Here is a 115,343-nt window from a genome sequence, read left to right on the forward strand (position 1 = left end):
GGTAGATCTGGCCAGAACAAAAACACTTGTACAAAGAGCTGTGGCATTTAACCCGGATGCAGCTGCAAATATTTCTGAAAAACATCTCTATCGCCCTATTCCACAAGAGTATATCGATGGTGTTACCAGGGATGGCAGGCCGTTAAGCGCTGAAGAAAAGCAGGCAACCCAGAACCCGGGCTATTAGATTATTCAATACCTAAAACAAACCTAAGGGGAGTTATCGGCAGATAGCTCCCCTTCTTTTTTTTGTTGGAGGATCGTGCTGACAGAACAGAATTTCATTTATGTACAATCCAGCTGTGGGGATAAATCAGAATAGTTGAGTCGATAATTTATAGGTGCACCGTTAGACTATATTGTTTTATATGTCACTGTTCTTATATTTGCCATTAATTAATGATAAATTATATGAGAAAAATCTAATCCCTCTTATTTCTTTCGCAGATTATGCTGTTTACACTTTCTTCTTGCGAGAAGATTTCTGAAGAATTGGATCAGGCTGATGAAGTCCTGGAAGAATTTGATATTGAAGGAATGTATGAAACATTTGGTGATATGATCATCACCATTGATGAGGATGGTGGTAAGGTTACTTACTTCGGCACAAATGACCTAGGTACAAACCCCTCTGTGTTTAGCATAGGCGGCCTGTATTTCAAGGATCTTCAAAAAACAGGTACAAATAAATATAAAGCTAAGATCATTCAGTCTGATGTGCGCTGGAGCAATGCGCAGCTGAAGAATGTACTGCAAAGCTATACCTACACAGATACAGAAATTACTGTAGAAGAAGATGGGCTTACGTTAAGTGAGGTAAATGACTGGGATATACATTTCAACAAAATTTCTGGTGCTGGCGGAAGCACAGGCGATAATGGAGGTTCTACTGGTGGTACAGGTGGTACCGGAAGCACCAACTGCTCAAGCACCTTCGACAGTTACACTAATGATGCTCAGTTAGATGCTTACTGTGGCTATGCCTGGATGTACCGGTGCCAGCAGGGTAAATCTCTAGACGATCCGGCGGTTAAAGCTGTATGTACCTATTACAATGATCTGAAAACGAGCAGCGCCCCAGATTGTCCTTATTGCAAATAATCAACAGCAATGATTAGGATCAAGAGCGGTATAGAGATTTTTCTATACCGCTTTATTTCATATTAATGTGCGTTAAGGATTAGCATCAGGGTCAATTGCTCCTTAATCGTCATCCCCGCGCAGGCGGGGATCTGCCAGCAAAAAACAGGAATGCTGATTTCAGCTGTAAAAGCAAATAGATCTCCCTCTTCAGGTGAACGTCGGCTTGTTTTTGGCTTTAGAACTTGTATTTGATTCCAGAAGATGATAACAAATAGTCTATCAGCAGCTTTGACCCCTAACGCATATGAACACTAAGCTATCTCAAACAGCTTAAGCTCCAGACCTGCAAGCCCTGGTGTTAGCACTCTCCGCAGGTGTTTAATTATGAGTTAAAAACTGCTATTACTGCTCTTGAGTACTGCTCACTGCTTTACAAATTTTTCCTGTGCACTGTGGTGAGTCAGCGTAACCGGCCCCAGCAAACCGGAAGGAACCGGCTCCCATGCTGAAGCATCGAAAGGTTTGTAGTTGATGTTTACAAAGTTTATCTCGTGATACCTGCGCCATTCAATCCCCTTCTGATCCATATCCCTGATCCGGTTAGCCATCAGGTTCACCACTTCCACTTTCAGGGTATTTTCTCCCTCCTTCAGATATTGCCCAACCCTTGCCTTGTAGGGTATGCTCCATAACAAACCTACCTCCTCACCATTGATCCAGACACGGGCGCTTTCTCTTACTTCACCCAGGTTAAGGATGTATTCACCAGCTTCTTTCTGAGGCAGGTTGAAAGTTGTACTGTACAAAGCAGCTCCAGAAAAGGCTTCTGCCTGCTTATCCTGCAGGTTTGTCCACGATTGTAACTGTTTTAATTGTTTGGGAGCTGGTAAGGCTGGTCCGCCTTCGGTAAACTCAAGCTTCCAGCTTCCCGCAGTAAGCATTGGCTCGGAAGCTTCGCCCAGATATATCCAGCGCTGCATGCCAGTACCAGGCGCCTGCATTGCTTTAAGAATCAAGGCTTCGCCTGGTGCCATCTGCACCCTTACCTGTGTACTGTTTCCAGACAGGGAAGATGCACCCAAACCCCATGTACCTGTCTGCGGATCCAGGATAACAACAGACTGGGCTGCTGTTGTGAGGGGAATTTCTGTGTCGACTGACCTGGGCGTATGGTTTACCAGGTAGTAGAATTTACCACCTTCAATGTTGCGGCGAATAAATTTCAGCCCCGTCTCCACCAATGTCTCCGGCTGTAGCTGCTGTTGCTGCAGCGCCTCAAGTACATCTGGTGCAACAACTACCTGGCCTTTGCCGGTTTTGGCCAGCTGCATACCACTGCCACTTTTTGTGAATGCTAGGGAAGCAAGTGTTTGTTTAAGCTGCTGCCGCCTGGCCTCCAGCTCATGCATACCTGGCACATCCTGCGGAAGCTGCTCAAAAACAACTGTAGCACCTTCCTCTGCCAGCTTAAGAATGCCTTGCAGGGTTTGGAGTGGCATGTAACTGCTTTGTGGCACTAAAAGTACTTTATAGGGTGCTGCCGATTCAGCAGTTTGAATGTTGCCTGCCTCTGCCCTGCTGTTCAACAGCATTTTGTCAGATGCAAAATCCAGCGAGTAGCCCTTTTCCATGAGCTGCTCTACCTGCCTGTAAAACGGACTGGGGTGCAGCCACTCATCAATGTCGTGCACCTTGATCATTTTCTCCAGGCCATCCGGGTTGTGATAAACATCATACACCGGCCAGTACACAAGCAGTTCATTATCTGATGTACCTGCCTGTAGTACCGACTGGCAGCGGGTAATGTATTCGTTAATGCCTTTGAAGTGGGGCCAGAGGCTATTGGCAGGCGTAAGGTTGAGCGAGGCATAGAACAGCCAGCCAGGCCAGGCTACATCTTCCGGAGAATAGGTAACACCATGGTAAAAAACATGATTGATACCGGATAAAAACACCTGCTCCAGCTCGGGCTTCATCTGTGAATAGGAGGTTTTGAAATGCTCCCCCAGCCAGGTAAAGGTTTCCGAAGATGCCAGCGGCTTGCCCTGTACATTTGCTGCGGAGGATGCAAACTTCAGCATCACGGGGTCGGGATCTACATTACGGATATCGGCACTGTCCCGGCGCAGGCCCGGTACTGGAAAATAACTGGAACCAAAGGTTTCTGCCTCTGGTATGTCTACAGCAGCATAAAGATCAAGCAGGTTGCCTGGAGAGCCATGCGCCTGGTTTTTAGTCATGCCTTTGTACGCATGTGCCCAGGTTGTCCAGGGGGCTGTAAAATTCTCCAGCAGCATTTCTCCCATGGTTTCGCGATAGTCTGCTTTCACACGGGCTACTGTTTCTGACTTTTCCTCGCTTAAAAGCGCTCTTAGGTAAGGACGCAGGTCGTAGCCCCTGCGCTGTTTAAATTCTTCAAAGAAAGCGGGAGACCAGTTAGCACCATACACCTCATAGCTATCATTGTAAAATGCCCTGATACCCATAGTTTTTTCACCAAATGCCTGGTCGAAACGAGTGAGGTAATGCTGTACGGCAGCAGAAGAAAGGTGATCTAGTGTATATCCTTCGCCACCGGGTGCTGCACGTTTTACCTGTTGCCGGGTATGGCTGGCAAAGGCAGCATACACCTCCCACTCTCCCCCTGCCGGTGTCCAGTTTAACCTGCCATCGGCTGTAACCTTATCCGTTAACTGTAGCACCTCTCCAACCTTTCCATAGGCTACTACCGCCTGCAGCTGCGGATTCAGGGCTGCCTGTTTCGGATCCTTCAGCTCCAGCTTTTCCTGCAGCTTTTTGCCAGCACTAAGCTTATACTTTTGCACCACCAGTTGTGAAGCCGACTGTGCCGGGCTAACATGTGGACCGCCAAAGGGCCAGCCTGTTCCCAGGGTAAGGTCAACGCCCATGCTAAGGCTGTCTGCTTTTTGAACAGTATAGTTCAGCATCTGCATCCACTGCGGGGATAGGTACTGCAGGTAACGATCTTCGTACCCCATGGCACCATAGATGGGTGCAATTTCAACACCACCAATGCCTGCCTTTGCATACTGTTCCAGCAAATTCGAGACATTCTTTTCATCTACCGCACTGCCCATCCACCACCAGCGTGTCCAGGGCTTTGTTTCCTCCTTCACGGGGGGCCACACCTCCTGGTTTTCTTCCAGGGAAGCTAAGGCTGTTGTGCTTTCGGGCTGGGTACTGCAATGGCTGAAGAAGAGTGTGCCAGCTGCCATCAGAACAAGTGAGGATGTACGTGCTATGGACATGGTTTAGCTAATTGAAAAACAAACGTTAATGGTTTTGGGTGTGAGTGCCAGGATTCATGAATGGGAAAACCTACTCAAGGTAAAACACCTCTTTTAGCGGCACACTAACCGGCGATTGATCAGCATTGGTTTCCATGATATCAGCCATGTAGGCCCACCACTTTTGTACAATGGGAGTGCTCCCTAATTGTTGCGATGATTGGCCATTAAGCTTCTGAACGCCAAAAAGAGTACCAGTTTCCTCATCCAGGAAAATAGAATAGTCGCTAATGCCCGCTTCTTTCAGCAGCTGCACCAGCTCTGGCCATATTGCTGCATGACGTTTCTGATATTCTGCTGTATAACCCGGCTTAAGTTTCATTTTAAAAGCAATGCGCTGCATAGGAAATGGATGTGTTCTGGATATAATACTTTATCAAGCTCAATCGATTGTAATGAATAAAAACTGCTTAATCCTAATGAAAAAATTCTCCACATCTATCCTGACCTGTCCTGTAAATGCTGCGTCTAAAGCTGTTCAAAGTTTTGCATGCCCCAAGAAGACTTTCAAATCTAGCTAAGTCCGGCGCCCCGGGCATCCTCAGCGGTATCAATATCTAGTGCTGCTGCTTCAAAATTAACAACATGGGCATTCTGCTGATGCTGAGCAATAATTTTGCGTGCTCCGGTATCGCCCTGTAGTGCTAAGAGCAGGTGGAAATATGAATGACTGAAAAGGGCTGGCACCCCCGACTGAGCCCCATAAGCAGTAGCAACAATTGGTTTATGGCTGCTCTGGTAAAGGGCTACAAGGCTTTTTATATGATCTGCAGTAATGAGCAGCTGATCGCAGAGCAGGATCACTACTGCATCGTATGATTCTTCTGCTTCAATATGCGAAATACCAATTCTGATGCTGCTGCCAATGCCCTCCTGCCACTCCTGATTCGAAATGATCTTCACAGGAAGGTGGCTGATCTCGTCCAGGATTTGTTCCTGGCGTGCTCCCAAGACAACATAGACAGGATCTAAACCGGCAGCCAGTGCGGTTTCGATGCTAAGGGCAAGCAGACTTTTTCCCTGCTGTTGGAGCAGTTGCTTAGCTCTGCCTAACCTGGAGGATCCGCCTGCCGCTAAAATCAGTCCGCAGACTTTCATGCCTGTGCACTTAGCTTGATGCTAACAGTTTTCTGCCTGTCATTGATTGGCCTGTCCCGCTCCCTTAAACTTTGTCCGCTTCTGCCTGCAAAAAAGGCTTTGATTTCACTGATGATGGCCAGGGCAATCTCTTCCGGGTTTTCAGCCCCTATGTCAAGTCCTATTGGGCTGAAGATACGATTGCTTTCACGGTAAGCCCCCAGCTCCGGAAACTCCTGCTCCATGCGTTCAAATCGCGCGCGCGGCCCCATTAAACCCACATACGGAACGGGCTTATCCAGCAGGAACTTCAGGGCATTAGCATCAAATTTGTAGTTGTGCGACATTACCAGGGCAGCTGAAAAGCGGCTGGCACTGAGGGACTGAGCAGCCTGGCAAAAGTCGATGTTCAGCAGGGCATCGGCCTTGGGGATGCGTGCCGGGGCCAGGTGAGCTACACAGTTATCGTATACGATCACTTTCCACCCCAGTATTTTGGCAAATTCGCTGATGGGCACAACATCAAGCCCAGCGCCAAATATATGCAGCTCGAGCCCTGGGTGCAGGTATTCAAAAAAGATATCGGTATATTCATCTCCCTCCTGTTCGAACAGGTAGTTTGTTGATTTGCCAACTGCTAGTGCCTTGGCAAAGCCATCTGCATAGGCATTCCACTCGGGCTCCAGCGGATCGCTTTCGTAATACAGGTAACGGGTGCCAAGGGGCAGCCTGTTGCTGTTAAACACAGTGGCCAGTACTCCTTCACGCTCTCTTTGAAAGAACCCTTCGAGTGAAAGCAGTGGATTCTGAGGATCATCAGGATGTAGGGGCTCCAGCAGTATTTCTATTTTACCATGACAGCCAAGGCCCAGGTAAAGGGCGTGTGCACCTTTTTCTGTTGTATCGTAGGTAAGTAATTCCGGGCTGTTGCCCTTCATCAATTGCCGTGCTTTTTTCAGGGCATCACCCTCCAGGCAGCCACCGCTGATGGAGCCCTGCCATTTGCCATCTTCCATGATCAGCATACGGGCACCAGGCCTGCGGTAAGCAGAGCCCTCCACTCTTACAACTGTTGCCAGGGCAGCATTTCTGCCCCTTTCCAGGTATTTATTATAGGTTTCAATGATCTGTTTTGACTCCTTCATGAACTGTACTATGCAAAGCAACTCCAAAGCTTTTATGGATTAATACCTTTACGGAAGCATTAAACCGTTTTAAAGGTACTAATATCGAATATAAGTATTTTCTGTACTTATATCCTGCCAATCAGGACTGCCGGAGCACATTTCTTTTAGTTTTTAATAACATTAACCTAAGTTTCTTAGGCTGCTAACTTAACACCATAAATAGAGTCTTTGTATGCTGATTGTCTAAAAAATTACTCTAAGCCATGCTTCAACAGGAGTAAAAAATGAATATGGGGCTAGCGAAGCCCTACAGGCAAACATATGATTGTTAACGTTTTCCTTCCAGTATTAAGGCATCCTGTAATGGCACCATCATTAAGTCGCTGTTACCAAGTAAGCCAGAATTGAATAGCACCCATTTTCCATCCGGACTAATGGAATGGTGCGAATGTGGTTCTTTTGTAAAAGGATCTGTACTGTTGGGCCTGTGGGCGGCGGTGAGCAGGTCTACTTTACCGTTTTCAACATTCAGGCGGTATAAGTTACCATCGAAGGTATCTCCTACCACCCATTTTTTATCTGCTGTGCCTGCGCAATGCCAGTAACCACCTCTATCGGCCTGGTCGAGCACTTTTACCTGGTTGGTGCGCAGGTTAAGCATAAAAATGCCAGATGGTTTTGTACCCAGCTTTGGCAGGTGTGCCATAACGTTGAACAGGATGTGATCTGCATCCATAAATATTTCGTGTGTTACCCACTCATCGGGTGTTTCAACATATACCTCCCGGTTATTGCTCCCATCAGCATTCACCATCCACATACGCTGCGGTGCATCGGCACCGGTTTCCCAGCAGTACATAATTTCGCCGGGCACCCAGGGGTTCGTTTGCAGGTGATTGGCCCAGAAGGGCACTTCAATAACTTTTGTGATCTTACCAGTTTTGAAGTCTACACTGTAGATCACCGATTTATCTTCCCCCTGCCTGCTGGAAAAATAAGCCTGCTGCTCGTATGCATCGATGGCAAAATTGCCGGCCCCTTCTATGTCGGCAGGTAAGGTGGCCAGTACACGTTCAAATTCCTTTGATTTTTTAATCTTCTTGTTTTCTGCTGCTGCCGCTAGCAATGCTCCCAGGTTTAGTTCTATCAGCTTATTACCCCTGAAATGATAGGCAAGTGCATTTTTCCGGGCAAGGCTCAGTGATCTGTCTTCACCATCTGTCAGCTGTATGATGTCGCCGGTTTCTGTGGATACGGCAAAGGCATGCCACTTCCCGTCTTTCCCCCTGTCGGAATTAAACACAACATACTTTCCATCCGGAGTCCACTGCGGGTGTGTCTGATAGATCTTGGAATCATTGGCGGGTGCAGTGGTAAGTGCTGTAATTGCAACACCTGTCTGGCTGTCTTTTATGATCCTCATTTCAGAAGGAAAACGCCTGCCTACCTCCTGTGCTGATGCAGAAACCAGGAGAAAGCTTACCATCAGGCAGATAAATAGTGCTTTTCTGCTAAGGCTGGGATATGTCAATTTATGTAGCATGGTAATTAATTTATATAGTTAGATGATACTGAAGCAAAAAAACCAAGGCGCACGAAACATAATAATTCCAGACACAGCACTTTTCACAAAGATTTAGCGCACCTGAAGCCGGTGTGAAAAAGGGCAGTTTCCCTGGATGATGAGGTTTTACCTTTCAGCCTCCGATTCATAGCCGGTTGCTGCAGTAAACTTTCTGGATTCTGCTACTGTAACAGGATGCTGGTCCAGTATTATCCTGTGCCCGGGCATGTGAGGCAACGAATAGAACAGCAGCCAAAAATAATATAGCGGGTATGCTTAAGTTTTTCATCATTTGCAGCAGGTGGTTTAGTGCATGAATGGGCATAGTAAGTATAAAGCCATCAGGCAGTTGTTGCGAACGCTGGCAGGCATCATCAGGAATGGTTCTTTTGTTTGCAGCATCAATAGAGCTGGTGCTTCTTAAGGGCTGAAATGTTCAGGATGCGCTTTGATAAACAGGAAATACAAATTGTAGCAATCTTACAGCACATACTTACTTCCTGTAAGATTGCTACACCCTGAACTGCCCTTAATAACCAGGATTTTGCACTAGTTTTGGATTTGCATCAATGGCTGCACGCGGTATGGGATAAAGGTTTCTGAATGGCTCTGAAGCTTCCTTGAATTCCCAGGCATCAGTAAACTTACCAAAGCGAATCAGGTCTCTCCTTCTGGACATTTCAAAGGCCAGTTCCCTGCCCCGTTCTTCAAAAATGTCGTTGAGGGTTACGGTAATTAAGACAGAGGCATCGCTTCTTTCCCTGATCTCATTTACAATGGGTAGAGCTGCACCAAAATCACCTTTTCTGGCCAGAGCTTCGGCTTTTACCAGCAGCACATCTGCATATCGGATAAAGGCAATGTCATTGCTGGCATTACCACCATTTGTATTGGGATCCAGCCCCCACTTTATCCATTTCTCCCCTGCATTCATGGGCTGATTCCTGATGCCCGTTGCCGGAATGATCACATAGGGCACAGGGCCCTCTTTAGATACACCAGGAATGTACAGCTGGGAGTTATTGTCGGGAACAACTCTTTCCACCATTACTGTCTCGCCATTACGGGGATCTTTCATTTCACCAGGCAGGAAAAACATTGTTTTTCTGACGTCCCGATCTTCGTAAATAGCCACAACAGATGGTCTGGTGGCAAAGCCGTTCTGTGGTGTAAAAGGCAGGCCAAACAAACCACCGCTGATGCCTGGAAGTACCTTCTGAACCAGCGGATGACCTATTCCACCCGGAATATTTGGCGTGTAGATTCCTCCAAAAATGAATTCAGCATTTCCTTCATTGTCGTGTTTGAAGTTATCGAAATAGTTAGGCAGCAGGCTATAGGCGCCAGAGTTGATCACCATATCTGCATACTGGATTGCTTCATCCCAATGTGGTGTACCTGTATATACTTCTGCATTCAGGTAAATGGTGGCAAGTATGGCATAGGCTGCTTCTTTAGTCAGGCGCCCGTAGTATTCTTCACCCACCTCGGTTTCAGAAGGCAAATCATCGGCTGCCGCTTTCAGCTCTTCTACTACAAAACTAAATACCTCTGCCCTGGTATTTTGCTCCGGCAGGTTGTTGGGATCTACCTTAGGTTCTGTGAAGATGGGTACGTTTCCGTAGAGGTCCATCAGGTAGAAATAGGCATAGGCCCGCATGGCTTTTAGTTCTGCCTTTGGTCCTTCTATGTTCTCCAGTGCCGAGGCATCCAGTGAGGCGATCAGGGCATTTGCCTGGCCTACTGTTCTGAAGAAGGTATTCCAGGAGCCCAGCAGGTATGAGTGGCTGGCATCCCACTTGTGCTCCATCAGCTGCTCAAAATCGTTGTTGGCCCACCAGCCCTGAATTTTTCCATGCACCACCACCTGGTCTGCAGGCAGCTCCAGGATACGGTATTCTACCCCCATGCCGGTAATCTGGGCAAAATTGCGGTAAACGCCAGACAGCGATGATAGTACCTGTGCTTCGTTGGCATAGAAGGTTTCCGGGGTATAGATAGAGTATACATCTTCTTCAAGCTCACAACCACCTGACACGATCAGTAAAGCTGCAGCGCAGGCTATGGCCTTCTTTTTAATGATATAGCTAAGATTTTTCATTTCCATTTCTGATTAAAACATATGATCATTGCCCTGACTTAAAAGGAAAAGCTGCCGCCAACCTGGAAGGTGCGAGGCCTTGGATACACCAGGTAATCAATGCCGATTGGTGCAACGCCACCACCATTGGTGTTGGTGCGAACTTCAGGATCGAAACCAGTATAACCAGTTACTACCCACAAATTCTGGCCGGTAACGTAGAGTCGCGCCCTTTGTATAAATGGAATCTTAGATGTGTTAAAGGTGTAGCCGATGCTCACGTTATCCAGTCGCAGATAACTGGCATCTTCTATCCAGCGGGAGGAAAACTGCGGGGTTTGGGTGGTGCTCATTTCGGTGTTTTCAATGGCCGAACGCAGCACATTTACACCGGGAGCTGATGAAGGATATGAAAATTCTGCTGCTGTATTATTAAAGACATCAATGCCCGTCACTCCCCTGAAAGTAAAAGAAGCATCGAAGGAACGCCACCTGAAACTGTTGCTGAAGCCCCAGATAAAATCAGGCTGTGCACTGCCGATTACAACAAGGTCTGCACCAGGCTCTCCATCTTCGTCGAGGTACATTTCCATGCCGTCTTCGTTATAGCCTATGAACTGCCTACCCCAGAAAGTACCAATGGGCAGTCCGGGTTTGATGATTTGTGTGGAGGCTCCATTGGCAACTACACCGGAGAGCGGAGAGGTAAGGATTTCTGCCCGCGTGAACTGATCATTGGACAGCGTAACTACTTCGTTTACATTCCTGGAAAAGTTAATATTCGCACTCCAGTTTAAGTCTGCTGTTCTGATAATATCACCATTCAGGGCAACCTCAAAGCCTTTGTTTTCTACTTCACCCACATTAGCCCACTGGCTTTCCACTACAGATGGTGCAGCGGTAGAAAATTGCAGCAGCAGGTCGGTGGTGTATTTGCGGTAGTAGTCTAACGAACCTGATAAACGTCCTTCGAAGAAGCCAAAGTCGAGGCCCACGTTCAGCTGACTTGTTTGTTCCCACTGCAGGTTAGGATTGGCAAAGTTTGTGGGTAACACACTGGGTACGGCAACCCCGCCCAGCACATACACTGCCGACCCGGCAATCGAAAGCTGTTGCCTGTAGAGATCGTTCGGAATCTCCTGGTTACCGGTAATACCATAACCGGTTCTTAATTTCAGATCGCTGAAAACCCCTGTTTTAAAGAAGGGTTCATCGGATATTCTCCAGGCAAATGCACCGGAAGGGAACAAGCCCCAGCGGTTATTTTCACCAAACCTGCTTGAACCGTCGTTTCTTAGGGTAAAGGTGAATAAGTAACGATCCAGCAGTTTATAATTGATCCTGCCAAAAAACGAGCTTAACCTGTTGGCTGTTTTAAAAGATGTGTTGCTGAGAATATTACCAGACTGAATCAGATTCCATCTTACCACACTCGATACAAAACTGTTTGCTTCTGTAAAGGTGTATTCATGCGCAAAACGCTGAAAGGAATAACCTGCCAGCAGGCTTAGGTTGCTGTTATGGGAAATATCCTTATTAAAGTTAAGGGTAGTTTCCATAAGTGTGCTGTAGTTCCGAAGCTTATTGATGGAAGCCCTGCCACCCTCTGACTCACCGGCAGGATGGAAGGCTGGCACATTTGTGTACCTTTCAATGTTTTCATCTGAATAACCCGCGTTTATATTCAGCGTGAGCGGCTCCAGGATGTCGAAAGCAGCGTTTACACTACCCAGGAACATACCGGTGTTACGTTCATCATCTACCTGCTCCCACGAAACAGGGTTGATGCGCAGCTCACCCAACTGGTAAAAACTGCCATCTTCATTTCTAACTGGTAGTGTGGGTGCCCATCGCAGGGCATCTTTCAGAATGTTGCCGCCTTCGTTGTTGATGTTGGAAGAGATGGGGGTATTATCTTCCATAATTTTTCCATAGGTCATGTTAAGACCTGTTCTTAGCCTGCCATCCAGCGCTTTATGGTTTGCATTGAAACGACCGGTATATTTTTCCAGACCCGATGATAGCAGCACGCCCTCCTGTGATGTATAGCCAAAGGAAGCTCTGTAATTACTTGTTAATGAACCACCACCAAAAGATACATTATGATTCTGGCTTAGTGCAGTGCGAAAAACCTCATCCTGCCAGTTGGTGTCAGCCCCTTCATCGGGGAATGCAAGATCGTTTTGCTGAGCATAGCTCCTGTATTCTTCGGCATTCAAGAAAGGCAGCGTTTTGCGGACTGATGAAACACCCACGAAGCCATCATAAGTAACTGCCTCACCCGTTTTTTTACTTTTTGTAGTGATCACAATCACACCATTAGCGCCCCTGGAACCATAGATAGCTGTGGCGGAGGCATCCTTTAAGATATCGATGGATTCTATATCCGCAGGGTTAAGGGTGTTGAGCGGGTTTGACGGCTGTGAAGAAAAGGGGGAAGAGCCCTGCATGGAATTAACAAACAGGTTAGAAGAGCCAAACTGCATGGGTACCCCATCGATCACATAAAGCGGATCGTTACCGGCAGAGATGGAGTTAGCCCCCCTGATGCGAACAGTAGAAGCAGCACCGGGCTGTCCGCTATCCTGTACAATGTTAACACCCGCTACTTTACCCTGCATCAGCTGCTCCGGGGCCACCGCAATACCAGGATTGAAATCTTTTGCACCCACCGAAGCTACAGCACCGGTCACATCTTTTTTCTTTTCAGTGCCATAACCCACTACTACTACCTCGGAGAGTGTTTCCACATCCGGCTTCAGTGCAACTTCCAGACTGCTGCGGCCGTTCAGGGCAATCGATTGCGCAATGTAGCCTACAAAAGAAAACTCCAGGGTTACATTTCCGTCGGGGACTATGAGTGAAAAGTTACCATCAAAATCAGTTACTGTTCCCTCAGAACCACCTTTTACCCGAACCGTTACACCAGGAAGCCCCTGTGCATGCTCATCAACAACTTTTCCTTTTACCGTTACCTCAATATCCTGCGCTGTCGCTGTCAGCGCAGGCGTGTTAGCAGGCTTTACTACTTCTGAAACTAAAAATTTTGCATCAGTATTCAGCCTGCCTGTTGCCAGATCTGGCGAGAACAAAGCTGAAGCTGAGGAAGAAGGGCTTGTGGCGTGTAGCTCATAAGACCCAAAGCCTAAAAGCGGCAAGGCCCATAGAGCACAGGAAGCACAGGGTAAAAATCTTTTCATAGGTAAAACAGTTATCCTTTTCTTTAGACGCTAGGTAAATCCCGTTCCGGATGGGGCTATATGCTAAAGGTATAGGACTCTGATTTTAATGCTATCCTGTACTATCCTGTATTAGTAAAATATTATTTCGTACGCAATCGTTTGCCGCTTTATTATCATCTAGTAGTAAGCCGCATTAGCAATTAATATTCCTGAACGATACGATCTTATCAATGAAAGGGGGAAAAGTTGAATATAATTGTAAACCTGAGGTGAAGATGTATTCATTTTGGGAGCAATTCCTTATATTAGAAGAGAAGGACTAAATTATCTGTAAATTGTATTTAGCTTATATGCAGCAGGATAATTATCCTGTTTTAACTGGGATTTATTAACGAGGTAAAAGATACCATGAAGACAAGCTATAAATTTACCAAAGCCGATTGGAAGCCTGGCATTATCTTTACATTCATTGGCGTTGTGTGTTTTCATGTTCTAATGAGTTATTTTAGTTATGGAATGGCTATGCTGATTACCATTAGCGTTGGTATTGGCTTTATTATAAGCTTTCAAATCTTATTTGGGAAATATTTTAACTCTGTTGTGGAGTTTAAGGAAACTTACATAATACAAAAAAAAGGACTTAATAATCAGGTAGTTAAGATATATTATTCTGAAATAAGGAAAATTTCCTTTTCCTACAATAGATTTATGATGCTACAGATTGTTGCAGTAGGTAGTAAGATTAAATTCCCGCTTCCCACCAAAATTGATAAAGTTGAAGAACTCTTCCAGTGGTTAGCTACAAAGAATCCTGCTATCGAAATGGAAATCAAAAGATAAGCAGTAACAGCTCCCAACAAAGCAAACAGGATATTGCATAAATTCGAAACTTCAGGTTTCAAATCCATTTATAAGCTAAGTAGCAATTGGAAATTAAGTTGCAAATAAATGCCCAATACCCAGTTTGCGAAACGTTTTTTTGAAGTGATGCCTAAGAAGCGGTGTAAACCACACAATGCTTTATTCTTGCTGAATCACTTGGGCTCAGGCACCCCTGAGGTGAAGCTTACGGATTGAATGGCACCCTTGAACCAGGATACCTTATTCATGCGAACGCCTATGGAAGTTTTGGCGATGGGGCTAACGGGAAGGTAGCGGATCTGGCCGGAGAGTTCCTCTTTCCCGTTCACATATCCTTTTAGCTGCCCATCCTGGTAGGTAAGGCGTAGCTGCGCCCATGCATTAACCGGATGGGTCTTGGTGGAGTCGATAAGAGTGAGTGCTTCATTTTCAGTACGCATGAACAGGTCTGGATACCACTCCCCCCTATCGTTCAGCCGGAGTTCCATCAGGATGCGGCGCTGGTCGTTTTGCGGGTCCTGGATATGGAGGAATCGCTGCTCTCTGTTGGCAGGATAGCCTGGATAGGGTTTGAAAACAATTTCAATGGTAAATTCATCAGCGCCAGCAATTGGGTTGGTATGAAGGAGCAGGCCATCATCCACACCATCAAACGCCATTGCTTTTTTACCTTCTTCTGTTTCAATGATGGCAGGATTACCCAACACCGTGGTACTGTAACCACTTATCCCCTCCAGTTGGTTTAGCTGCCACTCTTCAGTTTTTGTACCAGCACACCCCATCAGCATCAGGATGCACACTATCGACATGCTGATGGATTTGAAAACTGCAGGCAGCATATCAGGGCTGTTTTACCTCCGGCTTGTATATACGCTCGGCCAGTCCCAGACTCTGTGCTTTTACATCTGCCAGTACCATTTGTGCTATCAAACGGGCCCCTAATTCACTAAAGTGTGTGTTATCTTCTACACCATTGGGATAGTTGGGATGCTCACCCGGCTCCAGCTGTAAAAAAAGCAGTTTTGATTGCTCCGGCCCAAACTCCTGCAGCAATTGCTGTGACTTTTTGTCCATATCAATGAGTGGAACCTGCTGTTCACGGGCTACGGCACGGGCCAGTTCAGAGTATTCATCATGTGTGCCCTGTATCTTTCCGTTAGCATCAAAGCTTCTGCGGGCAACAGGGGTGAGCAGCACTGGCTTTGCCCCTTTGTTCCTGCTCTCTTCAATATACCGGGATAGGTTAGCCTTATACTCCTGGGGAGTGGTGTAACGCCCCACCTTTTTTGGAGACTCATCATTATGCCCAAACTGGATAAACACCCAGTCGCCCTCCTGCAGCTTATTTACAACGGGTTGCCAAAGCCCTTCTTCCATGAAGCTTTTGGTGCTGCGCCCGTTTTTAGCATGATTTTCTACTGTAACCTTATCATCAAAAAAATGGGCAAAAGGCATTCCCCAGCCGGTTTCGGGGTATTTCCTGGTATCCTTAACCGACATGGTAGAATCACCAACCAGGTATATCTTCATTGGCTTCTTTTCTGCCGGCTGAAATGCCAGCAGCAGCATACTGATGGTAAGTACTGATAACTTGATGATGCCCAATTTCATAAAGAGATAATTAATAAAACGGCTATTTATGGAGTGTGTGATTTAGGTTTATCCTCCGGGCTCACGGAGTTACCCGGAGGATAAAATCCAATTCCTAGTCTTGTGAAGGGTTTACTTCCTGCCCATTGATGGTGACATCCTCAAAAGAGATTTCTTTAACATTCGAGAATTTATAAGGAACAGCCACACTTTTGATGGTTACATTTTCCAGATAGATACCTGTTACAGGTGATTGCTCATAACCCTCCAGCAGTACACCAACCTTGCCTCCGTTTTCAACCGTCATGTTTTCAACATGGATGTTACGAACTGTAGGCATAAAGGCACCGGAATCTTCGTAAAACATATTTACCCTTATTACCTGCTCGGCCACCTGCCCTACTTCTATATTTCGGAGGTAAACGTTTTCTACCACGCCACCCCGCATAGAGCTGGTTTTAATACGCAGGGCCCTATCTAGCTCCGGAGAGTTCATTTTGCAGTTCTCTGCCCAGATGTTGCGGGCGCCTCCGGAAATTTCGCTGCCAATAACCACGCCACCATGTCCGTTGGCCATGGAGCAGTTTTGGATCACAATGTTTTCACTGGCTACATTGATACGTCGGCCATCTGCATTTCTGCCTGATTTAATGGCAATACAGTCATCACCGGTATTGAAAAAGCACTCCCTGATCAGCACATTTTTACAGGATTCCGGATCGCAGCCATCGGAGTTTGGGCCCTGGCTCTCTACTGTTACCCCCTGTATGGTTACATTATTACAGAGCACCGGGTTGAGGATCCACATGGGTGAGTTAACGATGGTGACCCCTTCTATCAATACATTATTGCAGCGGTAGGGCTGCACAAACTGGGGCCGCAGGTAATGCCCGCTGCCAAACCTGCGTTCTTCTACTGGTACACCTTTTTCTGCCATTTCAAATAACTGATCACGGCTGGCAGGCTGATTCTGATGTGGCATTCCCTCTTTCCAGCCATAGCGCCCCTGCCCTTTCCAGGTCCACCAGTTGCTGGCATCTGCCTGCCCATCCAGTACCCCCTCGCCTGTTATGGCAATGTTCTCTTCCTCAAATGCATACACCAGGGGCGAGTAGTTCATCAGCTCCACACCCTCCCAGCGGGTAAACACCAGGGGCAGGTAATCATCGGGATTGGTAGAAAACAAAATCCGGGATCCCTTCTGCAGGTGCAGGTTAACGTTGCTCTCCAGGTAAATAGGACCCGAGAAATAGTTTCCTTCCGGCACTACCACCCGGCCACCACCTGCTGCACTGCAGGCTTCTATGGCTGCACGAAACGCTGCTGTATTGGAAGTAGTGCCATCTGCTACAGCACCATAATCAGCAACCGAAAAATCCCTGTCGGGGAAAGCAGGTGCCTTTATCTGGGCCAGCACAGTTTCCATCTGTTTCCAGGGATCACTGGTAGCGTCAGCTGCGGGCTGGCTTTGTTCTACAGTAGTATTTCTTCCACAAGAAGCCATGCTAAGGAGTATCAAAAAGTATAAAATTGGAGAAGTAGGTTTGCCAGAAAGCATATTAAGTATATTATGAATGTTAAGCTCTTATTGCTGCAGGGCCAGCATGGGTGTGCCCCTTTTACAGAACTGAATGGAGAAGCCCCAGGGATCGCGCAGCATCAGCAGGTGTGAGCCATCTTCCAGGTGTTGCTCAGTTTCCAGACTGGCACCAGCCTGCAGCAGTCGCTCTTTGTCTTTAGCAGGATCTTCAGATACAAATGCCAGGTGTACCAGTAAAGGGTGCATGGTTCTGTATGGGGGTATTTCGGCTGCAGGATTATTATAAATTTCAAGCATGATGTTGCCGCTGTTATCAGCCATAAAAGTGGTATACGGAGAATCCTGCATCTGCCGTACAATGCTTAGCCCAAGCTGCTCCACATACCAGCTGGCCATTGCTTTGGGATCTTCTACATTCAGGGCAAAGTGTTCAAATTTCATGTTCTATCTCTTTTAGCATCAATAATAAGGTAATTGTACCCCCACTACTGCTCTTATGCTACTGTTGTTTAAATACCTTATTTAAAAAGTTAGTGGTATACTGCAGGGTTGGCACAAACCATGGGTGGAACAGCCAGAAAGAATGAGGTGAATCCGGCATAGTCCAGTGTTCATGATAAATGCCTTCCCTGTCCAGTACCTTTACCATATCCGCTCTGCCTGCATGAAAACGCGGGTATGAGCTGCTGATAAAGAGTACAGGAGGCGTATTTTTATCTACATGCGTGAGGGCTGATGCTTCTTGCCAGTTCTGAGGAACCTCTTCATAGGTTCCCCCCAGCCACTGCGCTGCCATGGTACCCTCTTCAGATTCGGGGTGTTTGAATGCCAGCACCCCATCCACATCTATGATGGCCTGCACGCTGCTGGAGTGCTGCTGGTGATCTCCTGCGCCTTCCAGCTTTTTCAAATTGTTGGTAGTGCCAATGAGCGCAGCCAGCTGCCCGCCGGCAGAGGTACCATATACTGCAATTCGGCTGGTATCTATACCGTATTCTGCTGCATTTGCCCGCAGCCAGCGAATGGCAGCCTTAAGATCGTGTACGGCTGCCGGATAGGGAGCTTCCAGTGACAGGCGATACTCTACAGCAGCGGTAACGTAACCTGCAGCGGCCAACTGCTGTGCCATAGGCTTTACCAGCGATTTATCTCCTGTACGCCAGCCACCACCATGCACCATCAGCACGGCAGGGAGTTTTTTTGCCTTGTCAGCATTTCTGCTGGTTGCCGGGTAGAACATATCCAGGTGCAGGGCTCTGTTGCCCAGCCGGCGGTATACCAGGTTCTGCCGTACAGCCACGCCTTTAGGTGCTGCAGTATCCACCGCTTTTATAGAGGGATATTCCTTGTGCAGCTTTTCATAGGCACTGCGGAAAGTGTAAGAGGTATCTCTTGGAAAGAGAGCCTCCTGTGCCATAGCCCCATAACTAAACGATAAAAGTATGAGCAGTAGGAATCTCATGGTGTTTGCCTCCTGTACCATATGTTATCACCTGTTTTTGTATCGGTATGGGCTGAAAAAATATTTTCGGCTGTGTATTCAGCCGCTTGTTGCGCCGTGAGCTGATGCGACCAGCCAACACGTTTAGCTGTTCCAGCCCCTGGCCCCCTGTTGTTGTACTCTGCATAAAAGCTGGTTTTCTCTGCTTCGGGCCTCGACCAGTTGTGCCAGCCTTCCGGACGAATATGTGGGCCAAAGGTACAGTTAATGAACACCGTTTTGGCGTAGTCTCTCCAGGGGCGGCCCAGGTATACCTCATGTACACCAGGCGCTGCTGTAAAGGTGCAGTTTTTGAAAACATAGCCCCACCTTACCCATTCTGGCGTTGAGGCAGCTGTAATGTAGGAATCTTTCTTGCTGTGAATTTGGCAGTTTTCGAACAGGGCAGTGGCTGGCCCAAAAATAAAGTCAGTGGTTCCTTCTATGTAGCAATCTACATAGTACTGCCTGGCGCCTTCGCCGGAAGCAAAGATCGTATCCTGATCTCCTAAAAAGCGGCAGTTCCTGAACACCAGCCGATCGCCTTCCACATGCAGCGCCACCGCCTGACCCACTGGGCCTGCTGTATTCCGGATGGTAAGATTCTCGACATTGATGTTGTTGCCCTCAATTCTTAGGGTATAGGTATCAAAAGTACCCATTTTGCCCCTGCCTGCATGGTCGTCGTAGGTAATGATGGTATTTTCAGGGCTTTCACCCACCAGGTTTATATCGGTTACCCAGGCAGGTATGTGCACCTTTTCTTTGTAGGTGCCATTCCTGATATAGATGGTTATGCGCACTGGTGTAAACGCCCTTACGGCATCAATGGCATCCTGGATGTATTTGTAATCCCCACTCCCATCTTTGGCCACTACAATACGTGTTGTTGGTTCTGTTGGAGTCTTAGCAGTTGATGTGGCTTGTTGTGATGCTTCTGCCGGCTTTGTAATTTTTGTGGTTTGTGCACAGGCCGTGGTTGTGAGAAGGAAAATGGCAATTACGGCCGTCAGTCCCTGGTAATAGCGATAGAGTACACCCGCAACACCTGTCAGTGTTTTACTTGTTGTCCTGTCTATCATTGCTTTGCAGCCTCCTTTGGCTTAAGATCCTGGAGCCCTTCAAAAACAAGACTTGCTACAGCCTTTGCCCCTTCCGGCTGAAAGTGGGTATTGTCTTTCTGACCATCGGGATAAGCCTGATACTCTCCTGCAGGCAGGTTCATAAAGTAGTTGTTGCTTACCCACTCCTCTCCTTTGGCAGAAAAGTGGTCCATGGAACGCTGGTTAAGATCAATAAGAGGAACATTCAGCTCCCTGGCTACTTCTTTTACTGCACCGGGATACTCGCCATGTACATTCGAGAGCCTGCCGTTTTTCCAGGGATAGTTACGGGCAACAGGTGTTAGCAATATGGGAAGTGCACCTTTCTGGCGTGCCTGTGTAACAAACAGTCTGAGGTATTCTTTATAACCCTGGATATTTACATAACGCTCGGGTTTGTTCTCAGCAGCATCGTTGTGGCCAAACTGAATCAGCACAATGTCTCCTTTTTCCAGGGCATTATACACAGCTGTCCAGCGGCCCTCTTCAAAAAAGGTGCGGGTACTTCGCCCTCCTCTTGCCTTATCCAGTACCAGCACACTATCCGCCTTCACAAGATGCTTGATCAGGGAAAGACTATCGCTGCTCATAAAAGGCTGAAATACCTGCCCCCAACCCATAAGCGGGTATCGCTGACGCTGGTAATCCTCTCCTTCATAAAGGCTGTAATCTGCCATGGTAGAATCACCGATCAGGTACATTTTTACAGGACGTTTCTGCAGGGGCAGAAAAGACATGCAGAACAGGCATAGGAATAAGAGCGGTAATTTGTGCTGTGTACTAACCACTATTAGTTTCTTTATCATCAGACCTGGCTGTTTCAAAAAATAAAACTTGAGATAGAAATACAGGTATGGCTCAAATAAGCCATACCTATACATTAAACCAACAATCAATCATCTAACCAACATTAGCTTTTATTTCATCGAGTAAATCTTATCGCCGGCACGCTGGCCACTGGTAATTTGCCGGGCTGCATCGGTGAAGTCTTTATTCTCAAACGATACGTTCTTTGTTTGCTCACCCAGTAGACGTACCACGGGCTCTTTGGTATCCTGATAGGCTAATCCGCTCACTGCCACATTTTTGCTGTTGTAAATGGTAAGGGTAGGGCCATTAGCTGCCAGCACCTTTACATTCCTGAGTGCTATGCCATCAGAATCGATCATGGTAATACCATTTTCGGTTTGCAGCACAGCATTTTCCAGCTGTACATTCCTGAGGTTCATTTCAGGTAATCCCTGGAAAAGCGCAGCGGTTTTAGAACCGGTAGCGGTAATGTTCTTCATGAAGATATTACGGAAAATGGGTGTCTCTTCGTTTACCGGCACCAGGCGCTCATCTCGTTTCTCATCTTCAGCTTTTTCATCCTGCTCCAGGATAGGAGAATTGCCCTGGTAGAACATGTTAAAGCGGATGGCTTCGGTAGGGATGTTGATCATATCGATATCAGAGATCCAGATATTTTCCACCACACCACCACGACCACGGGTGCTCTTAAAGCGAAGGCCTACATCTGTACCCATAAAAGTACAGTTAGATACATGCACATTCCTGACTCCGCCAGACATTTCGCTGCCAATCACAAAGCCACCATGCCCATGATAAACTACATTGTTTTTAACGATAACATTTTCAGTAGGTATTCCGCGTCGGCGGCCGTCTGCATCTTTCCCGGACTTGAAACAGATGGCATCGTCGCCCACATCGAAGCTGTTGTTGTAGATCAGTACATTTTTGCAGGACTCCAAATCAATACCATCGCCGTTCTGGGCATACCAGGGGTTTCTAACGGTAAGGTTACGCACGATAACATCCTCACTCATCAGGGGGTGCAGGTTCCAGGCAGGTGAATTCTGGAAGGTAGGACCATCCAGCAACACCCGCTTGGATTTTACAATGCTCACCATCACCGGGCGAAGAAAATCCTTTACCTGCTCAAATTCTTCCCGGGTTTTGTAGGGAGGAACATTAAAATTCTGTGTTCTTTCGTGCCCCAGTTTTGCCTCTTCTGTCGGGAACCAGGTATCACCCTTTTCATTCAGCACGCCACCGGATTTCAAAAGTGACTTCCATTGAGAAGAAGTCATTTTCCCTTTTTTAACAAAGCGCCAGGAATCGCCGGAGCCATCAAATACACCTTTGCCGGTAAAGGCAATATTTTCTACTTCCTTTGCATAGATAGGTGAAATATTGCGCCAGGTATCGAGGCCTTCAAAGCTGGTTTCCACCAGTTCGTAATCATCAAAATCATCGCTGAATTTAACCAGTGCACCTTGTTCTGTGTGAATATTCACATTACTCTTCATGATGATGGGACCTGTTAGCCAGATGCCACTGGGAATCAGCACCCTTCCCCCTCCTGCCGCTGCTACCGCATCGATGGCCTTTGCAATGGCCTGGGTATTTTTTGTGATACCATCGCCCACAGCGCCAAAATCAGTAATGCTTACTGTATAATCGGGAAAGCTGGTTTCTTTAACACGTGGCATGTTAAACTCAACCCCTTCGTACACCCAGGCCTCTGTGTTGCCTGTTGCCGGTGCAGCAGGCACTGCAGGTGTGCTGGTGCTGGCTGTATTGGCAGGTGGTGTTTGTGTGGTGCCTGGGCTTGGCTTCTGTGTCTGGCAGGCATACTGAAACATTCCAGCAAAGGCCATGGCCATTAAAAGTCGGTTTGAAAAAATCTTCCTGTCGGTCATATTCATCCAGTTTTCAGTTCTTTGTTAGTTTGGCAGATTCAGGATGGATCCTGAACCAGTCGAAGTCGGCATAGCCGGCATCGTTGATCTTATCGGGGCGGGTAGCAAAAATGCCTACTTTGGCACCAATCCAGCGGCCTACTGCTGCTGTAAAAGGCTTGCCTGCTGCTTTGTACCTGCTGCCATCCTGGCTGTAGCTGAACTGGCATTTAGCGCCTTTATCAACCTTTACCCGCAGGTACACCTCATCTCCTTCTACTTTCCCCAGCAGCTCCTCTTTTTCGGGTGTGCCTTTATCTGCATTTGCCACAGTGGTGTAGGCCAGGTATATGCCATCTGCTTTGCTCACCAGCGCCAGGTGGGCATAGCTCTCGCCCATCACCAGCAGGCCCACCCGTTCGTTCGTCAGCTTTTCGTTGGGCTTAAAGCTAAGCTTGGTGGTGGCGGTAAACTCTTCTGCCGGAAACTTCTGCAAGAGCAGGTTAGGCACCTCCCAGAGGTTTTTAGCATCTGCAGGCATCTGGTCGGTAAACAGCCGCAGGTAACCTTTAGGACCTGCTGTAAATGCCCAGGTTGCTTTGGGATTGGCATGCCACTGCCACTGCAGCCCTAGTTCATTACCTTCAAATTCATCAGATTCTGGCGGTGTGGCTACAGGATAGGTTTTACCTACATCTGGTTTTTTGTAGCTCATCACCGGCTGCCCTTTGCCATCACCATCTTTATCTTCGCCAATCACCGGCCAGTCGTTCACCCACTTCATGGGCTGCAGGTGCACAATGCGTCCATAAGCTTCTTTATCCTGGAAGTGTACGAACCATGATTCTCCACTCATAAGCTCTACCCAGCCTCCCTGGTGGGGGCCGTTAATGTTGGTCTTGCCCTGGTCCATCACAATGCGTTCCTCATAGGGGCCATACACATCTTTTGAACGAAGCACCAGCTGCCAGCCGGTAGAAACACCACCCGCCGGGGCAAAGATGTAGTAATAGCCGTTGCGCTTATAAAACTTTGGGCCTTCCACTGTTGGATGGGCTACATGCCCATCAAAGACCATGGTGCCCTCATCCAGCAGTTTAGTACCATCGGAGCTCATCTTGTTCACCACCAGTATGCTTTTGATGCCTGCCCGGCTGCCCGCATAAGCATGCACTAAATATGCTTTGCCATCGTCATCCCAGAGCGGGCAGGGATCTATCAGTCCTTTTCCCGCCTGCACCAGCACAGGTTCTTCCCAGGGACCAGCCGGATCTTTGGCTTTTACCATATAGATGCCAAAATCAGGATCGCCCCAGTAGATGTAAAACTCACCCTGGTGGTGGCGGATAGCGGGTGCCCAAACACCATTGCCATGCTGTGGCCTGGAAAAATGCTCCAGGGGTACCTGGCGGTCCAGGGCATAGCCAATCAGTTGCCAGTTTACCAGGTCTTTAGAATGCAGAATGGGCAGGCCTGGTGCAGCATTGAAGCTGGAGGCGGTCATGTAAAAATCATCACCTACTTTGCAGAGATCAGGATCAGAGTAATCTGCATGCAGGATGGGGTTTTTATAAGTGCCGTTTCCCTGATCTGCTACCCAGACCATAGAAACAGCATTGGTATCTTTTGTGACTTTTTGTTGGGCTAAAACGGCGGTGCCTGCTATATGCAGCAGGAAAGCCGTAGTGATGATTGTTAAGCCCTTATAGTTCATGTGTATGTGTTTTAGTGCTAAAAGATTGCGTTCAGGTACTGCTTTGGTTCTGTTAATTACCAGCTGTATAGCTGGATATACCACTTCACTGGCCCGACGCCATCAGGATTTCTTCCGGATTCCAGTCGCCGAAGATTGCGTTAAGGGTATAGTCTTTGAGGTTTTCCTTGCTTAGCTGGTGCGACCATGCTACTCTTTTTTTAGGTGCTGCGCCTGGCCCTTTTGATCCATACTCTGCATAAAAGGAAGTTGTTTCTGCGTCTGGTTTATTCCAGTTATGCCAGCCCTCGGGCTTTATGTGATCGCCCAGCTGGGTGTTGATGAATACGGTTTTGGCAAAGGGTCTCCAGGGCCTGCCCAGGTAATAGGAATCATCCGGTGCATTGCCGGTGATGCGGCAATTGAGGAACACAAATCCATAAGGTTCACCTTCTTCTGTAGAAGCGGCAGTAATGTAGCTGCCGCCCTTTTTGCAGAAGATTTCACAACCCTCGAATACAGCAGTCGACCAACCAAAGATAAAATCGGTAGTACCTTCGATGTAGCAGTTCTTATAATACTGCCTGCTTTGCTTACCATGTGGATAGAGGGTATCCTGGTTACCCAGGAATCGGCAATTGTTGAAAATCACTTTGTCGCCATCTACCCGCACGGCTACAGCCTGCCCCACCGGGCCAGCACTGTTTTCGAAGGTGATATTTTCGGCAATGAAATCATCCCCGAACACAAAGAATCCCGAGGAGCCGGTGGTGCCCATTTCTTCACCAAAACGGTTCTTTTTCTGTGCATAATCATCGTTGGTAACGATGGTCATCTGCACATCTTCTCCTACCATTCTTACCCCTGTTTTAGAGGCTGGCAGGATTAGTTTTTCTTTATAGGTACCCGCCTTGATGAAGATGGTAGTGGGGTTTTTACGGAAGTCAGGAACCGCCATAATGGCTTCCTGCACCGTGGTGAAATTACCACTGCCATCCTTTGCCACTACAAAGTCATAAGACTGGGCCTGCCCAATGCCACTTAGGAGGCAAAGCAAACAGGCAATGATAAAAGTTATTTTAGGTTGGTTATGCATGTTACAGCAAATCTGTTTTGCTCAGTTAGTTATTTTGAGCAGCGTTTCCATTTACATCTTCCATTTGCAGAGAGGCCATGATGAAGGGACCCACTGCTTTAGGGTCATTATCGCGTTTGGGTTCTCCAATGTAATATTCGTAGGAGCCATCGCGGTATGGGTTGCCACCAAGACCGGAAACAGATACGGCATCGGTGATCGTTACCTGCCCGGCCTCATTTACTTTAATGAACCTGTCCAGAATACCCTGGTACCCTTCTTTTGCATCCTGCATGTACTTCTTGTCGATATAGCCCATTTTAGCAGCCTTGGCCAGGAAATATACGAACATGCTGGAGGCAGAAGACTCCAGGTAGTTACCTTCTCTGCCACCCTGGTCAAGCACCTGCCACCAAAGGCCCGATTCAGGATCCTGGTATTGGGTGATGGCATCGGCCATTTTTTGCGTTACGCGCAGAATTTCACTTCTTTTCGGATGGTCTTTAGGAAAATAATCCAGCACATCTACCAGCGACATGGCATACCAGCCCATGGCCCTGCCCCAGAAGTTTGGCGAAAGGCCCGTCTCGGGATCGGCCCAGCGCTGCTGGCGGCTTTCGTCCCAGCCGTGGTGGTACAGCCCCTTCTCCTCATTCCATCCATGCTTATCCATCAGGATGATCTGGTTGGCAACATCATCGAAAAGAGCTGGTTCGTTAAATTCCGCCGCATACTGCGCCAGGAAAGGTGAGCCCATATAAAGGCCATCGAGCCACATCTGGTTGGGGTACACTTTTTTGTGCCAGAAGCCTCCTTCGGATGTGCGGGGGTGGTTGCGCATCTGGTCTCTTAGCTCTTCAATGGCCAGCTTGTATTTTTCTTCGCCGGTTTCTTTGTAAAGCTCTATCAGGAATTTTCCAGGATTAACCCTGTCGATGTTATAGTCAGTTTTCTTGTATGTTTTGATGCTGCCATCATCGCTGATCATAAAATCAGCAAAGTTCTTAATGTAGTTGAGGTACTGTTTATCGCCGGTTTTATCATAAACTTTATCCAGGGCAGTCATCATAAGCCCGTGGGTATATTCCCATTTAGGCTTTTCGTTGAAGTCAATGGTCCAGCCTTCGGGGTTCCGCTGCATATCAGATTTAGCCATCTGTACTGACAGGGGAGCCTCTGCCTGTGGTACAGTACTTTCCGCTATGCCCGCCTCATTTTCTCCGGCAGCGGTAGTGGAGGAGCCAGAACTGCAGGCTACTGAAAGCACTACTGCAATTGGTAAAGTATAAGCGATTAACTTCATCTTTATTAGTTGTTAGCTTTGTTTTCACTCTAATCTTTAAGCTGATCTGCGCTACTAATGAGCAGGCATTTTCAGGTACCCTCCTGGTCTGCCAGACCATTGAGGTAAACTTCGATATTGGTATAATGCTGATCCAGTGTGATGGCACTGGCATCGGCTGCATTTGCAGGATCCAGCTGATGTTTTTGCTCCCATGCATCCGGCATGCCATCCCTATCCTGATCTGCCGCCGCCTGACCTTCTTCTAATGCGGGCCAGCCGCCTACATCCTGCTGCGAATCGATGATACCGTCTTTCTGTTTGCCATAGCTGGCAGTTCCGGTAGCTACTTCTTTCACAATCCTACTGTCAAGCACATCGCGCCTGTGGCTTGCACCAGCTTCTGCCAGAACCCTGTGGTAGGCAGCTTCTGCAGATTCATCCGGTATACCCACTACCGGTACGGCGCTGCTGATAACGGAGGCATCAGGACTTTTACCCTCAACGCCCAAGCGGTTGTTTTTGCTTATCTCCGGGAAACCAGCAACATAATTGCCGGTCACATAGAAGTAGCCATTGGGAGTCCAGGTATCCAGTATTCTTTTCTTTCTGTTTGCTTCTGTTGCCGGACCGGCCTTGTAGTAGTTGTTTACCATATTATGGTTCCCCTGCTCACCGCCGTAAGTGCTGTTGGCCCTCCAGTTGTAGACTACATTGTTGCGGAAATCTACCACCTCCTGCTCGGGCTTGCCTTTGCTTTTTGTGCGTGCACCGTTAAAACGTGGATTCCTGCTTTTGTGATGTACCAGCAGGTTATGGTGAAAGCTTGCACCCTTGCCTCCCCAGATGCCACCGTAGCCATGCTCACCTTTTTTGTGTACAGAATTGTTCAGGCTTTCAGAGATGATGCTCCACTGCAGGGTAAAGTTTTCATTGTCGTAGAAGGAGGCACTTTCGTCGGTGCCCCAGCTGAAAGTACAATGGTCGATGATCAGGTCCTTATTGCCTATTGAGCTGATAGCATCGTCTTCTACACTTCTTTCATCTCCCATCCTGGAGCGGATGTAGCGGATGATGATGTTATCTGCATGTATCTTGATAGGGTAATTCTTGATGGTGATGCCTTCTCCGGGTGCAGACTGACCGGCGATGGTAAGATCTCCCTGCCTGATCTCAAGCGGAGACTCCAGGGCAATTGTACCTCCTACTTTGAACACTATAATGCGTGGTCCTTCTTGCATGATGGCAGTTCTAAGACTTCCTTCGCCACTATCGTTCAGGTTGGTAACCAGCAGTACTTTACCGCCACGGCCGCCGCTCGTATACTTACCGAAGCCTTCGGCGCCAGGAAAAGCCAGTACCTGCTGTTCCTGCACACCTCCAATATTTTCTGCAGACTGCGCCTGGCTACAGGAAACAGAAAAGACAGTCTGTAATCCCAGTAAAAAAGCTATGCTTCTGTTAATCATGCCCATGCTCCTCTTCTGTTTAAAAAACTTGTAGCGCCAGAATGTAGAAAACTATTTCAGTGCCCTTTACTATATACTGTAGTTCCAGAGTTTGTCAGACTGCAGATCAATAAGAAATGCCGTCAGGCTGGATTTACCAGCTCGTTCAGGTACACTTCAATATTTGTATATGAATCATCCAGTGTATATCCGGAAGCGTCGGCTGCATCATCCGGATTTAGCCTGTGCTTTTGCTCCCAGCTGTCGGGCATGCCATCCAGGTCTTTGTCTGATGGTGCCACACCAGCTTTCAGTTGCGGCCAGCCTCCTGCCTCGTCCTGTGAATCGATGATACCATCTTTATCTTTGCCCAGCGCTGCACTTCCGTTGCGCACATCCTGAATGATCCTGCTGTCTACAGCATCACGCACCAGGCTGGCTCCTGCCTCGGAAAGTACCTGTTCGTAGGCTTGTGCTGCAGGCTGATCTGTTACTGGCTCAACCGGAAAAGCTGTAGCAACAAGTGCTGCATCCGGATTCTCTATATCCACACCTTTGCGGTTCTCACGGCTTACTTCCGGAAATCCATTCACATAGTTATCAGCTACATAAAACTGTCCGTATGGCTCATAGGGCTCCACAATCCTGTCCTGCTTTGATTCCTTAGTGGCCGGACCTGGCTTATAGTAATTCCCTACCATATTGTAACGGCCTCTTTCACCCCCGTACACACTGTTATCCTTCCAGTTGTAGATTATGTTGTTGCGGAAATCAACCAGTTCGTTTTCAGAGTTCGCAGTGGTGCTTGAACCACTGAAACGTGGTGTTCTGCTTTTAAGGTGTGCCAGCAGGTTATGATGAAAACTGGCGCCAACCCCACCCCAGATACCGCCATAACCATGGGCGCCTTTTTCATGCACCGATTCATTGAGGCTCTCTGAAATGATGCTCCACTGGAGGGTAAAGTTTTTGTTGTTGTAAAACGAAGCACCCTCATCGGTACCCCAGCTCATGGAGGCATGATCTACAATAATGTTGTTGCGGCCTGTAGCACTGATGGCATCACCCTGATGTCCTTTTTTATCGCCCATCCGGAAGCGCAGGTAGCGAACAATCACATTGTCACCCTTGATCTTCATCGGGAAATTCCGGAGCGTAATGCCATCGCCAGGGGCCGACTGGCCCGCAATGGTAAGATTCCCGGTATTGATATCCAGCGACGATTCAAGTTCTATGGTGCCGGCTACGGCAAAAACCACGATTCTGGGCTCCTTCATGCGCAGCGCTTCCCTTAAGCTGCCAGGGCCGCTGTCATTGAGGTTAGTAACCACTACCACCTTACCGCCCCGGCCACCAGTTGTGTATCTACCGAAACCTTCGGCACCAGGAAAAGCCAGAGCCTTATCCGCTGTCTGTACGGGCATGGCTGGTGCTGAAGCTGCAGTTTGTACGGTTGCCGTATCGGCCGGAAGAGCAGAAACAGCAGTACGCTGGCTGCAGCCTGCAAGACCAGCTACCTGTAATCCTACACAAAGCCCTAAGGCGCGAATAATATGAATGTTAACTTTTTTCAAGCTCTATTTATTTATGCTTAAAGCACTCTTTATCAGCTAATCTTTACTACCTCCAGGTTATTTAGCAATGAGGTTGAGATTAATCGGCTGCCCCAGTTCTTTTGCTGTTTTATTCAGGTATTCTAAAAATTGTGCTTCTGTTGTAATTCCTTCTTTTTCAAGCTCCCAGGCGGCCAGGTAATAGTATTCTGCCTGTCCTGCTGAAGGTTTCAGCATTACAACATGGCTGTGCTCGTCTTCGGTGAAGTCGATCAGGTCTTTTGGCCTGAATAAAATAGCCAGGCCTGCATTATCTTCATTAAGGGTTTGCTTTCCCCAGGTAGCCAGGTAGCCCCACTCGCCCTCACTCCCTCTGCTGGTGTGGAGTTTCGTGTGTGGTGTTTTGGTCAATCCAGTACTGATGTTAGCCGGGTTTCCTGCTATGTTAACGAGCTGATGTGTGAGGCGGCTCCCTGCATGAATGCCGATAACAGACTCCAGGTTTAACGTCTGTCCTGCTACCTTCCAGCCCCAGTAATTTGTGGTGATGGAGGAATAAACAGCACCATTTTCTGTTATTCTGGTGGCAATGCTGTCGGTTTTATCTACCCTTACTGCCTTGCCTTCGTGGAAAAGTGCGAGAGAACCAACACCCAGGGCTTTTCCTACTTTGAGGATGTCCATGCCCCAGGGCTGCATTTCATGGTAAGAATCAAAACCATCGAGGCCTACCTGCTGCAGGACCATTTCATTCGTCTTCTTACCAAACACATCCACACCATTGCGCCAGTCGAGGTAAAAGCGGTAGCCAACTTTATCTGATTCCCAGCCGGGACCTTCGTAGCGAATAAAATACGAATGATCGGTATGTTCATCAGGCACGCGCAGTAGATCTACATTTTTGAACTCACCACCTATATACTTCCTGTTCTCGAACCTGCCGCCAACTTTATGTGACAGCTCTGCCTGGGTACGTTTGGTATAATTTCTTTTTAGCTCTCCGCTTTCTTTGTAGCGGATGGTTAATTTTTTTGTTTGCCCTGCTCCCATTTGGGGAAGTATGGCTACTATTCCTCTTTTTTCCGGGTCCTGCTTATTGTACTGGCTGGCGATTTCAGTACTGCCATCCAGTACCACAAAAGCATCAGGATTGAATCCTGCTAATTGATTTTGTATTTTATCTTCCTCCAGGAACACCATCACATCTGTGCGGTTAAGATTGAGCGGGTTGTTCACCTCCACCACAAACGAGCGTGGATATGTACGCTTCAGATCCTGGGCAGCTGCTGTTGAAGCATACATCACAACCAGAAGCAGGCAAATTGCCTGATATAGATGCCAGCGAAAGCTTTTATTAACAATCATAAGTAACAGTAGCATTTTAGTGCCATAAAATAAAAATCAGGTAGCACCTAAAGCTGTATGAAAAAGTGATCAGGTTTGCTGGTCTGTTCAGAAACCAGGCATGTATTGCTGTATCAGCAGAAAAAACATGCGGATATCAGCGGAATATGCCGATATCCGCATGCAAGATGGTACTATTCCAGTACTTTGATATCGAATGTGAAGATATCTGCTTTGGTGCCTTCAGCTGTATTTGGATCATGTGCTTTTACATAAACCAAACCTTTTTTGCCATCGGCAGTCTCGAATAATATTACGTATCCCACAGCACTCTCTTTTGGCTGAATACGGGTTTTATAAGCAGTTCCTACTGTTAGGGCATTTAGTTCTTCTGCTGTAATGCTTTCGAAGTATGCAAGATCTTTATCTGACAGATGCAGCAGCTTGGTTTCATTTTTCACAGGCCAGCTATTTTCACCATAGTAATTGCCATCTAACCAGGATTCGCCTGCAGGAGAGAAAAGATCAAGATAGTCATCACCGCCTGAGTCAGCTACGATAAAATCTATATCCTTACTTACCTCTGCATCCATGCCCTCTGCAAGTGTGAATGTTTTACCCTCGGCAGAGAAAGCAGTTACTACTCCTTCGTCGTTACGGTTGGCCTGTGCATTAACCACTATGTTGCTGTGCGTTACAATTTCTTTTGGCTTTTCGGTAACAGTAAATTCTGTTTCACTCACTACTGGTTCCTCACCTGCGGGGGTTAGGGTAAGGGCCGCAGTTACAGCTCCTTCAGGAACAGTAAAAGTGATCGTTCTGCCATTTTCAGCAAGTGTATAGTTAGTGATTTCCATATCACCCAGCATCAGGGAGGCGATGTCGCCTTCTGCCAGTGTATGCACAGTTACATTTGCAGTTACCTGCGTACCAACAGGACCATCAGCTGGTGAGAATGTTAATTTTGGCACCTCCTCGTTCACAGAAATACCGATTACTTTCTCTACAGATCTGTTTTGAACATCAACTGCCACTACTCTTAAACCTGTTACTTCAGGGGTGTAGGCAGGAACGAAATTGATGATATATAATTTGCTGTCGACATTGCTGAAAGTGGTTATTTGCTGGATCACTTCATTACCAGAGGTTTTCAGCAACTCTATGGTTACTTCTCTAAGACCGGCATCTGACTGCACAGTACCCTGGATCGCAGGGCCTCCAACACCATCAACTGTTTCAATTCCCTGCAGGTCTGCAGCAGGAACTGAGAAAGCAATTCTAGGGGCATCGTTGGGAATGGTTTCATCCTCCTCACAGGCTGTTAACACCAGGAAAGGTGTAATCAACAGCAGAAAAAATTTGGTATAGATCTTCTTCATGGCGGTTTGGTTATGGAATAATTTTAAAAGCATTCACGTAGATTAAACCATCGAATGTGCAATCGATTGCATAATAACTAAAAATAGCCCCAATTGCAATACTGCCTTGTTATTTTTTAGAGCCAGGGTATTCAAACGAATTAGTAACTCTGAAAGCGGCATCAGCTTGTACTGCATTTCCAAAGGCAAATACTGCAATTCATACAGTAATTGCTTGTTTATGGGTTTTGCATGGTTTATTGCGCAATCGATTACATTATTTCTTCGGTAGTTATATATTCTTCAGCATTACCTTACTTTTATGATAGCTCCAACCCCTGCTGAAGTTAATGCTACCATCACTGGCATGTACTGTATATCACTTCTCTTTTATATAGATCACCCTTCTGACAATTTTCCTGCTGGGGGTTTGCAGCACGCAGAAGTAAATACCTTCCAGCAGTTTTCCGTTCAGCCCGGCAGTTTCATCCAGGGTAATCTGATGCGTTCCTGCACTGTAAACCGTATTTCCTGCAAGATCCTTGACCAGGCGATTCTGCATATCATATAAAGAGACCAGAACCGGCTCCTGCTTTTTAAGCTCAAAAGAAATGGTCAGGCTGCCTGAAAATGGGTTTGGAAATGCATTGAGTGCAGCAAGTGCCTCTGGATCATCTAAACCTGTAACAGCACCGTTACCCGTTGTAAAGGTCCAGGTTGCGCCATGCACAGTAGCTTCGCCCTCACCTACTGCAGTTACCCTCCAGTAATATGGCGTAGCTTCCTGAAGCTGTGTTACAGTATATGTTGTTTCTGTTAAACCTTCTGCAATCAGGGCAAGCTGATCGGCTGAGCTGCCCATGTACAGATCGTATTGCGGTGCATCGCCACTCCAGCTTAGGGTAAGCTGCTCTGGTGCAACTCCTACCCGCCCATCTGCAGGGGAAGGCTGAAAGGGAGCCACTGGTGCAGGCTGTGTTTGTACCGCCAGGGAGTTGCTGTAGGCAGAAATCAGCTCTTCGTTTTTAACCCGCAAGCGGTAGTAGTACCACTGGCCTGCCTCCAGCTCTTCGTTGGTATAGCTGGTGGTATTGGGTGCCAGTTCTGCTATTTCTGTATAGGTGGTGCCTTCGTCAACGGAGCGCTCCAGTAATATATTTGTTTCGCTTTCGGTATTGTCTGACCAGCTGAGGCTTATGCTGTTTGTGGTTACGTTTGATGCTGTTACTTCTGTAGGGTAGCGTAAAAATTCTGTAGGTGCTGTTTCCAGCAGGCCATTCAGGTATTCTTCCAGGTTGGTATATCCGTCTCCATTCCTGTCGGCATTTCTGTCTGCCGGGTTTTCCGCATCTAGACCGTTAACAGATTCCCAGGCATCGGGCATGCCATCACGATCAGAATCTTCGGGAGCGGGTGCATTGAACATTTCCGGCCAGCCACCTACTGTTTCCTGAGTATCGATGATGCCTTTGCCGGCTCCATAAGCGCCACCATGGGTCACCTGGCCAGTTTCTACCTCATTTGCTACCCTGGCGTCAACAGCATCGCGGTAGGGATAGCTGGCGCCTGCATCTGCCAGCACACTTGCCAAAGCTGCCTGTGCTGTTTGTGTTGTTACAGGGGCATAAGGAAAGGGTTCATTTACTTTTATTGCTGCCAGCACAGCAGCATCGGGTCCCTGCACACCACCATTCCAGTTATCGGCAGTTACTTCGGGATATCCCTCTACATAGTTATCTGCTACATACCAGCTGCTCCAGGGCAGGCTGCTGTCGTAGGATGGGTTAATAATGCGATAGCGCTTTTGTCCATTGGTGGCAGGACCGGCTTTATAATAATTGGCCACCATGTTGTGTTTACCGCCCTCTCCGCCATAGGCGCTGTTGCCGCCCCAGTTAAATATCACATTGTTCCTGAAATCTACCAGTTCTGTTTCTGGAGTTGTAGTGTAGCGGGCGCCATTAAAGCGGGGGTTGCGGCTCGAGTGGTATGCAAGCAGGTTGTGGTGAAACGTAGCGCCCATGCCGCCCCAGATACCGCCATAGCCATGGCGGCCTTTATCGTGTACCGATTCGTAGAGGCTTTCACTTAAAATGCACCACTGCATGGTGAAATTCTCATTGTCATAAAAACTGCCTACCTCATCTGTACTCCAGCTTAAGGAGCAGTGATCTATAATTATATTTTTGTTTTCTCTGCCCCACATGGCATCCAGCTCCCTGGCCTCAACATCTCCGGGTCTTATGCGCAGGTAACGAATAATTATATTATCTGCATCAATTACAAGGCCACTGCCTTTAATCGTAATGCCTTCACCGGGGGCAGTTTGTCCGGCAATAGTCAGGTTGCCATTACGAATGCGCAGATCACTTTCCAGGTGTATGGTACCAGATACCCTGAACACAATTGTTCTTGCACCTGATTTTTCTACAGCCGCCCTGAAACTACCGGCACCTGAACTGTTCAGATTTGTAACTTCAATAACCTCCCCTCCTCGGCCTCCAGTGGTAAAACGACCAAAACCTTCGGCTCCGGGAAAAGCAAGTTGCTGGTCCTGCGCATGTACCTGGTTACCACAAAGGGTAAAGAGTGCCACGAACAGTCCGGCTATCAAGGGGTAGTTTTTTATCATAGTAGCGCGTTAAGGAATTAAAGTGCTTTTAAAAATTAAGCTAAAGAAGCAGGTGCGTGTAACCAACCATACACGCAGCCTGATCTTTAGCTTATCTGATTAATATCCGGTATCTGTTGATTTATAACTGATCATGCTGATCATCATCAAAATCAGGATTAATAACCGGGATTTTGCTGAATATTTGCTTCGTTCAGGTCAATTGCCAGCTGAGGAATCGGGCGCAGAATCTTGAAGTTTCCATCTGTACCCTGGAATGGATTGATTCCACTTGCGAACCAGGCTTTGATATCTCGGTTGTAAAGCTCTGTTCTCTCCATCAGCTTACCAGTGCGCTTCAGGTCAAACCAGCGGTGGTACTCGCCTGCCAGTTCTCTGGCACGTTCGTCAAGAATGAAATCTATGTCTACATCAGCTGCAGTGATTGTCATTTCGGCCTCGCTGCCTGGTTTGGCAGCACGTAAGCGCACAGCGTTGATTCTTTCTGCCGCAGTTCCCTCCTGTCCCATTTGCAGATAAGCCTCTGCAGCAATCAGGTAAGTCTCACCCAAACGTGCCAGAATGATATCGCGGGTGCTGCTGCCATTGCCAGAGAAAACTGACTTTGGATCGTCAAACTTTTTGATACCTGGTGAAGTACCGTCCAGCGAGTTTGCACCAGCCTCCCAGCCAATCGGGTAAGGCCTGATTCTGGCCGTTGCACGGGTTTCGGGGTTGGCTGCGCGCCAGGCGGCTGTATCCTGAACGGCCCAGCGGGGTGCAAAGTAAGTTTCAACCACCAGAGCATCAAGCTCATCATTTCTGTCGTAGTAGTCGTAGTAACGATCATAAATCTGGGTCATGAAGGTGGCCTCAAAACGAGCATCATACTGACTGAATGCATCGAACAGGAACATGGTTGGTACCAGTGTGTTTGACCGATAAGGATACCCCTGTACAGCACCTTCACCTCCAAGATATGGTCCGAAGAAAAGGCTTTGCATATGACCATCATCACGCGGATCTATGATAGAAGAGGATGAGTACTGCACAGCAAACAGAACTTCTTCGTTATTCTCGTTACCAGGGAAAAACAGTTCTTCAAAAGAGTTTACCAGGGTACCTCTGGAGATAGCCTCATCTGCATAGGCTGCTGCTTTCTCAAAATCATCTGCCGTTGCATAAGCCTCATAACCTCTTGTTAAATGCACTTTAGCAAGGTAGTGGTAAACAGCCGCCTTATCTACGCGTCCACGGCTTTCTGCATTTTCCGGCACCAGCTGCAGCGCCTCTTCCATTTCTGAAATAATAAACTGGTATACTTCAGAGGCTGGTCTTCTTTCAAACTCTGTAACTACTTCATTCAGAAAGTCAGTTACCAGCGCAACATCGCCAAACTGCTGTACCAGCAGAAAATAATAGTAGGCCCGCAGGAATTTAACTTCTCCCCTGCGCTGCTCCAGCACGGCTGTTTCTTCTGTAATATCGTTGTAATACAGCGCAGTGTTTGCCTGGCGAATGGCTGCATATACGTTCAGGTAAAAATCTTCCACTGCTCCTTCGGCAGGACCCAGGTTGCGGTATTCGCTGATACCTTCGGGTTGCTGGTTCCGGCCCTCTACAAACAGATCGGTACCGGCAGAAAACACCCAGGGCTCACTGCCATAAACATCACGCAGTGTTGCATAAGTAGCATTAACCAGGCTTTCGTAACCTTCTTCAGTAGTGTAAAACTCTTCTGCAACTACATTGGAATTGTTTACCTCTTCCAGATAATCGTTACAGCCTACCGCAGAAATTAGCATTAACAGCGATAAGAATATAGTCGATTTATTTTTCATGTTTCCTTAGTTTAGAATCTGGCGTTTACCCCTAATTGATATGTGATATAGCTGTTACCTGTGTTATTCAGGCTTTGTTCTGCCCATTCAGGATCGAAACCATCATAATCGGTGAATACAAATGGGTTCAGCACGTTTAAGTATACACGCAGGTTCTGCATTTTCACCCTTTCTAACAACTCCTTAGAGAAGGTATAGCCCAGAGAGATGTTCTGAACCTTCACGAATGAAGCATCTTTGTAATACCCCACACCGTTGTTACGCCAGAAAGAACCTACATTATTGGGTTGCGGATACTCATTAGATTCGCGGGCATGGGTTACCTCGTTTGCCGGCATGTAGTAATTAACATTCAGCTTGGCACGACCCCTGTCGTGTAAGGCAGTGAATTCTGCATGGAAGGGGCTGTAAACCTGTACTCCCTGGCGGGTGAAAAGCGAGGCAGAAAGATCGAATTGCTTAACATTAAGTGTTGTAGATACACCGCCAGTCCAGCTTGGGAATGGAGAACCAAGTACAGCTCTGTCATCTCCCGTAATCACGCCATCACTATCCAGGTCAAGTACCTTCGCCATGCCAGGTGTCTGACCATAAAGAAGTGCCTGGTCTCTTTCACTTTCCTGCCAGATACCACCAAACACATAATTATAATTGATAGCAACAGGCTGCCCTACAATCCAGGTATCATCTTCACCGATGTACTGGGTAACCTCGCCACCGAAGATTTCTATGATCTCGTTCCTGTTCTTGGAAAAGTTAAAGGAGGTACTCCAGCTGATGTCCCTTGTCTGGATGTTGAACGTCTGCAGGGCTATCTCAAAACCTTTATTGCTAACAGAACCGATGTTGTCAATCAACGAACCAGAACCTGATTCAAGAGGAAGATCACGCTCCATCAGCAGACCGGTAGATAGTTTGTCATACACATCTACACTACCATTTACCCTGCCGTTAAAGAAACCATAATCAACACCAAAGTTCAGTTCTCTTGTACGCTCCCAGGTAAGGGCCGGATTCACGATACTGCCCGCAGGAAACCCGTTCACTGTCTGATCGCCAAAACCATACAGTACACCATCACCAGCCAGTACTGCAGTACTGTAAGGGTCAATATTATTATTACCTGTATAGCCATAGCTTAGGCGGGCTTTCAGATTGGATATGAAACCGATATTCTGCATAAAACCTTCTTCAATTACCCGCCAGGCAATGGCAGCAGAAGGGAACGCAGACCACTTATAGCCCGGAGCCAGTACAGAAGAACCATCCCAGCGTGCAGACAGGGTAAGCAGGTATTTATCCATCAATGAATAATTCACACGGGCCATGTAGGAAAGCAGCGAACGCTGAATGTAGTTACTGCCAACATCCTGCACGTTATCGGGACCGGCAGAGCCAAGGTTATAATGCGATGAATTGAACGGCAGGTTAAGCACATTGATGAATTCACTTTCTCTGCGGTCATACTGCATGCTGAAGAGACCAGTGAATGTAAGGCTGTGATTGTTGAACTGCTTGTTGGCGGTTACCAGGTTATCCCAGATATAGGAGAAATCCTCGCGTGTTTCCCTGGAAGCTGCCGGTGCTGCGCCCCCCCTGGCTTCTGTTAAAGAGCCCCAGTAGCGACCCCTTCTGCGGAAATCGATTTCGGGAGAGAAGGTGGTGCGAATGTTCAGCCATTCAACAGGATTGTACTGCAGGAACAGGTTACCCACACCATATATTCTACGCGTATTATCTTCTGAATTGGCCATATCCAGCAGCGGATTTACTGAACTGGTAAAGCTGATACCATCGTATTTAGCCGGCTGGAACAGCAGCTCACCTGTTGAATCGTAAGGTGTTACCAGGGGCGACATGCGGTAAGCATTGGTTACAGCATTCTGGCTGCCCTGCTCCCGGTCCATCAACGAAAAATTGAAGTTAGAACCGGCTTCCCAGCGATCACTGATTTTATGGCTAACACTGGCCTTAAAATTATAGCGCTTGAAAAACTCGTTCATCAGGTTACCTTTTTCTTCCTGGTAACCGGCACCAATCAGGTAGTTCATTTTTTCTTTACTGGTGCCTGATATGGTGAGCCAGTGGTTTTGCTGCTGGCCGGTTTGTAAAAAGGCGCTTTGCCAGTCGTAGTAATCTCTGTTTGCCAGGCGCTCCCTAAGCAGCGGGCTGCCGGTAACACCACCAACAGTGGCATCGTAAGGCCTGCCGGCTTCCAGCTCACCAGAAATGTAGGTGTTCTGACGATACTCCCACCACTCATCACCGGTCATAAAATCAGGCATACGGGCATTCTGGCGAATACCATAGTAACCTTCGTAGGCAATAGAGGTTTGCTGTACATTGGCTCCCCTTTTGGTAGAGATGATCACCACACCATTAGAACCACGCGAACCATAAATAGCTGTGGAAGAAGCATCTTTCAGGATGTTCATGCTTTCAATATCCTGCGGATTCAGAAAGTCGATGTCATCTACAATGATACCATCTACAACAAAAAGCGGGTTGCCTCCTTCCAGGGAGTTCTGGCCCCGGATGCGGATGTTATAACCAGCACCAGCACGGCCGGAGCCTGCGGAAATATCAACACCTGCCACCTGCCCCTGAACGGCCTGCAGCGGGTTAACAGTACCTCTTTCAGCAATCTTTGCACCTTCAATATCACCAACAGCACCAGTCAGGTCACTTTTTTTCTGGGTGCCATAACCTACCACAACCACTTCTTCAAGGGTTTCAAGATCTGGGTACATTTCCAGGTTTATGGTGGTTTTACCGCCAACAGTAACCTCTTCTGTTACATAACCAATATAGGAAAACACCAGCACAGAGCTTTCTGAGGGTACTTCAAGAGAGTATTTACCATCAATATCGGTAACAACACCCAGGGAGGTTCCTTTTACCCTGATGGCGACACCCGGCATACCCATACCGTCTTCTGTGTTGGTAACAGTACCCGTTACACGCATCTGATCTACTGCCAGTGATGCTGTTGTTTCAGGGGTTTCTACCTTAATAAAATTTTTGGCGTAAACGTTTGCGGCATTCAGTCCTTTTTTTTCTATAGTAAAATCTTGATCAGAGCTTAAAAAGCTATGCTGGTTGTAAGCCTCTCCCTGGGCAGGAGAAAAAATGCTGAGCGACATCAAAAGGCCTCCACAAAAGAAATGCGGAAGTAGCCTGGGCACTGTTTTCCTCTTTGAAATATTCATTTGCAATGATTGGTTTGGTTCTTTGATGACATCTTTATCCTTATTATATGTGATACTCGTCACTGTTTATGCTGTGCTACCTGGCAGCACCCCTGGCTACCACATCAAAAAGCTGCTCCTGCCCTATTTGTCATGATCTATATATAGTAAAGATCCGGGCCGATTCTGCTTGGGTTTCCAGCTAATGCAGAGCTGGCTTTCGAGCATCCAGTGCTACAAAAAATGGCAGCTCGATGTGCAATCGATTGCATTTTAATATTATTTTCCCTCAATCACAATACAAACACATAAATATTTTACTTTTTAAAAAACTTTAGCTGCAAACGATAGCATAAGACCATATTTTATTTTTTATTAGTAACTTATTAGAAATAAGCTCAGTTTATCCTGTACTGACCATCTAAATGTTTAAAGGCCGAAATGCCTTATTTTTGCGCAATCGTTTACACATTATGAGCACAAACTTTTCAACCCGACATGCCATTCACCCCGCCGACAGCAAGCATTACGACACTGCCAAACTCCGGGAGTCATACCTCATAGAAGGTCTTTTTCAGAAAGATTCGATTCAGTTAACCTATACTTTATATGACAGGCTGATTGTTGGTGGCGTGCATCCGGTAGAAAAATCACTGCGCCTGGAGACCTTCCCTACTCTGCGCTCCGAAAACTTCCTTGACCGCAGGGAAATTGGCATCATCAATGTTGGCGACAGGAGCAGCATTACCGTAGAGGGCCAGACCTATGAGCTCGATAATAAAGAAGCACTGTATGTAGGAATGGGGGTTAAAGAAGTAATATTTCATCCTGCTGCCAGTGGCAAAAGCTATTTTTACTTTAACTCTGCTCCCGCTCACAGGAGCAATCCTACTAAAAAAGTATCACTGGCCGAAGCCGAAACTGTAGAGCTGGGATCAATGGAAAACTCTAACCACCGCACCATCCGCAAGGTGCTCATCAATTCTGTGGTAGATACCTGCCAGCTGCAAATGGGTGTTACCGAGCTGAAACCGGGAAGTGTGTGGAATACCATGCCTGCCCACACCCACGACAGGCGCATGGAAGCCTATTTCTATTTCGATCTGGCCGAAGACCAGACAGTTTGCCATTTTATGGGCGAACCGCAGGAAACACGGCATATTTTTGTGAAAAACCGTGAGGCGGTGATCTCTCCCCCCTGGTCGATCCACAGCGGTGCCGGTACCAGCAACTATACTTTTATATGGGGTATGGCCGGAGAAAACCTGGACTATAACGACATGGACAAAGTTTCACCCACTGATTTAAAATAAGCAGCATGCAGAATCTCTTTGATTTAAGCGGAAAGATTGCACTGGTTACCGGTGCCACCCACGGCTTAGGCATGGCCATGACAAAAGCATTGGGCAGTGCTGGTGCAACTTTGGTGGTGATCGGTAATACCCCGGCCAAAATGGAAAAAGCACTGGAGGAGTACCGGAACGATGGTTTCGATGTTAGGGGCTACCTTTTTGATGTTACAAACGAAGCACAGGTAAAGGAAAATATTGAGGCGATTGAGCGTGAGCTGGGGCCTGTTGAAATACTGGTGAACAATGCCGGCATGATCAAACGTGTGCCTGCCCTTGAAATGGAGGTGGATGAATTCAGAAAAGTGCTGGATGTAGATCTAACCGGCCCTTTCATCATGTCCAAGCATGTAGCCCGCTACATGGTGGAGCGTAAGCGCGGCAAAATCATAAACATTTGCTCAATGATGAGTGAGCTTGGCCGCGATACCGTTTCGGCCTATGCAGCGGCTAAAGGCGGGCTTAAAATGCTTACCCGTAACCTTGCCACAGAATGGGCTAAGCACAACATACAGGTAAATGGCCTGGGGCCTGGTTATTTTGCTACAGACCAGACGGCCCCCATTCGTGTAAATGGCCACCCCTTCAACGATTTTATTGTTAACCGCACACCTGCAGGCCGCTGGGGAGATCCCGAAGACCTGGGTGGTACCATTGTATTTCTGGCAAGCAAAGCCAGTGATTTTGTAAACGGACAGATCATTTATGTGGATGGTGGCATACTCGCTACCATTGGCAAGCCTAGCAACGAATAAGAAATAAAGGTGAGGTTGCTCTGAAGGGAACAGGTTCACAGGGCAAAAACAACAAGAAGATGGCAGAAAAAGCAAAGGCTACGATACATGACATTGCTGAAGTGCTGAACATAACAGCATCTACCGTATCGCGCGCACTTAACAATAACCCCCGTATTAGCGACAACACCAGAAAACTTGTACTAAAAACAGCTAAGCAGCTTAATTACCAGCCTAACAACATTGCTGCAGCCTTAAGAAATGGCAAAAGCCATATTATAGGCATCATAGTACCAACAGCCGACAGAACCTTCTTTGCATCGGTGGTAAGGGGAATCGAAGAAATAGCCAACAAGATCAACTATAAGGTGATCATCTGCCAGAGCTATGATAATTACGATAAGGAGGTACAAACAATCGATGCCCTTCTTAGCGCCCGTGTAGATGGCATTATTGCCTCCATCGGAAAGAACACAGAAGACTTCAGCCATTTCAAACGTGCGCAGGAAAAAGGAATTCCGCTGGTACTTTTTGACCGCACCACAGATGAGCTCGAAGTAAGCCAGATAATGATAGATGATTACCTGGGAGCATTTAAAGTTACCGAACACCTGATACAGCAGGGCTGCCGGCGCATTGCCCATTTTACCAGCCCAAAGAAAGTTAGCATTTTCCGGGAGCGCCTCAGAGGCTATACCGATGCCCTGAAAAAGCACAATCTGCCAGTACTGGATGAGCTGATCGTAGGCAGCAACCTGCAGCTGGAGGATGGAAGAAAAAGTATGGAGAAGTTGCTGGCACTCCCGGAAATGCCCGATGCTGTTTTTTCAGCTTCTGATTATGGCGCCATGGGTGCCATGCAGGTACTAAAGGAACGTAAGATTAAAATACCACAGGAGGTTGCACTGGCTGGTTTCAGTAATGAACCGTTTACCTCCTTTACCGACCCGCCGCTTACGACTGTAGACCAGTTCAGTATTCAGATGGGGAACATGACTGCTGAGTTGTTCTTTGAGCAGTTGAAGCAAAATGGGAAGAAACATCTTCCGCAAAAAACTGTGCTAAAGCCGGAGCTTATCATCCGTCAGTCAACCTTAAAAAAGTAGTGTAACTAACTGATTATCAATTTGTAATCAGTTGTTTAGTCATGTATATATGTACAATCGATTGCACAGATTTTAGACCACAAACACAGCAAAAAGTGCGTTTCTGTGCAACAAGTTAATGCAATTAAATTTTTCACATATTCAATTTATCGATATGAAGACTTTGAACAGACATACCGCCAATGTTCCACTACAATTTCCGGTAAAGGTATTGCAGTTTGGGGAGGGTAACTTTCTAAGGGGTTTTGTAAATTGGATGATAGACCTGATGAACGAAAAAGCAGGTTTTGCCGGAAGTGTGCAGGTAGTACAGCCTATTGAGCAGGGCATAGTGCACTTAATTAACGAGCAGGATGGTCTGTACCACCTGTTACTGAATGGCATCAGCGGCGGCAAGCCTGTACAGGAGCAAAGACTGATCAGCTGCATAGCAGGGGGCATAAATCCTTACGGGAAATACAATGAGTACCTGGCCCTGGGCGAGAATCCTGATCTGGAGTTCGTTATTTCCAACACCACAGAAGCAGGCATCGCCTTTGTAAATACTGATGTTAACATGGACAGCCTGCCCGACAGCTTTCCAGGTAAGCTAACTGCCCTGCTGTACCATCGCTTTAAATATTTCAATGGTGCTGCAGATAAAGCGCTAACCATCATACCCTGCGAGCTGATCGATAAAAATGGTGAAGCACTACGCAATGCCATTCTGCAGTATGCCCGCCACTGGGAATTGCCACAAAGCTTCAGCAGCTGGATTACAGAGCATACCGTATTTTGTAATACACTGGTAGACCGGATAGTACCCGGATTTCCGAGAGAAAACATCAAGGAAATTCAGCAGGAGCTTGGCTATGAAGATAAACTGGTAGTAAAAGCCGAACCTTTCCATCTGTGGGTGATCGAAGGACCAGATGCGGTAAAAGATGCTTTTCCTGCTGACAAAGCCGGGCTGCAGGTAAAATATGTAAAAGACCAGAGCCCCTACCGCACCCGTAAGGTACGCATTCTCAATGGTGCCCATACTGCCCTGGTGCCGGTGGCATACCTGCAGGGCTTGCGTACCGTAAGAGAAGCCGTAGAAGATAAGCAGGCTGGTAATTTCATCAGGGAAGCTATTTTCAAAGAAATTATTCCTACCCTTGATTTACCGGAGGAAGAACTGGAACAGTTTGCTAATGATGTAATAGAGCGTTTTCAGAACCCTTTTATCCGGCATGAGCTCATATCTATTGCACTCAACTCTGTTTCGAAATACAAGGTAAGGGTACTGCCTTCGGTGCTGGAATACCACAAGCGCAGCGGAAAACTGCCTGAAATGCTGTTACATTCACTGGCAGCGCTCATTCTCTTTTATAAAGGAAGCTGGGGTGGCGAGACAATAGCACTCAACGATGCTGCAGATGTGATAGATTTCTTCCGTGAAGCCTGGAAAAAAGAAAAGCCCGCGGCAACAGTTGAAATGGTGCTGGCTAATAAAGATTTCTGGAACATGGATCTAACGCAAATCAGCGGACTATCAGAAATGGTAAGCCAGCAATTGCAGGTTTTGCAGCAACAAGAAAACAAAGCATCTGTAAAAGCCGCTTAAAAAATTATATATCTTATGTATCTTGAAAGCCAAAAGAATTCTTTGCATAAAACCAGCACTATGTCTTTCATAGACGATAATTTTCTACTCCAGACAAAAACTGCACAACAGCTATACCACGAGCATGCTAAAAACATGCCCATCATAGATTATCACTGCCACTTACCTCCTGAAGATATCGCCTCAGACCGCAAGTTTGAGAACCTTACGAAAATATGGCTGGAGGGTGATCATTATAAATGGCGCGCCATGCGCACCAATGGTGTAGCCGAAAAATATTGCACCGGAAATGCCTCAGACTGGGAGAAATTTGAGAAGTGGGCACAAACCGTGCCTTACACCATGCGCAACCCGCTTTATCACTGGACGCACATGGAGCTAAAGAATCCCTTTGGCATAGAAACGATCCTGAAGCCCGAAACTGCCCGTGAGGTGTATGAGGCCTGTACCGGTATGCTGCAGACAGATGCTTTCTCAGTTCGCAGCATATTGCGCAAAATGAAGGTAGAGGTAATCTGCACCACCGACGATCCAATAAGTGACCTTAAACACCACCGCAGCCTGAAAGAAGAAGGTTTCGATATTAAGGTGCTGCCTACCTTCCGCTGCGATAAAGTGCTTGCTGTAGAGCAGCCAGAGGTTTTTCTTCCCTACCTGCAGCAGCTTGAGGCAGCATCCGGTATATCCATTGGCAATGTTCAGCAGCTGCTGGATGCGCTCAGGCAACGGCACGACTTTTTCCATGAGCAGGGTTGCCGCCTCTCCGACCACGGACTGGAAACCCTTTATGCAGAAGATTACACCGATGAGGAAATCAGGAAGATCTTTGAAAAGGGGCTGAAGAAAGAAAGCATCAGTGCTGCCGAAGCCCTGAAGTTTAAATCTGCCATGCTATATGAAATGGCACTCATGGATCAGCAAAAAGGCTGGACACAGCAATTTCACATTGGTGCCCTGCGTAACAATAACACACGCATGATGCGGGAGCTTGGCCCTGATACAGGTTTTGATTCCATCGGAGATTTTGATGTGGCACGCTCACTTTCAAGATTCCTGGATAAGCTGGATAATACAAACCAGCTGGCAAAAACCATCCTTTATAACCTGAATCCCAGCCATAACGAGTTGTATGCTACCATGATTGGTAACTTCAACGACGGCAGCACACCCGGTAAAATCCAGTATGGATCGGCATGGTGGTTCCTGGATCAGAAAGATGGTATGGAGAAGCAAATGAACGCATTGTCTAATATGGGGCTGCTTAGCCGCTTTGTAGGCATGCTTACCGACTCCAGGAGCTTTCTCTCCTATCCCCGCCACGATTATTTCCGAAGAACGCTCTGCAACCTGATTGGTAATGATGTTGAAAACGGCGAACTGCCTGCAAGTGAAATGGCATGGATCGGACAAATGGTAGAGAACATCTGCTACAACAACGCCAAAGGTTTTTTCAAATTTTAATATGAAAAAGGTAGTAACGTTTGGCGAAGTAATGCTGCGCCTGTCTACGCCAGGATATGCGCGGGTGGTGCAATCTACCCATTTCGATGCCACCTATGGAGGCGGCGAAGCCAATGTAGCTGTTTCGCTTGCACAGTTTGGTGTACCGGCAGCCCATGTTACCCGTTTTCCGGATAACGAGCTGGGCAAAGCTGCCACCAACCTGCTAAAAAAATGGGGTGTAGATACCAGCCATGTGCTTTTTGGCGGCGACCGCATAGGCATTTATTTCCTGGAAACCGGTGCCAGTGTGCGGGCCAGCAAGGTGATTTACGACCGCTCCCACTCCGCCTTTTCAGGGCTTGAACCCGCTATGATAGACTGGGACCAGGTTTTTGAAGGAGCCGGCTGGTTTCACTGGACGGGGATCTCCCCTGCTATTTCTGCAGGTGCTGCCGCCTGTTGTAAAGCTGCAATTGATGCAGCACGCCAGAAGGGCATTACAGTTTCTGCCGATATAAACTACCGCAAAAACCTCTGGCAATGGGGTAAGTCGGTGCAGGATGTAATGCCTGAACTGATTACGGGATGTGACCTGATTGTTGCCGGCAAAGGTGATGCTAAAGATATCCTAAATATCAAGGGAAATGGTGCTTCTGATGAAGAAGTTGAAATATCGGTAGCACGCCAGATCATGGACCGCTTTCCTAATATCAGGAAGATCGTTAACACCAGCAGGGGCTCTGTCAGTGCCACACACAACACACTGTCGGGCAATCTTTATGATGGTGAGCGTATGTTGCGCACCACCACCTATGATATCAACCCTATAGTAGACAGAATAGGCGGTGGCGATGCTTTTATCGCAGGCGTAATTTATGGTATGCTGGCATACCAGAACGATCAGAAAGCACTTGATTTTGGTGTGGCGGCTTCGGTATTAAAACATACCATACTGGAAGACGCCAACCTTGCTACCGTTGAGGAAGTGGAAACCCTGCTGGCAGGCAACACTTCGGGCAGGCTGGTGCGGTAGAAATCAGAAGAAAGAAATCAGATAACATAGAAAAGAAGTGAAGGGCTCATAAATACTTTTCACCTGCTCTCGTTATCACTTTGACTTAACAGAATTAACACAACTGCAAAAAGAAAATCAGCACAATAGCATATTCAATAACAATGGCAAAGTTTAGCAGAATAGAAGTAAGCTTAAAGATGGCAGAAACCGGTATGGTACCAGTGTTTTATCATGCCGATCCTGAAATATGCAAAGAAGTGCTCAAAGCCTGTTATGGTGGTGGTGTGCGTGTGTTTGAATATACTAACCGCGGTGACTTTGCACACGAAACTTTTGCTGAGCTGGTAAAATACAGCCGCAGCCAGTTTCCTGATATGATGCTGGGTGCAGGCTCAGTAGTAGATGCGCCTACTGCCGGATTATATATTCAGCTAGGTGCCGATTTTATTGTATCTCCTGTGCTTAACCCTGATATAGCCAAAGTGTGCAACCGCCGTAAGATCATGTGGTCGCCGGGTTGTGCTACGCTATCGGAAATTTCAGAGGCCGAAGAGCTGGGTGCCGAGGTGGTAAAAATCTTCCCGGCCCAGCAGGTGGGCGGCCCCCAGTATGTGGCGGCCGTAAAAGGGCCATGCCCCTGGACCAGCATAATGCCTACCGGTGGTGTAGAGCCCACAGAAGAAAACCTGAAGGCATGGTTTAAGGCAGGTGTACATTGTGTAGGCATGGGATCGCAGCTCATCAGCAAAGAGCTAATTGCTAACAGGGAATTTTCGAGGCTGCAGGAACTGACAAGCGCTGCCATGAACATCATTAAAAAAGTGAGGGGGAAATAATGCTTAACATCATAATTAACAGGTCTGTACCAACCAACAAACGTTTGCTACACTATTTGCTGCGGCTTTGCCTTTTTGGATTGTTACTTCCGCTGGCATCCTGCAAGGAAATATCAGAAAAAAGAGAAGTAAAATTAGCTCACTCACTCGACACCTCCCACCCAGTGCATCATGCCATGCTCTTTATGGCAGAACGGGTAAAGGAAAAGTCCGGCGGCAAGCTAACGCTGGAGGTTTACCCGAACGCCCAGCTGGGTAGCGAGCGCGAGTGCCTGGAGCTGCTGCAAATTGGCAGCATTGGCATGACTAAGGTTTCTGCAGCCGTTATGGAGAGCTTTTCACCTGATTTTAAGGTGCTCAGCATTCCTTATATTTTTAAAGACAAGGAACATTACTACCGGGTGCTGGATGGCAGCATAGGTCAGGACCTGCTTACAAAAGGAGAAAAATACTGGCTAAGAGGTCTGGCTTATTATGATGCCGGCAGCCGCAGCTTTTACTCTGTAAATAAGCCTATTGATGAACCGGGTGATCTGCAGGGCATGAAAATAAGGGTGCAGGACAGCCCTACTGCCATAAATATGGTGAGAAGTTTCGGTGGCGCTGCAACGCCTATTTCCTGGGGTGAGCTGTATACTGCACTGCAGCAAGGTGTGGTAGATGGCGCAGAAAATAATTCTCCCAGCTTTTACCTCTCCCGGCATTACGAAGTGTGTAAGTACTATTCACTGAACGAGCACACCATGGTACCGGATATACTGCTGATCAGCACCATTGTGTGGGACAGGCTAACTCCGCAGGAGCAGCAGTGGATCGAGGAAGCAGCAGAAGAATCTGTGGTGGTACAGCGCAAACTATGGGCTGAAGCAGAAGCGGAGGCACTGGAGGCTGTTATAAAGGCCGGAGTAACTGTGAGCACCCCGCCCAAAGAACCATTTGCAGAAAAGGTTGAGCAGATGTACGAGGCGTTCAAAGATGAGCCGGTGATCTATTCAATCATGCAGAAGATACAGGCTATAGAAAATACCCCTAGTGATATAAGTTATGATGCTCCGACAGCTGATAGATAAGCTATTATTCTGGGTGCTGGTGGCTTTAATGAGCCTGATGACCCTCAATGTATTGTGGCAGGTAGCATCGCGCTACCTGATGCCCTCGCCCAGTTCTTTTACTGATGAGCTTGCGCGTTACCTGCTGATATGGGTAGGCCTGCTTGGTGCCAGCTATGTAACAGGCAAAAAGCTGCACCTTGCTATTGATATTTTACCCGCCAAGCTTACCGGTAAGAAAGAAAGAAACCTCAACATCCTTATCAATATGCTGGTAGCAGCCTTTGCGCTGCTGGTAATGATATGGGGAGGCATTAAGCTGGTGTACATTACCCTTACCCTTGAGCAGACATCAGCCACGCTGAACATACCGCTGGGCTACATCTACAGTGTATTGCCCCTAAGCGGTGTACTGATCTTTTACTATAGCTTCGCCAATCTTTTCATCAGGACACCCGATCCTGAAGATTTGGGGAAAGAGATGTTTTAGAGAAGCCTCCTTTTGTGCGGTAACAAGAGGCAATGCTGATTATCAACCAAAATTTTTAAAACCTGGACTAACCTAAAGCCTTTTATGGAATTTCTGGAAGTGATTGTACTGGTGGTAAGTTTTATCATTTTACTTGCCATAGGTGTGCCCATTGCGTTTTCTATTGGCATTTCTGCCCTGCTTACCATGCTCGTAAGCATAGCGCCTGAACCGGCCTTTACAACACTTGCACAACGAATGGCTACAGCACTGGATAGTTTTGCCCTGCTGGCCATCCCTTTCTTTATCCTGGCAGGCCAGCTCATGAACAGGGGCGGCATTGCTACACGGCTCATCGATTTTGCCAAAGGACTGGTGGGTACCCTGCCCGGCGGGTTGGCATATGTTAACATTCTGGCCTGTATGCTGTTCGGAGCCATTTCTGGATCTGCAGTAGCGGCTGCTTCTGCCATTGGGGGCATCATGAACCCAAGAATGGTAAAAGAAGGCTACTCCAGGTCATTTAGTGCTGCCGTTAACATTACCTCTGCCACTACAGGCATGATCATTCCGCCCAGTAACATTCTTATTGTGTACTCACTTGCCAGTGGCGGTGTTTCTATCGCAGCACTCTTTATTGCAGGTTATATACCCGGTCTTTTAGTAGGCCTTGCCCTGATGCTGGTAGCAGGTTTTATTGCATATAAGAATAAGTACCCCGTGGGCGACCGGGTAAGTATTGGCGAGGTATTTAAAAAGTTTCTGGATGCCCTGCCCAGCCTGCTGTTGCTGGTAATTGTAATAGGTGGCATTATTGCCGGCATTTTTACGGCTACGGAAGCATCTGCCATTGCCGTGCTCTATACGTTAGTGCTTTCCATGCTTGTATACCGCCAGGTAGGTGTTAAAGATCTGCCCGACATTCTTATTCAAACCGTTATCACTACGGCTATCGTAATGCTGCTGATTGGTACCTCTATGGGCATGTCGTGGGTTATGTCATTCGAGAATATTCCACAGGGTGTGAGTGATGCCCTGCTGTCGATCAGCGACAACAAAATAGTAGTGCTCATCATTATCAACATGATCCTGCTGTTTGTTGGGATTTTTATGGACATGACACCGGCGGTACTTATTTTTACGCCTATATTTTTACCGGTGGTGACCAAGCTGGGGGTAGATCCTACCCATTTTGGTATTATCATGGTACTGAACCTCTGCATTGGTCTTTGTACACCACCTGTAGGAGGCGTATTGTTTGTAGGCTGCGGTATCGCTAACATCAGCATCAGTAAGGTCATAAAGCCCCTTATTCCGCTATTCATTGCCATGGTTATAGCACTGCTACTGGTTACTTACATTCCAGCATTAAGCCTTTGGTTACCCAGCATTTTCGGCTTATAAGGCTTATACTTGCAGTCTTTAACATAAGGCTCTGAGTGCCGCAGAATACTTTACATGCGATCCTGGATCAATTTTTTTAACCAGAACAGAAACCTTGTTCTTTTTGGCTTCTTACTAACTTTTTTTTCCAGCTTCGGGCAAACATTCTTTGTTTCGCTGTTTGTGCCTGAGGTGCTCCGGGAGTTTAGTATTACCAACGCAAGCTTTGGCAGCCTGTATGCCATAGCTACACTCATAAGTGCTTTTTGCCTTACCTGGCTGGGCAGTTTTATTGACCAGGCTGACCTTCGCACCTTTAGCTGGCTGGTAATAGCAGGTTTGTGCCTTTCGCTGCTGGTGTTTTCCCAGGCCAGTCATATCATCTGGCTTGGGGCAGGGCTCTGGGGTATGCGTCTGGCTGGCCAGGGCCTGATGAGCCATACTGCTGTTACCACCATGGCCCGTTACTTTACAGATGCCCGCGGCAAGGCCATTAGCCTGGCTACGCTGGGGCATGCTGCCGGTGGTGCTCTGTTCCCGATACTGATCGCCATTAGCATACAGGAGCTGGGCTGGCGTAATACACTGCTGCTATCTGCACTTCTGCTGGCACTGGTATTACCTCTATTGGTAGCCTACCTGCTTAAGGATGTTACTACCGATCCTGCTGCGTTTAGAGAGAGCACATTAAATACCAGTACCACCACTACAACCAAAGCTATGGGTGGCGCTGCTACAAAAGTGCCAGTTAAAAAGTCATCTACTTACCGTACTATACTAAGCAGCAAAGCCTTCTGGTACATTGCGCCGGGCGTACTTGCCATGCCTTTTCTGAATACCGCTATTTTCTTTTACCAGCTTCCGCTGGGAGCATCAAAAGGCTGGTCTGCAGAATGGGTAGCGTTATCCTTTACCGGTTATGCCATAGCCAGTGCCGTTTGTGTACTGCTCGCAGGGCAATGGACCGACACACTCTCTGCCAGGCATTTATTCCCTTACTTCCTTTTACCCCTGCTCATGGCAACTATGCTGATCTTCTTTTTTGACAGCCGCTGGGTTACACCAGTATTCTTTGTGCTGGTGGGGGTTTCCAGTGGGGTGGGCAATACAGTAAAATCTGCACTGCAGGCAGAGATGTTTGGCGTTGAATTTCTTGGTACAGTCCGCAGCTTGTTTTCTGCCCTGATGGTTGTAAGCACAGCACTTGGACCGGCTGCTTTTGGTTTTCTGCTCGATGCAGGCTTAAGCTTTGAGATGGTATTTGCCGTTGCAGCAGCTTATCTTGTTATCACCATTTTCTGGAACTTCAGGCTTAAAGCGGCTACAGCTTAGTAGCCCTGATTATGCACTTAGCCCACCTAAAATAAAAAATGCCAGTAAGCTGTTGCTGGCTTACTGGCATCTAAATGTTGCAGGGGGCTGGATGATCAGCCTGCTGTTTCTTTCAGTATAACATCGTGTGCCCCGCCCTCTACAATGCTGGTAGAAGACACCAGGGTAATCTTTGCCTTTTCCTGAAGCTCCGGTATGGTAATGGCACCGCAGCTGCACATGGTTGCTTTTATTTTGCTAAGCGTGGTATTCAGGTTGTCTTTGAGCTTACCTGCATAGGGAACGTAACTATCCACCCCTTCTTCGAATTTAAGTGAATCGCTGCCGCCAGAATCGTACCGCTGCCAGTTCTGCGCCCTGTTGGAGCCTTCACCCCAGTATTCTTTCACATAGTTGTTACCCACCATCAGTTTTTTGGTAGGGCTTTCATCAAAGCGGGCAAAGTAGCGGCCCATCATCAGAAAATCTGCTCCCATGGCAAGCGCAAGTACCATATGGTAATCGTGTACTATGCCACCATCAGAACAAAGGGGCACATATACACCGGTTTCCTCAAAATAAGCATCCCTGGCACTGGATACTTCCATCAGGGCTGTAGCCTGGCCGCGGCCAATGCCCTTCTGTTCCCTGGTGATACAAATAGAACCACCGCCAATGCCTACTTTTACAAAATCGGCACCGGCCTCTACCAGGTAACGAAAGCCTTCTGCATCAACAATGTTACCACCGCCTATTTTTGCACCCGGGTACTGTGCCTTTACCCATTCAATGGTTTCGCGCTGCCACTCTGAGAAACCATCTGATGAATCTACACATAGCACATCCACCCCGGCTTCTATCAGGCTGGGTACCCGTTCCTTATAATCTTTTGTATTGATGCCTGCACCTACTAAAAGCTTCTTGCTCTCGTCAGACAGCTCCAGCGGATTATCCTTGTGGTTTTCGTAATCTTTTCTGAAAACAAAGTACTGCAGGTGCTGGTTTTTATCGATGATGGGCAGGCTGTTTAACTTATTCTCCCAGATAAGGTCATTTGCCTCTGTAAGGCTGATGCCTAACTCCCCTACTACCAGTTTTTGTATGGGAGTCATGATGTCTTTAACTTTTTTATCTGCCCCGTCTTTGCTGATGCGGTAGTCGCGGCTGGTTACAATTCCCAGAAACTTACCATTAGGCGAGCCATCTTCGGTAACCCCAACAGTAGAGTGACCAGTTCTGGCTTTCAGGGCCAGTATATCCCTTAGTGTATCTTCAGGCTTAAGATTTGCATCACTGATCACAAAACCAGATTTAAACTTCTTTACCCTGCGAATCATATCTGCCTGGCTGTCGATAGGCTGCGAACCAAATATGAAAGACAGGCCCCCGCTCCTGGCCAGAGCAATTGCCAGATTATGATCCGATACCGACTGCATGATGGCAGACACAAACGGTATGTTCAGTTCAATGGCTGATTGCTCATTTTTTCTGAATTTCACCAAAGGTGTCTTCAGCACTACATTGGGTGGAATGCACTCCTTAGTGGTTAAGCCTGGTATGAGCAGGTACTCACCAAACGTTCTGGAAACTTCGTTTATATAAATTGCCATGCACTTTTAAAAATTGTTCGAAGATAGTGATTATAGCAACAGTACTTTAGCTCTATGCACTTTTTTGCCCTGTTTCAATGCCAGGTCGGCCATGAGTGTTTGGACTACTGCTGCATGCGCGGCTTCTGGCAGTTTTTAGTTTTTAAACCTATGTATGCGCTAAGTCTCTGCTATAGATTGGTTAACAAACAAATCTATAGCAGAATTCAGCCTTGCTGCATTTTTATGCCTACATGGTAAATCGGAGACGGAAATTTTTTATGGAAAGTAAAAAAAATTGTAACGCAGCTTAAGCATCAGGCTGCACAGCTGATATCAGCTCTTCACTAGACTTTTTTCGATTAGCTGAGTAACTGTTTTCGGTGAGAGTGGCTTGTTGATGAAATCAAAGATTCCCAGATCCTGTACCCGCTTCACGTCCCGCGGATTCATGGAGGTGGTTAGCACGGCAATTAGAGGCCGTGGCATGCCATTCAGATCCAGCTCTTTGTAAGCCTCCAGAAACTCAAAGCCATCCATTACGGGCATGTTAAGATCCAGTAAAATAAGAGCTGGCAAAGAGGTATTATTTCTAATCATCCCAACAAGCAGGCTTAGGGCTTCTTCTCCATTCTGCGCTATCAGCAGATTTCCCGGATCCACCATGTCCCTGAGCAGCAACTGGTTGATAAAGTTAGCCGCCGCATCATCGTCGACCAGTAGTATAGAGCTTAATTTTGCCATGCGGAAATTTAATCTAAAAGAATAAAAAAAAAGAATTTGAATTTAGTAAGGCTGATTTTTTGTGATATCTACCCTATATGAATAAAATAAAGCTGTGCTGCTGCAGCCACTATTAGCTGCCAAGCAGCTGCCTCTTTCAGATGCCTGAATACGGGTATCGGCAAGACCTTTGTGTTAAAGCATTAGCTTTCTGATTCATGCAAAACCAATGACGAAACAGGTTTTACAGCATTTGCCTGCAGGTGAACAGTAAATCTGGAAAACGCACCATCTTCTGATTCGAGCTCTACTGTTCCGTTCAGCTTTTCAAGGGCACATTTTACCAGGTACAGCCCCAGTCCATTCCCATTGGAGTGTACGCTCCCCCTAAAGAACATGGTAAATATCTTATCTTTAAGCTCCTGCCTGATGCCAACGCCATGGTCTGTAACCCTGATGATAACGTTGCTGGCACACTGCTTTATCTCCAGTGATACCTTTCTATTTTTACTCTTTTCGCTGTAGAGGAAGGCGTTTTCTAACAGGCTAAGCAACAAGATGTACATTAGCTTGCGGTCTGTTTCGAACAGAAGGCCATCTTCTATCATTACCTCGAAATCATCTTTACGGAAGGACCTGATATCTTCTATAACTTCTTCTAACAGATCTGTTAAAGAGCTTTTAGAGAAGAACTCATAGGAGACACTGTCCTTCTGAATGGTATATTTCTGTAAAAGTTTCTGAAGGGTACGCTCAAGCTTCAGCACTGCCTTACTGAAGAGTTCTGCATAAGTAGTATCAAGCAATGCATCTTTTCCTTCCATCTTTGAAACCATCAACAGGCCAAGCATACTGGAGATTGGTCCGCGTAAATCGTGGGAGGCCCTGTACAGGAAGGTTTCAAGCTCATGTACACTATTGTTCAGCGACTGTGTCCGTTTATCAACCAGTGACTCCAGGCTGGCATTAATTTCCCGCAGTTTAAACTGTGTGCTTTCCAGTGCATCACGCTGAGAGCACAGTTCTTCGTTGATCTCCTGCAGCTCATCGTTCTGATGTTCTATGCTGTGCTTCTGCTCGGCAACCTCCTTCAGCAGATTGTTAACCTCCAGGTTAGATTTTTTCAGCTCTGCAGTTCGCAAAGACACCAGGGCTTCCAGCTTCTTTTGCTGTTGCTTGAAAAAGCTAACCCGCACCTTGTATATGCTGTAGAGCAGGGAGGCAATCAGTACCAGTACGCCAATCCTGAACCAGGCAGTTTCCCACCAGGGGGCGGCAATATTGATCTTTAATATTTTGGCTTCTTCGGGCCAGTTAACACCATCGTAAGAGGCTTTTACTTTCAGTACATAATTGCCGGGGGCCAGGTTGGTGTAGTGCACAAACCTTCTTTCTGATGTGGTGTACTGCCACTCACTATCGAGGTTCTCCAGAAAATAAGCGTAGCTGATGCTTTTTTGCTGGTTGTAGGTAACTGGTGAAAAGTGGAGGGTAAAGGAGTAATCTTCGTAAGAAAGATCCAGTTCCTCCGTTTGGCTAATTGATCGCTCCAGTATTTTCCTGCCCCTGTAAAGTTTTGATGGTACGATCTGATCATTGATCACCTGCAGAGCCGTAAACTGAACTTTAACTTTTTTAGGGTTCAGGTCCAGGCTGTCGGGGTGAAAAGTATAAAAGCCATTTGGGCCGCCAAAAAACATAGTACCATCTGAAGATCTGAAGCTTGAATTTGCAAGAAACTCTGTACCCTGAAGGTCTATGACTGGTTTATATATAATGTTCTGCAGATCGCTTGCTGTGATTCTTACAATGCCGGCAGTAGTACTCACCCATACATCATTATTTGCATCTGCCTGTATAGCTTGTACCGTGTTACTGGGAAGACCATCCTTTTCACCGATCACTTTTTCAACCACAAGCTTTTGGTTGATAAGGTTTACTATCGTGATGCCACCGCCTTTGGTGCCCAGCCATATTCTTCCCGCTGCATCTTCATAAATGCACTGCAAAACACTGTTGGAAATATGATTCGGGGTGTTTGATTTAAACTTCAGTGAATTTGAAAATTTTTCAGAGCCCGGGTACATAATACTAAGGCCGTTGCTGGTGGCTATCCATAGTATTCCTCTTTTATCAATATGTAAAGCCTGAATATCGTCATTCACAAGAGCAGTTGTATCACCAGGAATGTATTTATAATACTTGTACTCCCCGCTGGCGGGAGTAAACCTGCAAAGTCCGTTACGCAGGGTGCCCAGCCATAGGTTTCCCTGCTGGTCGCCTGCTATATCCCAGATATGCCTGTTGGGCAAACCGCCATTATTCGGGTGGTACTGCTCCAGGCTTTTTGTTTTGGGATGGTACCTGATCAGCCCTGCATTCCAGCCACCCATCCAGAAGTAACCCTGCTTATCTTTATAAATGGTTTTGATTACCAGTGAATGTAAGTGTGCATTAATTTCTGATAGCTCGAAGCCCTTGCGGTTCTTGAGCATCTGATGAAGCCCTGCCCCACCGGTGCCCACCCATAGGTAGCCGGCATCATCCTGGTCGAATGCCAGAATTTCATCGCTCTTAATACTGTTTTCGCCCTGGTTAGAATGGTAATGCCGTAGCTGTGTGTCCAGATGATTAAACTTGCGGATGCCCATCCGGGAGGTGCCTATCCAAAGGTTTTGCTCCCTGTCTTCGAAAATTGCAGTGGTGTGGCTTTTAACATACATGCCATTGGTGTTATACCAAACAGGCTTTTGTTGTTTCCTATCGAAAATATAGAGGGCATCACTGCCTATCCACACATTGCCATGTGAATCTTCCACAACAGAAAGTATATCATTAGAGGTTAACTCACTGTTGCTGGTACCAAAATTCTGTACAGCACCGGATTTTAGATCAACCCGGTAAAGACCGCCTACCTCTGTTCCTATCCATACCTGACTGCCATTACCAGTAAGGTTCATCACCCTCACAGAACCATCAATAGTATTAATCCAGGGATATTTTTGTACTGCATCCGATTCACTAAGCACAAGCCCCAGAGGATCTATTACCTGTATACCTACATAAGTACCCACTAAGGTAAAACCACCAGGCATAAATTGTATGGCAGAAACCATATCGCTTGCAAGCTTGTATTCATCTTCCCTGTGAATGGTATAATGAAATATCTCTTTTTTGCCAGGCTGTATAATATCAATACCACTGCCTATGTAGGAGATCCAGAGGCTGCCATCCGGATGTTTTTTAATGGCACTAACATAGGTGCCATTTAACTTTGTTTCATCTGTAAAATCAATGGGAAAGTGTTCAACAAAATCAGTTTCAGGGTAGTAACGGCATACGCCTTTGTCTGTTCCAATCCAGATAGAACTGTCGTCATCAACATACAGAGTACGGATGGTACTGCTGATGATTGACTGTGGGTCTTTATCACTGTGCCTGTAAATTTTGAAATCGTATCCGTCGAAGCGGTTGAGCCCGTCTTCGGTACCAAACCACATAAAGCCCTGTTTATCCTGAACAATAGAAAAAACCTGGTTTTGTGAAAGACCATTGGCTTTACTGTAGCTTTCAAAGTCGAACTTTAAAAACTGACTGTTCCCCTGCCTACTAATAAAGCAGGCAAGAAGGCCTAAGAAGATTATTTTATATAGCTGAGAGATATGGCAGATCCTGTACATGATGTCGTTATGGACGGCAACTTTAGAAAATTATTCTAAATATTGCTGTAAGCCAAGTTCGAGATAGATGATGCAGCAAGAAAAGGTGTAATGTTTCTGCCATACTTCAACAGTAATCATCATAGTCTGATGGTAAACCATCAGGATTATAACAATTGATGTTGCTACATAAAGACTCTACAGATCAAAATTATGTTTAGTGATTTAACAACAACATATGTAGCTTGTTGTGGAGACTAATCGCTTAATAGAGCAGCTACACCTAAACAAAATGCCTTACTGTGAGGTAATTTTCTATGATTCAGACGATTAAAATATTATTAAATATCACAAAAGAATAAGATGGAAATGAGCTGTATTCTACAAAACAAATGATGTTTCAACACCATGATATTCTTTTCCTATTCTGCTGCCAATGTTATAAAAGCCTATTGTTAAAATGCTTATCCAGAAAATTTCTATGCTCAACGTTACTATTCTTAAATCATATAAATCTGAATACATTTAACAAAACAGCTGATCATAAGCATAAATGCACTCTTGTTAAAGCTCTGCATTGCCACGCTTTTTGTTAATTTCATGGTTTAAGCTAAGGGCGGCGCTTATCAGGCCCAGGTGAGTAAATGCCTGCGGAAAATTACCAAGATGCTCCCCTTTTACACCCAGCTGTTCTGCATACAGGCCCAGGTGGTTAGCATAACCAATCATTTTTTCGAAGAATAAGGTAGCTTTATCCAGATGCCCGGCACGAGCCAGGCATTCAACATACCAGAAAGTACACATAGAAAAGGTGCCCTCGCCCCCGCTCAACCCTTCAATTGATTCATCGGGCCTGTAACGGTACACAAGTGAGTCAGAAACCAGTTCATCCTCTATTCTCTTAAGCGTAGAGAGCCACTGCGGATCTGTTGGGCTGATAAAGCGGATAATCGGCATCAGCAGCGTGGCTGCATCTACGGTTTTGGCACCTTTGTACTGAACAAATGCCTGTAATTCTTCATCCCAGAAATTCTCGTGTATATCGTAGAAGATCTTATCACGCTCCTGTTGCCAGTGCGGGGGCAACGGATAGGAATGATTATCGGCTATGCGCATGGCCCTGTCTATGGCTACCCAGCATAATAAGCGGGAGTATAAAAACTGCCGCTTCCCTCCTCTTACTTCCCATATTCCTTCGTCTTCTCTGTGCCAGTTGTTACACACCCAGTCTACCTGCCGGGATAGGTTTTTCCAGAATCGGTAAGAAATAGGCTCTACATATTTATCGTAGAGATATACAGCATCCAGGAGTTCTCCATAAATATCCAGCTGAATCTGGTTATAGGCTCCGTTTCCTATGCGTACAGGCTTTGTTTTGCGGTAACCCTCCAGGTGTTTCAGCTCAATTTCTTCCAGGTCTTTTCTGCCGTCTATGGTGTACATCAGGCGCAGGTACCCTGCATCGCCTATGTCATCGCACTGCTTTTCCACCCATTTCATAAAAGCCGATGCTTCTTTCTTATAGCCAAGGTTAATTAGGGCATAAACTGTAAAGGAAGCATCGCGGATCCAGGTGTAACGGTAATCCCAGTTCCGGACACCGCCAATCTCTTCCGGCAAGCCAAAGGTTGGTGCGGCTACTATAGATCCGAAACGGTAAGAGGTAAGCAGTTTAAGTACCAGTGCAGAGCGGTGCACCATTTCCATCCAGCGGCCCCGGTAATTACACTTATCTGTCCAGTCTTTCCAGTAATGGATGGTATCCAGCAGGCTTTGTTCAACAAAGGCATTGAAATCACGCTCTATGGGCGTTCTGTGATCTACTTGCTCAAGCATAAAATCGGCATGTTCCCCCGGCAGCAGTATAAACTCTGCATGTGCATCATCGTTTCTGACCTGAAGGGGTACACTGCTCAGGAGCCTCAGGACCAGCCTGCTGCTTTCCTGGCTGGTAAATATTACTTCGTTTTTGCTGATCTGCGTTGTGGTATGTTTTGCCCGTGCATAATTAAAACGCGGGCAGCACTCAATTTTAAACCGCATCTCCCCCTTTATGCAGGAAAGCCTCCGGATAACCTCCTTGCCTCCATAAGCTTCTTCTTCAGGCATAAAGTCAGTGATCTCAGCCACCCCTTCATCTGCCAGAAAGCGGGTAAGTAGTACATTGGTTTCAGGCAGGTAAAGCTGTTTATGATTGATATTTTCGTTTAGGGGGTGAATTTTAAAATGACCGCCTCTGTCTTTATCAAGCAATGCAGCAAAAATGGTAGGTGAATCGAAATCGGGAAAGCACATAAAATCAATGGACCCCCTTACACTAACAAGGGCAACTGAATTCAAATCTCCGATAACACCGTAATCTTCTATTGGCTGATAGTCTTCCATATAAAAGGCAAACCCTATTTCTGCTTCTGTGTTTGCACATGAATGACATTAGCCATGTAGGGCGCCGTATTTTCAAAGCTAAAACATATAATCCCGGTGTTAAATGTTTATCACCGAAGCTACACATAAAGCTGAAAATCAGCTGCCAGAGCATGTTAGTACTAACGGTAAGAAGATAAGTGCCCGCTGATAAATTTATAGATCAGCTTTTAGTGGCAGGCAGATTATTGTTGAAAATCATTATTATTGGCATGCTTTTATAACTCCCTGTATATGAAAAACCCACTGCTGCTATTGCTAGCCCTTGTTATGTTTGCCTGTGCACAACAACCGGAAGTTAGCGTTCAGTCATACAATCCCGAACATGAACTGCTCCGCTATGCCGGACGCATCGATTTTGCAAACCCCGCTGAACCTGTTTTGATAGGATCGGCCTCTTCAGTAAGCCTTTCCTTTAGCGGCGATTCCTGCCGGGTTTATCTGAAAAAGCTGAATGTGGCAGGTGAACATAATTATGTATCGCTGGAGCTGGATGGGCAATATCTTGGCAGGCTGAAACTGGACAACAGTGCAATGCAGCCTTACATCATACGTGTACCGGACTCTGCAAAAAACCAGCAGTTAGCAGGTAATACCGAAGCAACACATATACTGAAAGTTCTGAAAGCAACGGAAGCACAGAATGGCAACATTGCCTTTGGTGGCGTTCAGGCGCAGGAGCTCCACCAGATGCCGGCTGCCCCCGGGCGCAGCATAGAGTTTATCGGCAACTCAATTACCTGTGGCATGGGCATAGACTGGAAAGAAGTACCCTGCGACTCCGGCCTGTGGTACGACCAGCATAATGCTTACTGGGCTTACGGACCCAGGGTAGCAAGGGCCCTCAATACCCGCTATATGCTTAGCTCTGTTTCGGGAATAGGCATGTACCGTAACTGGAACAGCGACGAACCAGTGATGCCCGATGTTTATGAAAACATGTACCTGAATACAGGGGGTGAAAAAAAGTGGGATTTCTCAGGCTTTACACCCGACCTGGTAAGTATTTGCCTGGGTACCAATGATTTTTCAGATGGTGATGGCATAAAGGAACGGCTGCCATTTGATTCTGCAAGGTTTGTTAACCGGTATATAGAGTTTGTAAATCTTGTTTACAACAAATACCCACAAACACAGGTATGCCTGCTCACCAGCCCAATGGTAAACGGAGAAAAAGGGACTCTTTTCTATAACTGCCTGCTGGCTGTTCAGCAGCATTTCAATAGCAAGGGGCGTAGCAATAAACCCATCAGCATTTACAATTTTAGCTCCATAGTACCACATGGCTGCGGATACCACCCCGATAAAGAGGACCATGCGAAAATGGCGGAGGTGCTTATACCTTTTTACAGGGAGGTTATGAACTGGTAGTTCAGCTCCTGCCTCTTAAGTGTTTTGGCTCACGGCATGCTTCTTATTGAAATTAAGGAGCCGGTCTAGTCTCTGCAGGTTAAATCTAAGGATCAGGTAATCCAGCACAGGCATCAACAGAAATGCCCTGATCTTATCAACGAGAACACCCACTGTAAACACCAGCAATGTAATGATCAGCAGGCTCATGAAATGAACAATACCGGAATAATGCAGGCTTAGCTCAAACAGATTATTAACGAGCAACTCCCTGGTGAGCGGGTGGTCGTGAAAGAAGTAAACACCCAGCACATAGGGAGATATGCTGTTGATAAACCTGCTTTTAATTTGCAGGCTTTTGAACATAAAGAAGAAAGATACTGCCGATATAAACACCAGCGGATTGTTGTAGGCATATAACCTTACAACTCCCCGCTGATCCAGTGCCGTTACACTAATAAAAGCCAGCAGAAACAATAAGGTGGAGGAGAAAATATATACTGAAGGTGAGTAGCTTTTGATGATATACTGGTTAGCATATTTACGAATAAACTGTGCCAGCAGGTAAATGTGCACAAAACTAAGCACCGAATACCCATTATTTACACCTACAGAGTTTACATCGAACATAAAACCACCCACCATATTAATGATGGTAATGCTGATGAGGATGAATAAAAACTGGGCTTTGTTAAAAGAATCTATAGCATTGTTAAGCAGTGGACTTATGATGTAGAGTGCCAGGTATGCAGTTATAAACCACCAGGTGCCTGCAAAAACCGGGAATAGAGCAAACAGGTAATATCGCCAGCCGTTGTTTTCCCAAAACAGCAAATCTGCTGTTAGTGTAAGCAACATAGAGTAAAAGGTGGCCTGCGCAATGATATTTAAAAAAGTCCTGATCCTGAATTTAATGCGGTAGTAGCCAGAGATAAACACAAAGCAGTTTACCGCAATTACCAGGAAGCTTTTAAGCAAAACATAAGCAACAGATGATTTATCTTCTATCACGTAATTACCGCCACTACCCACATTGGCACCATGCACAATAAGGTGGTAACCAATAATCATCAGCATTAATGCTATTCTCAGCAGCTCAATATTCGAATCCCGCTCCAGTTTTGGTTTGCTTGTCTGATTCATAAATTAATTTCCAGAAAAAATGAAGGGAGGTATGCATAAGCATAAGCAGTTATCACCGCTTAGCAGTTTTAGCCCTTCAGCAAGATTTGCGATTGCCTGGAATTATATGTACCACAAGAAACAGCCAGCCACTAAAGCAGCCAGAAAATCTTTGATAAATCCTGCACATGAAGAACCACCCGTTTATCAGGAACAGCTCAGGGTGGAGTGGGATTGGTATGAAGCAGAAATACTCTCATCTTAAAAAATCAGGTTAACAGGTTAAAAAATAGACTCAGGCTAAATATACTAAATCTGCCTAAATTGGTTACGCTCCCTAATTTATATTTCAACCATGCAAAACACCAGCAGGCTATGTGTGTAAGGCGGCCTGTATGGATAATACAGTGGATTTTCGGTCTTAAAGAAACAACAGCATATTCCTAATATTCAAAGCAAACCCAGCTCCTGGGCTTTGCTCATCAGTTCGGCAACATTGTTAGCAGATAGTTTTCGCAGCAGGTTGGCCCTGTGGTTCGATACGGTGTACTCACTTACAACCAGCTTTTCTGCAATCATTTTGGTACTAAGTCCTTTAGATAAAAGCTGCAGCACTTCTGTTTCCCTCGGGGTTAGCCTTATTTCCGTTTTCTGGTTCAGCAAGCGCAGGGCCCTGAATGCTTTACTATACACCGATTCACTGAAATATTCCTTTCCTCTGGCAACAGCCTGTATGGCTTTCACCAATTCTTCACTTACAGTTCCTTTGGGTAAAAAGCCAATGGCCCCTACCTGCATGGCTTCCATAATATATTCTTCTTTATCCTGCATGGTTAAAAAAAGCACATTTGTTTTCGATTGGTGCTGCGAGAGTGCCCTGGCTACTTCTATTCCATTCATTACAGGCATGGAAATATCACACACCAGCACATCCGGCTGGTGAAGGTTTACAAGTCCTACCGCCTCCAGCCCGTTACAGGCCTCTGCTACTATTTTGATGCCTGCATTTTGCTGCAATATGAGCTTTAAGCCTTCTCGTACAATGCCATGATCATCGGCCAGAATAACTGATATTTTCGGACTTGTATCCGTCATAGATTAGCTGTTGATAGGTAGTATTACATTTACCAGGCAGCCGCTGCCCGGATTGCTTTCAATCAGGAATTTACCATTCAGCGTTTCTGCCCTGTATTGCATGTTCAGTAACCCAAAGCCTTTTTCCAGGCGCTTCATTTTTTCAGCCGGACTGAAACCTACCCCATCATCCTCCACCATGATCAGCAAATATTCATCCTGTTTTATAAGCTGCACCGATATATTAGCTGCATCAGCATATTTCACGGCATTACCGGTAGCTTCCTGTACAATCCTGAAGGCAGCAATCTCAAGCTCCTGGCTGAACCTTTCTCCCTGTAAATCACAATAGTAATAAAAATCTGCTGTTCCTACACCTTTAAATCTTTCAATCAGCTGGCGAATACCCGCTTCTAGTCCATAATCCTGCAGCACCAGGGGCATCAGGTTGTTGTTGATACGGTTAATTTCATTGATGATATGATCTACAGACTGTCTGGTTGCTGATGAAGCTTTCTCCATGGAGAGCTGTATCTTCAGCACATTGAGGTGCTGGCCAATACCATCGTGAAGCTCCCGGGCAAGACGTTTACGCTCCTCCTCCTGCCCTCTCAAAAAAGCGCCTGACTGGTTTCGTTGCTCTGCTATCTTAAAGTTGAGCATTTCTACTTCTATTCTCCTGATATGTTCTGCAGTTAACTTTCTTTCAGTTATATCCTGATGTGTGCCAACCACCCGGATAGGTTCGCCTTGTTGGTTCCAGTCGAGCACTTTTCCGCTGGTTTGCACCCACCGCCAGTCACCTGCCCGGTTTTTTGTTCGGTATTCATGCTGAAAATATCCTCCGGGGTTCTGCAAAAACTCTTCTATCACCTGCTGGAAAACAGTCTGATCCTCGGGGTGAACCTGCCGGGCTATCCCCTCAATGGTATCCTGTAACTCCCCGGGTTCAAAACCCATGATCACCGCCCAGTGCTCATTCATTACTACTTTGCCCGAAGGCACCATCCAGTCCCACATGCCGAGGTTTCCACCAATCAGGGCCAGCTCCAGCCTTTGCTTTTCTTCTGCCAGCTTTTGTATAGTGCCAATACGCTCTGTTATATCCCTGATGATAACAGTAAAAAACTTTTGCTCGTTTACTTCCAGCTGTGATATGGAAGCTTCTATCGGAAACTCAAAGCCGCTGCTCTTCAGACCATAAGCCCTGGAGGAGCCAGTGCTCATGATGCGGCTGGTCTGATCTGTTTCACTGAAAGCCTTTACGCGCCTGCTATGATCTCCCCTATACCTTTCAGGCATCAGCATGTTCATGTTTTTGCCCAATACCTGCCCCGCACTGTATTCAAAAAGCTGCTCGGCTGCTCTGTTGAACATAACAATATCATGCTCTATGTTAACCGTAATAATGGCATCCATGGCGGAGGCTATAATACCTTCCATGCGCAGGCGCATTTCTTCCAGCTTGCGCTCGGCCTGGGTTCTCTGCCTTCGGTTATTGGTTTCACGCATGGCTCGCTCCACTGCTGGTATCAGGCGGCTAAGGTTTTCCTTCATCAGGTAATCTGTAGCGCCGGAACGAATAGCCTCTACTGCGGTTTCTTCTCCTATTGCACCAGATATGATGATGAAAGGAATATCCAGTTCACTTGCACTGAGAATAGATAAAGCCTCCATGCCGCTGAATTGTGGCATCTGGAAATCAGAGATGACAATATCCCAGGATTGTTCCTGTAAGGCAGCTGCCATTGCTGCTGCCGACTGTACCCGCTGGTGCTCAAGTTTATACCCGGCCCTGTTAAATTCCCTGAGCAGGAGCAGTTCATCATTTTCTGAGTCTTCTATTAAAAGCAGTTTCAGCTTTTGCATAGGGGCTGGTTACTGTTAAAAATGTTTTGGCGTAATATTGAATTTTAGCCAGTACAACGACAGGTTCCTGATTACCTGATCGAAATTATCAGAATCTACCGGTTTGCGGATATAACTGTTAATACCAAGAGAATAGCACTCCAGCAGGTCAGTATTTTCTTCTGAAGTTGTTAGTACTACTACAGGTAAAAAGCGGGTACTGTTATGTTCCCTTATTCTTCTGATTACCTCCAGCCCGTCAATCTTCGGTAGTTTTAAATCCATCAGCACAAGTGCCGGCATTTTATCTAAATCACGCCCCTGGTAATCGCCGGTGCAAAACAGGTAGTCAAGGGCCTCGGCTCCGTCACGAACTACCACAACATCACAATTGGCTTGTTGCTTTTTGAAAGCACGTAGTGTAAGGGCAATATCATTGGGGTTATCTTCAACCAGCAGTATCATAATAAGTTAAAAAAGTGTGAAATAGAAGGTAGCACCTTTAGCAGGTTCTGCTTCTGCCCAGATCTGGCCTCCGTGCTTGTGAATAATTCTCTGCACTGTAGCCAGTCCAACGCCTGTTCCTTCAAATTCAGTCTCTCTGTGCAGGCGCTGAAAAGCTCCAAATAGCCTGGCTGCATATTTCATATCAAAGCCTGCACCATTGTCTTTCACAAAATACACAGTTCTTCCACCGCTTTCCATACTTCCAAACTCAACCCTGGCAAGTTCTGTTTTACCGGTATATTTCCAGGCGTTGTTCAGCAGATTTTCCAGTGCAATGCGTATGAGCCGAACATCTGCCTGAGCATAAAGCCCTGGCTGCACCTTTACATGTACTTCCCTCCCCGCCTGCTGTTGGTTCAGTTCGCTCACCAGTTCAAGTACGAGTTTACTGATATCCACGTTTTGTTTTTTCAGTTCGGCGCGTGATACCCTGGAGAGGTTCAGCAAATCATCGATGAGCTGCCCCATCTGTTGCGTAGAACTGCGGATTCTGTTCAGAAAATCTTTGCCCTCCTCATCAAGTGCGCTTTCATAATCTTCCAGAATTGCTTTGCTAAAGCCATCGATGCTGCGCAGCGGAGCCCTTAAGTCATGAGAAACGGAATAGGAGAATGCTTCAAGTTCTTTATTGGTAGCCTCCAGCGCTGCAGTGCGCGCTGCTACCTTTTGTTCAAGTTCTGTATTGATTGCTCTAATTTTAGCCTCATATGCGCTTTGCTCACTGATGTTGCGGATGTAGCCCACCACATAGGGAGTATCGTTATAGTAAAGACTGCTTAATGTTAATTCTACGGGTATCAGTTGGCCAGCAGAATTTTTGTGCACCGTTTTAAAGGTGTGGGTTCCATTACGACTGATCTCACTGGTTATGGAACCAGCTTTTTCTAAATCTAGGTTTATATCGAAATCCAATACCCCAACACCTATCAGTTTATCTTCTGGTAAGCCAAAATGATCACAGGCGGCCTTATTTACATATTTGAATTTCAAATCATCAGGCGTTATCCAATAGATAGGATTTTTGATGTTATCTATCAGATATTTATAAAAACGAAGGGATGCCTCCGTCTTTTTAAAGTCACTGATGTCCTGTTGTATTCCGATCATTCTTATGGGTCTTCCCTCCTTATCACGCTTAACTACCTTACCACTGTTCAGTACCCATAACCATTCTCCTGCTTTTGTTCGGGCCCGTCGTTCTGTGCGGTAGTATGGAATTTCACCAGCTAAATGTTTATCCAGCATTTCAGTGATCTGTGCTGCTTCATCAGGGTGAAGTGTTTTTCTAAAGCCCTGCAATGGTAATATATTTTCATATTCCGCTTTGGTGTAGCCCAGCATCTGCGCACAGCGTTCATTGACAGTAAGCCTGCCATTTTGCAGATCTCTGTCCCAGATCCCCAGTTCTGCTGCCCACAATGCTAACTCAAGCCTTTCTTTTTGTTCCAGCAGTTCCTGTTCGGCATTCTTTAACGATGAAATATCCTGCAGCACCCCGATTACACGCTGCGGCTCTCCCTTATGATTACGCTCTACCAGCTTTCCACTGCCTGTGGTCCACAGCCAGTCTCCTGTTTTTTTCTTCAGTCGGTGTTCAAAAGTAACATAGTCTGTTTTACCGGATAAATGCTCCTCAAAGGACTTCATCGCCACTGGCAGATCATCTGGGTGGGTTAAGTTTTTCCAGGTTTCAAAACTCTCCTCTAAATCTCCGGCTGTGTAACCCAACATAGAGTACCAGCGATTGCTCCATAGTGATTTACCGCTGGGTACATCTAAATCCCAGGTTGCCAGCTGGGCACCGTTCAGGGCCAGTTCAAGCCTTTCTTTTTGCTGCTTTAGCTCCCGCTCGGCAGTATGTACCGCTGTGTTATCAACAGCAAAAACAACTAATCCCCTGTGAGCAGGATATATCCTTACATTAAAATGTAATTGCTTGCCTGCTATCTCCTCCTCAATCTCTGTTTGTGCAGCCGTACCACTCTTAAGCACCTCCTGTAGCACTTCTAGTGAAGGAAAAAGGCGAAGCCTGGGCTTAAGGGCAAATAAATGCTGCCCCATTGCCTGGTTGGAGGAAATACCCGTACTCTCTTCGCAAACTTTATTCCAAAAGGTGATCCGGAGTTTTTCATCCAGGGCATAGAATACATCCTCCACACTATCTGCAAGATGTTTGTATTGCTGCGCACTCTCCTGCAAGGCCTGCCTGGATAATTCTTTTACAGACTGGTTTGCCCGGTATAATCTTTCGTTAGCAGATTGCAGGGCATCATTAGAAGCTAACAGCTCTTCATTTACAGCCCTGGTTGCTGCGTTAGCAGCAGATAAGTCTTTGTTGAGCTGCTCAATTTTTAGCTGTTGCTCCTGTTGCTTTGTTTCGTTAGCCAGAAATTCACGACCATACACAAAAAGTATGGTGGTGAACAGAAAGGTGTAGCATACCGAAAACAGAATAAAGCCCAGCTCAACGCTAAACTGCTCAAGTTGAAAAAACCAGATAACGAGGCTGCTCAATGCAATAGGTAACATTAGGGCTGCCAGAAATAACCGCCGCACTAATAATGCACTCCAGCCTGAGCCTGTTAATATGCGTACGAAGCCCTGGTCGGGATATAAGAAAAAAGAGCCTGCCGCCAGCACAACGAAGCATACGGCAGTGTGGGGTGCCATTTGCGAATGTTTTTCTATGCCAACAAGACCATTCACCCGATAGAGATAACCCAGCAAAGAAGCAAAAATAACCAGCAACACGAGCAGTGATACCAGCTGTGCTTTACCATAAGCCGGAACAGGTTTTCTGTTATACAAGTAAAAAGACAGAGACAGCAGCAAAAAGCTCATGACAGCATTTACAGATGATCTCCCGGGATAGTAGCCAAACTTTGCAGCCTGACTGTCAGCAAACAGTAACTGGTCTACCCCCAGGTTTATACCGCTTACATACTCTAACAGAATAATACCGTTCAATAACACAACTACTACCGCTAATGCTACTCCAACACGGGGGAAGTTTACCAGATAAAGCATGCAGCCAGTCAACAGCAGGCCAATAGCAGTGTTTACCCGCATGGGTGGGTAATCGGGTAAAATACTTTTAACCGAATCTACATCAAAGCACCAGCCCAACAATACAATAACAGCAACAGCTGCTACTAATAACCCACTGCCCCTTGCAAACCTGTGGATCAGGCTGATCAATGCAGAATTTGTTTTGTACATGCTTTAAAATTTGGCACTCTTTGAATCAAACGATAAAAAAGCAATTTATCCGTTCCAGAAACCGTAAGCGGAAATGATAAGAACAGCTACAGCAACCATACTAATATAAATTTCAGAGCCTCATATAGTTAGAATTAACTATAAACACACCCCCTATTTCTATTGATAGTTCTGCAGTTACTATTCACTAACAGGGATATGACTACAAGACGCTATTCCCACAGCGCTGTTCCTTAGATATCTTTGTTATCACCATTATTTATCTGATTCCCAGAGCTCCTACATGGAAAAGCTTAGCATTGCAATTCAGGAAAACGGATCAAAACCTGCCGATAGCAAGTGCGCAATGGCAAAGGTGGTTATAGTAGAAGATGAAATTATAGTAGTTTATATTCTACAAAAGCTGCTTAATAAAGATAATCACGACATCGTTGATATTGTTTCCAGCGGCGAAAGTGCCATTGAAACCATAAATAAGTGCAAACCGGATATCATCATCATGGATATTTTCCTGAAAGGTGAGTTGAATGGAATCGAGGCTATGGAGGAGATCAGGAAAACCTCTGAGGTACCCGTTATTTATACCTCCTGTATAGAACATGAAGCAACCATAAAAAGAGCACTGGAAGTAAGAAATTCAAGATTCATCAAAAAGCCCATCACCAGCCAGGTGCTTGATGAGACTATCCGGGAGCTGGTGGGCAATAAAAGCTACTGGGAAATTCAGTGATCAATTAAGCCTTTCTAATCCTCTCTTTATCTCAAATCAATGAATAGGAACAGTTTTGTTGAAGTTGGTAATACTGCAGCAATTTCTACTGACACAGCTGAAACAGACCTATCAAAATTATTAGCATATACTGCTAATAACACACATACAGATAACAGCTATGTGGCACAAGAAAAGCCGAACCCAAACCGGAAACACTGCCCTACTGCAATATCAGCTATTTTAAGTTTTTCAACTTTAGATAAAAGAGAAATCATGGGTAAAGAAAACCCATCAGCAAGAACACCCAAAAGTCAGCCTTTGCCAGAACAGGCATATTCAGAACGCACAATCAATGCTGTTGTAAAGCTTGTGAAGCGCACAGGCGAACTTAATGATGCACGCATCAGGGCAGAAAACATCATAGAAGCAGCGCTTGATGCCATTATTACGGTAGATCATGATTTTTATGTGGTACAGTTCAACAGGGCAGCTGAAAAAATGTTTGGTTACACCCAGGAACAGGTAACAGGCACCTCTTTCTTTCAATTGCTGCCCCGGCACAACTGCAGGAACCCCTTTCTGAATAGTTTTGAAGCTATTGAAGCAGTAGGAACCACAACAGAACAGGGATCGCATCTGACGCTTACTGGCCTACGGGCAGATGGCAGCGAGTTTCCGTTCGAGGGCTCGATTTCTTCTGCTGTTGTAAACAAAAAGACATTCTATTCTATCATTATTCGTGATATTAGCGAAAGGCTAAAGGCAGAAAAGCTCGAAAAAGAACTAAACCTGCAGCTGCTTCACCAGAACGAACGACTACAGCAGTTCGAATTTATGGCCTCACACAACCTGCGTGGTCCGGTGGCCACCATCCTTGGCCTTACACAGTTGCTTCAACTAAACACCAGCCCTAACCTGGTACAGCAAGAGCAGGTTGTTAGCTATCTACAGCAATCTGCCCTTAAGCTTGATAATATCATTAGAGATTTGCAGCAGATACTGGATCATCAGCACCGGGCCGATCTGGTAAAAGAAGAACTTGCTGTATGTGATATCGTAACTCAGGTGTGCCAGGATTTGAAAGAGGCGATTACAAGCACCAATACAACCATTAACAGTGACTACAGCAGAGCCAGCATGCTGTATGGTACCAGAACAAGCCTAAGCAACATTTTTTACCAACTGATTTCAAATGCCATCAAATTCAGGAATCCTGCTATAAAGCCTGAAATCAGGATAGAAACCTATGAGCGCGATGGGTATATATATGCAACAATTACTGATAATGGTCTGGGGCTTGATATAAACAGGTATGCTCATAAACTTTTCAGCCCCTACAGCCGCTTTCACACCCATGTAGAGGGTAAAGGCCTGGGACTCCATGTGGTACGTACGCTCTTAAGACAAATGGGGGGAGACATCAGAATTGACAGTAAGTTAAGGGCAGGAACAAGCTGTACCATATTTATTCCCCTGCACCAGTAATACTATTATCTTCGCTAAAAACTCCTGGAAATATGAAACTAAGGTATACACTTAGTAGAAGTGAAAGCATCCGTAAAAAAGACGAAGAGCTGCGTAAATTTGCAGAGATCATTGCTAATGCTACAGATTTTGTACAGAACATTTAAAGTGGCAGACTGGATGCAGGCATCACTGCGGAACAAAATGAACTGCTAAGTGCCCTACTGGAAATGCGGCAACGCATGACAGAAATAAAACAGGAAGAAGAAGAGCGGAGATGGTCTGTAGAAGGTTTAGCCAGGTTTGTTGAAATTTTACGTAACCACAACCAGGATATTGACAATCTCTACAACGTAATACTGGCAGAGCTTATCAAGTACCTGAAAGCCAACCAGGGCAGCCTGTTTGTATTGAATGCTGAATCGGATGAAGATAGTTACCTAAGCATGGTTGCCTGTTATGCCTATGACAGACGAAAATTCCTGAGCAAAAGAGTTGAACCGGGAGAAGGGCTTGTTGGGCAGGTATACCTTGAAAAGGAAAGTATTTATCTAACTGATATTCCTGCTGATCACATACAGATTACCTCCGGTTTAGGAGCATCGGGCCCACGTTGCCTTTTAATAGTGCCGCTAAAAGTAAACGAACAGATTTTTGGTGTAGTTGAGATTGCCTCGTTCACACCCCTGCTACCTTACCAGCGGGATTTTATAGAAAAGTTAGGAGAAAGTATCGCAGCCACCATATCGAGCGCTAAAATTAATGAGCGTAATAAATCTTTGCTGGAGCTCTCGCAACAGCAAACAGCAATTATGCGGGAGCAGGAAGAGGAAATGCGCCAGAACCTGGAGGAGCTTTCTGCTACACAGGAGCAAATGCAGCGCAGAATGGATGAGAGCCTTTCTATACAGCGTGAACTCGATGCACGCATGCAGGTGCTCAGTAAGGTTGCCCTGCTCACAGAATCTGATCTCTATGGCAGCATTACCTATGTAAACGATAAGTTCTGCGAGGTTTCCGGCTGGAGCCAGCAGGAAGTTTTAGGTAAACCCCACAGCATTTTGAGGCACCCCGATAATCCGAAGGAATTCTACAAGGAGATGTGGGCTACGATTAAAAACGGGCGTATGTGGCAGGGCCGCTTTCCGAACAGGGCAAAAGACGGCAGTACTTACTGGGTTGATTCAGCCATAGCACCGGTAATGGATCAGACAGGCAAACCCCACAAATACATTGGTATTCGTTTTGATGTTACTGATCAGGTAAATAAAGAAAAAGAGCTGGAAGAGTTGCTCAATGAAATGCAGCAGAACAGAGAGGAGCTGCTGGCACAGGAAGAAGAACTCAGGCAAAACCTGGAAGAAATTATAGCCACCCAGGAGGAGCTTCACCGCCAGTTAAACGAATCTCAACGGCTTCAACGAGAAGCTACAGCCCGTGAGAAAGTATTCAATCTTACAACCATTCTTTCTGAGGCCGATGCGTACGGTACCATTATCTATGTAAACGATAAACTTTGTGAGGTATCTAAGTACAGCAGGGAAGAACTTATTGGTAAACCGCATAGCATATTCAGAGATCCGCAAATGCCCAAAGCATTATTCAGGCTTATGTGGAGCACCATTAAAAAGGGGGAAGCGTTCAGGGGGATTATTAAAAACAGGGCAAAAGATGGTACCCACTACTGGGTGGATGCTGTTATCTCTCCTGTACTGAATGAAGAGGGCAAACCTGGCAAGTATATTGGCACACGCTATGTTATACCTGATGACACACTGGCTGAAATGCTCTTCAACAGAATGATAGAAGAGTTGGAAATCCATAGTCAGGAAAAGTATTGAACAAACTACAACCAATAATATGGCCCTGCCGTGAGGCCGTGAAGTTACATCTCAACAAATAGTTAATATTAAACAACCCTGGTGCAAGTGATGAGTGAAAAGGAACGGTTGAATGCTCTTTATAACTATGCAGTTCTGGATACAGAACAGGAAGCAGAATTTAACAACATTGTACAGCTGGCAAGCCAGATTTGTAATACCCCTGTATCACTTATCACACTCCTTGATTCCAACAGGCAATGGTTTAAGGCCAGGGTTGGAGTTGATATACCAGAAACTCACAGAAATATTTCTTTCTGCACCCATGCCATAGAAGAGCATGGTATCATGGTCGTTCCTGATGCTACCAAAGACGAACGGTTTGTCAATAACCCACTGGTAACAGGTTTTCCGTTCATAAAATTCTACGCAGGGGCACCGCTTGTAACTCCCGCTGGCTATGCACTGGGTACTTTGTGTGTAATAGACCAGCAGACACGTGAATTAACGCAAGAGCAGCTTTTTGCACTTCAAACATTGTCGCAGCAGGTTGTTTCCCAACTGGAACTACGGCAAAAGGTAAGGCAGTTAAATGCCATTGTGGAAACAAAGAATAAAATACTATCTGTAATCTCACATGATGTAAAAGGGCCTCTCAATAATATCAAGCAGTTGCTGAGCCTTTTTCTTGCAGATGATGTGCCGCTTGAAGACATGAAAATGTTATCTGCAGAAATTCAGAACAGAATTGATAAGGCAGACTATTTATTATCAGATCTGTTAAACTGGTTTCAATCGCAGGTTGATGACGGTGCTGGAAAATTCGAGGAGGTAAAGCTTGCGGCCTTGGTGGATGAGCTACTAGTCGAAAATTCTGTACAACTCCAGCAGAAGAACAATGTTGCGTTGAATACCATTCATCCTGCTTTTACAATTGTTGCAGATGTGAACATGATGCGGTTTGTTCTCCGGAACCTGCTTGTGAATGCCTGTAAGTTTACCAGCGGTGGTTTAATTACCATTTCGGCTCAAAAAGACGATGATGGCGTACAAATAAGCGTAAAGGATACCGGTACCGGAATAGAGGCAAAAAGGCTTGATAATCTTTTTACCTGGAATAAATTAAAATCAACAGCCGGTACTCAAAACGAAAAAGGACACGGACTTGGATTGCTGCTTTCGCAGGATTTTGTTCGCAAGCACCAGGGCTGTATAGAGATTTTAAGCGAAGCAGGCATTGGAACAGAAGTAAAAGTAGTTTTACCTCTATTAGAAAAAAAAGTAATACCTGAGCCTAATCTTCTTCAGACCGAACCTATGATAAAATAAAATAAATCAACCTAAAACTTAGGGTTGATCGGTCTGGTGGGAGATGACAAACTGGATAAGCTCCTCCACTGGTACCCCTGCCCTTTCGCTTGCATCTGCTATATCATCCCTGGATACCTGGGCGGCAAAGGTTTTATCCTTCAGGCGTTTCTTTACCCCTTTCACCTCCATGCCTTTGTATGCTTCGGGTCGCATGAGCGAATAGGCATGGGTAAAGCCTGATAATTCATCGAAAGCATATAGCATTTTGTCCATATCGCTCCGTGGCTCCACACCAAAGTAGCGCGGACCATGTGAGGCTATTGCCCGGATAATGGCTGGATCGAGCTGGCGCCGCTCAAGTTCTTCAATAATCCGGCGGCAGTGCTCTTCCGGCCACTGGTCCCAGTCGGCATCGTGCAGCAAGCCGGCCAGGTACCATTTATGCTGCTCCTCTTCGGGTAAATTCAGTTTTTCCCCTGCCCAGGCTTTCATCAGCTGTGCCACCTGCCGCATGTGCAGTTTTAGCCGGTCGTTCTTTACCCAATCATTGAGCAGGGCTTCTGCTTCTGCTGTAGTTAGTACATTACCTGCATTGGCAGAATCACCAAATTCTGTGCGGCCCAGGTTCAGGGAAGTATCTGGCATGGATAAAGAATAGTTATTCGTTAGCAGTCTTTATTAAATACCCCTAAAAATATAAATGCACAGTTACTGATCAAATACAAAAGTTTTAAAATCGGGCACATTCAGGTTAAAGAAGCCTTTGCCGCCTACAATATTGCTGGGATAATGCACTGGCTCACCCAGAAATTCCATAAAGTTATGCCGGTTATCAAGCCTAATTTTCATAAACTCATAGTACTCCTCGCTGATGTTGGAAAGTGATACTACAATGGTATCTCCGGGATCATACACCCGGGGAATTACCCTGTGCTGATCTGTAAATCCCTCCCCTGGTACATCATAGTCATCTATCAGTTCAGTATGTGCCCGGGGATTGATAAAATTATGGATGATGTGTTCCCGGCGAATCTCCTGCACCCCCATCAGATACCAGTTCTTTTCCCGGGGGTCCTCAAGAGAATAAGTCAGGTGAGCAAGGGTATCGCCTTCCTCGTTGTAGTAAAGATCTGCGTTGATTTGTTCAAACTTAACCTTCTTCTGCACTACAGCTGAGGCATGAACCGCTCCCAGTGTTTCACTGCTTACATGCAGTTCATATGTTTCTCCCTCTTCAAACGGAATGTTTACACCACCATATACACCATACCCCATGTTGCTCAACTCATAGCTTCCTCCAGGTCCGCTGATGCTAACGGTTGCATCTCTTACAGCTATTTGTTCTACCAGTTTCAGGGGGTCGCTATCATCGGTTACTTCCAGAGCTCCAAAGGTTTTGGTTAAAAGCACAAGCAATGTTTCTTCCTCCAACATTTGTGTTGCAACCACTATTTCGGGTTTTACAACAGGTATGTTTTTAACCTCCAGCGGATCGGGTATGCAGGAAGACAGCAGCATGAGCAACAGCGTTATACAGGCCCCTGCGCGAAAAGATGTTAAGTAACTACTAATTGTAAAATTCTGAAGCATATACTACAGGCTAAAACCTAAACTCACAAAAGGAAGCAATCCAAACAAACCGGGCTGTGTGTAATGCAGCGTACCGCTACTCTCATCTTCTTCTATAAAAATACCAATAGGGCTTGCCCTGTTATACATATTGTTAACACCGGCAAATACATGCCACTGAATTCTTGTGTGTGGATTGCTGGTAAATTTTATTCCCAGGTCGAGCCGGTGCGTGTCGGATAGCTTTACCTGGTTTATTTCTGCGAAAACCGGTATCAGGTCTACGCCGGCCATGCTTGGTGCAGGTATTACATACTGGCCGATAACGGGAGTAAACCTGGCTCCCGAAATGTACTCCCACACCATTGAGGTTGACCATCGCCTGCCAAGTTTATACTGCATTACCAGCGCCCCGTTATGCCTGCGATCATATCGGGCAGGAAACCAGTCTCCCCGGTTAATTTCATTATATTGCCGCCACGACCATGAAAGCGTGTAGCTCAGCCAGCCAGTTAGCCTTCCTGCCTCTTTGCGCAATAAGAATTCTGTGCCGTAGGCCCGCCCCTGTCCCTGGATCAGCCTTGACTGAAAATCTGAATTGAAGAACAGGTTGGTACCTTCTTCGTAGCCAATAAGGTTACCGAGTGATTTATAGTAGCCCTCTACGCTCAAAAACACATTGTGGCCTTTCAGGTATTTTTGCCAGGCAGCAGAAACCTGGTGAGAGAGTTGCGGGCGTACGCTGTCGGTAACCGGGTACCAGATATCAGTAGGAGAAGAAACTGCAGAATTGGAAATCCTGTGCAGGTACTGAACCATTCTGGAATAGCTTAATTTAAGCGACTGCTGCTTGGGCAGGGAGTATCTTAATGAGATGCGGGGTTCCGGTGTAAAGTACTGTTTATCTTTCACCAGACCTAAAGATCCCCTGAAGCCAGCATTCACGAGTATTTTATTGTTCAGGCTCCATTCCTGCTGAACATAGGCAGATAGTTCATTTGCTATTTTACCCCCTGTGGAGCTGCTCTCCAGCAATTCAGCAATATTACCGGCAGAATTAACGATACTGGGGCTTATCTCATGCCTGGCCCACTCCACGCCAGTAGTGATCCTGGCATCTTTCCAGACAGAATCTTTCATGAAGGTTATTTTAGCACCATAATCTTCTATATCAGAAAAAGCTACCAGCTGATTTTCTTCATAAACATTGCTGATATCATATTTATACGCAGAGCGGGTGAGGGTTAAATCACTGTTCCATCCCCGGGGGTAACGGTGTCGCCATTGTAGCGATTGGCTGGAGTTGCCGGAAACATAGGTAGTACTAACGCCCCTGCCATCATTATCGCTGTCCTTGTAGCGGTCAAAGATATCTTCACCAGTGTAGTAGCTGAAATTAACCTGATCGCGCTTTCCCAGCTTAAAAATGAGCTTTCCGTTCAAGTCATAAAAATAATAGGGAAGCTCTTCGCCAATGGTTTTAACTACCTGATCAATGTAGGTTCTGCGGCCTGCCAGCCATATACTGGCCTTGTTCTTGATCAGGGGTTGTTCTACATATAAGCGCGAAGCCAGCAAGCCAACCTCCCCGGAGATGCGGGTTTTCTTGGCTATACTGCTATTGGTGCTTATATCAAGTATAGAAGACAAACGGCCGCCATATTGCGCAGGGAAACCACCGTTAATCGATTCAACTTTCTCCAGCATATCAGGATTGAACACTGAAAGGAATCCAAACAGGTGACTGGTGTTGTAAATAGGTGCACCATCCAGGAGTACCAGGTTCTGGTCTGCAGCACCACCACGCACAAAATAATCGGAACTTCCCTCCACGCCCCTGCTGGTACCGGGCAGTAACTGTATGGTTTTGATCACATCGGCTTCGCCGCCCAGTACAGGTAAAAAAGCAATGTCTTTTTTCGAAATCGTATGCGTACCCAGGCGGGTAGTCTGCACGATATCCTGCTGCGAATAACGGTTCGCCGTAATTACTACTTCCTGCAGGTGTGCTACCAGGGGGGAAAGTTTAAAGTGAATGGTGGTATCATTGTTTAGCTCTGCCACCTTTATCAGCTTCTCAAATCCGGTATAGGATATGATGATGTTGTTCCTGCCTTTGGGAACCCGTGCAGTAAATGCTCCATCCACATCTGCAGGAGCTATTGTACTATCAGGAAGTATCATGACTACTGCAAAGGGCAGGGTAACGCCGTGATTATCCTTTACAATCCCATTGAGTCTGACTGTTTGAGCAAATAAAGCAGCCGGAAACATAAAGAGCAACAGAAGCAAGCAGTTTGGCAGTGTTACTACTGCCGCCATGTATATCTTTGCCTGATTGTAAAGTTTCATCATAGATTTCCCCGCTCCAGTTCTGTTTTATCTTACCGAGACTCTTAGGATCAATGAACTTATTATAAGAAGAGCCCTATTATTAAATATTGAAAAGCAATTCCAGGGTTTTGAAAAAATGAAGTTTTCTTCTAAAAAATCTCACCTGCCATACTTTCTATAGTACTCTACGGGAGTAGGAGCTCTTATGATAGCATCATTGACAAGAATTAACGTATTTTTACGGAGAAAAACTATATATTCTCCATCATTCTTTGCATTTATACCGCATGCAGTTTTCCTCCCTTGGTTTATCAGAGCCGCTTTTAAGATCACTGGCCAGTCAGAAATTTGAGCAGCCTTTTCCTATTCAGCAGGAGGCAATTCCTGCTATACTGGCTGGCAAGGATATTTTTGGTGTGGCACAGACAGGTTCTGGTAAAACAGCTGCTTTTGTATTGCCCATTCTGGAGCTGCTGCAAAAAGCAGGCCCGGCAAAAAGCAGGTATATTAAAGTACTGGTGCTGGTACCAACGCGGGAGCTTGCTGCCCAGGTAGCTGATGTATTTAAGGAGTTTAGTAACGGTCTGTCTAGGAGAATAAACACACTGGCTGTTTATGGCGGCGTATCAATCAACCCGCAAATGATGGCACTGGCATCTGCAGAGATAGTGGTTGCTACGCCTGGCAGGTTGCTGGACCTGGTCTCATCAAATGCCGTACATCTGTCGGCAGTTGAAATGCTGGTGCTGGACGAAGCCGATAAGATACTAAACCTGGGATTTCAGGAAGAAATTGATAAGATCTTTGCACTTCTGCCCCCCAGGCGACAGAACGTACTTTTTTCGGCTACCATTGGTGATGATGTGCGCAATATCAAGGAAACCCTGCTGCGTGATCCGCTGCTGATTGAAGTTGGGGAGGAAAACCAGCAACATGAGCTGATCAGCCAGGTAGCCTATCTCGTAGCGCCTGAGCGGAAAGGCCCTTTACTGAGATACCTTATCAAACAGCACAACATGCAGCAGGTACTGGTATTTACCTCATCCATCAGAACTGCAGATAACCTTGTTGGCAAGCTTTCGAAAAACGGGATTCAGGCCTCCTCCCTCCACAGCCAGAAAAGCCAGGGTGCAAGAACTGAAGTGCTGCAAAAATTCAAAACCGGAAAGCTTAGGGTGCTGATCGCAACAGACCTTGCTTCACGGGGTATCGACATTGAAAAGCTGCCTTATGTAATTAATTTTGAGCTGCCACGCTCACCAAAAGATTATGTGCACCGGATAGGACGTACCGGCCGTGCCTCAGCAAAGGGCGAAGCCATCACCATTATTACGGCAGAAGACCAGCATCATTTCGGTGTAATCCAGAAAAAAATGGGCAAGAAGGTATCGATAGTAGAAACAGACGATCTGGACCTGAAGGGCTACTGACAGTTATCTTATAGTAATAGCTTGATTTCTAAGCATTAGCTTTGAATGCTTACTAAAAATAGGGTTTCTTTGTTGTTCTATGCAATTGTTCATCACATCACTGAATTCGGGAAGCAACGGCAACTGCTATTATGTAGGTAATGAGCAGGAGGCAGTGTTGATAGATGCAGGAATATCCTGCCGGGAGACTGAAAAAAGGCTGAAGCGCCTGGGACTTTCAATGGACAAGGTTAAGGCTATTTTCGTATCGCATGAACATTCCGACCATATCAGGGGTATACCCGTTCTGGCAAAAAAATACCAGCTGCCTGTTTACATTACACCCGGCACTTTGCAGCATGCACGCTTAAGCCCGCATAACCCCCTGGCAATCCCTTTTGAGGCTTTTGAAACTGTTCAGGTTGGCGAACTTTGTGTTACAGCTTTTCCTAAATTCCACGATGCTGCCGATCCACACAGCTTTGTTGTTAGCTGTGGTGGTACAAACGTTGGTATTTTCACTGATATAGGCGCTCCATGCGAAAACCTGATCCATCATTTCAGGCAATGCCATGCTGCCTTCCTGGAAGCTAACTATGATGATGCCATGCTGGACCAGGGTCATTACCCTTACTTTCTGAAGAACCGCATCAGGGGCGGGCACGGGCACTTATCTAACAAGCAGGCACTGGCGCTCTTTACTGCTTATAAGCCTCACTACATGAGCCATTTGCTGCTGTCGCACCTTTCTAAAGACAACAACTGCCCGCAGCTGGTTAAAGAAATATTTACAGAACATGCAGGAGATACTGAAATTGTAGTAGCCTCCCGCTTTGAAGAAACCCCCGTTTTTACGGTTTGCTGCGATGATGTACCCTTAAAATCTGTAACCATTAAACATAGAGTACCATCAGGGCAACAATCCCTGTTTGATTAAACATAAAGTAAAAGCCTGGCAGTTGATTAAAGACAACTGCCAGGCTTTTTGGATACATGAGCATGATCTTTAGATTGAGCGTGGGTATGGCTTTGAGAAATATGCTACTGCCAGTTCTGTTAAGCCCACTGCCAGATGCGGAACCCAGCTTTTTTTACGGAAGCCAAACAGGAATGGTGAAGCGGCCATCAGGGCACCATTGATATAGTCCAGCTGAAGGTGCCTTGGCATACTCATTTTCTTTTTAACACCCAGTTCATATTTGGTGAATAAGCTCTGCACAATAACACCGGCGCCCATGATCATTGGCAAATAAGTTTCCATGCCCCTGTTTTTCCTGCTGCTGAAAACCAGCGGCAGTGCAATCAAAGATGCAGCTGTAGCATAATCGATAATTGCATGTGTTTTAGAAGGTATTATATTGGTGTTCATCTGTTTAAAAAATTATAGATTCAACATACTTTATAATACCCGCTCTGCAGAAAGAAGTTTTAACCGTTACTGAATATTGTTGAAATTATATCAGCCCCTGGTCAAAGAAGTTTATCTGGTGTAATGGGTAATTTGGTGATGCGTTTGCCCGTAGCATGGTACACCGCATTGGCAATGGCCGCCGTAAAGCCAATCAGGGGAATCTCTCCAATACCCTTTGCTCCCATCGGATCAACAATTGGGTCTTCCAGGTCTGTGAAAATAACATCAATGTCAGGCACATCTGCGTTAATGGGCACATGGTAATCTGCCAGATCATTGTTGAGGTGCCTGCCAAAGCGGTGGTCAATAATACCTTCCTCCATCAGTGCTATGCCTATACCCCATACAACAGAGCCATACACCTGGCTTTCGGCAGTTTTGTGATTCATGATTTTGCCTGCATCTACTGCAGATACCACCTTTGCTACACGAACCTCGCCGGTAGCAGCATGTACACGCACCTCTACAAAGTTTGCACAAAAGGATTTGCTGGAGAATTCATCCAGTTCAGGTCCTCCTCTGGATTCCCTGCTTACTTCCAGTTCTTTTAGGGCATGCAATTCAAGTACATCCGCATAGCGAAGGCTGGCATTTCCAGTCTTAGTTTTCAAGGTGTTTCCTTCAAAAAACAAGTCTGCTGCCTGGGCGCCATACAAAGGTGAACCTGGCTGGTTTACTGCCAGTTCCTGCAGCCTTTGTTTCAGGTCTGTACACACTTCGTATACGGCAGAACCAACAGAGGCAGTGGTGTGTGAGCCAAACTGTCCTGGTGCATACGGAAAAACGGAGTTTCCCCACTCAAATCTCACTTTCTCCATTGGTAAGCCTAACCTATCTGCGGCTATCTGGGTAAAAATAGTAGCAGAGCCAGGACCTACATCTGCGACAGCACTTCTTAGCAAAACACTGCCATCAGCCAGCAGTTTTACCCTGGCTTCGGCCCTGTCGCGTGCTGCCTTGTAAATACCAGAAGCCATACCCAGGCCTACAAGCCATTCTCCTTCGCGCATGGATCGCGGTTCCGGATTACGCCTGCTCCAGCCAAAGCGTTCTGCTCCTCGCTCATAGCACTGCAACAGGTAATTGCTGGACCAGGGCTTATCATTCTCCGGGTCTTTTTCAGCATAATTTATTTTGCGCAGTTCCAGCGGGTCCATTTTCAGGGCATAGGCCAGCTCATCCATGGCAGATTCAAGTGCAAAAGAACCGCTTGTTTCTCCAGGGCCGCGGGTCCAGCATGGGGTGCTCATATCCAGTGATACAAGCTTATAGCTGGTATCCATATTAGGGCAGCTGTACATCGACTTGGTGGGATCCAGCAGCCGTTCCGTAAACTGCTCATAGCGTGATGTAAAGCCGCGTGCATGATGGGCAATTCCCAGCAGTTTGCCTTCTGCAGTAGCACCTACCGAAAAATACTGAACAGAGGCTGGCCGGTAGCCTACCATGTTAAACACCTGGTCACGCATTAGCATAACTTTTACCGGCCGGCCTGTTACTTTAGCTCCCATGATAGCGGCCATCTCCTGCGGCCATAAACGGGAAGAGCTGCCAAAAGCACCACCAACAAAAGGAGAATGCGCCTCAACGTTTTCTTTCTCCAGGTCAAATGCCTTACTGATCTCTTTCTGAGAAATTTTAGTTGCCTGTGTTTTATTATAGACTTTAACTTTCTTATCTCCCTCCCATAAAGCCGTGGTAGAATGGGTTTCCATTGGATTATGCACCTGAATAGGGGTATGATACTCCTGCTCTACCAGCACAGGGGCCTCTTTGTAGGCATCAGGCCTTCCCCTTTTATGGTCTTTCTGATCTGCGGGGGTAAAGGCATCATCAAGATTATCCCTCAAGCTGGTGTTATGCAGTTCCTTTTCATAACCTATACTCACCAAGAAAGCCCCATGTACCGCCCGCTCGTAGGTATCTGCCACCACCAGGGCCACAGGCTGAAAGTTGTGCAGGATCTTATCATCATAAAATAATCTGAACTCCTGCCCGTATACCCGTGAGCCTTCATTGTTTACAGAAGCCTCGTACCCTGGCACTTCTGGCGCGTTCTCATGGGTTACAACAGCCAGTACACCCGGGGCTCTTTCTGCTGCTTTGGTGTCTATTTTGCTGATCCGGCCCCTGGGAATACTACTGGTTACCAATACGCCATGGGCTACTCCCGGCAAATTATATTCTGCGGCATAACGGGCTACTCCTGTAACTTTCAGTTGTCCCTCTACCCTGTCGAGCCTATCGCCCATTACTACTTTACGCATGCTGCTTGTCTGAATTAAGGGGTTAAACGATTCCTGCTGCTGTTTTCAGTGCATGAACAATGGTTTCGGGGGCCATTTTAATTTTGTAGGCATTATGCTCAAAAGCCCTGGCTCCCTCCATGGCCACTGCTGCCGCCTGCCTGAAAGATGCTTCTGATACAGGCATGCCCTTCAGCGTCTTTTCTGCCTTAAACAAACGCCATGGTTTGTGTGCTACGCCTCCCATGGCCAGACGCGCCTCCCTGATGCTGTTATTGCTGATATCCAGGGCAGCTGCAACAGAAACAAGTGCAAATGCAAAAGAGGCTCTTTCGCGCACCTTCAGGTAACAGGCATTTCTGGCAAATGGAGCATCGGGAATAAAAACCGAGGTGATCAGCTCATTTTTATGGAGGTTTGTATCCTTTTCCGGCTGTTCTCCCGGCAGCCGGTGAAAATCTGTAAAAGCTATGCTTCTCTCGCCTTTCGGACCACTTACCTGCACAGTTGCATCTAGTGCGGCTAAGGCCACGCTCATATCACTGGGATGTACTGCAATGCATTTATCGCTGAAGCCGAAAATGGCATGCATCCTGTTTACACCATCCAGGGCACCACAACCTGTGCCTGGTTCTCGCTTATTGCAGGGCAGGGCTGTATCATAAAAATAGTAGCAGCGGGTACGCTGCATCATGTTACCCCCCACCGTAGCCATATTCCGCAGTTGAGCAGAAGCACCAGAAACCACAGCCTGTGAAAGCAGGGGATATTTTTCTTTTATAAGCTTGTGTTCTGCCAGGGCTGTGTTAGTTACAAGTGCACCTATGCGAATGCCCCCATTTAGCTGCTCAATGTTATGTAAGGGCAATTGGTTAATGTCAACCAGCTTTTGGGGAACCACTACATAGCGCTTCATCAAATCGAGCAGATTGGTGCCACCGGCAATGAACATGGCATTGTTATCTCGGGCCAGTGCATCAATGGCTGCTTTTTGTTGCTTTGGCCTTACATACTGGAATGGGATCATACTTTTTTCCCTCCTTTTTTAACCGCTGTAATGGCTTTTATAATATTTGGATAGGCCCCGCAGCGGCAAATATTGCCACTCATGTACTCCCTGATCTCACTCTCGGAATTTGCGTGCCCTTCGCGTATGCAGGCTACACCAGACATGATCTGCCCGGGTGTGCAGTAGCCGCATTGAAAACCGTCGTACTCGATAAATGCTGCCTGCATGGGATGCAGTTCATCCCCTGTCGCCAGGCCTTCTATGGTGGTGATCTTTTTACCTTCCTGCATTACGGTGAGGCTAAGGCAGGAGTTGATCCGCTGTCCATCTGCATGCACGGTACAGGCACCACACTGGCCATAATCGCAGCCTTTTTTAGTGCCGGTTAAATCCAGCTGTTCCCGCAACAGGTCCAGCAGGGTTGTTCTTGGTTCAACAGAGAGCTTTTTAAGCTCACCATTTATTTCCAGGCTTAGCGGTACCTTCTCAAACTGATCTGCCACTTTCTCATCCAGCCCGGCTTCTGCGGCCTTAACCACTGCCGGAGGTGCCAGGGCCAACGCAGTCAGGAGTGATGATTGTTTCAAAAATGTGCGGCGGGCTTCATTATACTTTTTATCAGTTCTGCTTTCGGGTAAAATTTTACCTGAATTTTCTTCCTTTGCCATAAGGTTCTCGTTGCTGCTACATAGGATTAAATCATTTGCCCTTAACTTTGTTGCAACAATCTTTCTGTTAGCCATTTAAGCAATACAGAAAGAACCAACATACAAACCATCAATTACTTTGATACAGCTGATCAGAATTATAAGACTGCTCCTACTATCTGTTATCTTTTTTACCGCCTGCAATTCTGAAAAAACTGCAGATGAAGGCCAGCAGCAGAACTTCGTGGATAAAAGTGCTGAAGTACGGGTAGTGGTAGGCGATTCAGCTCATTTAAGCGCACCTCAGTTTATTACCACGCCTCCCCTGCCCCAGTCAGTATCTTTTGCCGGCGAAGCGGTACCCCTGCACAAAAGCGATGTAAGGGAGGCACTGGAGAATGAACTAACGGTCAATATGTTTCGCCATTCGCGCACCATGGTGGCACTCAAGAATATTGAACGCTGGAGACCGCTTGTAGAACAAACACTAAGAGAAAATGGTGTGCCAGCCGATTTTATTTATCTGGGTGTGGCAGAAAGTGAGCTTGACAATAATGCTGAATCTTATGTGGGTGCCACTGGTATGTGGCAGTTTATGGAAGCTACTGCCAAAGATTTTAACCTCCCGATAAACAGGGATGCCGATATGCGCCGAGACCCAAAGCTTTCCACGGAAGCCGCCTGCAGATACTTTAAATGGGCCTATGAACAATTTGGTGACTGGACCCTGGTTGCAGCCTCTTACAACAGAGGTGTAAGTGGCATACAAAAGGCGCTGAAAGATCAGCAGGCTGATAGCTTTTATGATCTGCACCTTAACCAGGAGACGGCGCGCTATGTATACCGGATACTGGCTTTTAAACTTATTCTGGAAAACCCCGAAGCCTATGGCTACTTTTTAAAGCCTGAAGAGCGATACCAGCCCTATGAATACAATGTAGTTACGGTAGATGAGGATATAGATGACCTGGTAAGCTTCGCTAAAAGCCACAACACCACCTATAAAGAGCTGCGTTTGCTAAACCCCTGGTTCAATAACACAAGCAGTTATAAACTCAATGTTCCCAGGAAAACCACTTATGAAATAAGAATTCCTGCTGCTTCGCCAGGCAATCTTCAGTGATTAGTGGCCAGGTAAAGCAGCTTTACTTACTTAAACATCAGCATTAATGCCACACTTCCTCAACTTCCCTGTTATTTAAAGCCTGAATGTGGCGGGCATTATTTCCTTCAAGTCTGTTTAGTTTTTCAATCTGCTCTGCTGAGGCCTCAAATACATGCTTCAGCACCAGCCAGTTTACCGATTCGGTATAAGGATGGGTTGTTAAAGAGCCTATGTAGTGGTAAAAGCTGCCGAAATTGTCTTTGATCAGGTTATTGACATCTATGAACTTATCTGCCAGCACAATGGTCTGCCCTTCTTCCTGTGGCAGGTTTTCCATAAACTGGCTTAAGAAAGGATTCTCTTTGCCTGCCTTAAATAACAGCCCCACCACCAGGTATTGCGGATTTTGAGCTTTGCTGCCTTCTTCATAAAATACGTGTACCAGGTGCATCTCCAGCGGATAGGTGATGCCATCTACCAGGTGTTCTGAAGGGGTATGAAAATGAAACTGCTGTAGATCAAACTGCTGCTGATCTATCTGGATGTAGCTCCCCTCGTCATACACTAACTGAACAGTATGCCCCAGGTTCTTCATCACTTCCTTCGACTGCCTGTACTTCAGTGCAATATTATGCCGCGTATCATGAGCCTCTCCGGATATGATGTTGATAGGAGACTGCATCTCTCCATGGCCTACTTCGGGACTTAGGTAGTGATGTTGCCCCAGATGAGTGTTAGCAACAGTATGTGTGCCCTGATGTAGGGTGTGGTCACTAAAGCCGGTTATAGTTCCTTTCTGGCTCTCAAATTGTCCGCAAGCACAGGATAGCACTGCTAAACATAAAACATATGCCTTTTTCATGATAATGCCTGCTGCCCTGATAGTGGGAATCAGCGGGTCAATTTTAAATCAGCTTAAGATGCGGAACGCTGACTTTGCTCAGGAATGAACATGAGTTTTTCTGGTTTTTCAGGCATAAAAAAAGCCTCCGCAGTTACAGCTGCGGAGGCACCTTAATAGATTGCTCTATCATCTGAAACTTAAGCAAACTATAGCTACTGGAGCAAACTGCCCCAGCACATTTCCTTTTATTTACACAGCCAGTAAATCTTTCTTCTCTTTATCGCTTAGGCTTCTGTATTTTACAATAGCCATTGTAGTAATAGCCGCCAACACTGCTATCAACCAGTAAATCCATGTAGGCACCGGTACAGGATTGCCCTGTGCATAAGAGTGCAGGCCGGAGAGATAATAGTTTACCCCAAAGGAGGTCATGATAACGGTAGAAAACGCCCACAGACTTGCTACATTGAGTACAATTGCATTCTTCAGGCTTGGAATCAGCCTTAGGTGCAGAATAAATCCATAGATCATTACAGAAATCAAGGCCCATGTTTCTTTGGGATCCCAGGCCCAGTAACGGCCCCAGCTTTCGTTAGCCCAAATACCACCCAGAAAAGTGCCCACTGTTAGCAGAAACAAACCAATGGTGATGGCCATTTCGTTAACGATGCTAAGCTCCTGCATACTCCTCCACCACCTGGCTGTAGGTGCTTTTGGTTTAAACAGCAGCAACAACAGGGTTAGCAGTGCCATAACGGCTGCCAGCGCCAGGGGAGCATAGCCGCTTACTATTACGGCTACGTGTATCTTCAGCCAGTAAGAATTCAGTACCGGCATCAGGTTGGTGATTTCAGGGTTCAGCCAGTCCAGAAAGGCAACGAACAGCAGTGTTCCGGAGAATAAAACACCAAGCGGAACGGTAAAGTGAGAGCGATTACCAAACAGCAACCCAAAGAGCAGTACACCCCAGGCAACGAAAATCAGCATTTCGAACCCATCGCTCCAGGGCGCATGACCAGCAATATACCAACGCAGTGCCAAATGAAAAGTAAAGGCCATAAAACCTGCCCAGGCCAGTACTAATCCAGTACTCCAGCTATAGTCAAGCCATTTTGGTGTACTGAAGAGTTTTACAATTGCCAGCCCCAGCATGCCTATCCCCAGGAGCCAGAACATACCAAACAAGCGGTTGCCCAGGTTCATCTGATTGTAAAAAAGCTCTGCCTTTAGCTGATTCTGAGAAGGGTAAACGTTGATCCCGGCCTTTTGCTGGTAAAGATTTATGTAGTTAAGGATTTCATCGGCTTCCTGCCAGTTGCCGGTACTGGTACCTTTTAACAGGGCCGACATGTACAGCGGCGTGATGTTCTTTACAAACATCCCATCTTCAGGATCAAAGCCCCTGTCGTACTGATGTGCTGTGAACCAGGTGTTGTTCTTATCCAGCCTGTTTGGGAAAAGCCTTAGGAAGTCTCCGCTGAAAACAGCGTACAGAATATTGAAACGCTCATCTACTTTCAGTAGCTCTTTATGACCTTCATTGCGTTCGCCTGGCTTCAGGCGGTTTGCTTCCTCTACCAAATCCTGCAGGAGGTACCTGCCTTCATCATCCAGAAACTCCTTAAAGCTTAGGCTGCTTACGGGCGCGTGCCCCAGTGCTTTGAATATTTCTGCAGATTTTTTGGTATCGATTTTAATGAGGGGCAGGCTGCTGAAGTCAGCAGGATTAAGCTGCACCGAGAGTAAAAACTGCTCTGCATTCAGCTTAATATCCCCTCCCTCCTGTTTGATTGTGATTGTTGAGGTGCCGCTAAGCTTTCTGGCTATTTCATTAGCCAGGGTGTTGAGGGGCTTCATGCGCCCGTCCAGATCCTGTACAACCAGGCGGCCATAGGCCTCTGCATGCGCTGCAGGAATAACTGATTTGCTGATATCCGGAAGTGTGGTTTCGTGGGCGCTAAGCTGCAGGCTAAACAGCAGTGCTGCCACCATGAGGCCTTTAGCTTTGTTGAGTGATTTTAGCCGGTTATTTAAAATACTGAACCTGCTACCTTTGGCAAAGAGGGTAAAAAACATACCCACTGTTAGCAGAAAATAGCCCAGGTAAGTTACATAAGTACCTGGCCGGTCCTGGCTTACTGATAATACTGTTCCTTTTTCGTCGGTATCGTAAGAGGCCTGGTAAAAACGGTAGCCTTTATAATCCAGCACATTGTTCATGAATACCCTGTAGGGAAAGCTGGTATCATGATCAACCACGCTTACCTCACTGGCATAACTGGAGGGGCTTTGGCTCCCGGGATAACGCTCCAGTTCAAATGCCCTTAGCTTAAGTGCAAATGGCAGCATTTCCTCACTGGGGCCATAGGCAAGGGTGTATTTCCTTCCATCTGCAAAAAACACATGCCGTTTCGGACTTTCGCTAACCATGGCAGTATAGGTATTCAGCAGCTCTTTACCTGCTTTATCTTCTACCCTTAGCTTTACCATTGTGGGCAGGTTTTTAGCCATTTTCTCGTCTTTTTCTGCTGTATATGCCAGCTGCTTCCCTTCGTACACAGCTTTTACAAGAAATGCAGCACTATCTGTCTGGTACAGTGTTTTTAACTGCAGTGGCTTTACTTCTCCTGCCTTTAGCACCCCCATCTTCTGTGAGTTCATTTCTACCAGGTGCAGGCTTTTGCTGCTGCTGATCATCCAGCTACTATCCCCTCTGAAGAGCTGAATACCCGAATGTCCGGTTTTTGATATGGCTAAGCCAAGATCACCTATCTGCAGGCTTTCTCCTTTTTTTACCAGGTAATCTTCCCGGCCTGTGCCCACAGCAATGGCGATGTCGACGAGGGTATCCGGGCCGCTTATAAAGCGCTCATGCGCACCGGGAATAAATTCATCAAAATGTACCCTGAACTCCTGGTCATTTAGATTGGCTGCTACAGTTTGTGCTTTAAAGTTGTAGGCCGCAAGAGATACAGGTTTCTCGTAACGCTGGCCTCCCTTGTTTTCTGTAAGCTCTGATAATTGCAGGTAGTTTACAGAAGAGTGGAAAGTATGCCCCATTTCCCCTTCCCTGATGTGGATGGTGCCCTCGCTGCCAAAGTATCGGGTTATGCCGGCACCCAGTATGATGATTACAAAAGCAATGTGAAAAAGGCCTACCGGCCATCTTTTTCTGGCAATTAGTTTGTATTTACCAATGTGTGCTATGAAATTGATCGCAAGCCAGACCATTATTACTTCAAACCACCAGCTTTCATACACAGCAGCCCTGGCCACTGCGGTACCAAGGTCATTTTCGATAAAGGTGGCTACACCCATTGCTACCGAAAAAGCTACCATGAGCACGAAAGATACTTTTGTTGATAATAAGTGCTTAATCATTTCGCTTAACTCCTGTTCTTCTCTATTTCAATTCTCTTTTCTTTTCCACTATGGATCGGGCAATTAGCCAGATCCTGAACCCCCTTTTTCATCCCTTTCCTGAACCTTATTTCCCAGCTAAACTTCAGGTAAGGCTTCTCTTATGTTCCAGGGCACGCTTAATGTTTAATTCCCATTAAGCGTAACCCGGAACTGCTTTAAGCTAAGTTGTTGGTTGATTGTCTGTGTTCTTTTATCTCCTTTATCAGAAGAGCAACCCGATAAATTTATTTTTCATGGTTGGACGGTAGATCATCATCAGGTATGCCCAATTCTGGTTTCTGTCCGGATTTTGTACACCCTGAAGCATTTTAAAAGTATCTGATGCAAACAACTGGCTATAGCCACTTTGCAGCGATACAGCATCGTTAATCAGGTAGCCAAGGCTGAAGTCAAGTTCATAGCCCAGGCCGCTGTCTGATTTTACCTGTTCGTTGTATACATCGGCAAAGGCACTGAAGGAGTGGCCGTTCAATGAAGTGAACAGCTTGTTGTTTACATCGTAACGAACCCGCAGAAACAGATCCTGCAGACCTACAGTGTTATCGTGGCGTCCGCCTACAAAGAACTGGTCCATATAGCCGTTGTGGGCATGGTTGGTGCCATACAGGGGGGCAAAAGAGCGGTTGATGTTATCGCTGCTGTTGTTGTCTGTTCCGCTCAGGAATTCCACACCTGCCGTTAACCTTAATTTTCTCCCCTTGTCGGGGTTAAGATCCAATGCATGAGATACCTGAGCACTTGCATCAAAAGCACGTACCTTTCTGCCAGCCACATCTTTACCTAACTGCTGGTAATAGAAGCCGGAAATTATTGTGTTTTTGAGCTGGTACTTTAGGGTTGGCAGCCCCAGTGTTTGCATGTATCTGATGCCTTCATCCACTACCTGGTTCAGATCGTCTGTTACTACATACTGCCTGCCATTATTCCAGAATAATGCAGAGTAACTGAAATTACCACGGCCATTCTCAAAGCGCACAAACTGTGCAGTCTTATACTGGTTGGGTGTTGTAAACAGCCTTCCGCTTAACTTCTCTGCATCCTGGTTATAACCTGCACCAAAGTGAAGCTTCATGTTATCCTTTTCCCACTTTGCAAGAGCAAAATCATGTGCTCTTCCCTGCAGCGCCCAGTCGAGGTTACCCAGGAAACGGGCATTGTCATAGTTCAGCTCCTGCCGACCAAGCTTAAGGCTAAAATGATCACCAAGCCTGGTTTCTGCCCAGGCTTCATGAACAGATAAATAAGGGTCTGTAGCTTTTATTTGTGGGGCACTACCCCATGTACGCACATCCTGTACACTCACATAAAAGCTGAACTTATCCATTTTATATTGCGCATTGAGCCGTGCCCGCTGACCAATGAAGGCAGCAGCCTCATCATTTTCACTGATCAGTTTACCGTAACCATGGCGGTACTCAGCTCTTTGTACCAGCTGTCCGTCTACACTGAACTGTGCCTGGGCTGTGTTTGCGAATAAACATGCAAGGCCCAGCATGCCTGATACTATATATGTTTTCATCGGGGGTATTGATCAAAAATCTTTAGTAGTATTCCTGAGGTTTACTGAAGACAGGCACCTAATTGGCTGTTGCCTTTACTGTTTTAGTACTTGCCTCGCGTGTTTTGCCTTCTTTGAGCCATTGCGGCACTACCTGCTCCAGGTATTTGGTTTTGTTTGCTTTTTCTGCAGGAATGTCAAGACCTATGTACTGCTGCATGGCAACCTTGTTATTGAAATCAGGCATTTCCACAGGCTTATTGTAGCCCAGCTCTGCCAGCAGGCGTGATAGTTCTATTCTGGCCTCCTGTATTTTACCGGTAGCTGAAGAAACTATTCTGCTGGTTTCAAGCGGTGCGTGGAAGGCCGCACCGTGTGAGGCCACTGCAAAGTCCCAGCGCCACTGAGCATGACGGATGCCTTTCAAGATATCTGCCATTTGTGCTTCTGTAGCACCCAGATCCCATGCCTTTTTAGCTTCTATGTGCGCTTTGGCTATTTGTTTTTGCAGGTAGCTGGTACCTTCTTTAATTTTCTTCTGACGATCATAAACATCTGTCATCAGGTCTTCCTTTTTCTCACGGTGGCACACAAAGCAGGAGTTTTCCACGTTAGCAAGCGGAGAACCAATGTGGTGGTCTGTAAATTTCTGGCCACCTTCAGTCTTGTATGGCATATGGCAGTCGGCACAGGAAACACCTCTTTTAGCATGTACGCTTGATTTGAACAGCTCAAAGTCGGGGTGCTGTGCCTTGATCATTTTCGCTTTGCTGATAGGGTGCACCCAGTCACTGAAATCAATCTGGTCGTAATAAGCCTCCATGGCTTCTACTTCCATGCCATCTTTCCAGGGGAAGGTCAGGTAAGCGGCGCCCTCTTTGCCCGGTACTTTTTTATCGAAGTAGTATTCTACGTGGCACTGTGCACATACCAGGGAGCGCATCTCCTGGTGCGATGCCTGTTTAATGTCCTTACCCATTGCTTCATAAGCTTCTACCAGCGCAGGCCTGGTGATGGTCAGGTTCATGGTTTTAGGATCGTGGCAGTCGGCGCAACCAATAGGGTTAATTACTTCACTACCAAGGTCAGAGAATTTTTTGCTGTAGTACTCTGTTACGCCCATCTCATCCATCAGCCTGGGTACGTCTGTGCTTTTACAGGTCCAGCAGGTGCTGGGCATTGCACCCTCCCCTTTTTCCATAGGCGCCCCGGTACGCAGGGTCTTATGTATATCTTCTACCGCATAAGCGTGACCTCTTGGCTGGTTATAGTCTTTGCTGAAAGCATAACCGGCCCAAAGCACAACCAGCTCTGCCTGCTCCTCCAGTACATCTTTATGGCCGCTGGTGTTATACAGGCTTTTAAAAGTGGTATCCCTGGTTTGCATATAAGACTGGTGCTGCCGTGGATAGTTAAGGCCCCAAACAGAGTCCCTGGGCTCTATACCCTCTATCTGCACCTGCGACTTATAAGCAAAACGGGCTTCTGCCTTACGGTCCATAATTGTTGTGGCCAGCATCGCCAACAGAAACACTGCCACTAAAGTCCCCAGGAATAATATCCAGTTTTTCATTTGAGTATGATTGTTTTTTTGATCAGGAGAAATGTTTTGCGTATAAAGCCCTGAATATCTGCTATTCAGCAGGCTTATTTAGCAGTAGGGTTGTTTGTTGATTTTTTGTTTGCTTCTATGGTTTCTTTAAGCCATTTAGGGATTACGGCAGCTTTTTCTTTGGTATGTACTTCTATGTTTTCGATTTGAAGACCAACAGATGAGAGGCTCTTTACCCGGCCATGAGGCACTTCTCTGTGACATTCCCAGCAGGTGCGGTCGGTTCTGTGCACAGCGTGATCGGCAACTGAGGCTGTAAGTTTGGTGTCTACTACCCTATCTTCATGGCAGCGGATACAGTTGCTTTGAATCACCTCTACAGAAGGTTGCAGGGCCTTGATAACCTGTGGCTCGGCTCTTAATGTAAAGATGGAGGAATGGTAGAGCCCATCTTTTGCTTTGAAATAGAACTTGCTGAACAGGTTATCCTGGGGCACGTGGCAATCGTTGCAATGCGCCACCTCGCGGTGCGAGCTGTGATTCCAGGTAATATACTGGGGCGTCATTAAGTGGCAGTTGATGCAGGCCTTGGGATCATCCGATAGATACGAAACTGCGTTGCTTAGCTTCAGCACATAAAATCCCAGGCCCAGGAAAGAAGCCACCAGGATAATGGCGGCCAGCCTCCATTTTTTTTGCGGTATCAGGCTGTATTTGAACAGAAACCGTCTTGATCTGTAGTTGACCATAAGATCTGATTTTACTATTCAAAACTAGCCCTACAAAATCTCTTATCTTATGATATAAATCAGCTTATGTTATGATAGAAATATGGGTTTAGAGCAGCATTAGCCGACATGCTGGTTAAATTCTGCGGGATTAGGAAACATTGATCCAATGGTTCTTGGTAACCATCAATATAACATCATAGCTGGAAAAGGCGTGGGCAATCGGCAGAAGCCAGCACAAGTGCAGCTTAGTGCTGCACAAAGAAAAATCCCAGGTCTGTAATGGGTTGAACAGCCTGGGATTTTCAGGATTTAGATTAAAAAATCAGCCAATACATCAGTTTAAAAAATAATCAGGATCTGTTAGCCTTTGTACAGACACTATGCCAGGAATAGATTCGATTTGAAAAACATGTTAAACGCCCCATTTACAGGAAGATGAATGGGTATTTTAAAAATAAAAGTATAAGTAGACCCTGAACAACACCTTTTCATTTTGATAAACTATTCTCATAATGTTTGGGTTGAGAAATAGCAAGAATGGGTGAAGGCATGCGCTGTTTGGCATTATGCTCCAGCGCTATCTAACTCCAAAGTTCATACAAGTTTTATTACCAATGACAGGCCTAAAAAAGAATCGGGCAGATATTACAATACCTGCCCGAAGGGATAATGGATTCTGTGATTAGGTCTATTTCTGTATTCTCAAAACTTCTTCAGGAATCCGGGTAGGTGTATATACCACCTTGATACCTGTGATCAGGTAGCCATCAAAGTCTGTACTGTTTCCTCTTCTGTTACCGTTTGGCAAAGGGTTTAACCCCATTTCAGGCCTGCGGTCAGAGAGTGCCCTGGCAAGTGGGTCTTCAAAATTTTCTACGCCTCTGTAGGTAGTACTTACATCATCAAGATAATCTGTAAAAGTAAACCTGTAGCCAAGCTCAAGCGAAATGTCCCAGTTGGTGTTGAGATGTACAGCAATACCTGCTCCTACAGGAAATACCGGCATAACTGCACTGTAAGAGGTGCCTTCGGTTTTCAGCGGACGAAGTTTATGCCATTCTCCATTATAATTGGCTTTGGGGGTATTGGTTGTGAGTCCCACACCGGCAATAAGGTATGGATTAACAGGTGGTTTAGCAATTGAATACTTGTTAAACAGGTGCAGGAGCCCTACCAGGTTCAGTTCAAAATTATCTGCACGGAACGACAGGTTGCGGTCATAGATACCAGTGTTGGGATCATTCAGAGAGTCTGCACCGGAAATGCGATACCAGCTGATTTCCGTACGAAAGTGCAGTCGGTCATTTACCCGGTATTGTAGCCCCAGCTGGGTACTTGGCTTTGCCCACAGTTGCTTTCTGTCGTCTTTCAGGTCTCCAAAATAAGAACTGATACCAAAGCCGGCAGAATAAAAAAAGGTGCCATGCCGGTTTTTTCTTTGATAAACACTTACCGGTTCGTCTATACCTTTACGGAACTGTGCTTCAGCAATTGTGCTGACAGACACAAGAATGCCGATTAAAACAGGAATTACAGAAAATTTCATATAAGAATAAGCATAAAAATCAGAGAAAATCTGCTGCCTACTAATCTGGTTTCACAAATCCTCCCCGTGCAAAAAAGTATACTTCCGCCCTAGACCAGATTCTCAAAATATTCCCATTATAGTGAAACAACAGGCTTAGATGTAGCAGAAAAAATGTATTACCACAAGATCAGGCAGCCATTCGTTGCTGCCTGATCTTGTGGTAATTAAGTAGTATTATATTATCTGTGTTTAGGGTTTTTGATTCTTAAGAATGGCATATAAGTCACCTTAAGACCCGTAATCAGATACCAGTCATTTACTCCGGTATTTCCCCTTTTACTACCGGCCTCTTTAGGCGGAAGCCCCATTTCCGGCCTACGGTCGGAAAGTGCCCTGGCAAGAGGGTCATCAAAATTTTCCACGCCCCTGAAGGTTGTACTTACATCGTCCAGGTAATCTGTAAAAGAAACCCGGTAGCCCCACTCTACAGAGATATCCCAGTTTCTGTTTACATGATAGGCCAGGCCAACACCAAATGGTACTACCAGCGCTACAGGACTATAGGAAACACCTTCGGTTTCCAGCCTGCGCAGGTTATGCCACTGTCCATTATAATAGGCATTAGGATTATTGCTTGTTAAGCCAATACCAGCAAATACATATGGATTAAGGGTAACGGAATTGGTTCTGGAGAACTTATTAAAGAACTGGTAGAGAGCCACCACATTCCATTCGAAGTTATCGGCCCTGAACGAAAGATTACGTGCATAAATACCGGTTTCAACATCATTGAGCGAATCTGCTCCTGATATCCGGTACCAGGTAACCTCTGATCTGAAGTGCAGGTGGTCGCCGGCACGATACTGAACTCCCAGCTGAATGCTGGGCTTTACCCACAAATCTGTTCTGCTGTCTTTCAGATCGCCAAAATATGAACTTACCCCAACACCCAGGTTGTAAGAGAAAACACCGTGACGATTCCTTAGTTTATACTGGCTAAGTGCATCTGTTAACAGATCACCTCCTTCTATCTGAGCTTCGGCTATGGTTCCTACTGAAACGAGTAAACAAGTTAAAAAAGTAAATATTCTATATTTCATAATAATTGGGCTAGAGTGAAAATCAAATTAAAAACCTACTTATTCACCACCTTCTTGAATTTCCCTCTTTAAGACTCTCCCTAAAAGGATAAGCCCTTTCCTTCAGCAACTTTTGAGTTACAATTTTGTTTGGATTATTGTGATTTTGATTTTGAATACACATCCAGACGCTGGAACCTCGAATTTTTACTGATAAATTCAGGTACGATCTGCTTCATCTTAGCAACAACCTTCAGGTCATCGCCATCACTGTTCAAAGAAAGAAGTTCATTGATATCTTTGGATACCTGGTGATAGCTGTATTCTCTTACTTTAGAGACCTGTATTTTTTTATGATAAGTTGGTATGGTACTTTCTTCTTTATTCAGTAGCTCCTCGTAGAGCTTTTCGCCTGGGCGCAGGCCTGTAAATATAATTTTGATATCAACATCTGGCCTGAAACCTGAAAGCTTGATCATTTTACGGGCCAGGTCTACAATTTTTACAGGTTCACCCATATCAAAGCAGAAGATCTCGCCACCTTTGCCCATTGTACCTGCTTCCAGCACCAGCTGTACAGCCTCTGGTATGGTCATAAAGTAACGGGTAATATCAGGGTGGGTAACCGTAACCGGTCCGCCTTTTTCAATCTGTGCCCTGAACCTTGGAATAACAGAGCCATTTGAGCCAAGTACATTGCCAAAACGGGTAGTAATAAATTTGGTTTGTGGAGCAGAATGATTGGCTTTTCCATTGCTCCTGCCATTTACATTACCGGCATTCATGCGCTGAAGTGACTGCACATATATTTCCGCAATGCGCTTGGATGTACCCATCACATTAGTTGGGTTCACCGCTTTATCAGTAGAGATCATAACAAACTTCTCCACATCAAAAGTCATGGACAGGTCTGCCAGGTTCTTAGTACCCTGTACATTAGTAAGGATTGCTTCAGTAGGGTTCCCCTCCATCATCGGCACATGCTTATAGGCTGCAGCATGGTACACGATCTGCGGCGAAAACTGATCAAACATGGTGTACATCCGGTTAAAGTTCTGGATGTCTCCAATGAACACATACAGGTTGGCATCGGGAAAAGCCTCTTCCATTTCCAGCTGTAGCTCGTGCAGAGGTGTTTCTGCCTGATCGCATACAACCACCATTGCCGGATTGTAATTCAGCACCTGGCGTACAATTTCAGATCCTATAGAACCTGCAGCCCCCGTAATAAGAATGCGCTTGCCAGCCAGATCGCCCGATATCTTTTCATTCTCGATCACAATTGGAGAACGCTGAAGCAGGTCTTCGATCTTAAGGTTCTTCATCTGGTTCATGCTTAGCTGCCCAGACATCCACTGTTCCGGAAGTGGAATAGTAATTACCTTAATTCCCAATTCAAGGCACTTTTCAAATATCTCTTTTTTGGCATTTGATTTCAGGTCCTCATCATACGCCACCAGCTTATCGATATGACATTTGTACTTCAGCTTTTCCAGCTCGCTCACATGGTAAACACGCTTTTGCTGAATCTCCTTATGGATCTTGTTTGAGTTATCGTCTATAAAGCCAATGATAGTTAAACGCCCCATGCCGCTGGTTTCCAGGGCCTGCTTGGCCAGTACAGAGAGGTTGTCAGAACCATATATCAGCACCCTTTCCTGCACTGCATCCGATGACTGGGATTTCATGTAATGAAACAATGACTTGATCCCGATCCTAAGCTTGATGAGCAGCGAGGAAGAGATAAAGAAGCTTACCAGCAACACTGACAGGATATTTACATTTACCAGCGGGTATTCCGGTGTTAACCAGAAATAAGCCACAACAGCGTACACCACATTGGTTGTCAGCACTGCTGTAAAGATCCTGTACGCATCGTAGAGACTCGAATAACGGATAAGCCCTGTATGAACGCGCATCAGGTAAAATACGCTAAGGGATAGCAGCATGTATACCCCTACATAGATAAAAAAGTAACCTCTTAAGATCAGTGAGAATTCAAATCGAAATAAGAGGAAAAAAGCAAATGCAAAGGCCGTGCAATTAATCAGCTGATCAATTGACAGTATTATCCACCTGGGCAGGGCCTTATTTAGTAAAAATGATTTTACCGGGTTGTTCATTGATTTTGATGTTGAAAAAAAACGCCGGGTAAGCGCTTAAATGTTTTGCTAAAAAATACCTTGTCATTTCTGACAAAATGAAAACCAATTTATGTTAGTCAAATTTCATAAATCAGTATCGGTACATTATGTTTCCCAATCTAGACCAAAAGGAAAAAGTTTAACTGATTATTAATATCACCTTCTCCATCATATATTATCTAAACATTCATATAAGGTTACGTGAGCGAACATCAAGGGTTACTCTTTGCACCTCCTTTTGTAATAAAACAAGTGCAGAAGGTATACAGGCAGCCCTGAAGCATACTGACCATGCGCGTATTTCTAAAGTTTGGGGGAAATGGCATTCTGGTAAACACTGTACACTCTTCTGTTGATAAACAACCCTTACCTGTCTTACTATCAGGGCGTTACAAAACATCAGTACAGTTACACACCCTATATATGGTATAAAAGACAGGCTGGAGCGTATAACTGAAGTATTGAAGACGGCGATGTCTACCAGGCCAGCAATTAGTAAAATTACAATTTTGGCCTGGTCTCAAGGTTTGTTATTATAGCCGGCAATCTGCAGTTTGGTAAAGAAATCCAAAGGTGTTTAATTATTCTTTGCTTTTTAGCAAATATAATAAAACAAAGATAGCCTAACATAAAAATGAATTTTACAGCTACAGATAAGCTGGTTCTTAAGTAAGAAATTGTACACTTTAGGCTTGTGCTTCAAACCTTCTGATTCAGGTATTAAGCTATTTTAGTCTATGTTTATTGATAACATTTATCACAAAATTCTGTTGTATACTATTTGCCTGCAGTATACAGGAGCAAGTGCCTCTTTTTATAAACAAGATGCTTAAGATTGTGGTATATAGTAAAAACTCTCATTAGACAAAAGCCTTGTATTTATCATTGCTTTAACTTTTGATGAATGGAAAGTTTTGTAATCACTCCGGTGTTACCCGGAATTTATATAATATCTGCCCTGCTTAATTTTTACCTATACTCTATAGTTAACAGCCGGCAGAGCTAACAAAGAATTAATATCATGACTGACTGGTTGCCTGCAGGAAAGAAGGCTGCGATATGTTTTAGTATCGACGATATTCATCCTGCAAAAAGTACTGATTATTATGAAGCTGGTGGTGACCTTGATCAAGGAAGCCTGGGCCTTGTAAAGTGGCTGCTTGACCGGCATCCCAAGCTTAAGGTAACACTTTTTACAACTGCAGACTGGCGGCAGATCTCACCGGTACCAACCAGAAAAGCGCTGGCCGCAATACCCGGCCTAAGGGATAAGTTTTACCTGGCCGGGCGCTGGAAAAAGGGTAGCATGCAGCTGGACCGGCACCCCCGCTTTGTTGAGTTCCTGAATGCCTGGGACAGGGCAGAAATTGCATTCCATGGATTATACCATACCCACAAGGGACTTAAAATTCCTGTAGAATTTCAGAACCAGTCGGAAAAGAAATTTAGCTGGATGCTCGATGAAATGATCAGGATCTTTGAGCAGGCAAAACTGCAACATGTAAAGGGCATTTGCCCTCCGGGCTGGAATGCTCCTGACAGTCTTTTGAACCAGCTGGTGGCACACGGTATCAGGTACGTTAATTCTGCACGGGATATTTTCACTGAAATATCTTCTGATGCAATCACCAATATGAGCGGGATAAAAGGGGTGCCCCTGATCTATCCTAAGTTTCTGAAGAATGATCAGCTATTGCATATACCGGCAAACTTTCAGGCAACCTCTACACCTGAAAGAGCAAAACAGATCCTGGAGAACGGTGGTTTACTATCTATCAAAGCCCACATTGTAAAAACTGCCATGGGTTTCACCATCCTGGATGGTGTTGACCAGCTGTACATGAACTACCTGGATGTGCTGCTTGGCTCTCTTGAAAACGAATATGGCGACTCCTTATGGTGGACCTCTATGGGCGAAATCACCGATTATACATTTGCGCAAAAATCCAAAGTAAAAGAAGTAGCTGCTTAATGGAAAACATCGAAATCAATCCGCCAAACTTCCAGTCAGAGTACATCAGGTACATCAACGAATGTTTTAACCACTGGGGACAGGATAAGGAGTACGACTGGGCCTTTAACCGTAAGGTAGGAAATCATGCTTCTGATATCATGATTATCAGGAATGAGGAAGATGAGGTGATTGCAGGCTCGGCAGTTACATACAGAAAATTAGAGAAGCCCGATGGCAGTAATATTGCTATTGGTATCATGACTGGCTCCTGGACCTTACCAAAGGCTCGCGGCAGAGGCTGTTTCAGTAAAATCATCCAGTTATCAAAAGAGCTGGCCGGCAAGAGAGACGTACCCTACCTCACCGCCTTTGTAACAGAAAGCAATGCGAGTTTCAGGCGGTTAAGAGATGCAGGCTCCATGCTGCTTCCCACCAGCTTTTTGTTTTCTCCGGAAGAACCCTTTGCAGATGTAGATATAGCGGAGATCTCTGTTACAGACAAAACAGAAGGTGTTATCAAAGATATTTTTGAAAAGTTCAGCCAGTTGCAAAAGGAGTCTGTCCGCTATACTTATACTCCGGAGGAGTTCCGGCAACAGTATATCGATCGCCCTAATGGCTCAGAGATCATCAGGCTGGGAGATGATTATGCAATTGTGGAAGAAACATACAATGTGGTAAGGGTTCTGCTTATCACCTATAAGGACCTGAATCAGTTTGAAAAAACAGTTAAACTGCTTACAAACTGGGCGCTCAAAAACAGATCAAAGAAACTGCTCCTGTTCTCTACCCAGCAGGGCCTTATTGAAAGAAGTAAAAATATTGGCTTTGAAGCTATGCAAGGGTATTTTACCATTTTAAGCACTTCGGAAGGAGCTAAGGAGCAAATGGAAGAGCTTATGCAGCTAAGCATCAATATGGGCGATAAGATGTAGACAATAAATCTGCCCTGCTGTAAAATATCAAAGCGCTGTGTATATATCCTATACAGCGCTTTGATATTTAGAGTACAGCCTGTTCTGAAAAAATCAGGAAGCGGCTTCCGTTACCCTGCGGATTTGCTTAACTACCCGCTTGAGGTCATCATCACTTAGGTTTGAGCCAGAAGGCAGGCAAAGGCCTTTCTCAAAAAGTCTTTCACTGGTGCCGCCGCCATAAAAGGGTGCCCCTGCAAATACAGGCTGCAGGTGCATGGGCTTCCACAGGGGCCTCGATTCTATGTTATCCTGCTCTAATCCAAGCCTGATGTCTTCCCTGCTAAAACCGCTGGTCTCATCAACCAGCACAGTGGTTAACCACCTGTTAGAAAAATATTCTTCACCGGGTTCTTCCATAAAACGAATGGCATCATGGTTTGCCAGCGAAATATTGTAGAAGGCATAATTGCTTCGCCTTTTAGCAACACGCTCCTCCAGTACGTCCATTTGTCCACGGCCAATGCCTGCACATATGTTGCTCATTCTGTAGTTATACCCAATCTGTGTGTGCTGATAATGGGGTGCAGGATCACGTGCCTGTGTAGCCAGAAAGCGTGCTTTTTTCACCCAGCCCTCATTTCTGGAAACCAGTGCACCTCCGCCAGAGGTGGTGATGATTTTATTTCCGTTGAACGACAGAATGCTGATATCGCCAAAAGAACCCAGCTTCTGGCCTTTGTACGAAGAGCCCAGTGCCTCTGCAGCATCTTCAACCACAGGTATTTCATAGCGCTTTGCCACGTCCATAATGCGGTCCATCTGGGCTGGCATACCATACAGGTGCACCACAATAATTGCTTTTGGCTTTTTACCTTTATCCATCCTGTCTTTGATGGCCAGCTCCAGGTGATCTGGCGACATGTTCCAGGTTTTTTCCTCACTGTCTACAAACACTGGGGTGGCCCCCTGGTAGGCTATTGGATTTGCAGATGCAGAAAAAGTCATTGACTGGCATATTACTTCATCTCCTGCTTCTACACCCAGAATAACCAGGGCCAGGTGCAGCGCAGCTGTTCCCGCACTTAGGGCTGCCACATGCACTCCCTGCCCCAGGTAGGCTGCAAGATCCTGCTCAAAGCCATTCACATGCGGCCCCAGGGGGGCTATCCAGTTGGTAGCAAAGGCATCCTGTATATTTTTGAGCTCATTCTCCCCCATGTGAGGAGACGAAAGCCATATTTTCTCATTCATAATCTTTTCTTTTGCTGATAATATTCCAGGCAAATGGAAGGATATCCCTCCTGCCTCATCTTATCTAAAACCAAATCCACATTATATACGACAGACTCCAGGCTAACTTCGGTACTGATGGTATCATACAGAACATAGTTGATTACATTGATCCATTTTCTGTTCTGGCCAACACTGCCTGTGTTGATAAGCTTTTTACCCTCTGCCGATGTTGCTGCAAACTGATGGTGGGAGTGTCCAATTATATAATTTCTCTCAAGTTGCAGCTCATCGATATCAGTATCAGGAAATACATACTGGTTATTTACGGTATGTTGTACCTGAAAGTCGCCTACCTCCACTGCATTTCCCCAGGCAGTTATCAATTCCTTTTGGCTGAAGCGTGGATAACAATGGCTAAAAAAAGCCTTCGCTACTTTGTTTTCTCCAGGATAGCTGCCCTCTATGTAATAGGTTTCATGATTACCCATCAGGCAGGTGCACTCTACGCTTTCCAGCAACTGCACACATTCGTTGCTCCAGGGGCCATAGTTTACCACATCCCCATGGCTTATTACCATATCAGCTTCAGGGCCTGCTACTTGCAGCATTTTCTCGAGTGCTATCAGGTTGCCATGTACATCGCCAAAAATTAATACCCGCATGCCTTTGCTGCTCCTTTTATTCTACCACTGATTTAACTTTTTGCCGGAAAAGCCCGGTGTTTATACCGCTTCCCTGCAGGTACTTCTCCAGCAGGCTGATGTCTACCTTTGCCCTGGAGGAAAAATGGGGATCATCCTTATTGATAATCTTTTCCTTTGAACAACCTGTTTGCTCACAAATCACTTCTGCAAGTTCCATAAGCGTAATTTCTTCACCGGAGGCAAGGTTGATTACCTGCTCAGGCCACTCATCTAGTTTCGCAAGATGAGCGATCGCTTTAACGGCATCATCTACATGCAGAAAATCAAAGCTAACCCTGTTCCCGTTGGTTAAGTTAATGTTTTCCTTAGCAGCTGCCTGCCCGATGAGCTTATGCAGGATCCCTCCTGCTTTCATGCCGGGACCGTACAGGGCAGATATGCGCAAGTGTAGTAAAGAGAGCCCGTTTGCCTCGGCAATGGAACTCATCACTAACTCCTGTGATAGTTTGGATGCACTGTAGCCAACGTGTCCTCCCTTTGGATAGGTTTTTTCACCTTCTTTTAAGGGAACCGGCCAGGGCTTACCTACCACCACCAGCGTGGAACAATTGATCACCCTCGGGATCTTTTCTGCTGCCGCCCAGTTCATGATGTTGGCCCCGCCCAGTACATTGGTACTGAACAGTTGCTCCAGGTAGGCCGGATCGTTGAAGACTTTGTATGGATCTGGTAAGGCAGAAGCACAATTGATTACTACATCTGGTTTTGCCTTTACAGATGTAAATTGTGTCGCATCGGTAATATTAAGGGCACAGGCATTAGCAGAATCCCCGGCCCCAACAGATCTTTTTGAATAGTACACCTCTTCTCCCTGCTGCTGCAGGTATTTAACCAGGGTACTGCCTAAAAAACCTCCGGCGCCAATCACAAAGTATGTCATGCCACTATTTGCTCAAAAATGGATAGTACTGGCTGCGGTATCCCTCCAGTTCTCCCTCTTCCTTTAATCTCTTCAGCTGAGCAGGCTCTACAAAAATATCCGACCAGGTCCTGAACACAGCACCATCCCTAAGCCGGGGCTGTTCCATTTCTGCTTCGCCAAAAATGTGGTTCAGGAGGGCCTCCACCTCGTTAAAGCCAAACATATAGCGGAGTGGTGTTGTACCGCTGAACCTTCCGTTTATTTCAAATACCACCGGTTTTCCATCCTTGATCCGGTACTGAAAATTAGCTGGGCCTTCCACCCCTAACCGTTCTGCAATGGCACAGATGGTGCTATCGTAAGGATTATCTCCCTCCCGGTACGCCCTGTAGGTATTGCCGTCGCGTAAATCTCTTTTTAGCGATACAATCGCTTTACATTTACCATCTACCACCATACAGCCAGCGGTGTACTCCCCCTCCTCTTCACCAAGCATTTCCTGTACCACAAGGTTATTTTTGTATGAGCATACCTCCTCCAGATCCTTATCATTCTCAATGATCTTTATGCCTTTTGATCTGGCACCATCTACGGGCTTGGCAATGTAGGGATAGGGACATGAATTCCGTAGCCTTTCAATTCCTTCCTTATCAGTAGTTAGTGCAGAATGGGGATAGGGAAATCCATGTTCTTTCAGGAACTGTGCAGTTAGCCATTTATCATTTGCAATTGCAATCACCTCCGGGCTGGAAACAATTACTTTCACCTTCAGCTCCTTTTCCAGTCGTTTCTTGTGTTCGGCAAACAGAGGTAATTCCACATCGGTGCCAACAAACACTACATCCACCTGCTCCTTCCTGATGATATCTTCCACCACATCCAGGTATTCTGGTTTATTTGCCATAGGGATCAGATAGGCCTTATCTCCTAAGCTGTGCCCCTGTGCTCTGTAATCAGGATCGGCCGTAATAATGTAGTATGCATTGACAGAGATATTAAGGCTGCGTAAAATTCCCTGGCCCAGTAAGGCACCGGCACCGGTAACAAGTATTCTTTTCATAGAAATTCAATTCTGTTTTTTTTGCCGAACGTATTCAATAAAAGAAGGCATGGTGGCATGTCCCTTTGCAGAGATGCCTTCTGATTTAATAACCTTGGCAACTGTTAATAGTAAAATCTTTACATCAAGTGCAAAGGATATATTTTCTACATACCAGATGTCGTATCTGAATTTTTCATCCCAGCTGATGGAGTTACGTCCATTTACTGCCGTCCAGCCGGTAATGCCAGGTTTTACTTCATGCCTGCGCTTTTGAATTTCGTCGTAAAAGGGCAGATAATCAACCAGCAGTGGCCTTGGGCCAATCAGGCTCATATCTCCTTTTATTACATTAATCAGCTGTGGTATTTCATCAAGTGATGTTTTTCGTACAAAACTTCCCACAGGTGTTAACCTTTTTTCATCGGGCAGTAGGTTTCCCTGACTGTCCTTCAGGTCGTTCATGGTCTTGAACTTGATCACATGAAAAACCTTGCCTCCCTTGCCCGGCCTGGGCTGCACAAAAAAAACATCCCCCCGGTTTGCTATAAAAAGTGCCAGTGCAACAAGCAGGGTAACAGGCAACAAAATAATAAAAGCAATTAAGCTTATAACAAAATCAAGTAAGGGCTTGATGTAATTGGGGTACAACTTCATGTTTTCTTAATTGTTCCTGATACTCCTTCAGCAGGAGACTCCAAAAATGGGTTTGCTCATACCTTTCTACTATCATCTTACGAGCATTCTGGCTTAAATGTGCGTATAATGGCTGGTTTAGGAGCAGTTTTTCCATAGCAGCATACAACTCGGCTGTTGTCTTGGGTGGTATGATCAATCCGTTTTCACCATCAACAATAATCTCGTTACAGCCATTAATGTTGGTTACTATGCAGGGCAGACCAAAACAGGCAGCCTGCATGGGTACATTGGGAAAGCCCTCCCGATAGGATGGAAAAGCAAGGGCATGGCTAATGGAAAGGTAAGGCCGCACATCCTTCTGATAGCCTACTGTTATAATGGCTGGATTGGTTTCAATTTCATGCAGGGTTTCTTCTGAAATCGGATCCAGCTCCTGCTCCAGCGGGCCAACCAGCAGAAGCCTGGCATGCGGATGTAGTCTATTAAGCTTACTGAAAGCTGTAACAAGCTCCTGCATGCCTTTATCTCTCACCAGGCGACCTATGAAAACGAACACAAAATTTTCGCTGCCAATGCCTAACTGCTGCCTTAGTGCCTCTGGCTGGCCCTTTTCAATACTGCTTCTGCTGAAGAAATCAGTATCGATTCCATTGCTGCTGCCGTTACCGATTACTTTTAGCTTTTCGGGCTGGTTGTACAGTGTGTCAATCAGGATTCTCTTCAGGTTATTGGAGTTTGGATAAACTTTGGTTGCACATGCATAGGTTAGCACCTCTACAAACTCCAGAATTTTACGTCTCAATCCGCTGGCTTCTATCAGGTATAAACCAGCTACCGTATGCAAACGAATGGGCACACCGGCAAGCTTAGCCCCAAGCATGGCTATAATGCCGGCCTTTGGTGTGTGGGAGTGTACTATGGCAGGCCTGTATTTCCTGCACAGCCTGTAGAACTGCCAAAGGGCTTTTAGATCACGGAGGGGCGTTATTTTCCTGGTAAGGTCAAGAATAATATGTTTGCAACCCTGCTCCCTGATTACATCTTCCCGCTCGGGACCATCTGCCGATATCATGACAGGATCGAATCCTCTTTTCTTCATGAAAGGAAGCTGGCCAACAATGAGATTTTTAAGTGATATAGGAACTGTGGTTACACGAAAAAGTACTGCCATTATGCTTGATTAGCTTTAATATAGTCATACACATCCAGCATGCTCATGCTGGTCATACCCCATTTATTTTCGAGCATTTTGTAATGGTTAATGATGGTTCGAAGGTCTGCCATACTCAGCTCCGGATCATCGCCGAAGTTGTTAGGATGCCACCACAGATGATAGCACTCCCCTGCTTTGGCAGCCAGGGTCATCTCACGAAGAACCCGCTGCAGGCGTAAACTGTTTAGCAGTTTGTTGTCTGAATGCACAGGCCTTAAAAGCCTGCTGGCAGGTATGGAAAGCGGTTGCCCGTCCCTTAATTTCAGGGAAGAAAGCTTGTAGGAAGTTTTAGCACCAATAGGCAAATAAGCATCGGCTCCGCGAACGAACCTTTTCAGGGGCTTTTCTTCCACATCCATATTCCAGAACCAGTCAGATGGGTTAGATCTTACAGTTTTGATTCCTTCCTCGGCACAGATCTTCAGGTAAGGCTCATCTAGCTGGTTTCGGGGAAATACCAGGGAATGCAGCTCAATTCCTTTTCTGGCAGCAATTCTGCGGGCTGCCTGCAGGTCATGCTTAAACTGCAGCAGGTCCTGGCCTCCTTCGCGACAGTAGTAGTGTGAGAAGGTGTGTGTGGCCATTTCCTGGTATGGGGTGTTCCTGATCTGGTCAACCAGTTCAGGTGCAAAAAAATATTCATTCATACGCCTGTCTTCGGCGTACTTTTCTTTAAGCCTGTAAGAGGAAAGCCTCGCATTGTTATAGGCAGGTACCACTGCAGGAACTGCCGAAGCCCAGTCTTCCCAGTCTTTGGCGAACAGCATACCAACAGTAGCCCAGGTAACATGTACTTTCTCCTTTTCAAAAAGGGAAAGCATTTGTGGAATAACCCTGCGGGTATTGTCGTAATAGGTAGTTTTTTCTTCTAACTGCACCTTATCGAACACACCCCAGTACAGTTCAAAATCCAACGAAATAGAAAAAGCTGGTATATCCTTAAGCATGAGCGTTTAATGTTAATTCTGTCTCCATTTTTCTTCTCTGGAGCTGCAGGCGCTGCACTTTCACCTGTCGCTTATGATCAAGAAAGGAGACCACCACAAAAAATAAAAAATACATTACCATACTCTTTTGCCGCATGGCAATACCAAGGTTTGCCATTACAAATGCCAGTGCCAGAGAAGAGGTTAAAAAGATGGTCAGGCTCATCTTTACAAGAGAAGTTGAGTTTTTGATATACCTGATAATGTTTTTATCAAAGAGTTTAAGGGTAAGAAAAATATAAAGCAGGTTCTCGAAGGAAACAAAAATGCCTATTGCACCTGGTGCATCGAAGAACAGCGGCCGGAACCAGAAGGTAAGCAGCTTGAGCGGCAGCGGGTAATTATTGATGTCAATACCGGAACCAGACCTGGATAAGCTGGAGGCACGGCCGGAAGCAAATTCCTCAAAGCCTTCTATAACACCCTCCTCCTCGAGGTTAATATTGGCCATTGCCAAAACAGTATCAGAAAACACGATGATACCCCCAATAAAGCCTACATATACCAGCATTTTCTGGTACATGGGCACTTTTTCTTTACCAGTGAAATAACCGGCTACCGCCCCGGCACCCAGGAACATAAAGACGTGCGGCCTGATACAAAAAACGATGAATGAGCTTAGCAGCAGGGCTGGGAGTCTTTTCTGTGGCACCCGCATGGCATAGGCAAACATGCCAATACCCAGAAAGATCAGTGAGCCTTTGCTAAAGGCCACTGTCCAGAAGTGCATGTTTGGCAAAAACAGAAAAAGGGTAACCAGTTCAATGCCCCAAAGCTTTGGACTTGTTTTAATGTTCTCCCGGAAGAAAACATAAAAATAGAGAAAGCCCAGGTAGCCAAACCAGGCGAACAGGGCAAGCATGGATTCATAAGTAAAGCCTAAAACATCGGCAAAGGGATAGCCTATAAATTCAATGAAATGCGTATCTGTTCCAAATGCCTCAAACCATGAATCATAAGCGGTTGAAGCATCATGATAGTAGCCTTTGGAATCTGACGGATGCGAGAGCTGGTACCAGTAATATACACCCCAGAAGAGGTAATGAAACCAGAACAGCTTGTTCATCAGATCAACCGAAAGAAAAGGAAACTTCTGCTTCAGGTTCTTAATGATTGGCTGAGAGATTGCATATAAAAATAATATGAGAACGATCGCCCCTACCATTAAAATAATATCTTTTTACTATTAGCTTTTACTTATCTGTTTGTTCAATCCATGTCGGCAACATTGCTGCAACACCCATCAAACCTGTACGGATACTAAAGCGCTGAACTTCCCTCCCGTACGGTAATAGGGTAACTATTAGTGCACCACAGGCATTGCCTTAACAGCTTTCTGGTTCCTGTACCAGATTTCCATGGTGAGCAGGCCAAAGAGTAATTTAGCCCTTTTATCTCTCGACATAGTTATCTTATTATTCAGCAGCTTCTCTACAAAAGAAACCTCCAGCACATCCTTGTACAGGCAGTCGCTGCTGTGCAGGTAGTCCTGCAGAATGGGCTGTAGTGTATGCTCTACCATGCCAATAATGGGCACCTCAAAACCTCTTTTAGGCAGTTTTTCATTGCCGGCCGGCAAATACTTTGCTGCCAGCTTTCGCAGCACCAGTTTTGTAGTACTTCCTTTAACCTTCAACACGTCTGGCAGAGATGGCGCAAACTCCAGAATGTCTTTCGAAAGAAAAGGCGACCTGCCCTCCAGTGAGTTCTGCATGGAGCTGATGTCTATCTTCTTCAAAAGAATATACGGAAGAATAGTCTCAAAGTCTGCCAGCATAATCTTCTGCAGCCCAGATAGGTTTTTGCTGTAAATGCTCCGGATCTTTCTCTCCAGGGCATCCTCGGGCTTCACCTTGAATGGAACGCTGCCATCGAGCAGCAGGTCTGTGCTGGCACTTAAATACTGCTCATAACGCTCCAGGCTGTTTAATTTTGCCAGCCGATAAGCGTAGTTGTAGAGACTCATTTTATTGCCGGGCGCAGGCAAAAGCGGAGATACCAGCTTTGAAAGCACCCTGACTCCCTTATTTGTCAGCAGGGAATTAGCGTAGGGCACATACCTCCTGTATCCGCCAAAAAGTTCGTCGCCTCCGTCGCCATTTACAATAACAGTTAAATGCTTGCGGGCTTCCCTGGCTACATAGTAAGACGGTATTTGCGAATCGTCCACAAAGGGCTCACCGTAGGCATTCACGATTTTTTCAAAATCCTGCAGCAGGTGATCGTAAGAAACATTCAGTTCCTGGTGGCTGGTACCCAAATGCGCTGCTACTTTTCTGGCTATGGGCGATTCGTCATACTCATCGCTGAATTTCACGGTAAAAGTGCGCAGCCCTGGTTTAACTTCTGTTGCCATGGCCGTTACTATGCCGCTGTCTATGCCACCGCTTAAGAAACACCCCACCTCCAGGTCACTGCTTTCTATGCGTCTTTTTACTGCTCTTTTCAGGCGATAGTCGAGCTCTTCCATGGCTTCTTCCTCGCTGATCCTGATGCCGTTCTCGTAAAATGGCACAATAGACCACCACTCTTTTTGCTCCGAGATGGTGCCGCTTTTAACGTCTATTTCCAGCCGGTGGCCAGGCTTTAATTCATAAATACCCTTGAAAGGAGTTCCTTCTCCATATACCATACCAGTTTGCAGGTAGGTAGCCATGGCCGATAGCCTGATGGAGGGGCGCAAAACTTTTTGCAGAACGTTTTGCTCACTGCCAAAATAGATGTTCTCTGGTGTTTTGGAAAAGTACAGAGGTTTTTTACCTGCCCTGTCACGAATCAGGTGCAGTTTTCCCTGCGACTGATCATAGAGGGCCAGGGCAAACATTCCTTCCAGGTGCTTAAGCATGCCAAGCCCCAGTTTCTGATAAAGCAGCAATATTGTTTCTGTATCGGAATGACTGCGGCCGTTCAGGCTGAACTGGTCCCGCAGCTCCTGGTGGTTGTAGATTTCACCATTGAAAATTATGGACAGCCCCTCCTCTTCCATAGGCTGGGTACCGCCTGCTATATCTACAATGCTAAGCCGGGCATGGAACAGGTGCACATTAGGTTCATAGGTTTTATAAACCTGGCCGTCGGGACCACGGTGGCAAAGCATTTCTTCTGCAACCTTCATGTCGCTTTCTCTCAGGCGACCGATATTTCCAAATATTCCACACATATTAAAATAACTCCAGATCGCCCATGGTAAACGACCAATTGTTTATATCACTTACCAGCGCCAGCAGTTCCTGGCTGTTTACTTCACGAACAGTTAGCTCCGGGGCCAGTTTCTGAAGAGAAAACATCCTGTAGTTAATTCTTTCCCAAAGATTTACCGGATCTTTTGAAACCAGGCTAATAAAAGGCGTACCGAGCCTGGCTGCCAGTTTGTGTGCTGCCTGCATCAGCAGTTGCCGCTGCGGCTTTCCACTTAACCAGAGGGCATCACTGATTCTTAACTCATGAAAATACTTCCTGTTTTTCAGGTGAAAGAAAAGCAGTATCTCACCCTCGCTGCCCTCATACCTGTATGAACCATATGGAATTTCAGGAATAGACTGGTAACGCCATTTATAGTAATCCAGTGAATGATTTACATGGATCAGCCCCTGGTTAACATCCAGGCTGTAATCTGATGGAAGTGCATTGAAATCAAGTGCCTGCAGTGCTTCCTGAAAACGTTCAAACCGAAGCATAGCATAACGCGAATGCTGCAGAGTTAAACTGCCAAACACAACAGGTTTACCAAGCACCTGCCAGCCCATTTTCAAATAGCCAGGTTTTGATGCATTATTGGGTGTATTGTAAATAAAGCTGGGTGGTTCACTTTCTTTTAGTTCTGCAATCAGCTGTTTGGTAAGTCTCGAGAATATACCCTTTCCCCTGTAATCCGGGTGGGTGCCTGTATCAACAGCCCTGAAGGCAGGCAGTACCTTGCCTTTGTACTGCCACTGCCAGCGCATAAAGGCTCTTAGGCCTATGAGCTTTTCGCCATCAAAAGCCAGCAGTACGGGAGATTCACCAAAAGGATTGTTAATGTGCTTCCATCTCCAGAAACTCTCTGTGGGAGCGCCATACTCGGTACCTAATGATATTTCAAAAAGTTCTATGATAGCAGGCAGATCCTGCTCATTAGCTACTCTTACTGTATACTCCATGTGTTAGTTTACTGTATGCTCCCTTGGTTAAAAATTGTTGATAGACTTCCTCCAATTCACGCACCATCTTTTTCATGCTGAAATAGTTTTCTATCCTGTAGCGTGCGTTTGAGGCAATCTCAAGCCGCTTTTCCTTATCTTCTATAAGCAGTTCCAGCTGTTGCTGCAGGGCTTCCACATCTCCGGCAGGGCTAAGTAATCCTGATATTCCATTTTCCACCACTTCTGGTATGCCACCAACATCTGTGGCTACAGGCGCACACGACATGCTCATTGCCTCCAGCAGGGCAATGGGAAGTCCTTCAAAATCAGAAGTCATCAGGTAGATGTCTGTTAATTCAAAATAGGGCTTTACGTTATGCTGTAAGCCTTCAAAAAATACCTTACCCTCCAGCCCGAGTTCCCTGGCCTGTTGCTCCACTGCTGGTTTTTCCGGGCCATCGCCTATCATGATAAAGCTTACCTTTTCATGGCGCTGTAAAATGCCTGCTGCAACCTTTATAAAAAGGTCGAGCCTTTTTTGTATACGGAAAACAGCCACAGTGGATATGATCAAATGATCTTCCGGAATACCTAACTTCTTCCTGATATCAGAAGGATGTTTCCCCCGCTGAAAAGCAACAGTATCTACCCCGTTAAGGATAAGCTTTAGTTTATGTGGCGAAACCACTTTGCTGGAGGCTTCTCTTGCATCTGCCGATACCGCAATTGTCAGGTCATTGAGGAAGAGCGTCATGCGGCTGGCCAGGTACGTAAGTATGTGGTAACTGGAGATATTGTTGTGTTCTGTATATATCACTGGCACCCCGGCTAACTTTGCGGCTATCCTGCCGGCAATACCTGCCCAGGCAAGGTGGCAATGCACCAGTTTGATGTTGTTGCGGCGTATGTACCGCACCAGCGCGGGTACCTTGGCCATTATATCCAGGTTGTTGTTCGATGACATACAGGTAACGATACCCCCATTTCGCTCCAGGGGCTTCACTACCTGGTCTTTCCAGGGCAGGAAGTAGATGTAATGGAACTCATAGCGTTCCTGGTTGTGGTAGTTGAGTGTTTCGGGCAGCAGCATTTCTGCCCCGCCTCTACCGAGTGACTTTATAATATGTAGAACTTTTATCTTTTCCGCCATGGGGCTCAATGGTTTTACCTATTTTTTTCGATACGCCATGAACAGTTCCCCGTAGGAACCACTCCATCTTTTCCAGCTTATTATCTTCTTTGATCACTATTGCACCAAACAACTTCGCCCAGCTCCTGACCAGCTTATAGGCCCGTAATGCTGTGCGCTCCTTTACGTACAGGCGCATGTAGAGCATATTGCGAACCTCGTAATAATAGCGCCAGGGCTGCCGGTAACCGGTAACTCTTTTTGTAAAGTGCACACCCTTGGCCCTGGGTATCCACACACAGGGGTACTTATACCTGTCCCTGATCCTCTCCTGCAGGTACTCTGTATCTTCAGACCAGAAGAAAAAATCGCTGCGGGGATAGCCAACATGCCTGATCACTGGCATAGGAATGAGAACGCCCCACCAGCCGGGCATTCTGCGGGAGGCAAAGTCCTTTTCACGGATATATGGAAACGCAACCGTACGCTCATCAGAATGCTCAAGTAATATTTCAAGGCAGTCCCTGAAGGGGAAAAAATCATCATCCATTAGCCAGACATAATCCACATCTGTTTTCTCAGCAAAGTATTTAATGCCTTCATGGAAGCCTCCCGCCGGCCCCAGGTTCTCATCCAGGTAAAGCTTTGTTACCCGATCTTCTCCTTCAAGATACTCCCTGGTTCCGTCCATGGAATAGTTATCCACTACCAGCACTTCCGCAGGCTGGTAGGTCTGCGAAAGCACCTTGCAAATGGTAATTTTAAGGAGCTTTAATCGGTTCAGGGTAAGAATAACAACTCCTATTTTTGGCTTCATACGATAATGTCTTCAGATTTAGATCC

General features: G+C 46.1%; 85 protein-coding genes (1 of these 85 cut by a window edge). 24 read left to right on the forward strand and 61 right to left on the reverse strand.

The genetic code is table 11. The annotated features are described in order from the left end of the window. Both KWJ01_RS20520 and KWJ01_RS20525 read left to right on the forward strand, forming a co-directional pair. Nucleotides 1-187, forward strand: partial view of a RagB/SusD family nutrient uptake outer membrane protein gene (locus KWJ01_RS20520; protein WP_224998985.1) — the final stretch only. It extends 1,694 nt beyond the left edge of the window; the window shows 187 of its 1,881 coding nt (coding positions 1,695-1,881); the start codon falls outside the window, past its left edge; it ends in the stop codon at nucleotides 185-187. Between the two features lie 263 nt (nucleotides 188-450). After that, nucleotides 451-1,101 carry a hypothetical protein gene (locus KWJ01_RS20525; RefSeq protein WP_224998986.1) on the forward strand — a complete coding sequence of 217 codons (651 nt, stop codon included), beginning with the start codon at nucleotides 451-453 and terminating at the stop codon, nucleotides 1,099-1,101. A gap of 404 nt (nucleotides 1,102-1,505) precedes the next feature. Here KWJ01_RS20525 and KWJ01_RS20530 read toward each other — a convergent pair whose 3' ends face one another. The 7 genes from KWJ01_RS20530 to KWJ01_RS20560 all read right to left on the reverse strand — a co-directional run bounded on the left by KWJ01_RS20530 (nucleotide 1,506) and on the right by KWJ01_RS20560 (nucleotide 13,439). Next, nucleotides 1,506-4,352, reverse strand: coding sequence for a glycosyl hydrolase (locus tag KWJ01_RS20530; RefSeq protein ID WP_224998987.1), 2,847 nt, complete (start codon nucleotides 4,350-4,352; stop codon nucleotides 1,506-1,508). A 70-nt stretch (nucleotides 4,353-4,422) separates the two neighbouring features. After that, nucleotides 4,423-4,734, reverse strand: coding sequence for an L-rhamnose mutarotase (gene rhaM / locus KWJ01_RS20535; RefSeq protein WP_224998988.1), 312 nt, complete (start codon nucleotides 4,732-4,734; stop codon nucleotides 4,423-4,425). Nucleotides 4,735-4,904: 170 nt separating this feature from the next. Next, a complete protein-coding gene (locus KWJ01_RS20540; RefSeq protein WP_224998989.1) occupies nucleotides 4,905-5,489 on the reverse strand; it encodes an NTP transferase domain-containing protein in 585 nt (194 codons plus the stop codon). Beyond that, nucleotides 5,486-6,613 (reverse strand): XdhC family protein, encoded by a 1,128-nt coding sequence (locus tag KWJ01_RS20545; protein WP_224998990.1) that lies wholly within the window; start codon nucleotides 6,611-6,613, stop codon nucleotides 5,486-5,488. Before KWJ01_RS20545 ends, KWJ01_RS20540 begins: the two co-directional genes overlap by 4 nt. Before the next feature lie 310 nt (nucleotides 6,614-6,923). Continuing rightward, nucleotides 6,924-8,138 carry an oligogalacturonate lyase family protein gene (locus KWJ01_RS20550; protein ID WP_224998991.1) on the reverse strand — a complete coding sequence of 405 codons (1,215 nt, stop codon included), beginning with the start codon at nucleotides 8,136-8,138 and terminating at the stop codon, nucleotides 6,924-6,926. Nucleotides 8,139-8,688: 550 nt separating this feature from the next. Continuing rightward, complete coding sequence (locus KWJ01_RS20555) at nucleotides 8,689-10,260, reverse strand: RagB/SusD family nutrient uptake outer membrane protein (protein WP_224998992.1); 1,572 nt, start codon at nucleotides 10,258-10,260, stop codon at nucleotides 8,689-8,691. A gap of 38 nt (nucleotides 10,261-10,298) precedes the next feature. After that, nucleotides 10,299-13,439 carry a TonB-dependent receptor gene (locus KWJ01_RS20560; protein WP_224998993.1) on the reverse strand — a complete coding sequence of 1,047 codons (3,141 nt, stop codon included), beginning with the start codon at nucleotides 13,437-13,439 and terminating at the stop codon, nucleotides 10,299-10,301. Between the two features lie 390 nt (nucleotides 13,440-13,829). On the opposite strand from KWJ01_RS20560, the gene KWJ01_RS20565 reads away from it, so the two are divergent. Continuing rightward, complete coding sequence (locus KWJ01_RS20565; protein WP_224998994.1) at nucleotides 13,830-14,261, forward strand: hypothetical protein; 432 nt, start codon at nucleotides 13,830-13,832, stop codon at nucleotides 14,259-14,261. 194 nt (nucleotides 14,262-14,455) lie between these two features. Here KWJ01_RS20565 and KWJ01_RS20570 read toward each other — a convergent pair whose 3' ends face one another. From KWJ01_RS20570 to KWJ01_RS20655, 18 genes are all read right to left on the reverse strand, one after another. Continuing rightward, nucleotides 14,456-15,121 carry a LamG domain-containing protein gene (locus tag KWJ01_RS20570; protein WP_224998995.1) on the reverse strand — a complete coding sequence of 222 codons (666 nt, stop codon included), beginning with the start codon at nucleotides 15,119-15,121 and terminating at the stop codon, nucleotides 14,456-14,458. Between the two features lies 1 nt (nucleotide 15,122). After that, complete coding sequence (locus KWJ01_RS20575; protein WP_224998996.1) at nucleotides 15,123-15,893, reverse strand: rhamnogalacturonan acetylesterase; 771 nt, start codon at nucleotides 15,891-15,893, stop codon at nucleotides 15,123-15,125. 94 nt (nucleotides 15,894-15,987) lie between these two features. After that, entirely contained in the window at nucleotides 15,988-17,376 is a 1,389-nt protein-coding gene (locus tag KWJ01_RS20580) for a glycoside hydrolase family 28 protein (RefSeq protein WP_224998997.1), read from the reverse strand. Nucleotides 17,377-17,457: 81 nt separating this feature from the next. Continuing rightward, nucleotides 17,458-17,853 carry a VOC family protein gene (locus KWJ01_RS20585; RefSeq protein WP_224998998.1) on the reverse strand — a complete coding sequence of 132 codons (396 nt, stop codon included), beginning with the start codon at nucleotides 17,851-17,853 and terminating at the stop codon, nucleotides 17,458-17,460. A gap of 58 nt (nucleotides 17,854-17,911) precedes the next feature. After that, the gene (locus tag KWJ01_RS20590; protein ID WP_224998999.1) at nucleotides 17,912-18,874 is read right to left on the reverse strand and encodes an alpha/beta hydrolase; all 963 of its coding nucleotides are present in this window, start codon (nucleotides 18,872-18,874) and stop codon (nucleotides 17,912-17,914) included. Next, nucleotides 18,871-19,974 (reverse strand): pectinesterase family protein, encoded by a 1,104-nt coding sequence (locus tag KWJ01_RS20595; protein WP_224999000.1) that lies wholly within the window; start codon nucleotides 19,972-19,974, stop codon nucleotides 18,871-18,873. Before KWJ01_RS20595 ends, KWJ01_RS20590 begins: the two co-directional genes overlap by 4 nt. Next, nucleotides 19,971-20,801: a rhamnogalacturonan acetylesterase gene (locus KWJ01_RS20600; protein ID WP_224999001.1), complete on the reverse strand. Its 831-nt coding sequence runs from the start codon at nucleotides 20,799-20,801 to the stop codon at nucleotides 19,971-19,973. The genes KWJ01_RS20595 and KWJ01_RS20600 overlap by 4 nt, the downstream gene beginning before the upstream one ends. Before the next feature lie 111 nt (nucleotides 20,802-20,912). Next, the gene (locus KWJ01_RS20605) at nucleotides 20,913-22,697 is read right to left on the reverse strand and encodes a glycoside hydrolase family 28 protein (protein WP_224999002.1); all 1,785 of its coding nucleotides are present in this window, start codon (nucleotides 22,695-22,697) and stop codon (nucleotides 20,913-20,915) included. A 13-nt stretch (nucleotides 22,698-22,710) separates the two neighbouring features. After that, complete coding sequence (locus KWJ01_RS20610) at nucleotides 22,711-24,282, reverse strand: glycoside hydrolase 43 family protein (RefSeq protein WP_224999257.1); 1,572 nt, start codon at nucleotides 24,280-24,282, stop codon at nucleotides 22,711-22,713. Nucleotides 24,283-24,475: 193 nt separating this feature from the next. Next, nucleotides 24,476-25,465 (reverse strand): pectinesterase family protein, encoded by a 990-nt coding sequence (locus KWJ01_RS20615; protein WP_224999003.1) that lies wholly within the window; start codon nucleotides 25,463-25,465, stop codon nucleotides 24,476-24,478. 25 nt (nucleotides 25,466-25,490) lie between these two features. Next, complete coding sequence (locus KWJ01_RS20620) at nucleotides 25,491-26,747, reverse strand: glycoside hydrolase family 105 protein (RefSeq protein WP_224999004.1); 1,257 nt, start codon at nucleotides 26,745-26,747, stop codon at nucleotides 25,491-25,493. 71 nt (nucleotides 26,748-26,818) lie between these two features. Next, nucleotides 26,819-28,195, reverse strand: a complete 1,377-nt coding sequence (locus tag KWJ01_RS20625; protein WP_224999258.1) for a polysaccharide lyase family 1 protein — start codon at nucleotides 28,193-28,195, stop codon at nucleotides 26,819-26,821. A gap of 122 nt (nucleotides 28,196-28,317) precedes the next feature. Then, nucleotides 28,318-29,598, reverse strand: a complete 1,281-nt coding sequence (locus KWJ01_RS20630; protein ID WP_370634748.1) for a polysaccharide lyase family 1 protein — start codon at nucleotides 29,596-29,598, stop codon at nucleotides 28,318-28,320. Nucleotides 29,599-29,805: 207 nt separating this feature from the next. After that, nucleotides 29,806-31,092 (reverse strand): DUF4861 domain-containing protein, encoded by a 1,287-nt coding sequence (locus tag KWJ01_RS20635; protein WP_224999006.1) that lies wholly within the window; start codon nucleotides 31,090-31,092, stop codon nucleotides 29,806-29,808. A gap of 173 nt (nucleotides 31,093-31,265) precedes the next feature. Then, the gene (locus KWJ01_RS20640; RefSeq protein WP_224999007.1) at nucleotides 31,266-32,450 is read right to left on the reverse strand and encodes a hypothetical protein; all 1,185 of its coding nucleotides are present in this window, start codon (nucleotides 32,448-32,450) and stop codon (nucleotides 31,266-31,268) included. A gap of 358 nt (nucleotides 32,451-32,808) precedes the next feature. Then, nucleotides 32,809-35,061 carry a T9SS type A sorting domain-containing protein gene (locus tag KWJ01_RS20645; RefSeq protein WP_224999008.1) on the reverse strand — a complete coding sequence of 751 codons (2,253 nt, stop codon included), beginning with the start codon at nucleotides 35,059-35,061 and terminating at the stop codon, nucleotides 32,809-32,811. Nucleotides 35,062-35,219: 158 nt separating this feature from the next. After that, a complete protein-coding gene (locus KWJ01_RS20650) occupies nucleotides 35,220-36,881 on the reverse strand; it encodes a RagB/SusD family nutrient uptake outer membrane protein (protein ID WP_224999009.1) in 1,662 nt (553 codons plus the stop codon). Nucleotides 36,882-36,892: 11 nt separating this feature from the next. Beyond that, nucleotides 36,893-40,090 carry a TonB-dependent receptor gene (locus KWJ01_RS20655; RefSeq protein ID WP_224999010.1) on the reverse strand — a complete coding sequence of 1,066 codons (3,198 nt, stop codon included), beginning with the start codon at nucleotides 40,088-40,090 and terminating at the stop codon, nucleotides 36,893-36,895. 452 nt (nucleotides 40,091-40,542) lie between these two features. Here KWJ01_RS20655 and kduI point away from each other — a divergent pair, with 452 nt between their 5' ends. The 11 genes from kduI to KWJ01_RS20710 all read left to right on the forward strand — a co-directional run bounded on the left by kduI (nucleotide 40,543) and on the right by KWJ01_RS20710 (nucleotide 52,373). Continuing rightward, nucleotides 40,543-41,382 carry a 5-dehydro-4-deoxy-D-glucuronate isomerase gene (gene kduI / locus KWJ01_RS20660; protein ID WP_224999011.1) on the forward strand — a complete coding sequence of 280 codons (840 nt, stop codon included), beginning with the start codon at nucleotides 40,543-40,545 and terminating at the stop codon, nucleotides 41,380-41,382. A gap of 5 nt (nucleotides 41,383-41,387) precedes the next feature. Next, nucleotides 41,388-42,173, forward strand: a complete 786-nt coding sequence (locus KWJ01_RS20665) for a gluconate 5-dehydrogenase (RefSeq protein WP_224999012.1) — start codon at nucleotides 41,388-41,390, stop codon at nucleotides 42,171-42,173. A 59-nt stretch (nucleotides 42,174-42,232) separates the two neighbouring features. Further along, nucleotides 42,233-43,258, forward strand: coding sequence for a LacI family DNA-binding transcriptional regulator (locus tag KWJ01_RS20670; RefSeq protein WP_224999013.1), 1,026 nt, complete (start codon nucleotides 42,233-42,235; stop codon nucleotides 43,256-43,258). A 154-nt stretch (nucleotides 43,259-43,412) separates the two neighbouring features. Then, the gene (locus KWJ01_RS20675; protein ID WP_224999014.1) at nucleotides 43,413-44,846 is read left to right on the forward strand and encodes a tagaturonate reductase; all 1,434 of its coding nucleotides are present in this window, start codon (nucleotides 43,413-43,415) and stop codon (nucleotides 44,844-44,846) included. Nucleotides 44,847-44,906: 60 nt separating this feature from the next. After that, the gene (uxaC, locus tag KWJ01_RS20680; RefSeq protein WP_224999015.1) at nucleotides 44,907-46,307 is read left to right on the forward strand and encodes a glucuronate isomerase; all 1,401 of its coding nucleotides are present in this window, start codon (nucleotides 44,907-44,909) and stop codon (nucleotides 46,305-46,307) included. Between the two features lies 1 nt (nucleotide 46,308). Then, entirely contained in the window at nucleotides 46,309-47,322 is a 1,014-nt protein-coding gene (locus KWJ01_RS20685) for a sugar kinase (protein WP_224999016.1), read from the forward strand. Nucleotides 47,323-47,465: 143 nt separating this feature from the next. Continuing rightward, the gene (locus tag KWJ01_RS20690; RefSeq protein ID WP_224999017.1) at nucleotides 47,466-48,140 is read left to right on the forward strand and encodes a bifunctional 4-hydroxy-2-oxoglutarate aldolase/2-dehydro-3-deoxy-phosphogluconate aldolase; all 675 of its coding nucleotides are present in this window, start codon (nucleotides 47,466-47,468) and stop codon (nucleotides 48,138-48,140) included. Between the two features lie 44 nt (nucleotides 48,141-48,184). Then, a complete protein-coding gene (locus KWJ01_RS20695; protein ID WP_224999018.1) occupies nucleotides 48,185-49,210 on the forward strand; it encodes a TRAP transporter substrate-binding protein in 1,026 nt (341 codons plus the stop codon). Then, nucleotides 49,185-49,679, forward strand: a complete 495-nt coding sequence (locus tag KWJ01_RS20700; RefSeq protein ID WP_224999019.1) for a TRAP transporter small permease — start codon at nucleotides 49,185-49,187, stop codon at nucleotides 49,677-49,679. The genes KWJ01_RS20695 and KWJ01_RS20700 overlap by 26 nt, the downstream gene beginning before the upstream one ends. Nucleotides 49,680-49,763: 84 nt before the next feature. After that, nucleotides 49,764-51,062, forward strand: coding sequence for a TRAP transporter large permease (locus tag KWJ01_RS20705; RefSeq protein ID WP_224999020.1), 1,299 nt, complete (start codon nucleotides 49,764-49,766; stop codon nucleotides 51,060-51,062). A gap of 54 nt (nucleotides 51,063-51,116) precedes the next feature. Then, nucleotides 51,117-52,373 carry an MFS transporter gene (locus KWJ01_RS20710; protein WP_224999021.1) on the forward strand — a complete coding sequence of 419 codons (1,257 nt, stop codon included), beginning with the start codon at nucleotides 51,117-51,119 and terminating at the stop codon, nucleotides 52,371-52,373. A gap of 95 nt (nucleotides 52,374-52,468) precedes the next feature. Here the strand turns inward: KWJ01_RS20710 and KWJ01_RS20715 are convergent, their stop codons facing one another. The 4 genes from KWJ01_RS20715 to KWJ01_RS20730 form a co-directional block, all read right to left on the reverse strand. Then, the gene (locus KWJ01_RS20715; RefSeq protein ID WP_224999022.1) at nucleotides 52,469-53,962 is read right to left on the reverse strand and encodes an IMP dehydrogenase; all 1,494 of its coding nucleotides are present in this window, start codon (nucleotides 53,960-53,962) and stop codon (nucleotides 52,469-52,471) included. A gap of 315 nt (nucleotides 53,963-54,277) precedes the next feature. Next, nucleotides 54,278-54,685: a response regulator gene (locus KWJ01_RS20720; RefSeq protein WP_224999023.1), complete on the reverse strand. Its 408-nt coding sequence runs from the start codon at nucleotides 54,683-54,685 to the stop codon at nucleotides 54,278-54,280. A 182-nt stretch (nucleotides 54,686-54,867) separates the two neighbouring features. Further along, nucleotides 54,868-58,344, reverse strand: coding sequence for a two-component regulator propeller domain-containing protein (locus KWJ01_RS20725; protein ID WP_224999024.1), 3,477 nt, complete (start codon nucleotides 58,342-58,344; stop codon nucleotides 54,868-54,870). Between the two features lie 543 nt (nucleotides 58,345-58,887). Then, nucleotides 58,888-60,708, reverse strand: coding sequence for a glycoside hydrolase family 15 protein (locus KWJ01_RS20730; protein WP_224999025.1), 1,821 nt, complete (start codon nucleotides 60,706-60,708; stop codon nucleotides 58,888-58,890). 273 nt (nucleotides 60,709-60,981) lie between these two features. On the opposite strand from KWJ01_RS20730, the gene KWJ01_RS20735 reads away from it, so the two are divergent. After that, complete coding sequence (locus KWJ01_RS20735) at nucleotides 60,982-62,118, forward strand: SGNH/GDSL hydrolase family protein (RefSeq protein WP_224999026.1); 1,137 nt, start codon at nucleotides 60,982-60,984, stop codon at nucleotides 62,116-62,118. Nucleotides 62,119-62,133: 15 nt separating this feature from the next. On the opposite strand, the gene KWJ01_RS20740 is transcribed toward KWJ01_RS20735, so the two are convergent. The 5 genes from KWJ01_RS20740 to KWJ01_RS20760 all read right to left on the reverse strand — a co-directional run bounded on the left by KWJ01_RS20740 (nucleotide 62,134) and on the right by KWJ01_RS20760 (nucleotide 69,867). Then, nucleotides 62,134-63,240 carry an acyltransferase gene (locus tag KWJ01_RS20740; protein ID WP_224999027.1) on the reverse strand — a complete coding sequence of 369 codons (1,107 nt, stop codon included), beginning with the start codon at nucleotides 63,238-63,240 and terminating at the stop codon, nucleotides 62,134-62,136. Nucleotides 63,241-63,669: 429 nt separating this feature from the next. Further along, nucleotides 63,670-64,314: a response regulator transcription factor gene (locus KWJ01_RS20745; RefSeq protein WP_224999028.1), complete on the reverse strand. Its 645-nt coding sequence runs from the start codon at nucleotides 64,312-64,314 to the stop codon at nucleotides 63,670-63,672. A gap of 3 nt (nucleotides 64,315-64,317) precedes the next feature. Beyond that, nucleotides 64,318-66,162, reverse strand: coding sequence for a PAS domain S-box protein (locus KWJ01_RS20750; RefSeq protein WP_224999029.1), 1,845 nt, complete (start codon nucleotides 66,160-66,162; stop codon nucleotides 64,318-64,320). 15 nt (nucleotides 66,163-66,177) lie between these two features. After that, complete coding sequence (locus KWJ01_RS20755; RefSeq protein WP_224999030.1) at nucleotides 66,178-66,606, reverse strand: response regulator; 429 nt, start codon at nucleotides 66,604-66,606, stop codon at nucleotides 66,178-66,180. A gap of 6 nt (nucleotides 66,607-66,612) precedes the next feature. Continuing rightward, entirely contained in the window at nucleotides 66,613-69,867 is a 3,255-nt protein-coding gene (locus KWJ01_RS20760) for a PAS domain S-box protein (protein ID WP_224999031.1), read from the reverse strand. A gap of 283 nt (nucleotides 69,868-70,150) precedes the next feature. Here KWJ01_RS20760 and KWJ01_RS20765 point away from each other — a divergent pair, with 283 nt between their 5' ends. From KWJ01_RS20765 to KWJ01_RS20780, 4 genes are all read left to right on the forward strand, one after another. Further along, complete coding sequence (locus tag KWJ01_RS20765) at nucleotides 70,151-70,597, forward strand: response regulator (protein WP_224999032.1); 447 nt, start codon at nucleotides 70,151-70,153, stop codon at nucleotides 70,595-70,597. A 255-nt stretch (nucleotides 70,598-70,852) separates the two neighbouring features. Continuing rightward, nucleotides 70,853-72,064, forward strand: a complete 1,212-nt coding sequence (locus KWJ01_RS20770; RefSeq protein WP_224999033.1) for a PAS domain S-box protein — start codon at nucleotides 70,853-70,855, stop codon at nucleotides 72,062-72,064. A 221-nt stretch (nucleotides 72,065-72,285) separates the two neighbouring features. Continuing rightward, nucleotides 72,286-73,884 (forward strand): PAS domain-containing protein, encoded by a 1,599-nt coding sequence (locus tag KWJ01_RS20775; RefSeq protein ID WP_224999034.1) that lies wholly within the window; start codon nucleotides 72,286-72,288, stop codon nucleotides 73,882-73,884. 90 nt (nucleotides 73,885-73,974) lie between these two features. Next, nucleotides 73,975-75,192, forward strand: a complete 1,218-nt coding sequence (locus tag KWJ01_RS20780) for a GAF domain-containing sensor histidine kinase (RefSeq protein ID WP_224999035.1) — start codon at nucleotides 73,975-73,977, stop codon at nucleotides 75,190-75,192. A gap of 18 nt (nucleotides 75,193-75,210) precedes the next feature. Here KWJ01_RS20780 and KWJ01_RS20785 read toward each other — a convergent pair whose 3' ends face one another. The 3 genes from KWJ01_RS20785 to KWJ01_RS20795 all read right to left on the reverse strand — a co-directional run bounded on the left by KWJ01_RS20785 (nucleotide 75,211) and on the right by KWJ01_RS20795 (nucleotide 79,098). Beyond that, on the reverse strand, nucleotides 75,211-75,819 hold the full coding sequence (locus KWJ01_RS20785; RefSeq protein ID WP_224999036.1) for an HD domain-containing protein: 609 nt from the start codon (nucleotides 75,817-75,819) through the stop codon (nucleotides 75,211-75,213). Nucleotides 75,820-75,882: 63 nt separating this feature from the next. Next, nucleotides 75,883-76,692: a DUF4249 family protein gene (locus tag KWJ01_RS20790; protein ID WP_224999037.1), complete on the reverse strand. Its 810-nt coding sequence runs from the start codon at nucleotides 76,690-76,692 to the stop codon at nucleotides 75,883-75,885. Nucleotides 76,693-76,767: 75 nt separating this feature from the next. Further along, entirely contained in the window at nucleotides 76,768-79,098 is a 2,331-nt protein-coding gene (locus KWJ01_RS20795) for a TonB-dependent receptor plug domain-containing protein (RefSeq protein WP_224999038.1), read from the reverse strand. 266 nt (nucleotides 79,099-79,364) lie between these two features. Between KWJ01_RS20795 and KWJ01_RS20800 the strand changes: the two genes are divergently transcribed. After that, complete coding sequence (locus KWJ01_RS20800; protein ID WP_224999039.1) at nucleotides 79,365-80,507, forward strand: DEAD/DEAH box helicase; 1,143 nt, start codon at nucleotides 79,365-79,367, stop codon at nucleotides 80,505-80,507. 79 nt (nucleotides 80,508-80,586) lie between these two features. After that, nucleotides 80,587-81,423 (forward strand): MBL fold metallo-hydrolase, encoded by an 837-nt coding sequence (locus KWJ01_RS20805; RefSeq protein WP_224999040.1) that lies wholly within the window; start codon nucleotides 80,587-80,589, stop codon nucleotides 81,421-81,423. Between the two features lie 69 nt (nucleotides 81,424-81,492). Here the strand turns inward: KWJ01_RS20805 and KWJ01_RS20810 are convergent, their stop codons facing one another. The 4 genes from KWJ01_RS20810 to KWJ01_RS20825 all read right to left on the reverse strand — a co-directional run bounded on the left by KWJ01_RS20810 (nucleotide 81,493) and on the right by KWJ01_RS20825 (nucleotide 85,820). Continuing rightward, nucleotides 81,493-81,855, reverse strand: coding sequence for a hypothetical protein (locus KWJ01_RS20810; RefSeq protein WP_224999041.1), 363 nt, complete (start codon nucleotides 81,853-81,855; stop codon nucleotides 81,493-81,495). 101 nt (nucleotides 81,856-81,956) lie between these two features. Further along, nucleotides 81,957-84,164 (reverse strand): xanthine dehydrogenase family protein molybdopterin-binding subunit, encoded by a 2,208-nt coding sequence (locus tag KWJ01_RS20815; protein ID WP_224999042.1) that lies wholly within the window; start codon nucleotides 84,162-84,164, stop codon nucleotides 81,957-81,959. A 22-nt stretch (nucleotides 84,165-84,186) separates the two neighbouring features. Next, nucleotides 84,187-85,170: a xanthine dehydrogenase family protein subunit M gene (locus tag KWJ01_RS20820; RefSeq protein WP_224999043.1), complete on the reverse strand. Its 984-nt coding sequence runs from the start codon at nucleotides 85,168-85,170 to the stop codon at nucleotides 84,187-84,189. Continuing rightward, nucleotides 85,167-85,820, reverse strand: a complete 654-nt coding sequence (locus tag KWJ01_RS20825; RefSeq protein ID WP_224999044.1) for a 2Fe-2S iron-sulfur cluster-binding protein — start codon at nucleotides 85,818-85,820, stop codon at nucleotides 85,167-85,169. Before KWJ01_RS20825 ends, KWJ01_RS20820 begins: the two co-directional genes overlap by 4 nt. A 118-nt stretch (nucleotides 85,821-85,938) precedes the next feature. Here KWJ01_RS20825 and KWJ01_RS20830 point away from each other — a divergent pair, with 118 nt between their 5' ends. After that, nucleotides 85,939-86,922: a lytic transglycosylase domain-containing protein gene (locus tag KWJ01_RS20830; protein ID WP_224999045.1), complete on the forward strand. Its 984-nt coding sequence runs from the start codon at nucleotides 85,939-85,941 to the stop codon at nucleotides 86,920-86,922. A gap of 43 nt (nucleotides 86,923-86,965) precedes the next feature. Here KWJ01_RS20830 and KWJ01_RS20835 read toward each other — a convergent pair whose 3' ends face one another. The 8 genes from KWJ01_RS20835 to KWJ01_RS20870 all read right to left on the reverse strand — a co-directional run bounded on the left by KWJ01_RS20835 (nucleotide 86,966) and on the right by KWJ01_RS20870 (nucleotide 99,682). Next, a complete protein-coding gene (locus KWJ01_RS20835) occupies nucleotides 86,966-87,766 on the reverse strand; it encodes a carbonic anhydrase family protein (protein WP_224999046.1) in 801 nt (266 codons plus the stop codon). Between the two features lie 231 nt (nucleotides 87,767-87,997). Beyond that, on the reverse strand, nucleotides 87,998-91,129 hold the full coding sequence (ccsA, locus tag KWJ01_RS20840) for a cytochrome c biogenesis protein (protein WP_224999047.1): 3,132 nt from the start codon (nucleotides 91,127-91,129) through the stop codon (nucleotides 87,998-88,000). Nucleotides 91,130-91,373: 244 nt separating this feature from the next. Beyond that, nucleotides 91,374-92,690, reverse strand: coding sequence for an alginate export family protein (locus KWJ01_RS20845; RefSeq protein WP_224999048.1), 1,317 nt, complete (start codon nucleotides 92,688-92,690; stop codon nucleotides 91,374-91,376). Nucleotides 92,691-92,748: 58 nt separating this feature from the next. Further along, nucleotides 92,749-94,242, reverse strand: coding sequence for an ammonia-forming cytochrome c nitrite reductase (nrfA, locus tag KWJ01_RS20850; protein WP_224999049.1), 1,494 nt, complete (start codon nucleotides 94,240-94,242; stop codon nucleotides 92,749-92,751). A 74-nt stretch (nucleotides 94,243-94,316) separates the two neighbouring features. After that, on the reverse strand, nucleotides 94,317-94,970 hold the full coding sequence (gene nrfH, locus KWJ01_RS20855; RefSeq protein ID WP_224999050.1) for a cytochrome c nitrite reductase small subunit: 654 nt from the start codon (nucleotides 94,968-94,970) through the stop codon (nucleotides 94,317-94,319). 670 nt (nucleotides 94,971-95,640) lie between these two features. Continuing rightward, the gene (locus tag KWJ01_RS20860; RefSeq protein WP_224999051.1) at nucleotides 95,641-96,498 is read right to left on the reverse strand and encodes a DUF6089 family protein; all 858 of its coding nucleotides are present in this window, start codon (nucleotides 96,496-96,498) and stop codon (nucleotides 95,641-95,643) included. A 221-nt stretch (nucleotides 96,499-96,719) separates the two neighbouring features. Then, nucleotides 96,720-97,580, reverse strand: a complete 861-nt coding sequence (locus tag KWJ01_RS20865; RefSeq protein WP_224999052.1) for a DUF6089 family protein — start codon at nucleotides 97,578-97,580, stop codon at nucleotides 96,720-96,722. Between the two features lie 134 nt (nucleotides 97,581-97,714). Then, entirely contained in the window at nucleotides 97,715-99,682 is a 1,968-nt protein-coding gene (locus KWJ01_RS20870; RefSeq protein WP_224999053.1) for a nucleoside-diphosphate sugar epimerase/dehydratase, read from the reverse strand. Between the two features lie 1,042 nt (nucleotides 99,683-100,724). Between KWJ01_RS20870 and KWJ01_RS20875 the strand changes: the two genes are divergently transcribed. After that, the gene (locus tag KWJ01_RS20875) at nucleotides 100,725-101,675 is read left to right on the forward strand and encodes a DUF2334 domain-containing protein (RefSeq protein ID WP_224999054.1); all 951 of its coding nucleotides are present in this window, start codon (nucleotides 100,725-100,727) and stop codon (nucleotides 101,673-101,675) included. Further along, entirely contained in the window at nucleotides 101,675-102,592 is a 918-nt protein-coding gene (locus KWJ01_RS20880) for a hypothetical protein (RefSeq protein ID WP_224999055.1), read from the forward strand. Before KWJ01_RS20875 ends, KWJ01_RS20880 begins: the two co-directional genes overlap by 1 nt. Before the next feature lie 93 nt (nucleotides 102,593-102,685). Here the strand turns inward: KWJ01_RS20880 and KWJ01_RS20885 are convergent, their stop codons facing one another. The 12 genes from KWJ01_RS20885 to KWJ01_RS20940 form a co-directional block, all read right to left on the reverse strand. Beyond that, entirely contained in the window at nucleotides 102,686-103,825 is a 1,140-nt protein-coding gene (locus KWJ01_RS20885) for a DegT/DnrJ/EryC1/StrS aminotransferase family protein (protein WP_224999056.1), read from the reverse strand. After that, a complete protein-coding gene (locus tag KWJ01_RS20890) occupies nucleotides 103,822-104,469 on the reverse strand; it encodes a metallophosphoesterase (RefSeq protein ID WP_224999057.1) in 648 nt (215 codons plus the stop codon). Before KWJ01_RS20890 ends, KWJ01_RS20885 begins: the two co-directional genes overlap by 4 nt. 16 nt (nucleotides 104,470-104,485) lie before the next feature. Beyond that, entirely contained in the window at nucleotides 104,486-105,391 is a 906-nt protein-coding gene (locus tag KWJ01_RS20895) for an NAD(P)-dependent oxidoreductase (RefSeq protein WP_224999058.1), read from the reverse strand. 4 nt (nucleotides 105,392-105,395) lie between these two features. Beyond that, entirely contained in the window at nucleotides 105,396-106,433 is a 1,038-nt protein-coding gene (locus tag KWJ01_RS20900) for an ATP-grasp domain-containing protein (protein ID WP_224999059.1), read from the reverse strand. 6 nt (nucleotides 106,434-106,439) lie between these two features. Continuing rightward, a complete protein-coding gene (locus KWJ01_RS20905) occupies nucleotides 106,440-107,069 on the reverse strand; it encodes a sugar transferase (RefSeq protein ID WP_304502775.1) in 630 nt (209 codons plus the stop codon). Then, nucleotides 107,032-108,222, reverse strand: coding sequence for a glycosyltransferase family 4 protein (locus tag KWJ01_RS20910; protein ID WP_224999060.1), 1,191 nt, complete (start codon nucleotides 108,220-108,222; stop codon nucleotides 107,032-107,034). Before KWJ01_RS20910 ends, KWJ01_RS20905 begins: the two co-directional genes overlap by 38 nt. After that, on the reverse strand, nucleotides 108,222-109,211 hold the full coding sequence (locus KWJ01_RS20915) for a polysaccharide deacetylase family protein (protein ID WP_224999061.1): 990 nt from the start codon (nucleotides 109,209-109,211) through the stop codon (nucleotides 108,222-108,224). The genes KWJ01_RS20910 and KWJ01_RS20915 overlap by 1 nt, the downstream gene beginning before the upstream one ends. After that, a complete protein-coding gene (locus tag KWJ01_RS20920) occupies nucleotides 109,204-110,316 on the reverse strand; it encodes a hypothetical protein (RefSeq protein ID WP_224999062.1) in 1,113 nt (370 codons plus the stop codon). Before KWJ01_RS20920 ends, KWJ01_RS20915 begins: the two co-directional genes overlap by 8 nt. Before the next feature lie 237 nt (nucleotides 110,317-110,553). After that, on the reverse strand, nucleotides 110,554-112,410 hold the full coding sequence (asnB, locus tag KWJ01_RS20925) for an asparagine synthase (glutamine-hydrolyzing) (protein WP_224999063.1): 1,857 nt from the start codon (nucleotides 112,408-112,410) through the stop codon (nucleotides 110,554-110,556). Nucleotide 112,411: 1 nt separating this feature from the next. After that, a complete protein-coding gene (locus KWJ01_RS20930) occupies nucleotides 112,412-113,389 on the reverse strand; it encodes a GNAT family N-acetyltransferase (RefSeq protein WP_224999064.1) in 978 nt (325 codons plus the stop codon). Then, nucleotides 113,364-114,521, reverse strand: a complete 1,158-nt coding sequence (locus KWJ01_RS20935; protein ID WP_224999065.1) for a glycosyltransferase — start codon at nucleotides 114,519-114,521, stop codon at nucleotides 113,364-113,366. Before KWJ01_RS20935 ends, KWJ01_RS20930 begins: the two co-directional genes overlap by 26 nt. Next, entirely contained in the window at nucleotides 114,475-115,317 is an 843-nt protein-coding gene (locus KWJ01_RS20940) for a glycosyltransferase family 2 protein (protein ID WP_224999066.1), read from the reverse strand. Before KWJ01_RS20940 ends, KWJ01_RS20935 begins: the two co-directional genes overlap by 47 nt. Between the last annotated feature and the right edge of the window lie 26 nt (nucleotides 115,318-115,343).

Origin of the sequence: Cesiribacter sp. SM1 (assembly GCF_020178975.1) — a bacterium.
In the GTDB taxonomy this organism is placed as follows: domain Bacteria; phylum Bacteroidota; class Bacteroidia; order Cytophagales; family Cyclobacteriaceae; genus Cesiribacter.

What these genes read in the sequence shown, in the direction of transcription:
- KWJ01_RS20880 (WP_224999055.1), top strand. Translation starts at nt 101,675, where the DNA reads ATGGAAAACATCGAAATCAATCCGCCAAACTTCCAGTCAGAGTACATC.
- KWJ01_RS20780 (WP_224999035.1), top strand. Translation starts at nt 73,975, where the DNA reads ATGAGTGAAAAGGAACGGTTGAATGCTCTTTATAACTATGCAGTTCTG.
- KWJ01_RS20895 (WP_224999058.1), bottom strand. Translation starts at nt 105,391, where the DNA reads ATGACATACTTTGTGATTGGCGCCGGAGGTTTTTTAGGCAGTACCCTG.
- KWJ01_RS20600 (WP_224999001.1), bottom strand. Translation starts at nt 20,801, where the DNA reads ATGATAAAGAAACTAATAGTGGTTAGTACACAGCACAAATTACCGCTC.
- KWJ01_RS20770 (WP_224999033.1), top strand. Translation starts at nt 70,853, where the DNA reads ATGGGTAAAGAAAACCCATCAGCAAGAACACCCAAAAGTCAGCCTTTG.
- KWJ01_RS20550 (WP_224998991.1), bottom strand. Translation starts at nt 8,138, where the DNA reads ATGCTACATAAATTGACATATCCCAGCCTTAGCAGAAAAGCACTATTT.
- KWJ01_RS20795 (WP_224999038.1), bottom strand. Translation starts at nt 79,098, where the DNA reads ATGATGAAACTTTACAATCAGGCAAAGATATACATGGCGGCAGTAGTA.
- KWJ01_RS20800 (WP_224999039.1), top strand. Translation starts at nt 79,365, where the DNA reads ATGCAGTTTTCCTCCCTTGGTTTATCAGAGCCGCTTTTAAGATCACTG.
- KWJ01_RS20755 (WP_224999030.1), bottom strand. Translation starts at nt 66,606, where the DNA reads ATGATACTGCTGGTTGAAGATAACCCCAATGATATTGCCCTTACACTA.
- KWJ01_RS20705 (WP_224999020.1), top strand. Translation starts at nt 49,764, where the DNA reads ATGGAATTTCTGGAAGTGATTGTACTGGTGGTAAGTTTTATCATTTTA.
- KWJ01_RS20595 (WP_224999000.1), bottom strand. Translation starts at nt 19,974, where the DNA reads ATGATAGACAGGACAACAAGTAAAACACTGACAGGTGTTGCGGGTGTA.
- KWJ01_RS20560 (WP_224998993.1), bottom strand. Translation starts at nt 13,439, where the DNA reads ATGAAAAGATTTTTACCCTGTGCTTCCTGTGCTCTATGGGCCTTGCCG.
- KWJ01_RS20785 (WP_224999036.1), bottom strand. Translation starts at nt 75,819, where the DNA reads ATGCCAGATACTTCCCTGAACCTGGGCCGCACAGAATTTGGTGATTCT.
- nrfA (WP_224999049.1), bottom strand. Translation starts at nt 94,242, where the DNA reads ATGAAAAACTGGATATTATTCCTGGGGACTTTAGTGGCAGTGTTTCTG.
- KWJ01_RS20575 (WP_224998996.1), bottom strand. Translation starts at nt 15,893, where the DNA reads ATGAAATTGGGCATCATCAAGTTATCAGTACTTACCATCAGTATGCTG.
- KWJ01_RS20900 (WP_224999059.1), bottom strand. Translation starts at nt 106,433, where the DNA reads ATGAAAAGAATACTTGTTACCGGTGCCGGTGCCTTACTGGGCCAGGGA.
- KWJ01_RS20625 (WP_224999258.1), bottom strand. Translation starts at nt 28,195, where the DNA reads ATGATTAACAGAAGCATAGCTTTTTTACTGGGATTACAGACTGTCTTT.
- KWJ01_RS20920 (WP_224999062.1), bottom strand. Translation starts at nt 110,316, where the DNA reads ATGAACAAGCTGTTCTGGTTTCATTACCTCTTCTGGGGTGTATATTAC.
- KWJ01_RS20675 (WP_224999014.1), top strand. Translation starts at nt 43,413, where the DNA reads ATGAAGACTTTGAACAGACATACCGCCAATGTTCCACTACAATTTCCG.
- KWJ01_RS20580 (WP_224998997.1), bottom strand. Translation starts at nt 17,376, where the DNA reads ATGGCTTCTTGTGGAAGAAATACTACTGTAGAACAAAGCCAGCCCGCA.
- KWJ01_RS20835 (WP_224999046.1), bottom strand. Translation starts at nt 87,766, where the DNA reads ATGAAAAAGGCATATGTTTTATGTTTAGCAGTGCTATCCTGTGCTTGC.
- KWJ01_RS20810 (WP_224999041.1), bottom strand. Translation starts at nt 81,855, where the DNA reads ATGAACACCAATATAATACCTTCTAAAACACATGCAATTATCGATTAT.
- KWJ01_RS20860 (WP_224999051.1), bottom strand. Translation starts at nt 96,498, where the DNA reads ATGAAATTTTCTGTAATTCCTGTTTTAATCGGCATTCTTGTGTCTGTC.
- KWJ01_RS20865 (WP_224999052.1), bottom strand. Translation starts at nt 97,580, where the DNA reads ATGAAATATAGAATATTTACTTTTTTAACTTGTTTACTCGTTTCAGTA.
- rhaM (WP_224998988.1), bottom strand. Translation starts at nt 4,734, where the DNA reads ATGCAGCGCATTGCTTTTAAAATGAAACTTAAGCCGGGTTATACAGCA.
- KWJ01_RS20635 (WP_224999006.1), bottom strand. Translation starts at nt 31,092, where the DNA reads ATGATTGTTAATAAAAGCTTTCGCTGGCATCTATATCAGGCAATTTGC.
- KWJ01_RS20530 (WP_224998987.1), bottom strand. Translation starts at nt 4,352, where the DNA reads ATGTCCATAGCACGTACATCCTCACTTGTTCTGATGGCAGCTGGCACA.
- KWJ01_RS20790 (WP_224999037.1), bottom strand. Translation starts at nt 76,692, where the DNA reads ATGCTGCTGTCTTCCTGCATACCCGATCCGCTGGAGGTTAAAAACATA.
- KWJ01_RS20555 (WP_224998992.1), bottom strand. Translation starts at nt 10,260, where the DNA reads ATGAAAAATCTTAGCTATATCATTAAAAAGAAGGCCATAGCCTGCGCT.
- KWJ01_RS20640 (WP_224999007.1), bottom strand. Translation starts at nt 32,450, where the DNA reads ATGAAGAAGATCTATACCAAATTTTTTCTGCTGTTGATTACACCTTTC.
- KWJ01_RS20655 (WP_224999010.1), bottom strand. Translation starts at nt 40,090, where the DNA reads ATGAATATTTCAAAGAGGAAAACAGTGCCCAGGCTACTTCCGCATTTC.
- KWJ01_RS20665 (WP_224999012.1), top strand. Translation starts at nt 41,388, where the DNA reads ATGCAGAATCTCTTTGATTTAAGCGGAAAGATTGCACTGGTTACCGGT.
- KWJ01_RS20645 (WP_224999008.1), bottom strand. Translation starts at nt 35,061, where the DNA reads ATGATAAAAAACTACCCCTTGATAGCCGGACTGTTCGTGGCACTCTTT.
- KWJ01_RS20570 (WP_224998995.1), bottom strand. Translation starts at nt 15,121, where the DNA reads ATGCTGCCTGCAGTTTTCAAATCCATCAGCATGTCGATAGTGTGCATC.
- KWJ01_RS20710 (WP_224999021.1), top strand. Translation starts at nt 51,117, where the DNA reads ATGCGATCCTGGATCAATTTTTTTAACCAGAACAGAAACCTTGTTCTT.
- KWJ01_RS20885 (WP_224999056.1), bottom strand. Translation starts at nt 103,825, where the DNA reads ATGAATGAGAAAATATGGCTTTCGTCTCCTCACATGGGGGAGAATGAG.
- nrfH (WP_224999050.1), bottom strand. Translation starts at nt 94,970, where the DNA reads ATGGTCAACTACAGATCAAGACGGTTTCTGTTCAAATACAGCCTGATA.
- KWJ01_RS20765 (WP_224999032.1), top strand. Translation starts at nt 70,151, where the DNA reads ATGGAAAAGCTTAGCATTGCAATTCAGGAAAACGGATCAAAACCTGCC.
- KWJ01_RS20590 (WP_224998999.1), bottom strand. Translation starts at nt 18,874, where the DNA reads ATGAGATTCCTACTGCTCATACTTTTATCGTTTAGTTATGGGGCTATG.
- KWJ01_RS20775 (WP_224999034.1), top strand. Translation starts at nt 72,286, where the DNA reads ATGACAGAAATAAAACAGGAAGAAGAAGAGCGGAGATGGTCTGTAGAA.
- kduI (WP_224999011.1), top strand. Translation starts at nt 40,543, where the DNA reads ATGAGCACAAACTTTTCAACCCGACATGCCATTCACCCCGCCGACAGC.
- KWJ01_RS20740 (WP_224999027.1), bottom strand. Translation starts at nt 63,240, where the DNA reads ATGAATCAGACAAGCAAACCAAAACTGGAGCGGGATTCGAATATTGAG.
- KWJ01_RS20650 (WP_224999009.1), bottom strand. Translation starts at nt 36,881, where the DNA reads ATGAAAAATAAATCGACTATATTCTTATCGCTGTTAATGCTAATTTCT.
- KWJ01_RS20905 (WP_304502775.1), bottom strand. Translation starts at nt 107,069, where the DNA reads ATGAAGTTGTACCCCAATTACATCAAGCCCTTACTTGATTTTGTTATA.
- KWJ01_RS20930 (WP_224999064.1), bottom strand. Translation starts at nt 113,389, where the DNA reads ATGGAGTATACAGTAAGAGTAGCTAATGAGCAGGATCTGCCTGCTATC.
- KWJ01_RS20825 (WP_224999044.1), bottom strand. Translation starts at nt 85,820, where the DNA reads ATGGCAAAGGAAGAAAATTCAGGTAAAATTTTACCCGAAAGCAGAACT.
- KWJ01_RS20915 (WP_224999061.1), bottom strand. Translation starts at nt 109,211, where the DNA reads ATGCTTAAGGATATACCAGCTTTTTCTATTTCGTTGGATTTTGAACTG.
- KWJ01_RS20760 (WP_224999031.1), bottom strand. Translation starts at nt 69,867, where the DNA reads ATGTACAAAACAAATTCTGCATTGATCAGCCTGATCCACAGGTTTGCA.
- KWJ01_RS20745 (WP_224999028.1), bottom strand. Translation starts at nt 64,314, where the DNA reads ATGACGGATACAAGTCCGAAAATATCAGTTATTCTGGCCGATGATCAT.
- KWJ01_RS20845 (WP_224999048.1), bottom strand. Translation starts at nt 92,690, where the DNA reads ATGAAAACATATATAGTATCAGGCATGCTGGGCCTTGCATGTTTATTC.
- KWJ01_RS20610 (WP_224999257.1), bottom strand. Translation starts at nt 24,282, where the DNA reads ATGGTCTGGGTAGCAGATCAGGGAAACGGCACTTATAAAAACCCCATC.
- KWJ01_RS20940 (WP_224999066.1), bottom strand. Translation starts at nt 115,317, where the DNA reads ATGAAGCCAAAAATAGGAGTTGTTATTCTTACCCTGAACCGATTAAAG.
- KWJ01_RS20725 (WP_224999024.1), bottom strand. Translation starts at nt 58,344, where the DNA reads ATGTACAGGATCTGCCATATCTCTCAGCTATATAAAATAATCTTCTTA.
- KWJ01_RS20690 (WP_224999017.1), top strand. Translation starts at nt 47,466, where the DNA reads ATGGCAAAGTTTAGCAGAATAGAAGTAAGCTTAAAGATGGCAGAAACC.
- KWJ01_RS20730 (WP_224999025.1), bottom strand. Translation starts at nt 60,708, where the DNA reads ATGGAAGACTATCAGCCAATAGAAGATTACGGTGTTATCGGAGATTTG.
- KWJ01_RS20875 (WP_224999054.1), top strand. Translation starts at nt 100,725, where the DNA reads ATGACTGACTGGTTGCCTGCAGGAAAGAAGGCTGCGATATGTTTTAGT.
- KWJ01_RS20715 (WP_224999022.1), bottom strand. Translation starts at nt 53,962, where the DNA reads ATGGCAATTTATATAAACGAAGTTTCCAGAACGTTTGGTGAGTACCTG.
- KWJ01_RS20585 (WP_224998998.1), bottom strand. Translation starts at nt 17,853, where the DNA reads ATGAAATTTGAACACTTTGCCCTGAATGTAGAAGATCCCAAAGCAATG.
- KWJ01_RS20630 (WP_370634748.1), bottom strand. Translation starts at nt 29,598, where the DNA reads ATGCCCGTACAGACAGCGGATAAGGCTCTGGCTTTTCCTGGTGCCGAA.
- uxaC (WP_224999015.1), top strand. Translation starts at nt 44,907, where the DNA reads ATGTCTTTCATAGACGATAATTTTCTACTCCAGACAAAAACTGCACAA.
- ccsA (WP_224999047.1), bottom strand. Translation starts at nt 91,129, where the DNA reads ATGATTAAGCACTTATTATCAACAAAAGTATCTTTCGTGCTCATGGTA.
- KWJ01_RS20540 (WP_224998989.1), bottom strand. Translation starts at nt 5,489, where the DNA reads ATGAAAGTCTGCGGACTGATTTTAGCGGCAGGCGGATCCTCCAGGTTA.
- KWJ01_RS20935 (WP_224999065.1), bottom strand. Translation starts at nt 114,521, where the DNA reads ATGGCGGAAAAGATAAAAGTTCTACATATTATAAAGTCACTCGGTAGA.
- KWJ01_RS20805 (WP_224999040.1), top strand. Translation starts at nt 80,587, where the DNA reads ATGCAATTGTTCATCACATCACTGAATTCGGGAAGCAACGGCAACTGC.
- KWJ01_RS20670 (WP_224999013.1), top strand. Translation starts at nt 42,233, where the DNA reads ATGGCAGAAAAAGCAAAGGCTACGATACATGACATTGCTGAAGTGCTG.
- KWJ01_RS20700 (WP_224999019.1), top strand. Translation starts at nt 49,185, where the DNA reads ATGATGCTCCGACAGCTGATAGATAAGCTATTATTCTGGGTGCTGGTG.
- KWJ01_RS20820 (WP_224999043.1), bottom strand. Translation starts at nt 85,170, where the DNA reads ATGATCCCATTCCAGTATGTAAGGCCAAAGCAACAAAAAGCAGCCATT.
- asnB (WP_224999063.1), bottom strand. Translation starts at nt 112,410, where the DNA reads ATGTGTGGAATATTTGGAAATATCGGTCGCCTGAGAGAAAGCGACATG.
- KWJ01_RS20720 (WP_224999023.1), bottom strand. Translation starts at nt 54,685, where the DNA reads ATGGCAAAATTAAGCTCTATACTACTGGTCGACGATGATGCGGCGGCT.
- KWJ01_RS20735 (WP_224999026.1), top strand. Translation starts at nt 60,982, where the DNA reads ATGAAAAACCCACTGCTGCTATTGCTAGCCCTTGTTATGTTTGCCTGT.
- KWJ01_RS20750 (WP_224999029.1), bottom strand. Translation starts at nt 66,162, where the DNA reads ATGCAAAAGCTGAAACTGCTTTTAATAGAAGACTCAGAAAATGATGAA.
- KWJ01_RS20815 (WP_224999042.1), bottom strand. Translation starts at nt 84,164, where the DNA reads ATGCGTAAAGTAGTAATGGGCGATAGGCTCGACAGGGTAGAGGGACAA.
- KWJ01_RS20890 (WP_224999057.1), bottom strand. Translation starts at nt 104,469, where the DNA reads ATGCGGGTATTAATTTTTGGCGATGTACATGGCAACCTGATAGCACTC.
- KWJ01_RS20620 (WP_224999004.1), bottom strand. Translation starts at nt 26,747, where the DNA reads ATGAAGTTAATCGCTTATACTTTACCAATTGCAGTAGTGCTTTCAGTA.
- KWJ01_RS20525 (WP_224998986.1), top strand. Translation starts at nt 451, where the DNA reads ATGCTGTTTACACTTTCTTCTTGCGAGAAGATTTCTGAAGAATTGGAT.
- KWJ01_RS20685 (WP_224999016.1), top strand. Translation starts at nt 46,309, where the DNA reads ATGAAAAAGGTAGTAACGTTTGGCGAAGTAATGCTGCGCCTGTCTACG.
- KWJ01_RS20870 (WP_224999053.1), bottom strand. Translation starts at nt 99,682, where the DNA reads ATGAACAACCCGGTAAAATCATTTTTACTAAATAAGGCCCTGCCCAGG.
- KWJ01_RS20545 (WP_224998990.1), bottom strand. Translation starts at nt 6,613, where the DNA reads ATGAAGGAGTCAAAACAGATCATTGAAACCTATAATAAATACCTGGAA.
- KWJ01_RS20910 (WP_224999060.1), bottom strand. Translation starts at nt 108,222, where the DNA reads ATGGCAGTACTTTTTCGTGTAACCACAGTTCCTATATCACTTAAAAAT.
- KWJ01_RS20565 (WP_224998994.1), top strand. Translation starts at nt 13,830, where the DNA reads ATGAAGACAAGCTATAAATTTACCAAAGCCGATTGGAAGCCTGGCATT.
- KWJ01_RS20615 (WP_224999003.1), bottom strand. Translation starts at nt 25,465, where the DNA reads ATGCATAACCAACCTAAAATAACTTTTATCATTGCCTGTTTGCTTTGC.
- KWJ01_RS20605 (WP_224999002.1), bottom strand. Translation starts at nt 22,697, where the DNA reads ATGACCGACAGGAAGATTTTTTCAAACCGACTTTTAATGGCCATGGCC.